99 protein-coding genes, 1 pseudogene and 2 riboswitches (2 of these 102 running past the window's edge) are annotated in these 115343 nt (G+C 62.8%); of the genes and pseudogenes, 40 read left to right on the forward strand and 60 right to left on the reverse strand.

The features are described from left to right. The 3 genes in view from PspTeo4_RS18450 to PspTeo4_RS18460 are tightly spaced (at most 11 nt apart) and all read right to left on the reverse strand, a layout consistent with a single transcriptional unit that may run on beyond the window. Positions 1 to 210 carry the beginning of an N-acetylmuramoyl-L-alanine amidase gene (locus PspTeo4_RS18450; protein WP_322365357.1) on the reverse strand. 1218 nt of this gene lie to the left of the window's left edge, so only the first 210 of its 1428 coding nucleotides appear in the window; its start codon is at positions 208 to 210; the stop codon falls past the left edge of the window. Positions 211 to 221: 11 nt separating this feature from the next. Then, positions 222 to 686, reverse strand: coding sequence for a tRNA (adenosine(37)-N6)-threonylcarbamoyltransferase complex ATPase subunit type 1 TsaE (gene tsaE, locus PspTeo4_RS18455; RefSeq protein WP_416196986.1), 465 nt, complete (start codon positions 684 to 686; stop codon positions 222 to 224). Beyond that, complete coding sequence (locus PspTeo4_RS18460) at positions 683 to 1543, reverse strand: NAD(P)H-hydrate dehydratase (RefSeq protein ID WP_322365359.1); 861 nt, start codon at positions 1541 to 1543, stop codon at positions 683 to 685. The genes tsaE and PspTeo4_RS18460 overlap by 4 nt, the downstream gene beginning before the upstream one ends. 65 nt (positions 1544 to 1608) lie before the next feature. On the opposite strand from PspTeo4_RS18460, the gene queG reads away from it, so the two are divergent. Next, positions 1609 to 2673: a tRNA epoxyqueuosine(34) reductase QueG gene (gene queG, locus PspTeo4_RS18465; protein ID WP_322366888.1), complete on the forward strand. Its 1065-nt coding sequence runs from the start codon at positions 1609 to 1611 to the stop codon at positions 2671 to 2673. Between the two features lie 154 nt (positions 2674 to 2827). Here queG and PspTeo4_RS18470 read toward each other — a convergent pair whose 3' ends face one another. Together PspTeo4_RS18470 and orn are read right to left on the reverse strand one after the other, a co-directional pair. After that, positions 2828 to 3439, reverse strand: a complete 612-nt coding sequence (locus PspTeo4_RS18470) for a trimeric intracellular cation channel family protein (RefSeq protein WP_023378461.1) — start codon at positions 3437 to 3439, stop codon at positions 2828 to 2830. A gap of 91 nt (positions 3440 to 3530) precedes the next feature. Continuing rightward, positions 3531 to 4073 carry an oligoribonuclease gene (gene orn / locus PspTeo4_RS18475; RefSeq protein ID WP_322365360.1) on the reverse strand — a complete coding sequence of 181 codons (543 nt, stop codon included), beginning with the start codon at positions 4071 to 4073 and terminating at the stop codon, positions 3531 to 3533. A 145-nt stretch (positions 4074 to 4218) separates the two neighbouring features. On the opposite strand from orn, the gene rsgA reads away from it, so the two are divergent. Beyond that, a complete protein-coding gene (gene rsgA, locus PspTeo4_RS18480) occupies positions 4219 to 5250 on the forward strand; it encodes a small ribosomal subunit biogenesis GTPase RsgA (protein WP_322365361.1) in 1032 nt (343 codons plus the stop codon). 31 nt (positions 5251 to 5281) lie between these two features. On the opposite strand, the gene motB is transcribed toward rsgA, so the two are convergent. Together motB and motA are read right to left on the reverse strand one after the other, a co-directional pair. After that, complete coding sequence (motB, locus tag PspTeo4_RS18485; protein ID WP_322365362.1) at positions 5282 to 6307, reverse strand: flagellar motor protein MotB; 1026 nt, start codon at positions 6305 to 6307, stop codon at positions 5282 to 5284. A gap of 3 nt (positions 6308 to 6310) precedes the next feature. Further along, a complete protein-coding gene (gene motA, locus PspTeo4_RS18490; protein WP_322365363.1) occupies positions 6311 to 7162 on the reverse strand; it encodes a flagellar motor stator protein MotA in 852 nt (283 codons plus the stop codon). 130 nt (positions 7163 to 7292) lie between these two features. Between motA and PspTeo4_RS18495 the strand changes: the two genes are divergently transcribed. From PspTeo4_RS18495 to asd, 3 genes are read left to right on the forward strand one after another with little or no spacing between them, the layout of a single operon-like run. Then, positions 7293 to 8828 (forward strand): HDOD domain-containing protein, encoded by a 1536-nt coding sequence (locus PspTeo4_RS18495; protein ID WP_322365364.1) that lies wholly within the window; start codon positions 7293 to 7295, stop codon positions 8826 to 8828. A 44-nt stretch (positions 8829 to 8872) separates the two neighbouring features. Next, a complete protein-coding gene (locus PspTeo4_RS18500; RefSeq protein ID WP_322365365.1) occupies positions 8873 to 9682 on the forward strand; it encodes a rhodanese-like domain-containing protein in 810 nt (269 codons plus the stop codon). Between the two features lie 9 nt (positions 9683 to 9691). Continuing rightward, positions 9692 to 10555 (forward strand): archaetidylserine decarboxylase, encoded by an 864-nt coding sequence (gene asd / locus PspTeo4_RS18505; RefSeq protein WP_322365366.1) that lies wholly within the window; start codon positions 9692 to 9694, stop codon positions 10553 to 10555. 52 nt (positions 10556 to 10607) lie between these two features. Here the strand turns inward: asd and PspTeo4_RS18510 are convergent, their stop codons facing one another. After that, on the reverse strand, positions 10608 to 11009 hold the full coding sequence (locus PspTeo4_RS18510) for a lectin OAA (protein ID WP_322365367.1): 402 nt from the start codon (positions 11007 to 11009) through the stop codon (positions 10608 to 10610). Between the two features lie 277 nt (positions 11010 to 11286). Then, positions 11287 to 12501: a phosphoserine phosphatase SerB gene (serB, locus tag PspTeo4_RS18515; protein ID WP_322365368.1), complete on the reverse strand. Its 1215-nt coding sequence runs from the start codon at positions 12499 to 12501 to the stop codon at positions 11287 to 11289. Positions 12502 to 12636: 135 nt separating this feature from the next. On the opposite strand from serB, the gene PspTeo4_RS18520 reads away from it, so the two are divergent. Beyond that, positions 12637 to 14115 (forward strand): AhpA/YtjB family protein, encoded by a 1479-nt coding sequence (locus PspTeo4_RS18520; RefSeq protein ID WP_322365369.1) that lies wholly within the window; start codon positions 12637 to 12639, stop codon positions 14113 to 14115. A gap of 318 nt (positions 14116 to 14433) precedes the next feature. Here the strand turns inward: PspTeo4_RS18520 and PspTeo4_RS18525 are convergent, their stop codons facing one another. From PspTeo4_RS18525 to PspTeo4_RS18565, 9 genes are all read right to left on the reverse strand, one after another. Then, entirely contained in the window at positions 14434 to 15144 is a 711-nt protein-coding gene (locus PspTeo4_RS18525; RefSeq protein WP_322365370.1) for a PqiC family protein, read from the reverse strand. Positions 15145 to 15319: 175 nt separating this feature from the next. Further along, positions 15320 to 17578, reverse strand: coding sequence for a DNA topoisomerase IV subunit A (gene parC / locus PspTeo4_RS18530; RefSeq protein ID WP_322365371.1), 2259 nt, complete (start codon positions 17576 to 17578; stop codon positions 15320 to 15322). Positions 17579 to 17588: 10 nt separating this feature from the next. Beyond that, positions 17589 to 18107, reverse strand: coding sequence for a retropepsin-like aspartic protease family protein (locus tag PspTeo4_RS18535; RefSeq protein WP_322365372.1), 519 nt, complete (start codon positions 18105 to 18107; stop codon positions 17589 to 17591). Then, complete coding sequence (locus PspTeo4_RS18540) at positions 18104 to 19090, reverse strand: esterase-like activity of phytase family protein (RefSeq protein ID WP_322365373.1); 987 nt, start codon at positions 19088 to 19090, stop codon at positions 18104 to 18106. Before PspTeo4_RS18540 ends, PspTeo4_RS18535 begins: the two co-directional genes overlap by 4 nt. Beyond that, entirely contained in the window at positions 19087 to 20991 is a 1905-nt protein-coding gene (gene parE, locus PspTeo4_RS18545; RefSeq protein ID WP_322365374.1) for a DNA topoisomerase IV subunit B, read from the reverse strand. The genes PspTeo4_RS18540 and parE overlap by 4 nt, the downstream gene beginning before the upstream one ends. Before the next feature lie 35 nt (positions 20992 to 21026). Then, complete coding sequence (locus PspTeo4_RS18550) at positions 21027 to 21635, reverse strand: YqiA/YcfP family alpha/beta fold hydrolase (RefSeq protein WP_322365375.1); 609 nt, start codon at positions 21633 to 21635, stop codon at positions 21027 to 21029. 227 nt (positions 21636 to 21862) lie between these two features. Next, the gene (gene cpdA / locus PspTeo4_RS18555) at positions 21863 to 22666 is read right to left on the reverse strand and encodes a 3',5'-cyclic-AMP phosphodiesterase (protein WP_322365376.1); all 804 of its coding nucleotides are present in this window, start codon (positions 22664 to 22666) and stop codon (positions 21863 to 21865) included. Between the two features lie 85 nt (positions 22667 to 22751). After that, on the reverse strand, positions 22752 to 23204 hold the full coding sequence (locus tag PspTeo4_RS18560; protein ID WP_274908454.1) for a DUF1249 domain-containing protein: 453 nt from the start codon (positions 23202 to 23204) through the stop codon (positions 22752 to 22754). After that, the gene (locus PspTeo4_RS18565; protein ID WP_322365377.1) at positions 23195 to 23812 is read right to left on the reverse strand and encodes an NUDIX domain-containing protein; all 618 of its coding nucleotides are present in this window, start codon (positions 23810 to 23812) and stop codon (positions 23195 to 23197) included. The genes PspTeo4_RS18560 and PspTeo4_RS18565 overlap by 10 nt, the downstream gene beginning before the upstream one ends. A 185-nt stretch (positions 23813 to 23997) precedes the next feature. Here PspTeo4_RS18565 and PspTeo4_RS18570 point away from each other — a divergent pair, with 185 nt between their 5' ends. After that, positions 23998 to 24744 (forward strand): RsiV family protein, encoded by a 747-nt coding sequence (locus PspTeo4_RS18570; RefSeq protein ID WP_322365378.1) that lies wholly within the window; start codon positions 23998 to 24000, stop codon positions 24742 to 24744. Here PspTeo4_RS18570 and cytX read toward each other — a convergent pair. After that, positions 24713 to 25996, reverse strand: coding sequence for a putative hydroxymethylpyrimidine transporter CytX (cytX, locus tag PspTeo4_RS18575; RefSeq protein ID WP_322365379.1), 1284 nt, complete (start codon positions 25994 to 25996; stop codon positions 24713 to 24715). The genes PspTeo4_RS18570 and cytX overlap by 32 nt on opposite strands. Positions 25997 to 26144: 148 nt before the next feature. Further along, on the reverse strand, positions 26145 to 28025 hold the full coding sequence (gene thiC, locus PspTeo4_RS18580; RefSeq protein WP_322365380.1) for a phosphomethylpyrimidine synthase ThiC: 1881 nt from the start codon (positions 28023 to 28025) through the stop codon (positions 26145 to 26147). A 161-nt stretch (positions 28026 to 28186) separates the two neighbouring features. Then, positions 28187 to 28293: riboswitch (TPP riboswitch) on the reverse strand. Positions 28294 to 28454: 161 nt separating this feature from the next. Between thiC and PspTeo4_RS18585 the strand changes: the two genes are divergently transcribed. After that, on the forward strand, positions 28455 to 29885 hold the full coding sequence (locus PspTeo4_RS18585) for a TolC family outer membrane protein (RefSeq protein WP_322365381.1): 1431 nt from the start codon (positions 28455 to 28457) through the stop codon (positions 29883 to 29885). A gap of 114 nt (positions 29886 to 29999) precedes the next feature. Here the strand turns inward: PspTeo4_RS18585 and waaA are convergent, their stop codons facing one another. Together waaA and PspTeo4_RS18595 are read right to left on the reverse strand one after the other, a co-directional pair. Further along, entirely contained in the window at positions 30000 to 31271 is a 1272-nt protein-coding gene (gene waaA, locus PspTeo4_RS18590) for a lipid IV(A) 3-deoxy-D-manno-octulosonic acid transferase (protein WP_322365382.1), read from the reverse strand. A gap of 36 nt (positions 31272 to 31307) precedes the next feature. Beyond that, on the reverse strand, positions 31308 to 32198 hold the full coding sequence (locus PspTeo4_RS18595) for a LysR family transcriptional regulator (RefSeq protein ID WP_322365383.1): 891 nt from the start codon (positions 32196 to 32198) through the stop codon (positions 31308 to 31310). An 87-nt stretch (positions 32199 to 32285) separates the two neighbouring features. Here PspTeo4_RS18595 and PspTeo4_RS18600 point away from each other — a divergent pair, with 87 nt between their 5' ends. From PspTeo4_RS18600 to PspTeo4_RS18615, 4 genes are all read left to right on the forward strand, one after another. Next, positions 32286 to 32618 (forward strand): multidrug efflux SMR transporter, encoded by a 333-nt coding sequence (locus PspTeo4_RS18600; protein WP_322365384.1) that lies wholly within the window; start codon positions 32286 to 32288, stop codon positions 32616 to 32618. Between the two features lie 157 nt (positions 32619 to 32775). After that, on the forward strand, positions 32776 to 33951 hold the full coding sequence (locus PspTeo4_RS18605) for an NAD(P)/FAD-dependent oxidoreductase (protein ID WP_322365385.1): 1176 nt from the start codon (positions 32776 to 32778) through the stop codon (positions 33949 to 33951). Next, positions 33948 to 34760, forward strand: a complete 813-nt coding sequence (locus tag PspTeo4_RS18610) for an aldo/keto reductase (RefSeq protein WP_322365386.1) — start codon at positions 33948 to 33950, stop codon at positions 34758 to 34760. The genes PspTeo4_RS18605 and PspTeo4_RS18610 overlap by 4 nt, the downstream gene beginning before the upstream one ends. A gap of 50 nt (positions 34761 to 34810) precedes the next feature. Next, positions 34811 to 35773 carry a metal ABC transporter ATPase gene (locus tag PspTeo4_RS18615; protein ID WP_322365387.1) on the forward strand — a complete coding sequence of 321 codons (963 nt, stop codon included), beginning with the start codon at positions 34811 to 34813 and terminating at the stop codon, positions 35771 to 35773. Between the two features lie 134 nt (positions 35774 to 35907). On the opposite strand, the gene hldE is transcribed toward PspTeo4_RS18615, so the two are convergent. The 3 genes and pseudogenes from hldE to PspTeo4_RS18630 form a co-directional block, all read right to left on the reverse strand. Next, entirely contained in the window at positions 35908 to 37329 is a 1422-nt protein-coding gene (hldE, locus tag PspTeo4_RS18620) for a bifunctional D-glycero-beta-D-manno-heptose-7-phosphate kinase/D-glycero-beta-D-manno-heptose 1-phosphate adenylyltransferase HldE (protein WP_322365388.1), read from the reverse strand. 130 nt (positions 37330 to 37459) lie between these two features. Beyond that, positions 37460 to 39268: a lipid A export permease/ATP-binding protein MsbA gene (gene msbA / locus PspTeo4_RS18625; protein ID WP_322366889.1), complete on the reverse strand. Its 1809-nt coding sequence runs from the start codon at positions 39266 to 39268 to the stop codon at positions 37460 to 37462. A gap of 18 nt (positions 39269 to 39286) precedes the next feature. After that, positions 39287 to 40458, reverse strand: a pseudogene (locus PspTeo4_RS18630) (O-antigen ligase family protein); the annotation flags it as partial. A 99-nt stretch (positions 40459 to 40557) separates the two neighbouring features. Between PspTeo4_RS18630 and PspTeo4_RS18635 the strand changes: the two are divergent. Further along, positions 40558 to 41163: a toluene tolerance protein gene (locus PspTeo4_RS18635; protein ID WP_322365389.1), complete on the forward strand. Its 606-nt coding sequence runs from the start codon at positions 40558 to 40560 to the stop codon at positions 41161 to 41163. Here the strand turns inward: PspTeo4_RS18635 and PspTeo4_RS18640 are convergent. The 8 genes from PspTeo4_RS18640 to PspTeo4_RS18675 form a co-directional block, all read right to left on the reverse strand. Further along, on the reverse strand, positions 41152 to 42258 hold the full coding sequence (locus PspTeo4_RS18640) for a glycosyltransferase (RefSeq protein ID WP_322365390.1): 1107 nt from the start codon (positions 42256 to 42258) through the stop codon (positions 41152 to 41154). The two genes, PspTeo4_RS18635 and PspTeo4_RS18640, sit on opposite strands and share 12 nt — an antisense overlap. 44 nt (positions 42259 to 42302) lie before the next feature. Next, positions 42303 to 43076 carry a glycosyltransferase family 2 protein gene (locus PspTeo4_RS18645; protein WP_322365391.1) on the reverse strand — a complete coding sequence of 258 codons (774 nt, stop codon included), beginning with the start codon at positions 43074 to 43076 and terminating at the stop codon, positions 42303 to 42305. Between the two features lie 64 nt (positions 43077 to 43140). Further along, positions 43141 to 44097: a glycosyltransferase family protein gene (locus PspTeo4_RS18650; RefSeq protein ID WP_322365392.1), complete on the reverse strand. Its 957-nt coding sequence runs from the start codon at positions 44095 to 44097 to the stop codon at positions 43141 to 43143. A gap of 47 nt (positions 44098 to 44144) precedes the next feature. Further along, positions 44145 to 45548 (reverse strand): PIG-L deacetylase family protein, encoded by a 1404-nt coding sequence (locus PspTeo4_RS18655; protein WP_322365393.1) that lies wholly within the window; start codon positions 45546 to 45548, stop codon positions 44145 to 44147. Further along, complete coding sequence (locus PspTeo4_RS18660; RefSeq protein WP_322365394.1) at positions 45545 to 46441, reverse strand: antimicrobial resistance protein Mig-14; 897 nt, start codon at positions 46439 to 46441, stop codon at positions 45545 to 45547. The genes PspTeo4_RS18655 and PspTeo4_RS18660 overlap by 4 nt, the downstream gene beginning before the upstream one ends. After that, a complete protein-coding gene (locus PspTeo4_RS18665) occupies positions 46441 to 47571 on the reverse strand; it encodes a glycosyltransferase (RefSeq protein ID WP_322365396.1) in 1131 nt (376 codons plus the stop codon). The genes PspTeo4_RS18660 and PspTeo4_RS18665 overlap by 1 nt, the downstream gene beginning before the upstream one ends. Continuing rightward, a complete protein-coding gene (locus tag PspTeo4_RS18670; protein WP_322365397.1) occupies positions 47555 to 49312 on the reverse strand; it encodes a carbamoyltransferase in 1758 nt (585 codons plus the stop codon). The genes PspTeo4_RS18665 and PspTeo4_RS18670 overlap by 17 nt, the downstream gene beginning before the upstream one ends. 219 nt (positions 49313 to 49531) lie before the next feature. Next, entirely contained in the window at positions 49532 to 50368 is an 837-nt protein-coding gene (locus PspTeo4_RS18675; protein ID WP_322365398.1) for a 23S rRNA (adenine(2030)-N(6))-methyltransferase RlmJ, read from the reverse strand. 159 nt (positions 50369 to 50527) lie between these two features. Here PspTeo4_RS18675 and PspTeo4_RS18680 point away from each other — a divergent pair, with 159 nt between their 5' ends. Further along, on the forward strand, positions 50528 to 50788 hold the full coding sequence (locus PspTeo4_RS18680; RefSeq protein ID WP_322365399.1) for a hypothetical protein: 261 nt from the start codon (positions 50528 to 50530) through the stop codon (positions 50786 to 50788). Positions 50789 to 50846: 58 nt separating this feature from the next. Here PspTeo4_RS18680 and putP read toward each other — a convergent pair whose 3' ends face one another. Then, positions 50847 to 52325: a sodium/proline symporter PutP gene (gene putP, locus PspTeo4_RS18685; RefSeq protein ID WP_322365400.1), complete on the reverse strand. Its 1479-nt coding sequence runs from the start codon at positions 52323 to 52325 to the stop codon at positions 50847 to 50849. Between putP and PspTeo4_RS18690 the strand changes: the two genes are divergently transcribed. Then, positions 52324 to 52650 (forward strand): hypothetical protein, encoded by a 327-nt coding sequence (locus tag PspTeo4_RS18690; RefSeq protein ID WP_322365401.1) that lies wholly within the window; start codon positions 52324 to 52326, stop codon positions 52648 to 52650. The two genes, putP and PspTeo4_RS18690, sit on opposite strands and share 2 nt — an antisense overlap. A 31-nt stretch (positions 52651 to 52681) precedes the next feature. After that, complete coding sequence (gene putA, locus PspTeo4_RS18695) at positions 52682 to 56635, forward strand: trifunctional transcriptional regulator/proline dehydrogenase/L-glutamate gamma-semialdehyde dehydrogenase (RefSeq protein ID WP_322365402.1); 3954 nt, start codon at positions 52682 to 52684, stop codon at positions 56633 to 56635. A 93-nt stretch (positions 56636 to 56728) separates the two neighbouring features. Here the strand turns inward: putA and PspTeo4_RS18700 are convergent, their stop codons facing one another. Together PspTeo4_RS18700 and PspTeo4_RS18705 are read right to left on the reverse strand one after the other, a co-directional pair. Further along, a complete protein-coding gene (locus tag PspTeo4_RS18700; protein ID WP_322365403.1) occupies positions 56729 to 57301 on the reverse strand; it encodes a hypothetical protein in 573 nt (190 codons plus the stop codon). A gap of 385 nt (positions 57302 to 57686) precedes the next feature. Then, positions 57687 to 57818 (reverse strand): hypothetical protein, encoded by a 132-nt coding sequence (locus PspTeo4_RS18705; RefSeq protein ID WP_322365404.1) that lies wholly within the window; start codon positions 57816 to 57818, stop codon positions 57687 to 57689. Positions 57819 to 57986: 168 nt separating this feature from the next. Here PspTeo4_RS18705 and PspTeo4_RS18710 point away from each other — a divergent pair, with 168 nt between their 5' ends. From PspTeo4_RS18710 to yccS, 7 genes are all read left to right on the forward strand, one after another. Continuing rightward, positions 57987 to 59789: an acyl-CoA dehydrogenase gene (locus PspTeo4_RS18710; protein ID WP_322365405.1), complete on the forward strand. Its 1803-nt coding sequence runs from the start codon at positions 57987 to 57989 to the stop codon at positions 59787 to 59789. A 31-nt stretch (positions 59790 to 59820) separates the two neighbouring features. Further along, a complete protein-coding gene (locus PspTeo4_RS18715; RefSeq protein ID WP_322365406.1) occupies positions 59821 to 61263 on the forward strand; it encodes a TldD/PmbA family protein in 1443 nt (480 codons plus the stop codon). Beyond that, positions 61263 to 62582, forward strand: a complete 1320-nt coding sequence (locus tag PspTeo4_RS18720; protein ID WP_322365407.1) for a TldD/PmbA family protein — start codon at positions 61263 to 61265, stop codon at positions 62580 to 62582. Before PspTeo4_RS18715 ends, PspTeo4_RS18720 begins: the two co-directional genes overlap by 1 nt. Before the next feature lie 125 nt (positions 62583 to 62707). Then, positions 62708 to 64135 carry a multidrug transporter subunit MdtD gene (gene mdtD, locus PspTeo4_RS18725; protein ID WP_322365408.1) on the forward strand — a complete coding sequence of 476 codons (1428 nt, stop codon included), beginning with the start codon at positions 62708 to 62710 and terminating at the stop codon, positions 64133 to 64135. A gap of 112 nt (positions 64136 to 64247) precedes the next feature. Further along, positions 64248 to 65585, forward strand: coding sequence for an ATP-dependent RNA helicase DbpA (dbpA, locus tag PspTeo4_RS18730; RefSeq protein WP_322366890.1), 1338 nt, complete (start codon positions 64248 to 64250; stop codon positions 65583 to 65585). Positions 65586 to 65706: 121 nt separating this feature from the next. Further along, entirely contained in the window at positions 65707 to 66888 is a 1182-nt protein-coding gene (locus PspTeo4_RS18735; RefSeq protein ID WP_322365409.1) for an NAD(P)/FAD-dependent oxidoreductase, read from the forward strand. Positions 66889 to 67095: 207 nt separating this feature from the next. Further along, positions 67096 to 69279, forward strand: a complete 2184-nt coding sequence (gene yccS, locus PspTeo4_RS18740; RefSeq protein WP_322365410.1) for a YccS family putative transporter — start codon at positions 67096 to 67098, stop codon at positions 69277 to 69279. Between the two features lie 7 nt (positions 69280 to 69286). On the opposite strand, the gene PspTeo4_RS18745 is transcribed toward yccS, so the two are convergent. Beyond that, positions 69287 to 70024, reverse strand: a complete 738-nt coding sequence (locus tag PspTeo4_RS18745) for a substrate-binding periplasmic protein (RefSeq protein ID WP_322365411.1) — start codon at positions 70022 to 70024, stop codon at positions 69287 to 69289. Positions 70025 to 70244: 220 nt separating this feature from the next. Here PspTeo4_RS18745 and PspTeo4_RS18750 point away from each other — a divergent pair, with 220 nt between their 5' ends. Further along, positions 70245 to 70697, forward strand: coding sequence for a GNAT family N-acetyltransferase (locus PspTeo4_RS18750; RefSeq protein ID WP_322365412.1), 453 nt, complete (start codon positions 70245 to 70247; stop codon positions 70695 to 70697). Between the two features lie 10 nt (positions 70698 to 70707). Here PspTeo4_RS18750 and PspTeo4_RS18755 read toward each other — a convergent pair whose 3' ends face one another. The 9 genes from PspTeo4_RS18755 to tkt all read right to left on the reverse strand — a co-directional run bounded on the left by PspTeo4_RS18755 (position 70708) and on the right by tkt (position 80190). Beyond that, complete coding sequence (locus PspTeo4_RS18755; protein WP_016395304.1) at positions 70708 to 71004, reverse strand: winged helix-turn-helix domain-containing protein; 297 nt, start codon at positions 71002 to 71004, stop codon at positions 70708 to 70710. A 12-nt stretch (positions 71005 to 71016) separates the two neighbouring features. After that, positions 71017 to 71517, reverse strand: a complete 501-nt coding sequence (locus PspTeo4_RS18760) for a M48 family metallopeptidase (RefSeq protein WP_322365414.1) — start codon at positions 71515 to 71517, stop codon at positions 71017 to 71019. 39 nt (positions 71518 to 71556) lie between these two features. Then, positions 71557 to 73677: a putative bifunctional diguanylate cyclase/phosphodiesterase gene (locus PspTeo4_RS18765; RefSeq protein WP_322365415.1), complete on the reverse strand. Its 2121-nt coding sequence runs from the start codon at positions 73675 to 73677 to the stop codon at positions 71557 to 71559. Between the two features lie 201 nt (positions 73678 to 73878). Further along, complete coding sequence (gene fba, locus PspTeo4_RS18770) at positions 73879 to 74943, reverse strand: class II fructose-bisphosphate aldolase (protein WP_008093958.1); 1065 nt, start codon at positions 74941 to 74943, stop codon at positions 73879 to 73881. A 100-nt stretch (positions 74944 to 75043) separates the two neighbouring features. After that, the gene (locus PspTeo4_RS18775) at positions 75044 to 75373 is read right to left on the reverse strand and encodes an MliC family protein (protein WP_322365416.1); all 330 of its coding nucleotides are present in this window, start codon (positions 75371 to 75373) and stop codon (positions 75044 to 75046) included. A gap of 179 nt (positions 75374 to 75552) precedes the next feature. Beyond that, positions 75553 to 75804, reverse strand: a complete 252-nt coding sequence (locus tag PspTeo4_RS18780) for a hypothetical protein (protein ID WP_322366891.1) — start codon at positions 75802 to 75804, stop codon at positions 75553 to 75555. Continuing rightward, positions 75804 to 76967, reverse strand: a complete 1164-nt coding sequence (locus PspTeo4_RS18785; protein WP_322365417.1) for a phosphoglycerate kinase — start codon at positions 76965 to 76967, stop codon at positions 75804 to 75806. The genes PspTeo4_RS18780 and PspTeo4_RS18785 overlap by 1 nt, the downstream gene beginning before the upstream one ends. 12 nt (positions 76968 to 76979) lie before the next feature. Next, complete coding sequence (gene epd, locus PspTeo4_RS18790) at positions 76980 to 78041, reverse strand: erythrose-4-phosphate dehydrogenase (RefSeq protein WP_322365418.1); 1062 nt, start codon at positions 78039 to 78041, stop codon at positions 76980 to 76982. Between the two features lie 151 nt (positions 78042 to 78192). After that, on the reverse strand, positions 78193 to 80190 hold the full coding sequence (gene tkt, locus PspTeo4_RS18795) for a transketolase (RefSeq protein ID WP_322365419.1): 1998 nt from the start codon (positions 80188 to 80190) through the stop codon (positions 78193 to 78195). Between the two features lie 293 nt (positions 80191 to 80483). Between tkt and PspTeo4_RS18800 the strand changes: the two genes are divergently transcribed. The 4 genes from PspTeo4_RS18800 (at position 80484) to PspTeo4_RS18815 (ending at position 85058) form a co-directional block, all read left to right on the forward strand. Further along, positions 80484 to 81479 carry a metalloregulator ArsR/SmtB family transcription factor gene (locus PspTeo4_RS18800; RefSeq protein WP_322365420.1) on the forward strand — a complete coding sequence of 332 codons (996 nt, stop codon included), beginning with the start codon at positions 80484 to 80486 and terminating at the stop codon, positions 81477 to 81479. A gap of 19 nt (positions 81480 to 81498) precedes the next feature. After that, entirely contained in the window at positions 81499 to 82689 is a 1191-nt protein-coding gene (gene metK / locus PspTeo4_RS18805; protein WP_322365421.1) for a methionine adenosyltransferase, read from the forward strand. A gap of 144 nt (positions 82690 to 82833) precedes the next feature. Further along, positions 82834 to 84534 carry an NAD-dependent DNA ligase LigB gene (gene ligB / locus PspTeo4_RS18810; protein WP_322365422.1) on the forward strand — a complete coding sequence of 567 codons (1701 nt, stop codon included), beginning with the start codon at positions 82834 to 82836 and terminating at the stop codon, positions 84532 to 84534. Positions 84535 to 84665: 131 nt separating this feature from the next. After that, on the forward strand, positions 84666 to 85058 hold the full coding sequence (locus PspTeo4_RS18815) for a DUF1090 domain-containing protein (protein WP_322365423.1): 393 nt from the start codon (positions 84666 to 84668) through the stop codon (positions 85056 to 85058). A 44-nt stretch (positions 85059 to 85102) separates the two neighbouring features. Here the strand turns inward: PspTeo4_RS18815 and PspTeo4_RS18820 are convergent, their stop codons facing one another. After that, on the reverse strand, positions 85103 to 85549 hold the full coding sequence (locus tag PspTeo4_RS18820; protein ID WP_322365424.1) for a c-type cytochrome: 447 nt from the start codon (positions 85547 to 85549) through the stop codon (positions 85103 to 85105). Between the two features lie 115 nt (positions 85550 to 85664). On the opposite strand from PspTeo4_RS18820, the gene PspTeo4_RS18825 reads away from it, so the two are divergent. Then, a complete protein-coding gene (locus PspTeo4_RS18825; protein WP_322365425.1) occupies positions 85665 to 86816 on the forward strand; it encodes a murein transglycosylase A in 1152 nt (383 codons plus the stop codon). A gap of 84 nt (positions 86817 to 86900) precedes the next feature. On the opposite strand, the gene PspTeo4_RS18830 is transcribed toward PspTeo4_RS18825, so the two are convergent. Both PspTeo4_RS18830 and PspTeo4_RS18835 read right to left on the reverse strand, forming a co-directional pair. After that, a complete protein-coding gene (locus tag PspTeo4_RS18830; protein WP_322365427.1) occupies positions 86901 to 87287 on the reverse strand; it encodes an MAPEG family protein in 387 nt (128 codons plus the stop codon). A 28-nt stretch (positions 87288 to 87315) separates the two neighbouring features. Continuing rightward, a complete protein-coding gene (locus PspTeo4_RS18835) occupies positions 87316 to 88149 on the reverse strand; it encodes a DMT family transporter (RefSeq protein ID WP_322365428.1) in 834 nt (277 codons plus the stop codon). Positions 88150 to 88367: 218 nt separating this feature from the next. Between PspTeo4_RS18835 and PspTeo4_RS18840 the strand changes: the two genes are divergently transcribed. Beyond that, positions 88368 to 89603 (forward strand): sodium:proton antiporter, encoded by a 1236-nt coding sequence (locus PspTeo4_RS18840; RefSeq protein ID WP_322365429.1) that lies wholly within the window; start codon positions 88368 to 88370, stop codon positions 89601 to 89603. 140 nt (positions 89604 to 89743) lie between these two features. Here PspTeo4_RS18840 and PspTeo4_RS18845 read toward each other — a convergent pair whose 3' ends face one another. Beyond that, positions 89744 to 90145 (reverse strand): acyl-CoA thioesterase, encoded by a 402-nt coding sequence (locus PspTeo4_RS18845; RefSeq protein WP_322365430.1) that lies wholly within the window; start codon positions 90143 to 90145, stop codon positions 89744 to 89746. A 179-nt stretch (positions 90146 to 90324) separates the two neighbouring features. Then, a riboswitch (S-adenosyl-L-homocysteine riboswitch) is annotated at positions 90325 to 90420 on the forward strand. A 20-nt stretch (positions 90421 to 90440) separates the two neighbouring features. Here PspTeo4_RS18845 and ahcY point away from each other — a divergent pair. The 5 genes from ahcY to PspTeo4_RS18870 all read left to right on the forward strand — a co-directional run bounded on the left by ahcY (position 90441) and on the right by PspTeo4_RS18870 (position 96960). Then, positions 90441 to 91850, forward strand: a complete 1410-nt coding sequence (ahcY, locus tag PspTeo4_RS18850) for an adenosylhomocysteinase (protein ID WP_110633282.1) — start codon at positions 90441 to 90443, stop codon at positions 91848 to 91850. A 137-nt stretch (positions 91851 to 91987) separates the two neighbouring features. Continuing rightward, a complete protein-coding gene (metF, locus tag PspTeo4_RS18855) occupies positions 91988 to 92833 on the forward strand; it encodes a methylenetetrahydrofolate reductase [NAD(P)H] (RefSeq protein ID WP_322365431.1) in 846 nt (281 codons plus the stop codon). Between the two features lie 92 nt (positions 92834 to 92925). Next, complete coding sequence (locus PspTeo4_RS18860; protein WP_322365432.1) at positions 92926 to 94002, forward strand: hypothetical protein; 1077 nt, start codon at positions 92926 to 92928, stop codon at positions 94000 to 94002. Between the two features lie 49 nt (positions 94003 to 94051). Next, the gene (locus tag PspTeo4_RS18865; RefSeq protein WP_322365433.1) at positions 94052 to 94840 is read left to right on the forward strand and encodes a transporter substrate-binding domain-containing protein; all 789 of its coding nucleotides are present in this window, start codon (positions 94052 to 94054) and stop codon (positions 94838 to 94840) included. 218 nt (positions 94841 to 95058) lie between these two features. Then, on the forward strand, positions 95059 to 96960 hold the full coding sequence (locus tag PspTeo4_RS18870) for a DEAD/DEAH box helicase (protein WP_322365434.1): 1902 nt from the start codon (positions 95059 to 95061) through the stop codon (positions 96958 to 96960). Between the two features lie 71 nt (positions 96961 to 97031). Here the strand turns inward: PspTeo4_RS18870 and PspTeo4_RS18875 are convergent, their stop codons facing one another. The 3 genes from PspTeo4_RS18875 to PspTeo4_RS18885 all read right to left on the reverse strand — a co-directional run bounded on the left by PspTeo4_RS18875 (position 97032) and on the right by PspTeo4_RS18885 (position 100424). Further along, positions 97032 to 97610, reverse strand: a complete 579-nt coding sequence (locus PspTeo4_RS18875; RefSeq protein WP_322365435.1) for a YceI family protein — start codon at positions 97608 to 97610, stop codon at positions 97032 to 97034. A gap of 31 nt (positions 97611 to 97641) precedes the next feature. Continuing rightward, positions 97642 to 98193: a cytochrome b gene (locus tag PspTeo4_RS18880; protein WP_322365436.1), complete on the reverse strand. Its 552-nt coding sequence runs from the start codon at positions 98191 to 98193 to the stop codon at positions 97642 to 97644. A 485-nt stretch (positions 98194 to 98678) separates the two neighbouring features. Beyond that, positions 98679 to 100424 (reverse strand): FAD-dependent oxidoreductase, encoded by a 1746-nt coding sequence (locus PspTeo4_RS18885; RefSeq protein ID WP_322365437.1) that lies wholly within the window; start codon positions 100422 to 100424, stop codon positions 98679 to 98681. Positions 100425 to 100624: 200 nt separating this feature from the next. Between PspTeo4_RS18885 and PspTeo4_RS18890 the strand changes: the two genes are divergently transcribed. From PspTeo4_RS18890 to PspTeo4_RS18900, 3 genes are all read left to right on the forward strand, one after another. After that, complete coding sequence (locus tag PspTeo4_RS18890; RefSeq protein WP_322366892.1) at positions 100625 to 101116, forward strand: hypothetical protein; 492 nt, start codon at positions 100625 to 100627, stop codon at positions 101114 to 101116. Positions 101117 to 101195: 79 nt separating this feature from the next. Beyond that, positions 101196 to 102602 carry an adenosylmethionine--8-amino-7-oxononanoate transaminase gene (locus PspTeo4_RS18895; RefSeq protein ID WP_322365438.1) on the forward strand — a complete coding sequence of 469 codons (1407 nt, stop codon included), beginning with the start codon at positions 101196 to 101198 and terminating at the stop codon, positions 102600 to 102602. A 128-nt stretch (positions 102603 to 102730) separates the two neighbouring features. Then, complete coding sequence (locus PspTeo4_RS18900) at positions 102731 to 103450, forward strand: 16S rRNA (uracil(1498)-N(3))-methyltransferase (RefSeq protein WP_322365439.1); 720 nt, start codon at positions 102731 to 102733, stop codon at positions 103448 to 103450. Here PspTeo4_RS18900 and trhA read toward each other — a convergent pair. The 7 genes from trhA to PspTeo4_RS18935 all read right to left on the reverse strand — a co-directional run bounded on the left by trhA (position 103447) and on the right by PspTeo4_RS18935 (position 113470). Continuing rightward, positions 103447 to 104064: a PAQR family membrane homeostasis protein TrhA gene (trhA, locus tag PspTeo4_RS18905; protein WP_322365440.1), complete on the reverse strand. Its 618-nt coding sequence runs from the start codon at positions 104062 to 104064 to the stop codon at positions 103447 to 103449. The genes PspTeo4_RS18900 and trhA overlap by 4 nt on opposite strands. 200 nt (positions 104065 to 104264) lie before the next feature. Next, positions 104265 to 104738, reverse strand: coding sequence for a chemotaxis protein CheW (locus tag PspTeo4_RS18910; RefSeq protein WP_322365441.1), 474 nt, complete (start codon positions 104736 to 104738; stop codon positions 104265 to 104267). Continuing rightward, entirely contained in the window at positions 104731 to 110022 is a 5292-nt protein-coding gene (locus PspTeo4_RS18915; protein ID WP_322365442.1) for an Hpt domain-containing protein, read from the reverse strand. The genes PspTeo4_RS18910 and PspTeo4_RS18915 overlap by 8 nt, the downstream gene beginning before the upstream one ends. Positions 110023 to 110032: 10 nt before the next feature. After that, positions 110033 to 112093, reverse strand: coding sequence for a methyl-accepting chemotaxis protein (locus PspTeo4_RS18920; RefSeq protein WP_322365443.1), 2061 nt, complete (start codon positions 112091 to 112093; stop codon positions 110033 to 110035). Positions 112094 to 112104: 11 nt separating this feature from the next. Then, positions 112105 to 112659 carry a chemotaxis protein CheW gene (locus tag PspTeo4_RS18925; RefSeq protein ID WP_008094837.1) on the reverse strand — a complete coding sequence of 185 codons (555 nt, stop codon included), beginning with the start codon at positions 112657 to 112659 and terminating at the stop codon, positions 112105 to 112107. Then, a complete protein-coding gene (pilH, locus tag PspTeo4_RS18930) occupies positions 112656 to 113021 on the reverse strand; it encodes a twitching motility response regulator PilH (RefSeq protein ID WP_322365444.1) in 366 nt (121 codons plus the stop codon). The genes PspTeo4_RS18925 and pilH overlap by 4 nt, the downstream gene beginning before the upstream one ends. A 47-nt stretch (positions 113022 to 113068) precedes the next feature. After that, complete coding sequence (locus tag PspTeo4_RS18935) at positions 113069 to 113470, reverse strand: response regulator (protein WP_322365445.1); 402 nt, start codon at positions 113468 to 113470, stop codon at positions 113069 to 113071. A 265-nt stretch (positions 113471 to 113735) separates the two neighbouring features. Between PspTeo4_RS18935 and gshB the strand changes: the two genes are divergently transcribed. Both gshB and PspTeo4_RS18945 read left to right on the forward strand, forming a co-directional pair. Then, positions 113736 to 114689, forward strand: coding sequence for a glutathione synthase (gene gshB / locus PspTeo4_RS18940; protein ID WP_322365446.1), 954 nt, complete (start codon positions 113736 to 113738; stop codon positions 114687 to 114689). Between the two features lie 91 nt (positions 114690 to 114780). Continuing rightward, positions 114781 to 115343 carry the 5' portion of an energy transducer TonB gene (locus tag PspTeo4_RS18945; protein ID WP_322365447.1) on the forward strand. Its footprint extends 343 nt past the window's final position, so 563 of the gene's 906 nt are visible here — the first part of the coding sequence; it begins with the start codon at positions 114781 to 114783; its stop codon lies off the right edge, out of view.

Raw genomic sequence — 115343 nt, forward strand, 5'->3', positions numbered from 1 at the left:
AGTCGCGCCATTGATGTCGATGACAAGGCGATCGGGTGCACTCAAGGTGAAGACACTATGCTGCACCGGACCTGACAGGTCGAAGACCAGCCGTGTGTTATCCGGCGCGCGCCACAGGCGCATGCTCTTGACTTGCGTGACGGCCAGAGCGTCAACGGTCACCGCTGTCAGCAGCAGCCCTACCACGGCGACCAGTGCGCGTATGCGCATACCTACCCCACTTACTGTTTATAGTCTTCGGCCAGTGCCGCGCACCAAGCCTCGCCGCGAGCCCCCTGCGGCGACAGGTTCAGCGAGCGTCCGCCCGCTTGGGGGCTTATGGTAATGGTCAGGTCAGGCTTTGGCAAAACGCCCGCACCCTTTTGTGGCCACTCGAACAGGCACAGCGGGTCGCCCTCGAAATAGTCACGAATGCCCATGAATTCGAGCTCTTCCGGATCGACAAGACGATACAGGTCGAAATGGAAGGCGCGCACCTCACCGATCTCATACGGTTCTACCACGGTGAACGTGGGGCTTTTCACTGCACCAGTATGGCCCAAGCCACGAATCAGGCCACGCGAGAGCGTGGTCTTGCCTGCCCCCAGGTCACCCTCGAGAAAGATCACGCCGTGACCGCCGGTCACTTCAGCCAACTTCGCGCCGAAGGCGACCGTGGCCTCTTCATCGGCCAAAAAAAGGGTTATGCCTGACACGCAGAATGCTCCTCCAACAACTCACGAATGACCGGCGCCAGATCACTGGCCGCCAGGCCTCTACCTTTGACACCCAGGCGTTCGCCTGCGCAGGCGTGCAACCATACCCCTAGACAGGCTGCACTCCAGGCATCCTGGCCTTGGGCCAGCAATGCAGCCAGCACGCCGGTCAGCACATCGCCAAGGCCCGCACCGGCCATCGCCGGATGACCGCGCTCGCACAGCGCCAATTGCCCCGAAGGGTCCGCCACCAGCGAGCCAGCACCCTTTAGCACGCATACACTGGCGTACCTGCGGGCCAACTTGCGCGCTGCCCCTGGGCGGTCAGCCTGCACCGCCTCGGTTGAAATACCGAGCAGGCGTGCCGCCTCACCGGGGTGTGGGGTAAGTATGCTACCGCTGGGCAGGGCCAACGGCGTGCGCGCCAGCAGGTTCAAGGCATCGGCATCCCACACCTGAGGCTGCTCAGCATTGGCCACCGCCGACAGCAGGCTGCGCCCCCAGGCGGCCTGGCCGAGGCCAGGGCCAACAACCAGCACCGAGGCCCGCTCCAGCAGGGCCACCAACTGGTTGGCCGAACTGATACCCAGGCACATCACCTCGGGCAGGCGCGCCAGGCTCGCCCCGACATGTTCAGGGCGGGTGGCCACACTGACCAAACCTGCGCCACAACGCAATGCCGCCTCGGCACTGAGCAGGACCGCGCCCCCGGTGCCAAGGTCGCCCCCCACCACCAACACATGGCCAAAATCGCCTTTGTGAGCCTGTGCAGCCCGCGCGGGCAGGCGAGCGACAGTTCCGCTATTGAGTCGCAGCGGGGTATTAGCGGGGTGTTTGGTCTGGGGCATGGGGTCAAAGGCTCCAATGTCTGGCAGAATTATACGCACCTGAGCCTGTATTGCCTTACCCATCCATGTCCGTCTGCACACCTGACCTCGCCACACTGGCCCAATCGATCAAGGATTTCGGCCGAGAACTCGGTTTTGCCCATGTCGGCATCGCCGGCGTCGACCTTGGCGAGCATGAACACCACCTGCAACGCTGGCTGGACGCTGGCTACCAGGGAGAGATGGACTACCTGGCCACCCATGGCAGCAAGCGCTCGCATCCGGAGCAACTGATTCCCGGCACCCTGCGGGTGGTTTCGCTGCGCATGGACTACCTGCCCGGCGACACCCAGATGGCCCAACGCCTGGCCCAGCCGGAAAAAGCCTACATCTCGCGCTATGCCCTGGGCCGCGACTACCACAAGCTGGTGCGCAAGCGCGTGCAGCATCTGGCCGACCGCATTCAGGCAGAGATCGGCCCCTTCGGCTATCGCGCCTTCGTCGACAGCGCCCCGGTGCTGGAAAAGGCCATTGCCGAGCAGGCCGGGCTGGGCTGGATTGGCAAGAATACCCTGCTGCTCAACCGTAAGGCCGGGAGTTACTTCTTCCTTGCCGAGCTGTTCGTCGACCTGCCGTTACCTGTCGACGAAGCCCACACCAGCGAGCACTGCGGGCGCTGCCAGGCGTGTCTGGACATCTGCCCGACCAAAGCCTTCGTTGGGCCTTACGTGCTGGACGCCCGACGCTGCATTTCCTACCTGACCATCGAACTCAAGGGCGCCATTCCGGTTGAGTTGCGCGCGATGATCGGCAACCGGGTATTCGGCTGCGACGACTGCCAGATCGTCTGCCCATGGAACCGATTTGCCAGCCACACCCGCGAGGATGACTTCATGCCTCGACACGGGCTGGAGAACAGCGAACTGGCGGAAATGTTCCTGTGGGACGAGAGGACCTTCCTGCGCAAGACCGAGGGTGGGCCTTTGCGCCGCGCCGGCTATGAGCGTTGGTTGCGTAATCTGGCGGTGGGATTGGGTAATGCGCCTTCGACGATTCCGGTAATCGAGGCGTTGAAAGCTCGGCGGGATGACCCGTCGGAGCTGGTGCGCGAGCATGTGGAGTGGGCGCTGGCGCGGCATGGTGTTCAATAGCCAGGGCCGCTTCGCGCCCCATCGCAGGCTGGCGCCAGCTCCCACGGCGGACTCAGGTCACTGGCTGAAACTGTACAACTTTTTTGGGGTAGTCCATTTTGTGGGAGCTGGCGCCAGCCTGCGATGGGGCGCGAAGCGGCCCTTGGGACTGCACTCACTGCTGATCGTTGTAATGAAACTTGGGCATTTCCCAATGGAACCTGATCGCCAGCAAACGCAGCAGGAACCCACCAAACAAGGTCAATAGCATGGCCTGCTCCGCCGGCACCTGGAAATGCACACACCCCAGGTAGAACCACGCCGCCGCGAACGACACGCTGGCATACAGCTCCCGACGGAACACCAACGGAATATCGTTACAGAAGATATCGCGCAAGATCCCGCCGAACACCCCGGTGATCACCCCACTGATCGACGCCACCAGCATCCCCTGCCCCATTTCCAGCGCCGTCATGCAGCCGATCAGGGTAAAGGCCACCAGGCCAAGCGCATCGAGCACCAGAAACAGCGAGCGCAGCCGGCGCATCATCGGCGCGATGAAAATCGTCAGCAACGCGGCGCAGCTGGTCAGCACCAGGTACTCCGGGTGCTTCACCCAGGTCAGCGGATAGTGCCCGAGCAACACATCGCGCACCGAGCCGCCCCCCAGGGCAGTAACGCAGGCGATCAACACCACGCCAAACCAGTCCATGCCACGTCGACCGGCGGACAGGGCACCGGTCATGGCTTCGGCAGTGATGGCAATGAGGTAGAGCATCAACAACATGGTGCAGGTCCGTGCGAAAAAGGCGCGCAGTCTAACCAGTTGCCAAGGGCACCAAAAGAGGGCGCGAATACAATATTCGCACCCACATGGCTCACACCTTGATGAAGTGCTCGCGATAGTGACGCAGTTCGGCGATCGACTCGCGGATATCGTCCAGCGCCAGGTGGGTACCGCCTTTCTTGAAGCTGTCACGCACGTTGGGCGCCCAGCGTGCTGCAAGCTCCTTGAGCGTCGAGACGTCCAGGTTGCGGTAGTGGAAGTAGTTTTCCAGGTCGCGCATGTGCCGATAGAGGAAACGGCGGTCCTGGCAGATGCTGTTGCCGCAGATCGGCGACTTTCCTTTCGGTACCCACTGCTCAAGGAAAGCGATGGTCTGTGCCTGCGCCTCGGCCATGCTCACTTGGCTTTCGCGCACGCGCTGGGTCAGCCCCGAGGCGCCGTGAGTGCGGGTGTTCCACTCGTCCATGCGCGCCAACACTTCGTCACTGTGGTGGATGGCGATCACCGGGCCTTCGGCCAGGGTGTTCAAGTCGCTGTCAGTGACGATGGTGGCCATCTCGATGATGACGTCGTTGTCCGGGTCCAGGCCGGTCATTTCCAGATCGATCCAGATCAGGTTCTGTGGGTTCTGCATGAAAGGGCTCCTCGTATAGGCCGTCATAGTAGCCTAGCGGGGCTGGCCGATGCATTCGCGCCGCGAAGGTAACGAGAATGGTCCGCCGCCTGGCGTGCTAAACTGCGGGCCGTTTTCTAATGTGCACCGCCAACACGGAACCTTCATGGCCAAACGCCAGCTCAATCGCCGCCAGAACTGGCGCATCGAAAAAATCCAGAACGAGCGCGCCGCTCGCGCCGCCAAACGCGAGCAGCATGTCCTGCAGGAGTTGGAGGGTGGCGACCTGGGGCCGGAGCAACTGGGCCTGGTTATCGCCCACTTCGGTGTGCAGGTCGAGGTCGAAGCCCAGGACGGTGAAGCCGCGGGCCAGGTGTTCCGTTGCCACTTGCGCGCCAACCTGCCAGCGTTGGTAACCGGCGACCGCGTGGTGTGGCGTGCGGGCAATCAGGGCATCGGCGTGATCGTCGCGCAGATGCCGCGCAGCACTGAATTGTGCCGGCCGAACAACCATGGCCAGCTGAAACCGGTGGCGGCCAACGTCGACCTGATCGTGATCGTCTTCGCCCCGGCACCCGAACCGCACCCCAATCTGATCGACCGCTACCTGGTGGCCGCCGAGCACGCCGGCATTCGCCCCCTGCTGCTGCTGAACAAGGCCGACCTCATCAATGAAGAGAACGGCCCGGCCTTGCATGCCCTGCTCGAGGTCTATCGCGAGCTGGGTTATCCGCTGCTGGAGGTTTCGGCGCATCACGGCGATGGCATGCAACGCTTGCAGCAAATGCTGAACGAGCACATCAGCGTGTTCGTGGGCCAATCGGGTGTGGGTAAGTCTTCGTTGGTCAACAGCCTGTTGCCTGAAGCCGGGACCCGCGTCGGCGACCTGTCGGAGTGGTCGGGCCAAGGCCAGCACACCACGACCACCGCACGCCTTTACCATTTCCCCAATGGCGGCGACCTGATCGACTCGCCGGGCATTCGCGAGTTCGGCCTTGTACATGTCAGCCGTGACGACGTCGAAGATGGCTTCATCGAATTCCGCGACCTGTTCGGCACCTGCCGCTTCCGCGACTGCAAGCACGACCGCGAGCCAGGCTGCGCACTGCTCAAGGCGCTGGAGGATGGGCGCATCAAGCCGCAGCGGATGAGCAGCTACCGCTCGATCATCGCCAGCCTGTCGGAAGACAGCTACTAAGTGAAGGGGGCCGCTTTGCGGCCCCAATTACTTACTGGTCCTTGGCGTCTTCCATCTTCAAAACACCATCTTCGAAGATGTTCAGCTTCTGACGCAGCTCGCGCGGCTGCATCGGCGCCTGATCCGGCGCGGGTGCAGCCGAAGCCCCAGGTGTCGCTGGCGCTGGAGCCGGAGCCGGAGCCTGGGCAGGCGGCGTTTCAGGCGAACCTTGCTCACCCTCGATGTTGCGCTGGGCCTTCTTGGTCAGGACGATGATGTCGATGCGCCGGTTGACCGGGTTGAACGGGTCCTTGCGATCGAACAGCGACGACGAGGCATAACCCACCACCCGCGCCACCTGATCGTCCGGATAACCACCGGCAACCAGCGCCCGACGCGCTGCGTTGGCACGGTTGGCTGACAGCTCCCAGTTGCCGAACTCACCGGTGCCCGCATACGGCTTGGCGTCGGTATGGCCACTGATGCTGATCTTGTTAGGCACGGCTTTGATGGTGTCGGCCATGGCCAGCAGGATGTCTTCGAAGTACGGCTGCAAACGCGCGCTGCCCAGGTCGAACATCGGGCGGTTTTCCGCGTCCATGATCTGGATACGCAGGCCATCCTGGGTGATTTCGAAGAGGATCTGGTCCTTGAACTTCTGCAGCTGCGGGTTTTCCTCGACCTTGTTCTGCAATTCTTGCAGCAGCAGCTCAAGGCGCTCGCGTTCCACCTGCTCGGCCATAGTCTCGACCTGGTCCTTGTCCAGCTGGATGCTGGTGTCAGGCGTCTGCTCGGACTTTTCTTCCGGGTTGATGGTTTTGTCCGGCGCCAGTTGCGGCGAGCCGCCCAGGTCGATGACGTAGGGCGTGCCGCTTTCAGAGAAGCCGATCGGGTCCTTGAAGTAGCCAGCGATGGCGATCTTCTGCTCGGGCGTGGCCGTGGAAAGCAACCAGAGCACCAGGAAGAACGCCATCATTGCCGTCGCGAAGTCGGCAAAGGCGATTTTCCAGGCGCCGCCATGGTGGCCGCCGCCGAAGCGCTTGACGCGCTTGATGATTATCGGCTGATTGTTTTCCATGACTCAGCGACCGCGAACCGCTTGTTCCAGCTCGGCGAAGCTCGGGCGATGCTTCGGATACAGCACTTTGCGGCCGAACTCGACGGCCAGCGAAGGCGGCATGCCGGAAGCCGAGGCCACCAGCGAAGCCTTGATCGACTCGTAAAGGTTGAGCTCTTCCTTGGCATCGTGCTCCAGGCACTTGGCCAGAGGGCCGAAGAAGCCATAGGCCGCCAGAATACCGAAGAACGTACCAACCAGTGCCGCACCGACGTGCAGGCCGATGGACGCCTGATCGCCGTCACCCAGCGAGGCCATGGTCACCACGATACCCAGTACGGCCGCGACGATACCGAAGCCAGGCATGCCATCGGCGATACCGGTGACGGCATGGGACGGGTGCTCAAGCTCTTCCTTCATGCTCAGCAGCTCCATGTCGAACAGGCCTTCCAGCTCGTGGGGGGCCATGTTGCCGGTGGACATGATGCGCAGGTAGTCGCAGATGAACGCAGTCATGCGCTCATCGCCAAGCACTGCAGGGTATTTGGCGAAGATCGGGCTGGCGGCTGCATCCTCGATGTCGCTCTCGATGGCCATCATGCCTTCGCGACGGCTCTTGTTGAGGATTTCGTACACCAGGCCCAGCACCTCCAGGTAGAAGGTGTGAGTGAAACGGGAACCGAACATCTTCAGCGACTTCTTGATTACATGCATGGTCATGTAACCAGGGTTGGCCTGCATGAAAGCGCCAAAGGCCGCACCGCCGATGATCAGCACTTCGAACGGCTGGATCAGCGCCGCGATCTTGCCGTGGGAAAGCACGTACCCGCCGAGCACGCTCGCGAATACGACGATGATGCCGATAATTTTAGCCATAGGTTCAAAGCACTTGCAGTCGTGGTCAGGGTGAGGGACGGGAGCTTTAAAACTCTTCTTCTACTTATCGGCAGAACTGCGCCAGACTATAGCCACTCAATGCGAAAAGCCAGTTCGGACTGATGTCAAAATGCCAATTGAAACCAAGGTACCTACTCAGGCGCCGCGTACGCTAGAAGCGTGGATCAAACTGCTGGACAGTGTCCGCCTGCCGGTGCCGAAGCAGAGTTATGACCAGGTCATGTCGGCCATCAACGACAGCCGCCGCTCCCTGCGCGAAATTGCCGAACTGATGCAGGACAGCCCAGCCTTGGTGCTGTCAGTGATGCGGGAAGCCAACCACCCGGCCAACGCCAGCCTGGCGGAACCGGCCGAAAGCCTGGAAATCGCCCTCAATCGACTGGGCCTGGGGCGCACCAGGGAACTGTTGATGCGCCTGCCGGCACTGCCAGATGACGACATTCCGCCTGTGTTGCGCCAGTTCCTGCTGATCAGCCAGCACGCCTCGCAGCAGGCCAACGGTTTGTTTGCCAGCCGCCTGGCACGGCTGTGGCAGGAAATCCACTGGGGCAGCCTGCTGTTCCTGTCCCCCCTGTGGCCAATGGCCTTGGCCTACCCGAAGCTGCTCGATGCATGGGAACTGCGAGTTATCCACAAGGGCGAAGAGGCTGCAGAGGTTGAGCTTGAGCTGTTTGGTGTGCGCATCATGGCGCTGTGCCAAGCCGTGGCCGAGCACTGGCGCCTGTCGCAATGGGTAACCCAAGGCTACCGTCTGCTGCTGGAAGAGCGCGAACAGCTCAGCCAGATACTGAGCATCGCCCGCGACGAAGACCTGCTTAGCCAGCAGCACCGCCTGGACGAGGCACCCGCCCTGAGCCGCTGGTTCAACCAACCTGCCAACACCGTATTGCTGGCCAACAACCTGGCACTGGCGGCCCAGGTCGGCTGGGACAACCCGCATTTGCTGCGTTGGCAGTTGCTGACAGCGCTTTATTTGCAAATCTCGCTGGAAGACGTGCAGCAACAGGTTCACCAACAGGCGGCCGCCAGCGCCCGCCGCCACGCCAGGCATGCCCTGTTCCACCCTGCCGAAGCCCTGATCTGGCCCTGGCAGCAACGTCGCCCGCACCCCGACATGCTGGCACCGCCGCCTCCTTCCAGCGAGGACCTCGGCCTCTGGCGCAAACTGTGCGAGCAGATGCTCGCGCAACCCAGCCCGTTCACCAATGCCGTGCATTTGTCCAATCAGGCGCGCCAAGCCCTGCAGGCATGCGGCATGCAGCGCATCCTGCTGCTGACCCTGGACAAGGCCAGCGACCTGCTGCGCGTCCAGCAAGCTGCGGGGCTGCCCAAGGAGGCGGCAGCAATCGCCTTGCCGGTGGCCCAGAACAGGCTGCTGCAAAAGCTGGTCAGCAAGGCCGGGCAACTGCGCCTCACACCCGAAAACCATGCCCAGTTCTCAGCGCTGCTGCCAACGCCACTTCGCGCATTCTTCCGCAGCGAGCATGTGTTGCTGCGCTCGCTGGCGGTCAACGACCAGGTGCTGATGCTGGCCGTGGCCGATCAGGGCGGCAAGCCGCTGGCCGATGTCAGCGTGCAGGCCTTCGGCAAGACCGCGCAATGTATCGAGCGTGCCCTGATGGTGTTTGCCACCCGCAATGCCTGAGCCTTGCGCTACAATCGCCCCTCTTTCCACACTGGAGACCGTGGATGACTGACTTTTCCGGATTGCCCCTGGTGATCGAACCCGAGGACCTGTTGCCGCGCCTGAATTCGCCGCAGCTGATTCTGGTCGACCTGAGCAGCGCCAACCGCTATGTCAGCGGGCACATCCCTGGGGCACGCTTCGTTGAGGGCAAGCGCACCCAACTGGGGCAGCCACCGGCGCCTGGCCTGCTGCCGGCCCTGGCGGATCTGGAGAAACTGTTCAGCGAGCTCGGCCATCGTGACGACGCTGTTTATGTGGTGTACGACGATGAAGGGGGCGGCTGGGCCGGCCGTTTCATCTGGCTGCTCGACGTGATTGGCCACAAGGCTTACCACTACCTCAACGGCGGTATCCAGTCGTGGCCGGCCGACAAGCTCTCCACCGAGGTACCGGCGCCGGCCGCTGCATCGGTAGGCCTGCACCTGCACAACGAACCCACCGCCACCCGCGAATACCTGCAAAGCCGCCTGGGCGCCGACGACCTGGTCATCTGGGATGCCCGCGGCCCGCAGGAGTTTTCTGGCGAGAAGGTTCTGGCGGCCAAGGGCGGGCATATCCCTGGAGCCATCAACTTCGAGTGGACGGCCGGAATGGATCTCAACGATCACCTGCGCATCCGCAAGGATATCGCTGAAGTCCTGCGCAACCTCGGCATCACTCCGGACAAGGAAGTGATCACCCACTGCCAGACCCACCGCCGCTCCGGTTTCACCTACCTGGTGGCCAAAGCCCTCGGCTACCCGCGCATCAAGGCTTACGCCGGCTCGTGGAGCGAATGGGGCAACCACCCGGACACGCCTGTAGAAGTCTAAGGAACCTGCATGAAATCCCGTTTGTTCATCATCAGCCAGCACCTGCTGCCGCATCACCTGCTGTCGCGACTGGCAGGCTGCATCGCCGAGTGCCGCGCGCGCTGGTTCAAGAACGCCTTCACCGCTTGGTTCGCCAAGCGCTATCAGGTGAACATGAGCGAGGCGCTGGTCGAAGACCTCACCGCCTACGAGCACTTCAACGCCTTCTTCACTCGCGCCCTCAAACCAGGTGCACGCCCACTGGACGAAACTCCAGGCGCTGTTCTCTGCCCGGCCGACGGTGCGGTGAGCCAGCTGGGTCCCATCGAGCACGGTCGTATCTTCCAGGCCAAGGGCCACAGCTTCAGCGCGCTGGAGCTGCTGGGCGGCGACCCTGCCCTTGCGGCGCCGTTCATGGGCGGCGAGTTCGCCACCATCTACCTGTCGCCCAAGGATTACCACCGCGTGCACATGCCGCTGGCCGGTACCCTGCGCGAAATGGTCTACGTTCCAGGCCGGCTGTTCTCGGTCAACCAGACCACCGCAGAGAACGTCCCCGAACTGTTCGCCCGCAACGAGCGTGTTGTCTGCCTGTTCGACACCGAACGTGGCCCGATGGCCGTGGTGCTGGTGGGCGCGATGATCGTCGCCTCGATCGAAACCGTCTGGGCCGGCCTGGTCACGCCACCCAAGCGTGAGCTGAAGACATTCCGCTACGACGAAGGCAGCCGCGCTCCGATCCACCTGGAAAAAGGTGCCGAACTGGGTCGCTTCAAGTTGGGCTCGACCGCCATCGTGCTGTTCGGTCCAGAGCAGGTGAAGTGGGCTGAATCGCTGGGTGCCGGCTCGGCAGTGCGCATGGGCCAATTCCTGGCCCAGCCGCAGCAGGGCTGATCGCTTCAACGCCCCCGGCGCAAAGCCGGGGGCGTCTACTCGGCCGCAAAGGCTAACCGAGCAGGCTGCGGAAGCCGATCGGGCCCTCATCGTTGTAGGTATTGGTACCGTTGAGGGTAAGCCCGCCATCGTTGGACTTGACGCTCAAGGCGACGACACTCTGATTATCGCGCCCGCCGATCACCCACTCCCCGCCCGGATGCCAAGGGGCACTGCTGCCACCCCACTGGTTCTGAACCTGGTAGCGGTTCTGCGCGATGCGCTTGCCCTGGAAGCCAATCGGCCCTTCGCCGGCATAGGTCATGACACCTTGCAGTGTCTGGCCGCCATCGCTCGACTTGACTTCGACTGACACCACTTTCTGGTTGTCACGCCCCCCGATCACCCAGATTCCGCCTGGGTGCCAAGGTGCCGAGTTACCGCCCCACTGATTCTCCACTGCGTACTTGGACATGAACTTCTTCTCCTTGAAGTTGATGGCCACGAGGACTCCCCCCGGGCCAGTACGGTCGATGGGAAAACCGTACGGATCCAAGCCTAGATGGTGATCACAGGGTGACTTAGAACAGTTCGCAATCAGCGCCTACAACGCGATCGCGCGGGATTTTTTGCGCTCAATAGCCAGCAAGCCGGCCCCTACATGGACCGCGACGACCTCAAGATCGCCGCTGTACCTGCAGGAGCCGGCTTGCCGGCGATGCGGGCTGCAAATGCGGCCCGGTTTTTTCGGATCAGTTGCGAGCGTCGCGGTCACGCATACCCAGCAGGTACAGCACACCGTCCAGCCCCAGGGTGGAAATCGCCTGTTTGGCCGACTGGCGCACCAATGGCTTGGCCCGGAACGCCACGCCCAGGCCTGCCAGCGACAGCATCGGCAGGTCGTTGGCACCGTCGCCCACGGCGATGGTCTGCTCCAGTTGCAGGCCCTCTTCGCTGGCCAGTTGTTGCAGCAGGTCAGCCTTGCGCTGGGCGTCGACGATGGGTTCCACGGCCACGCCGGTCACCTTGCCATCGACCACTTCCAGCTCGTTGGCAAACACGTAGTCGATGCCCAGGCGCGCCTGCACCTGCTTGGCAAAGTAGGAGAAACCGCCCGAGAGGATGGCGGTCTTGTAGCCCAGGCGCTTGAGCTCGGCGAACAGGTTCTCGGCGCCCTCGGTCAGACGCAGCGAAGCGCCGATCTCGTCCAGCACACCCACATCCAGGCCCTTGAGCAGCGCCATGCGCTCTTTGAAGCTGGCGCGGAAATCCAGTTCGCCGCGCATTGCCCGCTCGGTGATCGCCGACACCTGCTCGCCCACGCCTGCGGCCTTGGCCAACTCGTCGATGACTTCGGCTTCGATCAGCGTCGAGTCCATGTCGAATACCGCCAGGCGGCGGTTACGGCGGTACAGGTCGTCTTTCTGGAAAGCGATGTCGATTTTCAGCTCGTCCGACAGGGCGAAGAAGGCCGCACGCAGGGCCTGGCCATCGCTCGGCTCGCCACGCACGGAAATCTCCAGGGCGGCCTTGCCGTTGTCCTGAGGGGCATCCAGCACCACCCGAGCCGACAAACGCTCGATGCGCTCGATGGTCAGGTCGTACTGGCTGATGACTGCACTCACTCGCTGCAGCTGTTCTGGGGTGATCTTGCGGCTGAGCAGGGTAACGATGTGACGTGCCTCGCCCTGGCCGTCGGCCCAATGCTGGTAGTCGGCCTCGGAAATGGGCGTGTAACGCGCTTGCAGGTTCAGCTCATGGGCCTTGCCCTGAACGGCCTGCAGCAGGCTGGTGGCCACTTCGTTGTCCGGGATATCGACCAGGATGCCGAACGACAAGGTGCCATGCATGACCGCAAGACCTATGTCGAGGATATTCACACCGCCCTGGAGCAGGACGCCGGTAATGGCCGCAGTGAGACCGGGACGGTCCTCACCGGTGATGTTGATCAGGACGATTTCGCGCACAACCTGGCTCCGACTTCGATGAAAAATGCGCATTCTACCGATTTTCCATGACCATCGGGCGCCAACGATACTTTGCCGACAAAACACGGCTCGCTATACTGCGCAACACTTTTCTGCCATAAAGAGCCGCGCTCTGTGAACCGGCCCACGCCCGTCAAACCAGACAACTTCTTCCTGATGATCTTCCGTGCCCTGCGCCAACGTCGCATTCCCCTGGCACTGCGCATCGCCATCACCAACATTTTCCTGGTGGCGCTGGCGTTGGTGATCTACGCCTGCGTGATGGGCCTGCAATTCAAGCAGGCCATGCACGAGCAGGCCGACGCCCTTGGCCAGAGCCTGACCACCCAGACCGCCACCTCGGCGACCGAGCTGCTGGTGTCCAACGACATCCTCAGTCTCAATGTGCTGCTGGGCAACCTGGTGAAGAACCCGCTGGTGGCCCACGCAGCCATCTACAGCGTGGACAACCGCATACTGGCCGAAGCCGGCCAGCGCCCGCGCAACGGTCTGCTGGGTGAGGCCGAAGGCCTGTACCAGACCAAGATCACCTTCCAGGACGTGACCGCCGGGCAACTGCGCATCAGCCTGGACATGAGCCAGTTCCAGCAACCGATGCTGATCAGCCTGCAGAGCATGGGTATTCTGGGTGCCATCCTGCTGGCTCTGGCCTTGAGCCTGAGCCTGCGCCAGGGCCGCTACATCACCACGCCACTGCTGCAGTTGCGTGTGTGGCTGCGCGACCCACACCCCTACACCCCGGCCACCGACCGTCAGGACGAAATCGGCGACATCGCGCGCCAACTGCACGCACGTCTGGCCCCTCCGCCGCCCCCCGAGCCGGAGCCGGAGGAAGAGGAAGTGGAAGTGGAAGACGACGAGGACAGCTTCGACGACCTGCACGATGTCGCCACGACCGCCAAGGCCGCGCCACGGGCTAAAGCCGTGGCGCAGGCAGACGAAGATGACGATGACGCCTTCGCCGGGCTGCTGGATAACGAAGACAGCGCCCTCATTGCCAGTGCTTCCGACTCCAGAAAGCCGCAGAACACGGCAGTCCTGGCGGTTCAGCTGGGCTCTCAGGAACAACTGCGGCGCCTGCCCCGCACTCGCCTGACCGAGCTGCTGGAGCGTTATCGCGACTGCCTGGAACAGGCCGCGTCGCTGTATGAGGGTGAAACCTACACGCTCAATGACGGCAGTACCCTGGTGTTGTTCCACAGCGGAGACAGTGGCGAGGACTACCTGACCAACGCCATCTGCTGTGGCGAGCTGTTGCGTGCCTTGGGCCACGCACTGCAGATCGAAGTGGCTGACAGCGGTATCACGCTGCAACTGCAGTTGGGTCTGGTGTCCGGCGACGACCTGCAAGGCATGGAGCAAGTCGACCTGCTGATGACCGAAAAGGCCCAGGACGCCCTGGCACTGTCCCAGCACAGCCGTAACCTGCTGCTGGTCGAACGTCAGATCAGCGACGACAGCCTGATACGCCAGCGCGCACGTATCCGCCCGATTGCCAGCCCTGAGGGCGCGTGTTGCGTAGAGCGGTTGATGGAGCCTTATCCGTCGATGCTGGAGCGGCAGTTGGCGCGGATGCACGAGCGCAGGGCCTGACAAGGCTTTTGTAGGAGCCGGTTTGCCGGCGATCAGGACAACGCGGTGTATGGCACCGGCTGCGCCGGTGATCGCCGGCAAGCCGGCTCCCACATGGACCGCGCAGTGCCGTACCTGGACTGCCCCCAAGACAGTTGCTTCCACATGGACCGCTCCGATCTGGAAATCACTGCAGTACTTGTGGGAGCCGGCTTGCCGTGGCGACGAACCGCGGCGATGGGGCCAGTACAGGCAGTTGCCCACAGGGGCACGCAGCAAAAATCCAGACACAAAAAAAAGCCCGCATCGCTGCGGGCTTTTTTGTGTCTGGCGGTTTGATCAGAACCGATAAACTTCCATATCGGTGCGAATCGGTGAAGCCATCGGAATCTTGGACTTCTCTGGCCCTTTCTTCACCTGCACCGGTGCAGCCGGCTTCTTCGGCGTATCTTCGGCGATGGCAGGCTGGTTGGCCAACGGCTTGACCGCAGAGCTCAACTGCTCAGCCAACTTTTGCAGCAACTGCCCCTGCGCTTGTACCTGCGAAGCTTCGCTACCCTCGTGCGGCTGCTCGAGGTGGACGATGCGGTTGTCACGCACATGACCACGGCGATCGAGCAGACGCCACTGGGCATCGAGAATCGCCGGCTGGTTCTTGCCCGAGTCCAGGCGAGTGATCGACAGCAGTACTTGCACATCCGGCGTGAAGCCGGTGCTGGCCGGTGCCAGGACGACGCGCTGGCTGTCCAGGCGCCAGGCAAGCTGACGCACCAGCAGTTGGTCTATATCAGCCGACAGGCTGCCCGCCCAACGGCCATCGGTGGCCGAACTCAAGCTGCCGTCAGCCTGACGCTGCAGGAAGGTTTCGCGCTGCAGGTAATCGGCGACCGACACCGGGCCGAGCACCACAGCCATGCCCGCACTTTGCGAAGGCTGGCCAGGATCACCGCTATCGAGTTGGTACAAGGCCACTGGCTGATGCATGCTGCATCCGCTCAGCCCCAGCAAACCCGTCATCAGCAGCGCAAATGGAAGGCGCAGGAATTTCATTCATCCCATCCAGGCGGTCGCCACCAGGCAAACCGCAGTGATACTCATGTAGATTCAATCGGGTACACGGCCACGCCGGCACCGCAAGGGCACTATCATCCGCGAAATATCGGCCCGACTCCAGCATTTCTGCCTGGAACGACGCTGAAATTGCCGTTCCAGACAGACCGCTGGCTTACGCCGGGACTTCCACCTGCAACTGGTCAACACGCTGGAACCCGCGTGGCAGCTTGCTACCGCGTCGGCCCCGTTCGCCCTTGTAGTGCTCCAGGTCATCTGGCTTCAGAGATAGGGTACGCTTGCCAGCTTGCAACACAAGGGTCGCCCCCTCGGAAATGACGGCCAAATCTGTGACATATTCTTCACGGCTGGCCACTCGATCACCAGGCACACCGATGATCTTGTTGCCCTTGCCCTTGCCCAGTTGCGGCAAGTCGGCAACCTTGAACACCAGCAGGCGTCCCTCGCTGGTTACCGCCGCCAGCCAGTCCTGCTCTCGGCTGGCCACCGGCCGTGGGGTCATGACCTTGGACCCGTTTGGCAGGCTCAACAGGCCCTTGCCGGCCTTGTTCTTCGCCTGCAGGTCCTCGCCCTTGACCACGAAGCCGTAACCGGCGTCAGAGGCCACCACGTAGAGCGCATCGTCTTCAGGCAACAGCACACACTCGAAAGTAGCCCCTGGTGGTGGCGTCAGACGCCCGGTCAGCGGCTCACCCTGCCCTCGTGCCGATGGCAAGGTATGCGCCGCTACCGAATAGCTGCGACCCGTCGAGTCGATGAGCACGGCAAACTGGTTGGAGCGGCCGGCAGCGGCGGCCTTGAAGCCATCACCCGCCTTGTAGGACAGCCCGGTGGCGTCGATATCGTGGCCCTTGGCGCAGCGCACCCAGCCCTTTTCGGACAACACCACGGTTACCGGCTCGGTCGGCATCAGCTCGTTTTCAGACAGCGCCTTGGCTTCGGCGCGCTCGACGATAGGCGAACGGCGGTCATCGCCGTAGGTTTCAGCATCCTTGATCAACTCGCTGCGCACCAGTTTGCGCAGCTTGGTGTCGCTGCCAAGCAGGGCGAGCAGCTTGGCCTGTTCCTTGAGCAATTCGTCCTGCTCGCCACGGATTTTCATCTCTTCCAGGCGGGCCAATTGACGCAAGCGGGTTTCAAGAATGTATTCGGCCTGAGTTTCAGTCAGGTCGAAACGGGCGATCAACGCCTGTTTTGGATGTTCTTCGGTGCGGATGATGTGGATAACTTCATCCAGGTTGAGGAACGCGGTGAGCAAGCCTTCCAACAGGTGCAGGCGTTTCTCGACCTTATCCAGACGGTGCTGCAGGCGGCGACGGACGGTACCGATGCGGTACTCCAGCCATTCCAGCAGCAGCGCACGCAGGTTCTTGAGCTGCGGACGGCCATCAAGGCCAATGATGTTGACGTTGACCCGATAACTGCATTCCAGCTCGGTGGTGGCGAACAGGTGCTGCATCAGCTCGGCGGCGTCCACCCGGTTGGAACGGGGAATGATGACGATGCGGCAAGGGTTCTCGTGGTCCGACTCATCACGCAGGTCGGCAACCATCGGCAGCTTCTTGGCCTGCATCTGCGCAGCGATCTGCTCCAGCACCTTGGCCCCGGAGACCTGGTGCGGAAGCGCGGTGACCACGATATCGCCATCTTCGACACGGTAGACCGCCCGCATGCGGATCGAACCACGACCACTTTCGTAGATCTTGAGGATCTCCGCTCTCGGCGTGATGATTTCGGCTTCGGTCGGGTAGTCCGGGCCCTGAATGTGCTCGCACAGTTGCTCGATGGTGGCCTTGGGCTCGTCGAGCAGGCGCACACAGGCACTGGCCACCTCGCGCAGGTTGTGCGGCGGCACGTCGGTAGCCATGCCCACGGCAATGCCCGTGGTGCCATTGAGCAGAATGTTCGGCAGCCGCGCCGGCAGCACCGCAGGCTCCTGCAGGGTGCCGTCGAAGTTCGGCACCCAGTCCACAGTACCTTGGCCCAGCTCGCTGAGCAGCACTTCGGAGTAACGCGACAGGCGCGCCTCGGTGTAACGCATTGCAGCGAACGACTTCGGATCGTCCGGCGCACCCCAGTTGCCCTGGCCATCGACCAGGGTGTAACGGTAGCTGAACGGCTGCGCCATCAACACCATGGCTTCGTAGCAGGCCGAGTCGCCGTGAGGGTGGAACTTACCGAGCACGTCACCGACGGTACGGGCGGATTTCTTGTGCTTGGCATCGGCATCGAGCCCCAACTCGCTCATGGCGTAGACGATGCGTCGTTGCACCGGCTTCAGGCCGTCGCCGATGTGCGGCAGGGCCCGGTCCATGATCACGTACATGGAGTAGTTGAGGTAGGCCTGTTCGGTGAAGTCAGCCAGCGAGCGGCGTTCTACGCCGTCGAGGCTGAGTTCCAGTGAGTCGCTCATGCGGGCCTCGTCATTTCAGGTTCTGGCGCAGCAGCATGGTGCCGCCGCGCTGGGTAAATTCAAGTTGTTTCAGCGCGCTCATGCCCAGCAGCACGGTTTGGCCATCCAAGCCTGGCACCACCAGTGCGCGCACGCCTTGCAGGCGGATATCGCCCAGTTGCAGGCTGTCCAGACGTGTTCGGTAGCCCTCGGTGCGACCATTGGCGGTACTGAGGGTCACCGGGCTGCCGCGCTCCAGATCCAGGTCACGGGCCAGTGTTTCGGGAATCGCCACATCGGTAGCCCCGGTATCGAGCATGAAGTGCACCACCTGACCATTGATCGCGCCGTCCGCCACGAAATGGCCCTGCCCGTTGCTCAACAGACGCACCTCGATGAAGCCTTCGCCATGCTCGGATTGCACCTGCGTGTTCGGGTTGCTTTCACGCGCCTCCCACTCACCGAAAAAGCGTGTGGCCAGGAACAGCGCCGCCAACCAGGCGACGAACATCAGGACCTTGCCCGCACGCTTGCCCGGTGGCTGGCTCATGGCTTGGCACTCCAGCCGCCCTCGGGCGCGGCGAAGCGCCAGACGATCGGGCGCGACTCACCGTCGGCACGATCACCGTTGTTGTTGTCCAGGCCGACCCAGGCGCCCTTGGCGTCGATTACCAGCGCCTCGGCCAGGCCGAACGGCTGATCATAACGGCGCCCTTCCACCAAGGCGTCGGCGGCGAACGACCAGCAACGCTCGACCGCACCGGTACCGGCATCCCGGCGGCAGATGCGATAGGCGTTGCGCTCGAGGGTGAACAGCTTGCCGTCAAACCAGGCCAGGTCGGAAAAGTCCCGCGACAAGGCTTGCGGATTAGGCATTTGCGCAGGCTGCATTTCGACCCCGGCCTCGCTGAGCAGTACACAGCTGCGCTCGCAGGTCCAAACCGACTGCTGACGCTGCACCGCCACCAGGCCACGACGCTCGCGCTCGGCTGCCAACCACAGGCGGTCGCCTGCCGGGTTGATCGCCAAGCCTTCGAACAAGGCATTGAAGTTCAACAACATGCCACTGGCGCGTGCCTGGCGAATCATCGTCGGGTCGATCTTCAACCAGTCTGGCTCGCCCTCGGCCGGCAACTGCAGCACGGCAGCATGGGCCTCACTGACCAGGAAGATATTGCCAGCCTTGTCGCAGGTGATGCCTTCGTAGTCCAGTTCACCACCGCGAATGTACGAAGCGGCCCAGTTGCGTGACTTCAGCCCCCAAGGCAAGCCACTTTCAGGTACTGGCGGCGGGGTGAAGGTCAGCGGCTGGGCGCGCCACACTGCATTTTGCTGGTCGAAGCGGTAGATGCGGTCGTCATCCCGGTCGGACACACCCCACAAGCCGCCCCGGCACAGGGCCAGACCGGACAAGTTGCCGCCGCGCATACCCTCGATCGGGTGCTCGGCGGTGAGCTTGAGCTCCGGCCAGTTGCCCGCCACGCCCGGCAGGGCAACCAACGCAAGAAAGGCCGCGAACAGCAGACGAATCAAACCAGGACCTCGGCCAGGTTGCCTTTGGTTTCAAGCCAGTTCTTGCGGTCACCGGCGCGCTTCTTGGCCAGCAGCATGTCCATGATTTCGGTGGTGCCTTGCACATCATCCAGGGTGAGCTGGACCAGGCGCCGGGTGTTCGGATCCATGGTGGTTTCACGCAGTTGCGGGGGGTTCATCTCACCCAGGCCCTTGAATCGGGTGACCTGTGGCTTGCCACGTTTCTTCTCGGCCACCAGGCGGTCGAGAATGCCATCACGTTCGGCCTCGTCGAGGGCGTAGTAGATTTCCTTGCCCAGGTCGATGCGGTACAGAGGCGGCATCGCCACGTAGACATGGCCGGCCTCGACCAGTGGCCGGAAGTGCTGCACGAACAAGGCGCACAGCAGGGTTGCGATGTGCAGGCCGTCGGAGTCGGCGTCGGCGAGGATGCAGATCTTGCCATAGCGCAGTTGCGACAGGTCCGCAGCACCCGGGTCGACCCCGATGGCCACGGCAATGTTGTGCACTTCCTGGCTGGCCAGGACTTCACCACCGTCGACTTCCCAGGTGTTGAGGATCTTGCCACGCAGCGGCAGGATCGCCTGAAACTCCTTGTCACGCGCCTGCTTGGCAGAGCCACCGGCCGAATCACCCTCGACCAGGAACAGCTCGGCGCGCATCGGGTCCTGGCCGGCGCAATCGGCCAGCTTGCCAGGCAGCGCCGGCCCCTGAGTCACGCGCTTGCGCTCGACCTTCTTGCTGGCCTTCAGACGGCGGCCGGCGTTGCTGATGGCAAGTTCCGCCAACTGCATGCCCAGTTCAGGGTGGGCGTTGAGCCACAGACTGAACGCGTCCTTGACCACGCCCGAAACGAACGCCGCCGCCTCACGGGAGGACAACCGCTCTTTGGTCTGGCCAGAGAACTGCGGTTCCTGCATCTTCATCGACAGGACGAAAGTGATGCGCTCCCAGACATCTTCCGGTGCCAGCTTCACCCCACGCGGCAGCAGGTTGCGGAATTCGCAGAACTCGCGCATGGCGTCGAGCAGGCCCTGGCGCAGGCCGTTGACGTGGGTACCGCCCTGAGCGGTGGGAATCAGGTTGACGTAGCTTTCCTGGACGCTGTCGCCGCCTTCGGGCAACCACAGCAGCGCCCAGTCGACGGCCTCCTTGTTACCCGCCAGGCTGCCGCAGAACGGCTCGTCGGGCAGGCGCTGGAACTCGCTGACCGAGTCGACCAGGTAAGAACGCAGGCCGTCTTCGTAGTGCCACTCGACTTTCTCGCCTGTGGACTTGTCCTCGAAACTGACCAGCAGGCCCGGGCACAACACGGCCTTGGCCTTGAGCACATGCTTGAGGCGGCTGATGGAAAACTTCGGCGAATCGAAATACTTCGGGTCGGGGCTGAAGTACACGCTGGTGCCGGTGTTGCGCTTGCCAACCGTGCCAACCACTTCCAGCTCACTGGCCTTGAAGCCGTCGGCGAAGGTCATCTGGTATTCGTTGCCGTCGCGCTTGACGCGCACGCGCACCTGGGTCGACAGGGCGTTGACCACCGAAATACCCACGCCATGCAGGCCGCCGGAGAACTGGTAGTTCTTGTTGGAGAACTTACCGCCCGCATGCAGCTTGGTGAGGATCAGCTCGACGCCCGACACGCCTTCTTCAGGGTGGATGTCCACCGGCATGCCACGGCCATCGTCGCTAACTTCCAGCGAGTGGTCGGCGTGGAGGATCACCTGTACCGAACGGGCGTGGCCGGCCAGGGCTTCGTCGACGCTGTTGTCGATGACTTCCTGAGCCAGGTGGTTCGGCCGGCTGGTATCGGTATACATGCCCGGCCGCTTACGGACCGGGTCAAGGCCCGAGAGGACTTCGATGGCGTCTGCGTTATAGGCGCTAGCGCTGGGATTGGCCATGGGTTCTCGTCGTCAGTCTGGTGAATGCAAAAAGATCAAAATACAGAAAAATCTAGCGCTGCGTACTGCCCCCGGGCAATCCCGGCAAACGCCAGCAGGGCCGGCAGCTGCTGGGCGAAGCCCTGGAAGCTGTGGTCGCCACCGGCCTGGATACGCAGAGCACAGGCACGGTAATAATGCTCGGCATAGCGGTAGTCCAGGGTTTCATCGGCGGTCTGCAGCCACACTTGATAGCGGCTGGGGTCGGTGGGCGCTGGCACTTCCAGTTCGGCCAGGGCCTGCACGTGGTCCAATGTCAGCTCCCAGGTTTCATCGGTATAGAAGTTTCGCTGGGTGCCGAGGTAGCCATCGAAGCGCTTGTGCGGGGTCACCGCCGGGTTGACCAGCAGGGCCTTCAGGCCATGGCGCTCGGCCAGATGGGTGGCATAGTAGCCGCCGAGCGAACTGCCGACCAGCAGAGGCGAGCCGAGCTCAGCGATGGCCGCCTCGAGCTGCGGCATGGCCTGGCGCGGGTGGTGGTGCAAAGCGGGTATGCGCAGCTGGTCGGACAGACCCAACTGCTGCATGACGGCCTCCAGCTGCCGTGCCTTGGTAGAAAGCGGCGAGCTGTTGAAGCCATGGATATAGAGGATGGTACCCGACATGCTGCCCCCGGAATCTGTGGCTTCGCGCCCGATCGGAGTGGGCGCAGGGACGCGCAGTGTAGCGTGTTCGCCGGGTTTTGGCGCTGGATCGGGGATTTCGCAACACAATCATCAATGTGGCATGGGCCGCTGCGCGGCCAATCGCCGGCAAGCCGGCTCCCACATGGACCGCGACGACCTCAAGATCACTGTAGGAGCCGGCTTGCCGGCGATGAGGCCTCAGGGCTTTAATAACCGGGGCTGTCGAAATCCAGCTTCACCTCGAAATCCAGCGCCCGCTCCACCCCGGTTTCCAACCGCCCGTCGGCATGCAGCCGCAACCAGCGATACCCCGGCTGCTCTTCGCTCACTTTGAACTCCTCGCTGCGCGCAGCGAACTGGATGCAGGTAGACGGTGTGGCCAGCAGCCGCAGGCCACCGCGTATTTCGTCCCACTCCTGGTGAATATGCCCCCACAGCAGCGCCTTCACCTGTGGATAACATTGCAGGCGCTGCAGCAGCTCATCGGCGTTACGCAAACCGATTGGCGCAATCCAGGCGCAGCCGATATCCACCGGCTGGTGGTGGCAGCACACCAGTAGATGACGCTCGCCGGCACCCGCCAACGCTTGGTCCAACGTGGCCAGTTGCTGCTCTGCCAACAGCCCATGAGTGGCACCGACAACGGCCGAGTCGAGCATCACGATGCGCCAGGCGCCGATGTCAGTCACAGCCTGCACCAATTCAGGCGCCACCTCGGCCATCACCCGTGCTTCATCGTGATTGCCCGGCAACCAGCGGGACGGCGCACCGAACCCGGCGGTCAGCTCTCGAAAAGCCTCATAGGAAGCCACGCTGGCATCCTGGGACAAATCCCCAGTGCACAGCAGCAAGTCGATACGCGGTTGCTCGCGGCGCACCTGGGCAATCACATGGCGCAGGCTGTCGCGGGTCTTGAGGCCCAGCAGTGAACCGGCCGGATCGGCGAACAGGTGGGCGTCGGTCAGTTGCACCACATGCACGGGTGCCGATAGGGAGTCTGGGTGCGGCAACGGCCGTCTCCTCGAACGGATATTGCACGGATTATGGCGGGGGAAGGCTTTCGAGCAAATACTCCAAACCAACCCGCGTCACATTTCAGCGCACACTTGCCAGTTCGTGGCCGCAGGCCAGGCAATGGCTCAACCATTCGCCAAGGAACAGATTGAGCTGGGCTTTCTCGTCGGGCTGGTGCATGCCGGCATTGGGGTACGGGTAGATGCTGCGCAGGCGCCGGGTGTGTTCGGCGCTGACAACCTCGGCCATACGCGCATCGTGATACACCTGAACCTCCAGGTGCGGCACCGGCAACCAGGGCAGGCTGTGCTCCTGGCGCACGCGCAAGGTGGTGGTGTAGGGGCAGGCCAGCACCACATCGAGCACCAGCACACCGAGCATCTGGTCGCCCTGGGTCATGCCGATGCGGCGCGAGCTCTGGGTGGTGCGCATGTCGGGCAGCAGGCGCATGAGCCGGGCGTAGTTGGCCTCGCAGGCTGCCTGCAGCCCGGCCAGATCGACCCGATAACGCTCACGCAACAGGTTCACTTCCACATACCTCGTACTTCGTCCCGGTTCAGGGCCAGCCACTGCAACCCGATGATGGTCGCGGCATTGCAGATACGCCCGTCGCGCACGGCTTGCAGGGCATCTTCGAATGACCAGACGCGCACGCGAATGTCCTCGCCCTCTTCCTCCAGGCCATGCAGGCCACCTGCGCCTTCGCTGGTGCAGCGGCCCAGGAACAGGTGTACGTATTCATCGCTGCCGCCCGGCGACGGGAAGTAGCGGGTCATCGGCCACAGGGCGCTGAAGGTAAGCCCCGCCTCCTCTTCGGCCTCACGATGGGCGACTTCCTCGGGCTGTTCGTCCTTGTCGATCAACCCGGCGACCATCTCGATCAGCCACGGGTTGGCGACCTTGTCCATCGCACCCACGCGAAACTGCTCGATCAGTACCACTTCATCGCGCTGCGGGTCGTAAGGCAGTACACAGACCGCGTCGTGCCGTACGAACAGTTCGCGGCTGATCTCGCGGCCCATGCCTCCGGCGAACAGCTCGTGGCGCAGGTGCACCTTGTCGAGCTTGTAGAAGCCCTGGAAGCAATTGGCCCGCTCGACGATCTCGACCGCCTTGGGCACTGAATTCAACGTGTCTGACATGGAAATCCTCGTGACCTCATTTACCGCTTCGCGCCATCCTACTCTGCACGCCAGCCTGTTTCATCCCTTTCCGGTAACCGTTCGCGCACTCGGGACAGCAAGTCTTCTCTCTGTTAGCTTAGTGGCGAACTGAAGGCCGCGCCGACGGTCAAAGGGCGACTTTTCCCTGTTCTGCAAGGATCATCATGACACTGGTCAAACTGACTTCCGTGGCCGTGCTGGCACTGGCGCTAGGCGCCTGCCAAAGCGTGTTCGCACCCAACTACCGGGCTCCGCTGGAGGTCAAGCGTGACGCCTGGGAACACGTGAAACCCGGTTGCACCGAAAGCGACTGCCCATTGGTGAACATCGACACCATCCATTTCCCGGACCTGCCCAAGCTCGACGGCATCGTCGAACAGCGCTTGCTGCAACTGACCGAAGACAACCAGCGCAGCACCGCGCCCGCCTCGCTGCAGGCTTACGAACAGCAATACCTGGCCAGCGCCGACAAGCGCAACAGCAGCTACCTGCAGGCCAAGGTACGCGAGCAGCATGACGGGCTGGTGATCATCGAACTTTCAAGCTACCTGGACAGCGGCGGTGCCCACGGCATGCCAGGGCGCGGCTTCATCAACTACTCGCGCAAGCTGGACAAGGTGCTGACCCTGCAGGACATGCTGGTGCCCGGCCAGGAAGACACCTTCTGGAAGACTGTCGAGGAGTCCCACCGCGCCTGGCTGATCAGCGTCGGTATGGACAAGGACGCCGAGTTCGTCAAGACCTGGCCGTTCAAGAAGTCGCCGCACATCGCCCTGACGTACGGCGCGGTGGTGGTGAAGTACGAGGTCTATTCCATCGCGCCCTATTCCATGGGCCACGTCGAGCTGAAAATCCCGTACCCACGCCTCAATGGCGTGCTCAAGCCCGAACTGTTTCCCGGCCGCGGCTGACACTCAGTAGCGCATGCAGCCCACCTGCCAGCACCAGTGCTGGCAGGGTGGCACCAAACTCAGGTGCCTGCGCGGCGATCACATGGTAAGCCGCAACCCCGACCACCCAGGCCAGCAGCGCCTGCCAGTGCAGCCCTTCGACCAGCGCCGGGGCGCGACGGCGGCGGATCACGAAGTGGTCCATCAACACCACGCCGAACAGCGGCGCGAATACCGAGCCGATCAGCAGCAGGAAGTTCTCGTACTGTGCCAATGGCGCCAACAGGGCGATCAGGGTGCACACCATGCCGATGACCAGGGCCAGGTGCTCGACCTTGAAGCGCACCAGCACGCTGGTCGAGACTGCAGCGGAGTGGATATCGGCAAAGGCCTTTTCCGACTCGTCCAGCAGGATCAGCAGCAGGGGAATACCGATGCCGGCGCCGGCCAGGGCCAACAGCAGGGCATTGGCCTCGCCGTTTGGCGCAAAGGCCAGGGTGTAGGCCACGCCCAGGCTCATCAGCCAGGTATTGCCGATGAAGTAGCCCAGCACGGTGCCACCGAAGACACGCTTGGCGCTGCTGGCGAAACGCGAGTAATCGGCAATCAGCGGCAACCAGGACAGCGGCATGGCAATGACGATGTCGAAGCCGACGGCCAGCGACATCGAACCATCACCGGCACGCGCCCAAAGGTCGGCCAGGTCGGCCTTGGCGAACAGGTTCCAGGTCAGCCACAGGCAGGCGGCCATCAGTACCCAGATCCCCCATTTGCGCAGAATCTTGCGCACGAAGGCCAACGGCCCGCTGACCGCGAGCAAAGTGGCCAAGGCACCGAAACATACCGTCCACAGCATCGGGCTGTTCCACAGGCTGCCTTCGCCGAACGTGCGTGCGCCAAGCAGGCTGGCGGCATCACGCATGACGATGATCTCGAACGCACCCCAGCCAACCAGTTGCAACAAGTTGAGCACAGCAGGCAACCGAGCGCCGTGGCGGCCCAGGCTCAGGCGCAGGGTGGCCATGGCCGGCAGGCCGGTGTCACTGCCGATGACGCCGGCAGCCCCAAGCAACAGCACGCCCACACCCGTGCCGAGGACGATGGCCAGCACGGCCCCCGCCAAGCCCAGGCCTGGAGCCAGCATCGCGCCGACCTGCAGGACCATCAGGCCGATGCCGAGGGAGAACCAGAGTGCGAACAGGTCGCGGGCACCGAACAAGCGGTGGCTGGAGGGGACCGGGTGGTCCGGGGAGAAGTGGCTGGGGGTGGTCATTATTGTGTTCGCCGGAAGAATTGATGAGGCATCACCGCCCCTTTGTGGGAGCGGGCTTGCCCGCGAACACCGGCAAGGCCGGTGCCAGGCACCGCAGCGCCTGCTTCGCGGGCAAGCCCGCTCCCACAAGGGGGGGAGATGGTTGTTTTTAGACTTTGTGATAAAGCTGGCTGCCTTCCTGGCGGAACCGCTCGGACTGCTCGCGCATGCCTTGCTCGACCGTCACGTCCACCGTCTCGATCTTCGCGGCGTACTCACGCACTTCCTGAGTGATTTTCATCGAACAGAACTTCGGCCCGCACATCGAGCAGAAGTGGGCGACCTTGGCCGATTCCTTCGGCAGGGTCTCGTCGTGGAACGCACGGGCGGTGTCCGGGTCCAGGCCGAGGTTGAACTGGTCTTCCCAACGGAATTCGAAGCGTGCCTTGGACAAGGCGTTGTCGCGAATCTGCGCGCCTGGGTGGCCTTTGGCAAGGTCGGCTGCGTGGGCGGCGATCTTGTAGGTGATGATGCCGGTCTTGACGTCATCCTTGTTCGGCAGGCCCAGGTGCTCCTTGGGCGTCACGTAGCAGAGCATGGCGCAACCAAACCAGCCGATCATCGCCGCACCGATGCCGGAGGTGATGTGATCGTAACCAGGGGCGATGTCAGTGGTCAGTGGGCCGAGGGTGTAGAACGGCGCCTCGTCACAGCACTCCAGCTGCTTGTCCATGTTCTCTTTGATCAGTTGCATCGGCACATGGCCAGGGCCTTCGATCATGCACTGCACGTCGTGCTTCCAGGCGATCTTGGTCAGCTCGCCGAGGGTTTCCAGCTCACCGAACTGCGCGGCGTCGTTGGCGTCGGCAATCGAGCCTGGGCGCAGGCCATCGCCCAGCGAGAAGCTGACGTCGTAGGCCTTCATGATTTCGCAGATCTCGTCGAAATGCGTGTAGAGGAAGTTCTCTTTGTGATGCGCCAGGCACCACTTGGCCATGATCGAACCACCACGGCTGACGATGCCGGTGACGCGTTTGGCAGTCAGCGGTACATAACGCAGCAGTACGCCGGCGTGAATGGTGAAGTAGTCCACGCCCTGCTCGGCCTGTTCGATCAGGGTGTCGCGGAACAGCTCCCAGGTCAGGTCCTCGGCGACGCCATTCACCTTTTCCAGGGCCTGGTAGATCGGCACGGTACCGATCGGCACCGGCGAGTTGCGGATGATCCACTCGCGGGTTTCATGGATGTGCTTGCCGGTGGACAGGTCCATGACCGTGTCAGAACCCCAGCGGATACCCCAGGTCAGCTTGGCCACTTCTTCCTCGATGGAGGAACCCAGGGCGCTGTTGCCGATGTTGCCATTGATCTTCACCAGGAAGTTGCGACCGATGATCATCGGCTCCAGTTCCGGGTGGTTGATGTTGGCCGGGATGATCGCGCGGCCACGGGCGATTTCCTCGCGGACGAACTCGGGGGTGATCTCTTTCGGAATGCTGGCACCGAAGCTGTGACCGGCATGTTGCTGGTCCAGCAGGCCGGCGGCGCGGGCTTCCTGCAGCTTCATGTTCTCGCGGATGGCAACGTATTCCATCTCGGCGGTGATGATGCCCTGACGGGCGTAGTGCATCTGCGTGACGTTGGCACCAGGCTTGGCACAACGCGGGTTGCGTACGTGGGCGAAACGCAGCTTGGCCAGCTCGGCGTCGTTCAGGCGCTGCTGGCCGAAGTTCGAGCTCAGGCCTTCCAGGCGCAGGGTGTCGCCACGGGCGTCGATCCAGGCCGAACGAACATCGGCCAGGCCTTTACGCACATCGATGATGACGTTCGGGTCGGTGTAAGGGCCGGAAGTGTCATAGACCAGCACTGGCGCGTTGGATTCGCCGCCAAAATCGGTGGGGGTGTCGTGCAGGCTGATCTCGCGCATGGGCACGCGGATGTCGGGGCGCGAACCCTGAACATAGACCTTGCGTGAATTGGGCAGCGGTTGCACGGACTGCTGGTCGACTTGTGCCGACTCGCTGAGGTTGATCGTTTTTTCTTGTTTACTCATCACAGGCTCTCCAGACATCTTCCTTGCGGGCGGATTGTCGGGGTGAACCTGAAAGGCGCGGACGCACCCCCTTGGCGGGTGTGCAGTGCCGGATACATGGAGGTGCCTTGAGCTGCTTGCAGCTGAGACATTCCCGGACCTGGCACAAGAGGCTCCCCGGGAAGGCGAGCAATCTTGTTCCCTACGCAGGCGCTAACCTGATCAGGTTCAACGGGATCCGCAACTTTGCGATCTCAGCCTTTGCTTCAAGGCACCCCGACAAGAACATGCGCAGTCTAGACTGGAGTGGTCGGCAAAGCCAAGCGGGTAAATCAGCGCGTTGATGAAAGGCGCAGCCGACGATTGTTGCCGGGGGCACATGGCACTACACTGGCCCGTCTTTCGATACTCAACAGTTCAGTAATTAAATTTCGTACAAGGATTGCCTCTATGCTGCGCAAACTCTCACTGGCGATAGCCGTGTCTTGTGCGTCCAACGGAGTGGTCTGGGCAGCGGATGTGCCCGCAACAGTGAAAACCGACCTGGTCAGCGTCTATCAGGAGGCCGTCGACAACAACGCCGACCTGGCTGCAGCCCGCGCCGACTATGGCGCCCGTCGCGAAGTGGTGCCCCAGGCCCGGGCCGGGTTGCTGCCGAACTTGTCGGCCGGCGCGGAGATGATGAACACCCGCACCAAGTTCGACGAACCATCGCTCACCTCCAACCGCAGCGGTAACTCCTGGAGTGCGACCCTGTCGCAGCCGATCTTCCGCGCCGACCGCTGGTTCCAGTTGCAGGCTGCCGAAGCTGTCAACGAGCAGGCGGCACTCGAACTGTCGGCCACCGAGCAGAACCTGATCCTGCAGACCGCGCAGAATTACTTCGCCGTTCTCAGGGCCCAGGACAACCTGGCCGCGACCAAGGCCGAGGAAGCCGCGTTCAAGCGCCAGCTGGACCAGTCCAATGAACGTTTCGACGTGGGCCTGTCCGACAAGACCGACGTGCTGCAGTCGCAAGCCAGCTACGACACTGCCCGGGCCAACCGCATCGTCGCCGAGCGCCAGGTGCAGGATGCCTTCGAAGCCCTGGTTACCTTGACCAACCGCGAGTACTCATCGATCCAGGGCGTGGTCCACACCCTGCCGGTACAGGTGCCGACGCCCAATGATGCCAAGGCCTGGGTCGAAACCGCTGCTCGCCAGAACCTCAACCTGCTGGCCACCAACCATGCCGTCGACGCCGCCGAAGAAACGCTGCGTCAACGCAAGGCAGGCCATGCGCCCACCCTCGATGCAGTGGCAAAGTACCAGAAAGGCGACAACGACAGCCTCGGTTTCAGCAACCCGCAAGCTAACGTGCGGTATGCCGGCGACGTCGAGCAGACCAGCATCGGCCTGCAGTTGAACATTCCGATCTACAGCGGCGGCCTGACCAGTTCGCAGGTGCGCGAGGCCTACCAACGGCTGAGCCAGAGCGAGCAGCAGCGCGAAAGCCTGCGCCGCCAGGTGGTGGAAAACACCCGCAACCTGCACCGTGCGGTGAACACCGATGTGGAACAGGTCCAGGCGCGCAAGCAGTCGATCATTTCCAACCAGAGCGCGCTCGAGGCCACCGAGATCGGCTACCAGGTCGGTACCCGCAACATCGTCGACGTGCTCGACGCCCAGCGCCAGCTGTACACCTCGGTGCGCGACTACAACAACAGCCGCTACGACTACATTCTCGACAACCTGAGCCTGAAACAGGCGGCCGGCACCTTGAGCCCGCAAGACCTGCAGGACCTCAAGCGGTACCTGAAGCCGGACTACAACCCGGACAAGGACTTCCTGCCACCGGACCTGGCTGCGGCGGCGGCGAAGAACTTCGAGCGCAGGCCTTAAGCTCGGTGCTGCCCTCATCGCCGGCAAGCCGGCCCCCACATGGACTGCGCCGCTCTCAAGATCACCGCAGTACCTGTGGAAGCCGGCTTGCCGGCGATGAGGCCGACTCGGTCTTCAGCGCATCAACGCCCCAAGCCCATCCAGCAACCGCTGCAAGGCCCCCTGATTCGCCAGCATCACCTGCTTGCCCGCCGCCCCCATACGCTGGGCATCCTGGGGCAACTCGACCAACCGCCGCACCGCCCCCGCCAGCCCGTCGACATCATCCACCTGCTGCAACGCGCCCGCTTCACGCAACATCGCGCTGATTTCAAGGAAGTTGAATACATGCGGCCCCATGATCACCGGCAATGACAACGCAGCTGGTTCCAATGGGTTGTGGCCGCCGGTGGCGACAAGGCTGCCGCCGACGAACGCGATATCGGCCAGTGCGTAGAGGAACAGCAGCTCGCCCATGGTGTCGCCCAGCAGCACGCGGGTCTGGCTGTCGACCGCCGCACCCGAGGAACGGCGAACGGTGGCAAACTGTTCACTGCACAGGGCATGCACAGCATTGAAACGCTCAGGGTGGCGCGGCACCAGAATCAACAGTGCGTCACCATGTACCTGCAGCAACTGCCGGTGCGCCTGCAAAATCAGGGCATCCTCGCCTTCGTGGGTACTGGCGGCGATCCAAACCGGACGCTGGGCCGCGCCCCACTGCTCACGAAGCGTCTTGGCTTGCGGCAGAAGTTGCTCGTCGATCTTGAGGTCGAACTTGATCGAGCCGGTCACCTGCACACATTCAGGTCGTGCACCCAGGTCGCGGAAGCGCTGGGCCTCGGTTTCGGTCTGCACCGCGATAAGGCTCATTTCGCCAAGCATTGGCCGGGTCAGGCCGGCAAAACGTGCGTAGCCACGGGCCGAGCGCTCGGACAACCGCGCATTGGCCAAGGCCACGGGGATACCACGCTTGGCACACTGGTGAATGTGGTTGGGCCACAGCTCGGTTTCCATGATGATGCCCAGGCGTGGGCGCACATGATCAAGGAAACGCCCCGCTGCCCACGGCAGGTCATACGGCAGGTAACAATGCTGGATGCGCGGTTCGTCGCCGAACATGGCGCGAATACGCTCCGAACCGGTGGGGGTCATGCAGGTGAGGGTGATTGGCAAGTCCGGATAGGCCTTGAGCAAGGCACGCACCATAGGCGCGGCGGCAATGCTCTCCCCCACCGATACGGCATGCACCCAGATCCCACCTTGGCGCATCGCCGGAAGGTTGCGGGCGAAGCGCTCGCCGATGCGCTGGCCATAGGCCGGCGCTTTGCGGGCACGCAGGAACAGGCGCAGCGCAACCAGTGGCAGGCCCAGGTGAAACAGCAAGGAATAAAGGGTTCTGTTCATGGTGGCGAAGTGTACTAGGAACCACCTCGAAAAAGGCTAACCGATCGCTCGCAGGTGCACCGCGAAGCGCTCGGCCAGCCATTGCGCCGCCGGCCCCAGAGGCTCATCGCGCCGCCAGGCCAGCTCCGCCACCAAGGCTGGTGGCCGCCATTCGCTGTCCAGTTCGACCATTTGCGTCTGGTAGGTCGGGTACTGCACCACATGCCGAGGCAGCCAGGCCCAGCCAAGGCCGCGCATCAGCAGTTCGGCCATGGCATAGAAGCTGTCCGCACGCCAGATTTGCGGGCTGATCGCCTCGCCGCCCGGGTAGCCGCTCTGCTGCGGTGTGATCAACAGTTGCCGATGCCGCGCCAGTTGCTGGCGCGTGACCCACTGCTCCTTGGCGAGCGGATGACCGACCGCACAGACCGTGACCATCTCCACACTGCCCAGGGCACGTCGTTCCAACGAACTGGGGATGCTTTCGTGGTGAAAGAACAGCCCCAAGTCCGCACGCCGCTCCACCAGCTTGCGTGCCACATCGCCCTGGGCACCACTGGCCAGTTGCACTTCCAGAAAGGGAAAGCGGCTGGCCAACTCGTCAAGGCTGTCAATCACCGGCTGATAGGGCATGGCTTCGTCCTGGGCGACGCGCAACAGCGCTTCCTGCCCGCGCATCAGCGCCAGCGCACGGCCGTCCAGACGCTCGCACTGGCGCAACAGCTCGCGGGCGTCTTCCAACAGGGCCATGCCGTTCTCAGTCAATCTGGGCTGTCGACCACTGCTGCGCTCGAACAACGTCACCCCAAGGTCTGTTTCGAGCATGGCGATGGCGCTACTGACTGCCGACTGGGCTCTGCGTTGCTCGCGGGCAACTGCAGAAAACGAACGCAATTCAGCGACGCGCACGAACAGACGCAGTTGCTCCAGGTTCCACTGTTCGGCCATCAGCCTATCTCCAATAGTGATAGGTAATGACTTTACCCCATCCAGGTATTGCCTAGAATGCCCACCTAGTTACCGGAGGATCCCATCATGAATGCCTACACCTACCTGGCCATTGCCATCTGCGCCGAAGTCATCGCCACCGCGTCCATGAAAGCGGTCAAAGGCTTGAGCACGCCGTTGCCGTTGCTGCTGATGGTGTGTGGCTACGCAATTGCGTTCTGGATGCTGACCCTGGTGGTGCGCAGCATTCCCGTGGGCATTGCCTATGCGGTGTGGTCGGGGCTGGGCATCGTGCTGATCAGCGTGGCGGCGCTGGTGATCTACGGGCAGAAGCTGGATGTGCCGGCGATGCTGGGAATGGCGATGATCGTCGGGGGCGTGGTGGTGATCCAGCTGTTTTCGAAAACTACCGGGCACTGAGTTGTCTGTACTCACGCCATCGCCGGCAAGCCGGCTCCTACACGGACCGCGCCGGCCGTGGAAGCGCTGCAGACTCTGGGAGCCGACTTTCCCGCGATAGGGCCGTGACAGGTAAGCCTGTATACTTGCCAGCTGTCCCAGTCTTCGAGGTACCGCCATGCCATCTGCCATTTCCACTGACGTACTGATCGTCGGCGCCGGGGTCGCAGGCCTCTGGCTCAATGCCCGTCTGCGCAGCCTGGGCTATTCGACAGTGCTGGTGGAGCGCGCCAGCCTTGGCGGCGAGCAGACCATCAAGTCGCAGGGCATCATCCATGGCGGCACCAAGTATGCCCTGCACGGCGCCCTGACCGGCGCCTCCGAGGCCATCGCCGACATGCCGCGTCGCTGGCGCGAAGCCCTGGCCGGCACCGGTGAACTGCCCCTGGGCAAGACTCGCCTGCTGTCTGATGCACATTACCTCTGGTCCCCTGGCACTCTGGCCGGCAACCTCACCAGCTTCTTCGCCAGCAAGGCAGTGCGTGGCCGGGTCGATCAGGTCAAGGGCGAGCAACTGCCACCCGCCCTGCAGGACCGTGCGTTCAAGGGTAAGGTCTATCGCTTGGCTGAACTGGTCATCGATGTACCCAGTCTGCTCGCCAACCTGGCCGAGCTGGGCGGTGACAGCTTGCTGGCAGGCGAGCAGATCGAACCTCTGCGCGACGGCGACGAACTGGTCGGCCTGCGCGTGGACGGCCGGGATATCCGCGCCCAGCGCATCGTCCTGAGTGCCGGCGCGGGCACCGAGGCCCTGCTGCAGGCGCTGGGCTTGAACCAGCCGGCAATGCAATTGCGGCCACTGCACATGGTCATGACCAAGGGGCCGAACCTCAAACCGCTGTACGCCCATTGCCTGGGGGGCGGCCCCAAGCCGCGGGTAACGATCACCACTCACCCGGCGGCTAATGGCCAGTGGGTGTGGTACCTGGGTGGCGACCTGGCCGAAGCCGATGGCGTGGCCCGCGACCCCGCCGCGCAGATCGCCGCAGCGCAAAAGGAAATCGCGCACCTGCTGCCATGGGTAGACCAGGCCCAGCTGAAATGGGCGACTTTGCGCGTTGACCGCGCCGAACCCGCGCAGTCTGGCCTGGTACGCCCGGACAACGCCTTCCTGGCCGACCAGCAGCGCCTGCTGGTGGGCTGGCCGACCAAGCTGGCATTGGCCCCCGACTTCACTGACCGGGTACTCGCCAGCCTCGACCGCGATGGCATTCGCCCAAGCGCTCAACCCGCACTCGACGGCCTGCCGCGCCCAGCGCTGGGCGTACCGGCCTGGGAGCAACTGCTGCCATGAGCCTGCCTACCCTGCACGATTTTCACCGCCCGCTGGGCAGCACCGGCTTCAAGGTATCGCCCCTGGGCCTGGGAACGGTCAAGCTCGGCCGCGACCAGGGCGTCAAATACCCAAACGGCTTCACCATCCCTGGCGATGACGACGCCCGCCTGCTGCTGGCCCAGGCCCGCGAGCTGGGTATCAACCTGATCGACACCGCGCCCGCCTATGGCCGCAGCGAAGAGCGCCTGGGCCCGCTGCTGCGCGGCCAGCGCGATGAATGGGTGATCGTCAGCAAAGTCGGTGAAGAGTTCGACAACGGCCAATCGCACTTCGATTTCAGTGCCGCCCATACCCGCCGCTCGGTGGACCGCAGCCTGCGCCGGCTGGAAACCGACCGCATCGAACTGGTGCTGGTGCACTCGGACGGCAACGACCTGGCCATTCTCGAGCAGCAGGAGGTCTACCAGACCCTTGCCGAGCTCAAGCAGGAAGGCAAGATCCTGGGCTTTGGCTTTTCCGGCAAGACGGCCGCTGGCGGCCTGAAGGCGCTGGAGACCGGTGATTGCGCCATGGTCACCTACAACCTCAACGAGCAGGCAGAGCGCCCGGTCCTGGACTACGCTGCCGAACACGGCAAAGCCATTCTGGTGAAGAAGGCCCTGGCCAGCGGACACATCTGCCTGGCCCCCGGTGTCGACCCGGTGCAGGCCAGCTTCGAGCTGCTGTTCTCCCACCCCGGTGTGAGCAGTGCTATCGTCGGCACCATCAACCCGTTGCACCTGGCCCACAACGTGGCCACCGTCGCCCGCATCCTGGGCCAGCACTGAGCCGTCTGGGCCCAAGGTCTGGAGACTGACCCGACGCAAGGAGGAGCCTCGTGCCGCGTACGCTGATTCGCAAGAACCCGAGCAACTTCAAGACACTTCCACTGCATGTCGAAGCCACGCCCGAAGGCCTGACGTACCAAAGCATCGGCATGCCGCTGAATTTCGCCCAGACCCAACAGCGGCGCCGGGCCATCCAGTTGCCCAATGACCAGCGTTTCGTGATCGAACTGGCCAACCTTGGCGTCTCGGTACGCCTGACCTTGCATTGGCAACACCGCGATTACTGGGTACTGGTGCGCCAGCGTCGTCAGGATCGGGGCGACGTGGTGCTGAAACTGATTTCCGGCTACGTCCCGGCGCAAGAGCTCAACCTGCCCCTGCACACAGCCGTGCAGGAAGTGGCCGAGGAATGCCTGCTGGAGACACCGGAAGGCTGGTTGGGCGGGCGTTTCAACGACACCTGGCTACCCGCACCTTACGCGGCGGCCCTGCATTACCGGGAAACCTTGCCGTTCATTCTTACACCGGAATCTGGCGCGGCACGGCCCGTTCATTGCGGCAACCTGATGCTGCTTGAACGGCCTCGGGCCTACGTGCACCTGCCTACCGCTTCGTTACAGCTGATTTATGACATGCGCCTGCAGGTGCCCAGAGAAGCCAAGAAGCTCAGCCTGTTCCATGTCGATGAACGGCTGGAAGGCGATCAACTGGTGGCCCGACTCAACCGCAAGCGACCAGACCTGTACCTGATGCCGCTGAAGGACGGGCACCCGTTGGCAGAGCTGTACACGCTGAAGAAGGACGAGTTGGTGCCGGCGAGCACACGGGGGCTTTACCTGGCGGAGAGCTTCGCCAAGCAGGCGGGATGGGTGGTCAAGGATGAACGGATACGCTGGAAGGATTGGGTGAAGCAGCAAGGCTTGGCCGATACTGGCGCCAGCTCGCAGTTACAGCGGTTTGGCGACAAGGCGCGGGCGTTGCTGGAGCGGGCACGGACTTCGCTGCACAAGTAATGTTTGGGGCCGCTTTGCGCCCCATCGCCGGCAAGCCGGCTCCTACAGGTACTGTGGTTATCTCAGGATCTGCGCGGTGCTTGTGGGAGCCGGCTTGCCGGCGATGGGCCGCCAAGCGGCCCATCGCACGAACATCAGTGCTTGCGGATCTTCTCGACAATCGCCGTGGTCGAGCTGTTCTCGACCAGCCCCAGCACCTTCACGGTACCGCCATAGGCCTTGACGATATCAGCGCCCACCACCTGGTCGATGCCATAGTCGCCACCTTTGACCAGCACATCTGGCTTGACCTGGCTCAGCAGGTTCTCCGGCGTGCCCTCGGGGAAGCTGATCACCCAATCCACAGCCCCCAGGCCTGCCAGCACGGCCATGCGCCGGTCGACGCTGTTGATGGGCCGCCCTGGGCCTTTCAAACGGCTGACCGAAGCATCGTCGTTGACCGCGACGATCAGGCGATCGCCCTGGGCCCTGGCCTGTTCCAGGTAGGTGACATGGCCGGCATGCAAGATGTCGAAGCAGCCATTGGTGAACACGATCTTTTCCTTGTGCGCACGGGCATCGTCGATGGCCAGCAGCAGCTGCTCCAGGCCCAACACGCCACGTTCGGAACCTTCCTCGCGCTGAATCGCACGGCGCAGCTCGGGTGCGCTGATTGCAGCGGTACCCAGCTTGCCGACCACGATACCCGCGGCCAGGTTGGCCAGGGCCACCGCGTGGGGCAAGTCTTCGCCGGCAGCGATGGCGGCCGCCAACGTGGAAATCACGGTATCGCCAGCACCGGTGACATCGAACACTTCACGGGCACGGGCCGGCAGGTGCAGGGCCGGTTGACCAACGCGCAACAAGGTCATGCCATGCTCGCCACGGGTCACCAGCAGCGCCCCCAAATCCAAATCCTGCAGCAGTTGCAGGCCTTTGGCGACCAGCTCGCTCTCATCGGCGCAGCGGCCAACGATGGTTTCGAACTCGCTGAGGTTCGGGGTGATCAGGCTCGCGCCGCGGTAGATGGAAAAGTCCTTGCCCTTGGGGTCGGCCAGCACCGGAATGCCTTTGGCCCGCGCTGCCTGGATCAGGCTTTGGTGGTTTTTCAGTGCGCCCTTGCCGTAGTCGGACAGCACCAACACCTTGACGCCCTCGAGCAGGCTATCGACTTCAGCACCCAGCGACAGCGGGTCGGTGGCGAACGGCTCTTCGAAGTCGATACGCAGAAGCTGCTGGTGACGGCTCATGACCCGCAGCTTGACGATGGTCGGTTGGTGCGCGATGCGCTGGAACACCGAACGCACGCCAGCAGCATGCAGGCTGTTGGCCAGGCTGTCGGCGGCCTCGTCCTGGCCTGTGACACCGATCAACAGCGCCGGGGCGCCGAGTGCAGCGATGTTCAAGGCAACGTTGGCCGCACCGCCGGGGCGATCCTCGATCTGATCGACCTTGACCACCGGCACTGGCGCTTCTGGCGAGATACGCGAAGTACCGCCATGCCAGTAGCGGTCGAGCATGACATCGCCGACCACCAATACCGGGGCTTGATCGAAACGCGGCATGGACAACTTCATGGGCAACCCAAATGAAAAAATGAACAGGGGCAGGATATTAGCACAGGGCAGACGACGGCTTTATGGCCAGATCAGGCCCTGGAAAATTCCGGTGACAATCGGGGCCAGCGAGGCCCCGATACAAGGTGTTTCAGGTGATATCGGCCTTTTCCGGCTCGTCCAGACCCATGGCGTGCAGGCGGGCATAATGGCCATTGGCTGCAAGCAGCTCGGCGTGCGTGCCCCGCTCCACCAGGCGCCCCTGGTCCATCACCAGAATCTGGTCCGCCTTCTCGATGGTAGACAATCGGTGGGCGATCACCAGGGTGGTACGACCTTCCATCACATGGTCCAGTGCTGCCTGGATATGCCGTTCGGACTCGGTGTCCAGCGCCGACGTCGCCTCGTCGAGGATAAGCAATGGCGCGTTCTTGAGCAGTGCACGGGCAATCGCCAGACGCTGACGCTGGCCGCCCGACAGCAGCACGCCATTCTCGCCAACCTCGGTATCGAAGCCTTTGGGCAGCTTGTCGACGAACTCCTTGGCATAGGCATCGGCAGCGGCGGCCTCGATGTCCGCACGCGGAGCACCGGCCAGGTCGCCGTAGGCGATGTTGTTGGCCACGGTATCGTTGAACAGGGTCACATGCTGGGTCACCTGGGATACATGACGACGCAGATTGCGCAGGCGGTAATTCTCGATCTCCACGCCATCGAGCAAGATCTGCCCCTTATCGTGGTGATAGAAGCGTGGAATCAGCGCCGCCAAGGTCGACTTGCCGCTGCCTGAGCGCCCTACCAGGGCAATCATCTGGCCCGGTTCGGCGACGAAGCTGATGTCGCTGAGCACTTCGCGGTCGGTCCCCGGATAGGTGAAGCTCAGGTTACGCACTTCGAGACGGCCTTCCACGCGCTCTTTCTCGACGGTGCCAGTGTCGACTTCAGCTTCCTCGTCGAGTTGCTCGAAGATGCTTTCAGCACCGGCCAGGCCTTTCTGGATGGTCGAGCTGACTTCGGAAAGCTGGCGGATCGGCTTGGGCAGCAGGCCGGCGGCAGTGATGTACGCCACCAGATCACCGGCGGTGGACTCGCCGCGCAGGAACAGCACCAGGAACATCAGGGCGGCCATGGCGCTGTAGATCACCAGCTGCAACATCGGCGTGTACAGCGAGCCGGTCTTGGTCATGCGCAGCTGTTTGTCGGTGTTGCTCTGGCTGGCACGGCCGAAGCGTCGCTCTTCGTAAGCCTCACCGCCGAAGCTGCGGACCACGCGGTAGCCCTGGATGGTCTCGGAGGCAACGTGGGTCACATCGCCCATGGCCACCTGGATCTTCTTGCTCTGCTTGCGGAATTTCTTGCTGGCCACGCTCACCATGACCGCGATCACCGGCAGGATGGCGACCATCACCAAGGTCAGGTGCCAGTTCATCCACAGCAGGTAGGCGAACAGGAACACGACGGTCAGGCCTTCACGAATGACCACCTTGATCGCGTCGGTTGCCGCCCCGGTGACCATGGTCACGTTGAAGGTGATGCGCGAAATCAGGTGTCCCGAGTTGTGGTTGTCGAAGTAGCGGTTAGGCAACACCAGCAACTTGTTGAACAGCTCGACCCGCAGGTCGTGTACCAGACACAGAGAAACCTTGGCCAGGAAGTAGTTGCCGAGGAACGAGCCCAGGCCCTGCCACGCGGCGATCAGGATGATCAGCAGGGGTACCGCCTGCAGCAATTGCAGGTCGCGCAGGTACGGCACATTGGGGAACAACACCGCTTCCGGGTTGCTCAGGCCGTCGACGAAATACTTGAGGATCCCGGCCAGCATTGGCTGAGTCGAAGCGAATATGACGAAACCCACGATACTCAGCAGGAAAATGCCGGCATAGGGTTTCACGTAGCTCAGCAGCCGGAAGTAGATCTTCAGGCTGGAGGTATGCTCCGCAGGTCGCGGTGTTTCGGCCATCATTGAGCTCGCTGTTGAGGTTGAACGGCGAATTTTACCACAGGCGTCATTTTCGGCACTCCCCAGGGTAGCAACATGGCCAAACCGACCGGCAGCCAACTGATGAACCACTCCGCACGCGGTGTCGCTGTGAGGCTGGCGGCGTCGAATTGCATGGCCAGCGTGGAGAATAGCCAAAGGCCGAGCAGTACCTTGCCGAGCAGGCTGCCCCGGGCGCGCAGGATTTCCCATAGGGCCGACAGCCACACGGCGATCCACAGCAGCATGCCTGGCAGCCCCAGTTCAAGGGCAACATGGGTAAACATGTTGTGGGTGTGGTCGAAGTGCCTGCCCACTGCGATCACGTTGTAGTTACCCCCCAGCCCCACGCCGGTCCAGGGGTGCTGGGCAATCATCTGCAAGGCAACCTGGAATATCTCGGGTCGGTAGGACGCACCGCGCAGGGTGAGCAGGTTGTACACAAAAAACAGCGCCAAGCCGCTTGCGATCAGCGCCAATACCGCGATCAAACGACTGTACCGGCCCTTGAACCACAGTGGTGCGACCACCAGGGTGCAGACCAGCGACAGAATCGCCCCCCGACTCTGGCTGAGCGCGACGAACGCACCCAGGCACAAAAGGGCCAGTACCCAGGCAAGCTGCAGTGCACGATGGTGCGGCACCTCGTACAGCAGCACCAGCAAGCCAGTGCCAATCACATAAGCCCCAAGGATGGGGTGTGAAATTTCGCCGATACCTTCCAGCCTGGCCCGCAAAAGGTGTGCATGCACCCCGTAGTAGTTGACGATGGACACCAGCGCTGCGACCGCCAGCAACAGCCCTCCAGCCTGCAGCAGCCGACGTACCCTGAGCTCTCCGGCCTGCGCCAGCACGGGAAACGCCAGCAGGAACACCAGGATGTACACCAGGCGCTTGCTTTCGCGCAGCACCTCCTGGTTCGGTGACCACGCCAGACTGATGGCGCTCCAGACCAGCAATAACATCACGCTGCACCACAACGCCGCCTGACGACGGAAGGCTTCTATCAGAATCTGCCGGGCAGGCCAGGCCATGATCAGGGTCGGCAGCCAGAGGAAGAGGATCAGCCCCTGCTGGTAGACCTTGTTGCTGGGCGCCAGCGCGATCGCCGCCATGAACCAGACCAGACCGACACCCAACCAGACCTGTGCCCAGCGTTTCTGATGCAACATCTTCGCTCCCTGTGAATCACAGACACTGACATGGTGCTCACGCGTTATTTTCGGCATTATGGCCGGTCATTTCGTTCGCCAGACGACAAGGCCCTACTCATGCAATGCTCCCGGCTCACCCAGGTCGACTTCGATCAGCTGACACTTGGCGCCCAGGTGCTCGAGGCAGACAGCCATGGCGCCAAAGTCTACCTGCTCAAGGATGGCAATTTCCTCAAGGTTTTCCGCCGCAAGCGTCTGATTTCATCTGCGCTGCTGCGCCCCTACTCCCAGCGTTTCGTCGACAACGCCGCACGCTTGGCGCAACTGGGCATTCCGACGCTCGAAGTCATCAGCCAGCACAAGCTCGACCTGCCGGGCAGAACGGCAGTGCTGTATCGCCCACTGCCAGGCCGAACGCTGTTGCAGATGTCTCGCGACGAAGGCTTCAGCTGGGACACCTACCTCCCGCAACTGATCACGCTGATCCGCCACCTGCATCGCTCGGGCATCTACTTCCGCTCGCTGCACCTGGGCAACGTGGTGGTCACCCCCGAGCAGCAGCTGGGCCTGATCGACGTGGCAGACATGCGCTTCCTTCGCCCACCGCTGTCTGCGCGGATGATCCGGCGCAACGTCCAGCATATGGTGCGTTACATCGAACGAGAGAAACTGGGAGATCGCTTCCCGCTCGCCGAGTTCGAAGCCAATCTGCTAGCCCGCTGACGGCCAGCCACGCAAAAGGCTTGCCGAGCCCTCCTGAAACCCCTGCCATGCCTGCTCCGGCGCCAGCGTCTGGCGCTGCCGGGCAGCTATGGCGGCCGGGTCGAGGGTGACACTGCGCTCCATCGCCCGCGCCCACTCGGCCACGTCTCCCACAGGCAGATACCACCCTGCATCCTGCAATTGCTCGCGGAACACCGCCAGGTCGCTACACATCACCGGTACGTCAGCCAGTACCGCCTCCTGCACAACCAACCCCAAGCCTTCCGAGCGCGAGGGAATCAGCACCCAGTCAAACGCTCGGTACAACTGCTGCAGGTCTTCACGATGGCCGCACAAGTGAATACGCTCGGCCAACCCCAGTGCCTTGACCCGCGCCTGCAGGCTGGCATGCAACGGGCCCTCCCCGAGAATGGCCAGCTGTATGTGCGCTTGCCGGGAGGCCGCTTCGGCGAAGGCCTCGATCAACATCTCGAACCCCTTGCTCTCCACCAGGCGACCCACGGCCCCAAAGACCTGGCAGGGGGATGGCGGCAACCTCAGTACCTGCCTGGCCTGATCCGCACTCAACAACCGCTCGGCAAAAGCCCTCGGGTCGAGCGCCATGCGCAAGGTTCTTACTGGCTTGCCGAGGTCGCGCGCCAATGACTCGGCGAGGGTTTGCGAAACGGCCGCAAGGTTCAAACGATTGGAGGGAAGTTCACGCAACAGGCGAATATCGGCAGAGCTTAGCCGGGTGCCACCATGGAACAGCACATTGGCCCTCAGCCCCGGAACCTGCTGCATCAGAGGCAGGACCAGACGGGCAACGCCGACACCATCGAGCAGTAGCACTTCAGCGCGAGCCTCGATCAGCGCCTTGCGTAACCGACTGCGCAACCACGGGCGCAGCAAACGCCAGAGATGACGCCCCTTCAGGGCCCTGGGCGGCATATGCCACTCCTGGGTCGGGCCAAGCGCATGGCACACTCCGCTGCCGAGCAGCAGCCAGTTGCTGATGCGCGCATCAGCGCCAACGCAGGCCAGCACCTGACAATGCACTCTGTGGATGGAGATGTACCGCGAACCACCCGACCACATCATGTTGACGATGTTCATGGCGTAACGCTCCCCTCCCGTTCAAACCAGGTGGGACTGCGATTTCAGTGAACGAACAGGGTAATTCCCATGCCAAGCAGGGCGCCCATCAGCAGCGTCAATGCCAGCTTTACCCGGTCGCGCTTGCGCCGCCTGGCCTTGCGCCGCTCTTCTCCGGGCAGGGTCACATGCTTGCCGAACCCGGTGTGCAATACCGCATCGCCTTCGAGAGTGACCGCTGCAAGGTTCAGCTCGGCGTAACGCCGGGAAAGCGCCTTCTCACCAGCATAGGCGGCAAATGGCGCAACGCGTTGATAATCACTTAGCCGACGCAGACCCGGGTTCAGGGAAAATGCCTGCCAGTCGGCCTTGTCGGAGAACAATGGATAGCACGGCACCCCCGCGATCACCTGGCGCGCACCCAGGTGAATGTAGGGGCTGTGGATGGCCAGGTCATGGGCATGGCTACGGAGCCAGACCTGCAGCAGGTCTGGACTGACTTCCAGTATGGCGCGGGAGTCTTCGACAAAGGCTTGCCGGTAGAACTTCCAGTCATCCTCGCAGTGGAAGATGTAAGGTGTCTTGACGTGACTGTAGGCCAGGTCAATCGACGCCAACTGGCCGAGCTTCGGGCGATTCACGAACACCTGGCAACGGGGCTTCCAGTGCTCGGGTATGCAGGCGTGCACAGCGTCGTCACCCGAGTCTTCGGTAATGAAGACCTCGCGAATGGGTGCCGTGTTATAGCGATCAAAACTGTCCAGGGTCTGCTTGAGCAGATCGAACCGTCCACAACTGGTCACGACCAGCGTGATATCACTCTCATCGGAATAGCGCACCGGATTCCCTCCGCCTTGCATTCACCCACTGCACCCCCGTCCCTGGGAGCGAAACGCCTGTTGATCAGACGCCGAGCTTCAGACGAAGCCGCTGCAACAACGTCAGCGGTGGATGAGGCCTTAGTGCAGGGCGCATATGTTCGACGATGCTACGCCCTACCTCTGCGAAACTGAAACGGGATACTGACAAAAGGCGGCCATTTTCCGCAATCCGCTGGGCCAGCGAAGGGTCCGCACGCAATGTACGAAGTTTCTCCTGGAGCATCGGAATGCTGTCGTAGAGCACTACGTTGTGCATGTCCTGCAAACCAAGTGCTCGGTTTTCTCCTTCGCCCTGGTCATAAGCCAGCAGCACACAGCCGCAGGCCATGGCCTCGAAGTTCTTGATCATGTACTCGCCCATGCCGACATCGGCACTGACGAAGAAACGGATGCGGTTGAGCGTGTTGCAGTAGTCTTCACCGGAGTTGGTGCGGGTCACTACCAAGTTTTCGACCTGCCCTAGTTCGTCCAGCAACGCCTTGCGACCACTGTAGGCCACGCTCTTGGTGCTGCCGACGAACGCCAGCTCGATATCACGCTCGCGCCCTTGGTCCGCCAACAACTGCTCGTCGTAGCCCTTGGGCACGAACACGGCGTCGAAACCTTCCTGGCGCAGGCGTTCGCTGACCATGTAACCCGAGCTGATCACCCGCGCCCAGGGCAGCTTGCGGTAGTGCGCACTGAACTTGCCGGTGTACTTGCAGGGGATGTAGTTCTGGTAGGCATCGTGCTCGAGGATGACCAGGTTCGGCACGCTGCGGATGAATGCCACCTGACGGATCTCTTGCTTGAAACGCAGGAAAAACACGATCCGGTCGTAGCGCTCGACATCCACCTCACGCTTGAAGTAACGACGCAGGTTGCGCTGGTCTTCGCTGCTCAGCCAGCGCAGGTCGCACTCACAGTTGGCCGCGACGCCGTCGTACAGGCGGTCGAGGATCGCCCGTTGTTCCTTCTGCACCAGAAATAGGACTTTCATTGCATTCCTTGGGCGCTCAGCGCCAACTCGGTCAACCAGCAGCGTTTTTACAGCTCACGCCGCCAGAACAGTTCATGTCGACGCACAGCCTTACGGAAGAACTCGTTTTCTCCGTATGGCGACGGACGGCGCCCGGCCAGCCAGCGCTGCAGCAACCGACGCACGCGGCGCTTGAACGGTGCAGGTGGCTGCAGATCGTGCATCATGCCCAGGGCCATGGCCTTGTCGCGCTGGGTCGCCACATCCAGAACCAGGCTGCACGGCGCCCAGGCCTGCTCGGCACTCAGTTGCGGCGGCAAGGCAACGCCATCGCCACTGTCGCCCATCGGCCAGCGGTCGTTGTCGTGCAGATGGTTGGCGTAGCACAGCAGGGTCTGCGGCTGCCACGACAGGCCTTCAAGGGCCTCCAGCACTGCGGCCTGGGCACAGATATGGTCCGGATGTGGGTCAAGTTGTGGATGCGGCATCACCAGCACTTCAGGCTTGGCCAGCTCCAGCAAGGCGCGCAAGTCGGCCAGCAGGTTGTTCCAGGTCGGCTGCCCATCGCCGTCGGCAGGCAGCGGGAACGGGTTGAACTGGCGGAACGGCCGGATATCGGCCATGTCGGCTTCCCGGGAAACGGCAGGCTGGTCGGGTGCGGCCTGCATGATGGGGAGTTGCAGGCAGAAGTAGCCCAACTGCACGCAACGCGACTCAGGCACACCGGCCCAACGCGGCACTGCGACGCTATCCCAGGCGCGCAAACGCCCCTTTAGCCGCGCCGCCTCGGCGCGGCCCATTCCCATCTGCTGGTAATGTTCCGCTTCGATCTCTCCGGCAGTCAGAGTCACCACCCAGGTTTCGTCTGCCTGGCTGTAGAGCCCATATGCGGCCAGCTCGGCGTCATCAGCGTGGGGGGCGATGACCATCACCCTGCGGCGCTGTAACTCGACACTCGGGGTTATCCACAGCCGTGGTTCACCCAGCAACCGGCAGTAACGCCCGCGCAAACGCAATTGCGCTGCCTGCAACGGGGCGGCCAAGCCGGTAAGGTTGAGATAACGCACACCATCGACGCCTCGCTCGAAGGTCTGGCAGTCTCGCTCCCCGTCACCGAGCAACTCGACACGCGGGTCGAGGAAGCGGCCGAGCCAGCGGCTCTTGATGCGCACTTCCAGCACCAGGGTTTCGTCGCCATCAAGCGAGGTGTCGGCGCGCAGCACGCCACCTTGCAAGCTGGCCTTCACCTGGCGGGTCTGCTCCCCGAAGCGGTAGACGTAGTCTTCCCCTGGCGTATAGAACAAGTGGTCGGCGAACCAGGCCTCATGAACGGCCCACAACACCGGCAATAGCAGCAGCGGCAACCACCACCAGGTGGTCAGCCCGAGGGCAACCAGCAGCACCAGCGCAGCCAGCAGCCCCAAGCGCTTGTTGCGCCTGTGACGCTTGAGCAACTGCTGCTTGCGGCTCATACCTGGAACACCGGCACGGGGTTGCACCAGCGGTCCTTGTACTCGCGGTCGGCACGACCGAACGAGAAGCGCAGCGGCTTGTTGCGCGCGCGGGCATCTTCCCAGGCCGCCTGGGTATTGAGGAAGCTCAGCACGCTACCAGGGCTGAACGCCTTGGTCTCGGGGTCGACGCCACCGTTGATGTACTCGACGCTGACCCACTCCGGCGCTTCGACCCGGTACACCAGCTGGATCGCAATGGCTTTGTCGTCCAGCAACAGCACCGAGCCGATCAGCAATTCACGCAGGCGCTCCAGCACCTCGGCCATGTGCGCCGCCCCGGTGGCCGGGAAGCCCCAGCGGCGCTGGAACAGGTCGCAATACATGGCCGCGATGTCGTCGGAGCTGAAGTCGCTGATCGGGCGTACCACACCGCCCGCCTCTTCCAGCAAACGCAGCTCGCGGCGCTGGTTGTAGCGAAACTTCTTCGACAGGTCCTCATGAGCCCGTGCCATCGCCAGTTGCTCCGGCTGTGCCTTGAGGCCCGCGAAGCGGCCCTGATTGAGCTCAGACAGATAGCGACCGGTGTGACGCAGCGGGGCAGCGGCATCTGCGGCGGCAGGTAGGATGATCTCGGCATTGCCCAGGTCGAACAGGCCCTTCTTGCCTGCACGCTTGAGCACGTCCTTGGACAGCGCCAAGTGCCGTCCCCAGGTGGGGATGGCGGCTTTGAGATCGCCACCTTGCTGCCAACCCAGATAACGCACGGGAATTTGCGCCAATTGCGCCAATTGCTCGATTACCAGTGGATGCGTTGCAACACTGCCCCCGAATCGCGCCCAGGCTTCGGCATAGGCGGCAGCGTCGATAACCTGCCAGCCGCGTTCGCGGAACGCTTGAATATGGTTGAGCATCACGCCTGCGCCACCATCGCACGCACCTGAGGCAGCTGCCAGAAGGCTTCACGCACGGCCGAGTCGGAGAAGCGTTCATGCAGGCGCTGAAGCATGTGTTCGGCACAAACCTGACGCTGCTGCGCATCCAGCCCGGCCATGTGCTTGAGGCCCTGCGCCAGCTGCGCGGTATCGCCCAGCGGGAACAGCACGCCCACGCCTTCGACCACTTCGCGGGCACCGCCGCAGGCCGTGGCCAGTAGAGGCACGCCGGCAACCATGGCTTCGAGCAGGACCATGCCGAAAGGCTCATGATCGGAGCTCAGGGCAAACACATCGAAGGCCTGGAAGTAACGGCGGGCGTTCGGCACCTGGCCCAGGAAGTCCACCTGGCCGGCAATACCGAGTTCTGCAGCAAGTGCCTTGAGCTTGCCTTCCAGACGCCCTTCCCCGAGCACAGCCAGCCGTGACCCGGCGGGCAACTCCGGCAAAGCCTGGGCAAAGCCACGCAGCAATGTGGCCTGATCCTTGTCTGGATGCAGCCGACCGACGTTACCCACGATCCAGGCCTGCGCGTCCAGGCCCAGGGCCTCACGGGCCTCGGCACGGGGCACGAGCGAGGCCTGCAAGGCTTCGATGTCGATACGGTTGTACAGGGTCTGAATGCGCTCGGCCGGCCACTGCGGCAAGCATCGGCGCATGTCGTCACGCACCGCATCCGACACGCCAAGCAGGCTCAGGCGCTTGCTGAACAGGTTGGCGAACAGCCGACGCCCTTTGCGCTGATAGTCGCCGAAGGCATGGTGCACGCCGATCACCGGCAACCCGGTACCCAGCAAGGCCACATAGATCGGCTTGAAGCGGTGGGCGATGCAGAAACTGAAATTGCGCTCGGCTGCGATCCGGCGCAACGCGCGGATCGCCCCGAGCTTCAGCCCACGCACGGCCTTGGAGCTGAACTCCAGAAACAGTACCTCGTCCGAAGCACAGCCAGCCGCAACCTGCGGGTCGGCGGCACCGGTGAGGAACACCGTGGTGACCTTGTAGCCACTGCCCTGGAACAGGCTGGCGTACTGACGGGCGCAGTCGAGGAACGGCCCGTCATAGCCATGGCAGAATTGCAGGACGCGCAGTTCAGAGCGGCTGGTCATACGGCGCCGCACCATCCTTGACGACCAGGATGTCTTCCATGATCAGGTACTGCAGGTCCGAGCCGAAGAACATGTTCAAGGCATCGGTCGGCGAGCAGATCATGGGTTCGCCACGACGGTTCAACGAGGTGTTGAGCGACACACCGTTTCCGGTCAGGTCTTCCAGCGCCTTCATCATGTCGTAGTAACGCGGGTTGTACTCGCGCTTGAGCACCTGGGCACGGGAGGTACCGTCCTCGTGGACCACTTCCGGTACACGGGTCTTCCACTCTTCAGCCACTTCGAAGGTGAAGGTCATGAACGGCGCCGGGTGATCGACCTTGATCATCTGCGGGGCGACGGTGTCGAGCATCGACGGGCAGAAAGGTCTCCAGCGTTCGCGGAACTTGATCTGCTCGTTGATACGGTTGGCCACGCCCGGCACGCTTGGGCAGCCGATGATGGAACGACCACCCAGGGCGCGCGGACCGAACTCCATGCGGCCCTGGAACCAGGCCACCGGGTTGCCGTCGACCATGATCTTGGCGATACGCTGCGGCATGTCGTCGAGCTTGCGCCACTGCGGCGCGTTCGGGTGACGGGCGCAGGCGGCGATCACGTCCTCGTTGGAGTACGACGGGCCGAGGTAGACGTGCTCCATCTTCTCCACCGGTACGCCACGGGCGTGGGAGACGTAAGCTGCGGCGCCAACGGCGGTACCGGCGTCACCGGAGGCCGGCTGGACGAACAGTTCCTTGACGTCGGAGCGGGCGATGATCTTCTGGTTGAGCTTGACGTTCAGCGCGCAGCCGCCGGCGAAGGCCAGCTTGCCGGTCTGCTTGAGGGTGTCGCCCAGGTAGTGGTCGATCATCTGCAGGGCGATCTTCTCGAACAGCGCCTGCATGCTGGCTGCGTAGTGGATGTACGGCTCGTCGGCGATGTCGCCTTCGCGCTTCGGACCCAGCCACTCGATGAGCTTCGGCGAGAAGTAGAAGCCCTTGCCCTTCTCTTTATAGCGGCGCAGGCCGATGACGTTGGCGTACTCGGTGTTGATCACCAGTTCGCCATTCTCGAAGCTGGCCAGACGGGAGAAGTCGTACTTGCTGGCATCGCCATACGGCGCCATGCCCATGACCTTGAACTCGCCGTCGAGCATTTCGAAACCGAGGAATTCGGTGATTGCACCGTACAAGCCACCCAGCGAGTCCGGATCGAAGAATTCCTTGATCTTGTGGATCTTGCCGTTTTCGCCGTAGCCAAAGAAGGTGGTGGCGTACTCACCCTTGCCGTCGATGCCGAGGATCGCGGTTTTTTCCTTGAAGCCCGAGCAGTGGTAGGCGCTGGAGGCGTGAGCCAGGTGGTGCTCGACCGGCTCGATCTTGACCTTTTTCGGGTCGAAGCCCAGTTGCTCCAGGCACCAGACGATCTTCTTGCGGTAGCGCTTGTAGCGACGGTTGCCCATCAGGATCGCGTCGAGGGCGCGGTCCGGGGCGTACCAGTAGCGCTTGGCATAGTGCCAGCGGGCCTTGCCGAACAGGCTGATCGGCGCGAACGGAATGGCTACTACGTCCACGTCGGACGGTTTGATGCCAGCCTGCTCCAGGCAGAACTTCGCCGACTCGTAGGGCATGCGGTTCTTCGCATGCTTGTCACGCACGAAGCGCTCTTCTTCGGCGGCGGCAATCAGTTTGCCGTCGATGTACAGGGCCGCGGAAGGGTCATGGCTAAGGGCGCCGGACAGGCCAAGAATCGTCAATGCCAAGGGACTAGCCTCTTCATTCGGTAGAGATGCGCCAGCGGCCTCGTGGGCGGGTGGCGGCTAAAGGGCGGGATTATAACGCAAACCTGTGCGCAAAGCGGCAACCTGTAAGGCCCCATCGCCGGCAAGCCGGCTCCCACATGGACCACGCCGCTCTCAAGATATCTGCAATACCTGTGGGAGCCGGCTTGCCGGCGATGGGGCCAGTACAAACAACGGTTATTACTCGGCGATCAGCCAGTCCATGCGGAAGCTGCCTGCGGTCTGCGCCAGCTCCTTGGCCAGACAGGGCAGCAGCTCCTTGAGTTCTTCTTCCAGCCCCCAAGGCGGGTTGGCGATGGCCAGCCCAGAGCCGTTGAGCCCCTGCGGGCTGTCCTGGTGATGCACATACAGCTCCACCCGCAACAGCTTAGGCGCGCCGGTGCTGGTCAGGTCCTGGTAGAAGCGGGTCAGCGAGCGCTGGTCCTTGATCGGATACCAGATGGCCGCCACGGTCTGGCGCATGCGACTAATCGCCTCTTTCATCGCCACGGTGCAACGCTTGAGTTCGTCGGCCTGCTCGAAAGGCGGGTCGATCAGCATGATGGCGCGCTTTTCCTGCACTGGCAGCAGCGCCCGCGGCACATGCCAACCCTCGCCCAGGTGCACGACCACACGTGGGTCCTTCTTCATGTTCTCTTTGAGCAGCGGGCCGTCTTCAGGGTGCTTTTCGTTGAGCAGCGCACGGTCCTGCTGGCGCATCAGGCGCCGAGCCAGCTCTGGAGAGCCGGGGTAGTAACGCAACTCGCCATCGGCATTTAGGCGTTTGATGATGCGCAGGTAATCACCGGCCATTTCCGGCAGGTCGTCGCGATTCCACAGGCGGGCGACACCTTCAAGGTACTCGCCGGTGCGAGTGGCCTGGTCGCCCTGCAGGTCGTACAGCCCAAGGCCGGCATGGGTGTCGATATAGGCGAACGGCTGCTCCTTGCGCGACATCAGGGCGATGAGGCGGGTCAGCACGATGTGTTTGAGGACGTCGGCGTGGTTGCCGGCGTGGAAGGCGTGACGATAGTTCATGGCAACTCCTGCGGGGGCGGCAAGTTTAACCTGTCACGCAAGCGGAGTCAGTTACGACGGTCGGTCAGCACCGACACAGGTGCAGGAATGTATTCCAGATACCTCCCCTCCTGCACAATCCAGACACTCATGCCTCCCATCAATCAGGAGCACATGAGCATGAAAGCCTCCATCAATATCGACAAGACCGCTGCCACCCCCAAGCTGTTCGGCACCCTCGGCGTCATCAACAAGCCCTACACCGCTGCCGTGGCGTTGACTGGCCCTGACGACAGAACCGACAACTTCGTTGTGCCGGACACCGGCACCGACCAATGGGAGTTCAAGCTGACAAACTGCCCTCCCGGGGAGTACGAAGCGCTGATCCACTCGTTGCAAACCGGCGCGTTCGAAAGCACACGCCTGAGCTTCACGCTGTAATGCGCACCGCCGCTGCCCAAGCGACTCATTGCTCGGGCAGCGGCGGGCTCAACAGGTTTTACTTGCCAGCGTGATAAGCCGCGTCAGCCTTCTCGAAGCAGGCAACCATGCTCTTCGACGGGCTGCTCAGCTTGCTCACCAGGACGATGGCGATGGTGGCGAACAGGAAGCCTGGGATGATTTCGTACAGGCCAAGGCCGACATAGTTCTTCCACAGGATCACGGTTAGCGCACCGACCACGATGCCCGCCAGCGCGCCGTTACGGGTCATGCCTTTCCACAGTACGGAAATCAGCACAACCGGCCCGAACGCGGCACCGAAGCCTGCCCAGGCGTACGCCACCAGGCCCAGCACGCGGTTTTCCGGGTTGGACGCCATCGCGATAGCGATCAAGGCCACGGCCAGCACCATCAGGCGACCTACCCAGACCAGCTCTTTCTGGGAGGCGTTCTTACGCAGGAACGACTTGTAAAAGTCTTCGGTCAGCGCACTGGAGCACACCAGCAGCTGGCAGCTCAAGGTGCTCATCACCGCAGCCAGAATGGCCGACAGCAGCACACCGGCAATCCACGGGTTGAACAGGATCTTGGCCAGCTCGATGAACACACGCTCGTGGTTTTCGGTGACCGGGCCTGCAACCTCAGGGTGAGCCGAGAAGTAGGCGATGCCGAAGAAGCCAACCGCGCAGGTACCGGCCAGGCACAGGATCATCCAGGTCATGGAAATGCGACGGGCGTTGGCGATCGACTTGACCGAATCGGCGGCCATGAAGCGCGCCAGGATGTGCGGCTGACCAAAGTAACCCAGACCCCAGCCCATCAGCGAGATGATGCCGATGAAGGTCGCACCACGGAACATGTCGAAGTTCGCTGGGTTCTGCGCCTCGATGGCCAGGAAGGTGGTGTCGAAGCCGCCAGTGGAAATCAGCACGATGATCGGGGTGAGGATCAGCGCGAAGATCATCAGCGAGGCCTGCACGGTGTCGGTCCAGCTCACAGCCAGGAAGCCACCGACGAAGGTGTAGGCGATGGTAGCCGCGGCGCCGGCCCACAGGGCAGTCTCGTAGGACATGCCGAAGGTGCTTTCGAACAGACGGGCACCGGCAACGATGCCGGAGGCGCAATAGATGGTGAAGAACACCAGGATGACGATGGCCGAGATGATCCGCAGCAGGCCGCTGTTGTCCTCGAAACGGCTGGAGAAGTAGTCCGGCAGCGTCAGTGCATCACCGTTGTACTCGGTCTGCACACGCAGACGGCCGGCGACGAACAGCCAGTTGAGGTAGGCACCGACCGTCAGGCCAATGGCGATCCAGGCTTCGGAAAGGCCGGAGAAGTAGATGGCGCCCGGCAGGCCCATCAGCAGCCAGCCGCTCATGTCGGAAGCACCGGCGGAAAGCGCGGTGACCACGCTGCCCAGGCTACGACCGCCGAGGATGTAGTCGGAAAGGTTCTTGGTGGAGCGATAGGCGGCGAAGCCGATCAGCACCATTGCCGCGATGTAGATCACAAAAGTGATCGTTAGTGGATTGCCCATGCGTGTGCCCTGGCGTTTGTTTTTATCTCATGCACAACCGCAGCAAGACGGTTGCACCCAGGCGGCGCATCCTATGCAACAACGCAAACAGGGTGCAACCATTTTTCATATGCAAGTTGCACCTTCACGTGCATTTTCAGGCAAAGTCGATTTTTTGCTTCCTTTTGGAGCAAAACCGCCATTTTTCAGAAGAAAACGCACCATTAACGTCCCTTTTCCGATTGTGGATAACCCTGTCGGACGAGTTGCACCTTTTCCGGTAAAAATTCGGGTTGCACCTGGTTGCACCCGAAAACGCCTACAGATACTCTTGGCATCAGCTTAGGCCACAGCCGTGGCAATAACGAGGATAAGAAATGGCGACGACCACCCTTGGGGTCAAACTCGACGACCCGACCCGTGAGCGACTCAAAGCAGCTGCGCAGTCCATCGACCGCACGCCGCACTGGTTGATCAAGCAAGCGATCTTCAACTATCTGGAGAAGCTCGAGGGTGGTGCCACCCTGACCGAACTCAACGGTCATGCCAGCAACCTGGTTGACGAGGCTGGCGAAGTCCAGCCTGACCACGTTCACCAATGCTTCCTCGAATTCGCCGAGAGCATCCTGCCGCAGTCGGTGCTGCGCTCGGCCATCACTGCCGCCTATCGCCGCCCAGAGCAGGAAGTCATTCCGATGCTGCTGGAACAGGCACGCCTGAGTGCCGCGCAGGCCGAGGCCACCAACAAGATGGCCGCCGGCATTGCTGAGAAGCTGCGTAACCAGAAGAGCGCTGGCGGCCGTGCAGGCATCGTCCAGGGCCTGCTGCAGGAGTTCTCGCTGTCGTCCCAGGAAGGCGTGGCGCTGATGTGCCTGGCCGAGGCCCTGCTGCGCATTCCCGATAAAGGCACCCGTGACGCGCTGATCCGCGACAAGATCAGCACCGGCAACTGGCAGCCGCACCTGGGCAACAGCCCGTCGCTGTTCGTCAACGCCGCCACCTGGGGCCTGCTGCTGACCGGCAAGCTGGTCTCGACCCATAACGAATCCGGCCTGACCTCGTCGCTCACCCGCATCATCGGCAAGAGCGGCGAACCGATGATCCGCAAGGGCGTCGACATGGCCATGCGCCTGATGGGCGAGCAGTTCGTCACCGGCGAAACCATCGCCGAAGCCCTGGCCAACGCCAGCCGCTTCGAGTCCAAAGGCTTCCGCTACTCCTACGACATGCTCGGCGAAGCCGCACTGACCGAGCATGACGCGCAGAAATACCTGGCGTCCTACGAACAGGCGATCCACTCGATCGGCAAAGCCTCCCATGGCCGCGGCATCTATGAAGGCCCGGGCATCTCCATCAAGCTGTCGGCCCTGCACCCGCGCTACAGCCGCGCCCAGTACGAGCGCGTGATGGAAGAGCTGTACCCGCGCCTGCTGTCGCTGACCCTGCTGGCCAAGCAGTACGACATCGGCCTGAACATCGACGCCGAAGAAGCCGACCGCCTCGAACTGTCCCTCGACCTGCTCGAGCGCCTGTGCTTCGAGCCGTCGCTGGCCGGCTGGAACGGCATCGGTTTCGTTATTCAGGCTTACCAGAAGCGCTGCCCGTACGTGATCGACTACGTCATCGACCTGGCCAAGCGCAGCCGTCATCGCCTGATGATCCGCCTGGTGAAAGGCGCGTACTGGGACAGCGAGATCAAGCGCGCCCAAGTGGAAGGCCTGGAAGGCTACCCGGTCTACACCCGCAAGGTGTACACCGACGTTTCCTACATTGCCTGTGCGCGCAAGCTGCTGTCGGTACCGGAAGCCATCTACCCGCAGTTCGCCACCCACAACGCCCACACCTTGTCGGCCATCTACCACATCGCCGGCCAGAACTATTACCCAGGCCAGTACGAGTTCCAGTGCCTGCACGGCATGGGCGAACCGCTGTACGAGCAAGTGGTCGGTAAAGTCTCCGAAGGTAAACTGAACCGCCCGTGCCGCGTCTACGCGCCGGTTGGCACCCACGAAACCCTGCTGGCCTACCTGGTACGCCGCCTGCTGGAAAACGGCGCCAACACCTCGTTCGTCAACCGTATCGCCGACCACTCGATCTCCATCCAGGAACTGGTCGCCGACCCGGTCGCCAGCATCGAGCGCATGGGCACCCAGGAAGGCAGCATCGGCCTGCCGCACCCACGCATTCCGCTGCCACGCGACCTGTACGGCAACGAGCGGGCCAACTCCGCCGGCATCGACATGGCCAACGAACACCGCCTGGCGTCGCTGTCCTGCGCCATGCTGGCCACTGCCCATAACGACTGGAAGGCCACCCCGATGCTGGCCTGCGCTGCCAGTGAAGCTGCTGCCGTGCCAGTACTGAACCCGGCCGACCACCGTGACGTGGTTGGCCATGTTCAGGAAGCCACTGTCGCTGACGTCGACAACGCCATCCAGTGCGCGCTGAATGCCGCACCGATCTGGCAGGCCACCCCACCGGCCGAGCGTGCTGCGATCCTCGAGCGCACCGCCGACCTGATGGAAGCCGAGATCCAGCCGCTGATGGGCCTGCTCATCCGCGAAGCCGGCAAGACCTTCGCCAACGCCATCGCCGAAGTGCGCGAGGCTGTGGACTTCCTGCGCTACTACGCAGTACAGGCACGCAACGACTTCAGCAACGACGCCCACCGCCCGCTGGGCCCGGTGGTGTGCATCAGCCCGTGGAACTTCCCGCTGGCGATCTTCTCCGGCCAGGTGGCCGCAGCCCTGGCTGCAGGCAACCCGGTGCTGGCCAAGCCTGCCGAGCAGACCCCGCTGATCGCCGCCCAGGCCGTACGCCTGCTGCTGGAAGCCGGTATTCCTGAAGGCGTTCTGCAACTGCTGCCGGGCCAAGGCGAAACCGTCGGTGCCGGCCTGGTGGGTGACGAGCGCGTCAAAGGCGTGATGTTCACCGGTTCCACCGAAGTCGCCCGCCTGCTGCAGCGCAACGTCGCTGGCCGTCTGGACAACCAGGGCCGCCCGATTCCGCTGATCGCCGAAACCGGTGGCCAGAACGCGATGATCGTCGACTCCTCGGCACTGACCGAGCAGGTAGTGATCGACGTGGTTTCCTCGGCCTTCGATAGCGCCGGCCAGCGTTGCTCGGCACTGCGCGTGCTGTGCCTGCAGGAAGATTCCGCCGACCGCGTGATCGAAATGCTCAAGGGCGCCATGGCCGAAAGCCGCCTCGGCAACCCAGACCGCCTGGCCGTGGATATTGGCCCGGTGATCGACGCCGAAGCCAAGGCTGGCATCGAGAAGCACATTCAAGGCATGCGCGAGAAAGGCCGCTCGGTCTATCAAGTCGCCATTGCCAATGGTGATGAGTGCAAGCGTGGCACCTTCGTCATGCCGACCCTGATCGAACTGGAGAGCTTCGACGAGCTCAAGCGCGAGATCTTCGGCCCGGTGCTGCACGTGGTGCGCTACAACCGCCGCAACCTGGACCAGCTGATCGAGCAGATCAACAACTCCGGCTACGGCCTGACCCTCGGCGTGCACACCCGCATCGACGAGACAATCGCCAAGGTGGTGGAAACCGCCAACGCCGGCAACATGTACGTTAACCGCAACATCGTCGGTGCCGTGGTGGGCGTGCAGCCATTCGGTGGTGAAGGCCTGTCCGGCACTGGCCCGAAAGCGGGCGGCCCGCTGTACCTGTACCGCCTGCTGTCGACCCGCCCGGCCGATGCCATTGCCCGTCACTTCCAGCAACAGGACGGCGAAGGCAAGCCAGACCGCGCCCTGCACGAGCAGCTGACCAAGCCGCTGCACAGCCTCAAGGGCTGGGCCGAGAGCAACCAGCTGAGCGAGTTGGCCGCCCTTTGCACGCAGTTCGCTGCCCAGTCGCAAAGCGGTATCGCCCGCCTGCTGCCAGGCCCGACCGGCGAGCGCAACAGCTACACCATCCTGCCGCGCGAGCACGTGCTGTGCCTGGCGGATAATGAAGCTGATCTGCTGGCGCAACTGGCTGCGGTACTGGCGGTTGGCAGCTCGGCGGTGTTCCAGGATGGCGAACCGGCCAAGAGCCTGCGCGCCCGCCTGCCGAAAGAGCTGCAGGCCAAGGTCAAGCTGGTGGCGGACTGGAACAAGGACGAAGTGGCCTTCGATGCAGTTATCCACCATGGCGACTCGGACCAACTGCGCCGCATCTGCCAGCAGGTGGCCAAGCGCGCCGGTGCGATCGTTGGCGTGCACGGGCTTTCCAGCGGGGATCACCAGATTGCCCTGGAACGCCTGGTGATCGAGCGGGCGGTGAGTGTGAACACCGCTGCGGCTGGTGGTAACGCCAGCCTGATGACCATTGGCTGATTGAGATGATGTGAAAAAAAGAAGGAGAGCTTAGGCTCTCCTTCTTCATTTCTGGCCAATGCAATCTCTTTGCTGGAGCGGCCATGAGGCAAATCAGCCTCCGGCTGGGTCAAAACCTAACAACAAAGATATCAGTGCCATAAAAATCATAGTGGGCCACACCAGAAGGCCCAAGGCCATCCACAACCAGTTAGCGATGCTAAACGTCGAGTTCGCTTGCCCGTGATTGTCGCCTTCGCAGAAATTAACAGCGCGCTGAACGCTAACGATTACCCAGACATGCAGCAGGTATGATGTTAAGAAGATCAGGATCGCCAGATGATAGTGCTGCAGCCAGAGCCCCTGATCAACAAGCATCGGAGACAACCCTGCGATGATGAAGAACACTGTCAGGACAGCAGGCGACCACTTGTAACTGCGCCCACTCTGGCAGATCTTTTGATCTATTCGTCGAAGCAGCGGATAAAAGAAGATGACGGCAAAAAGCGCACGCACCAACGGCAGAACGCGCTCTCCCGAGCGGACTCTATGCAACACCCAGCTACGATGAAAACAGAACAACCAATACCAGCCGAATGTAAAAAAACTCATGACAGCTATTTTTCTTGAGGACACGACGAAAAATTGGCTGTCCCCAATGATCGATTTGTTCGGTTCTTGAGACATAGGTAGTAGACCTGCGGATTGAGAAACTTCGCTATTCAACCTTTATGTCCACATGGAAAGATGCCCTACGCTTCCGATACATAAGTAGGAAGTGTCCTATAGACACAACACAGAGAACCTAGAACGCATCAACGCCATCGCCGGCAAGCCAGCGCCTATAGGTTCGGCGGTGACCCTGTTGGAGCCTGCTTGCCGACGGTCCTGGGTGTTTGGGTATCAGCTGTAGTCATCGCTCAATCTCCCTGAAATCTTTGTTGCCAGGGCCTCCCTCTTCGCGGGTAAACCCGCTCCCACAAGATCACTATTGCTCTCAAGGACAGTGCCGTACCTGTAGGAGCGGGTTTACCCGCGAAAGGGCCAATCCAGGCAACGCTTCGCAGAAGCCCTAGTGCAGCGTCCACGGCTCCACAGGCATCTGCACCTGAACCAACGCAGACTCAAGCAGCACACGCAGCGTTTCAAGCTCATGCATCGACGCCATCATCAGGATCGAAACCGGCGACTTGGGTTGCAGCAAAATTGCCTGGTGCGCCTTTCTGCCGACCTTTAGACCCCAGCCAAACTCCCGACATGCACCTGAGCGCCGTTACACTTTCTACCCTCATATCACCGACACCTATAAACCTGTTCCTCACCGCACCTGCGAACCTAGACTCGCCCCACGCCCGTCCAAGGACCGCCCCCCATGCCCGAGACCCTGCTCAGCCCCCGCAACCTCGCCTTCGAGCTCTACGAAGTCCTGAACGCCGAAGCCCTCACCCAGCGCCCGCGCTTCGCCGAGCACAGCCGCGAGACCTTCGACGCAGCGCTCACCACCGCCCGCACCATTGCCGAGAAGTTCTTTGCCCCACACAACCGCAAGGGCGATGAGCACGAACCGCGCTACGTGGATGGCCGCGCTGAGTTGATCCCGGAAGTGAAGCCTGCGGTCGATGCGTTTCTGGAGGCAGGCTTCCTCAATGCAAACCGCGACTTCGACGTCGGCGGCATGCAGCTGCCAAGCCTGGTCTCACAGGCCTGCTTCGCCCACTTCCAGGCCGCCAACGCCGGCACCACCGCCTACCCGTTTCTGACGATGGGCGCGGCCAACCTGATCGAAAGCTTCGGCACCGATGAACAGAAGCGCCTGTTCCTGCAGCCAATGATCGAGGGCCGTTACTTCGGCACCATGGCGCTGACCGAACCCCACGCTGGCTCATCACTGGCCGACATCCGCACCCGCGCACAACCCGCCGGTGACGGCAGCTACCGGCTCAAGGGCAACAAGATCTTCATCTCCGGCGGCGATCACGAACTGTCGGAAAACATCGTCCACATGGTGCTGGCCAAGCTGCCGGACGCGCCGCCCGGCGTGAAGGGCATTTCGCTGTTCATCGTGCCCAAATACCTGGTCAACGAGGACGGCAGCCGTGGCCCACGTAACGACGTACTGCTGGCCGGGCTGTTCCACAAGATGGGCTGGCGCGGCACCACCTCCACCGCACTGAACTTCGGCGACAACGGCGAGTGCGTCGGCTACCTGGTCGGCCAGCCGCATCAGGGCCTGGCGTGCATGTTCCAGATGATGAACGAAGCCCGCATCGGCGTCGGCATGGGTGCCGTGATGCTGGGTTACGCTGGCTACCTGTACTCCTTGGAATACGCCCGTCAGCGGCCACAAGGTCGGCCACTGGACAACAAAGACCCACAAAGCCCAGCCATGCCGATCATCGGGCACACCGATGTGAAACGTATGCTGCTGGCCCAGAAAGCCTACGTGGAAGGCGCCTTCGACCTGGGCCTGTACGCCGCGCGCCTGTTCGATGACACGCAAACGGCAGGCGATGACGCGGCGCGCCGCCAGGCCCATGAATTGCTCGACCTGCTGACCCCTATCGTCAAGTCCTGGCCTTCGGAGTTCTGCCTGAAGGCCAACGAGCTGGCCATCCAGATTCTCGGCGGCCACGGCTACACCCGCGAATACCCGGTCGAGCAGTACTACCGCGACAACCGCCTGAACCCGATTCACGAGGGCACCCACGGCATCCAGTCGCTCGACCTGTTGGGCCGCAAGCTGGCACAGAACGGCGGTTCCGGACTCAAGCAACTGATCCGCCTGATCGCCGCCACCGCCGAGCGCGCCAGCCACCACCCGCGCCTCGATACCCTGCGCCAGCCACTGGAGCAACTGGTCAACCGGTTGCAGGCCGTGACCCTCGCTTTGCTGGGCGACCTGGCGCAGGGCAAGGTCGCGGGTGCCCTGGCCAACTCGGCGCTGTACCTGAAGGCGTTCGGTCATTGCGTGGTTGGCTGGCGCTGGCTGGAACAGGCCATCCATGCCGAGCTCGGCTTGTTGAAAGGCACTGAGGCAGACCGCGAGTTCTACCTTGGCAAACTGCAAGCCGCGCGTTATTTCCTGACCTGGGAAGTGCCGCCCTGCCATAATGACCTGGCATTGTTAGAGGCGCGCGACGACACCTGCCTCGCCATGCAAGACGGGTGGTTCTAGGGGGAGCCACCGTGCACACGGAGGTTTCCGCATGTTCGATTCCGGCGCCCTGCTGCGCCAGCGCTTCGCCGCGCTGCGCAGTACGGCCGAGTTGTTTTCCCTGCGTCATGTAAAACAGTCGCACCAATCACTTTCTGTACGTCGCAACGTGGCCGAGCCGCCGTTCTTCAGCCAGGACGAAGGCGCGATGCTGACCGTGCGGCTCAATGGCGTCGAGGCCTACGCGGCCACCGCCGACCTGTCCCAGGCGGGCTTGCAGCGGGCGCTGGAGCAGGCCGAGGCGCTGGCCCGGAACATCGCTGCACACAGCCTGCTAGACCTGCGCGAGCAACCGGTCGCCAGCGCGCGCCACGACCACATCTCGCCCAACTTCGACCAGCCCCTGCCCAGCCTCGCCGATTGCCTCGGCCTGCTCGCCGCCGAGTCGGCCAGCGTGCCCAAGGACAGCCGCCTGGTGGACTGGCAGGCCAGCCTGGGCCTGAGCCTGGTCGAGCAAACCTACCTGAACTCGGCCGGTGCCGAACTGCGCCATGCCCAACGCTTCCTGTTCCCGGGGCTGAGCGTAACCGCCAGCGATGGCCAGGACAGCCAGAGCCGCAGCCTGGGCCGCGAAAACTTTGGCCAGCAAGGGGGCTTCGAGGTCATCGAGCGCTGCGGCCTGGTCGGCGCTGCCCAGCGCGTTGCCGATGAAGCGCTGCAACTGCTGCTGGCGCCCAATACCCCCAGCGGGCCGCGTGACCTGCTGCTGATGCCCGACCAGATGATGCTGCAGATCCACGAGTCCATCGGCCACCCGCTGGAAATGGACCGCATCCTCGGCGACGAACGCAACTACGCCGGTACCAGCTTCGTCAAAGCCAGCGACTTTGGTCATCTGCAATACGGCTCGAAGCTGCTGAACGTGACCTTCGACCCCACCATCGGCGAAGAATTGGCCAGCTACAGCTTCGATGACGATGGCACCGAGGCCAGCAAGCAGTTCCTGATCCGCGACGGCCTGTTGCTGCGCCCTCTGGGCGGTGCCCTTTCGCAGTTCCGCTCCGGGCTGGATGGCGTCGCCAACAGCCGGGCGTGCGGCTGGAACCGCGCCCCTATCGACCGCATGGCCAACCTGAACATCGAGCCGGGCGACCAGTCGCTGGAGCAACTGATTCAGGGCATCGAGCACGGCATCCTGATGCGCACCAACCGCTCCTGGTCCATCGACGATGCGCGCAACAAGTTCCAGTTCGGCTGCGAATGGGGCCAACTGATCGAGAACGGCGAACTCAAAGGCATCGTGAAGAACCCCAACTACCGCGGCATCTCCGCGCAGTTCTGGCGCAACCTCTCGGCAGTCGGTGACCGCAGCACCTTCCAGGTACTGGGCACGCCCAACTGCGGCAAGGGCGAACCCAACCAGGTGGTGCGGGTCGGCCATGCTTCGCCAGCTTGCGTGTTCCGCCAGATCGACGTGTTCGGAGGTGACGCCTGATGAAACAAGCTTTCGAAGCCTTGGTCGGCGCGGTGCGCGAGACACTGCAACCAGGCGAGCAATTTACCCTCGGCTACAGCGCCGAGCAGTCGCAGTTCGTACGTTTCAACCATGCCAAAGTGCGCCAGGCCGGCGAGGTCAACCAAGCCAGCGCGCAACTGCGGCTGATCGACGACGGGCGCCAGGCCGAGCAGCAGGTGACCTTGAGTGGCGATGCGCAACAGGACGGCCAGCGCTTGAAAGATGCGCTTGAGCAGTTGCGTCAGACCTTGCCGCTTATTCCTGTCGACCCCTACCTGCGCCTGGACGAAAGTGCCTGGCACAGCCACAGCCAGCAGGAACAGAGCCTGCCTGAACTCAACGAAATCCTGACGCTGATCGGGCGTGAAGCTGGCACGCTGGACTTGGTCGGCATCTACGCCGCCGGCCCGATCTGCCGCGGCTTCGCCAGCTCGTTCGGGGCATTCGGCTGGCATCAGGCAAACAGCTTCAACATGGACTGGAGCCTGTTCCACACCAATGGCCAGGCCGTGAAGGCCAACTATGCAGGCCAGGCATGGTCGGCCGATGACTTCGCCGCCCGCCTGCGCCAGGCCCGTGAACAACTGGAGCACCTTGGCCGCCCAGCGATCACCCTGAAACCGGGCAGCTACCGCGCCTACCTGGCTCCAGCCGCCATGGACGAGATCGCCGGCATGCTGTGCTGGGGCGGCTTCTCGGCACAGGCGCTGGCCACGGGCAACAGCGCCCTGCAGCGCCTGTACAACGGCGATGCACGCCTCAGCCCGCTGGTCAGCTTCAGCGAGCAGGTCAGTGGTTCGCTCAGCCCGGCGTTTTCCGATGAGGGTTCGCCACGCCAGGACTTGCCCCTGATCAAGGACGGCCAAGGCCGGGAGCGCCTGGTCAGTGCCCGCAGCGCCGCCGAGTTCGCGCTGCTCGCCAATGGCGCGGACAGTTATGAGTCGCCCTGCGCCCTGAGCCTGGCACCGGGTAACCTGGAGAGCGCGCACATTCTGGAGCGACTCGGCACCGGGCTGTACATCAGCAACCTCTGGTACCTGAACTACTCGGACCTGCCGGCGGCACGCATGACCGGGCTGACCCGTTTCGCCACTTTCTGGGTGGAAGACGGCAAGATCCAGGGGCCGGTGAGCACCATGCGCTTCGATGACAGCCTGTACAGCCTGTTGGGTAGCCAGCTGGAGGACCTGACGCGCGAGCGCGAGATGATCCTGTCGACCAGTACCTATGGGCAGCGCAGCACCGGTTCGAGTCATTTGCCGGGGGCTTTGGTCAAAGGGCTGACCCTGACATTGTGATTGGCCCTCGTGGCCCTATCGCCGGCAAGCCGGCTCCCACAGATGCCCCAGTTGTGGTCAACATGTGGGAGCCGGCTTGCCGGCGATAGGTCCGGTACAGGCAATGCAGAACATTGAGGTTCCCGATGCCCGAACGCACCCCGCTGGACCCCGTCACCGCCCGCTGGATCCCGTGGGTAGTGGCCATCGCCTTCTTCATGCAGTCCCTGGACGGCACCATCCTCAACACCGCGCTGCCGGCCATGGCCCGCTCGCTGGAAGAAGACCCGCTGCGCATGCAGGGCGTGATCATCTCCTACATGCTCACCGTAGCCCTGCTGATTCCGGCCTCGGGCTGGATCGCCGACCGTTTTGGCACCAAGCGCATCTTCTTCAGCGCCATCCTGCTGTTCAGTTTCGGCTCGCTGCTGTGCGCCACCGCCAACAGCCTGGGTTTCCTGATCTTCGCCCGCATCGTACAAGGCTTGGGCGGCGCGCTGATGCTGCCGGTGGGCAGGCTGGTGGTGCTGCGCGCCTACCCGCGCTCGGAGCTGGTGCGGATCATGAGCTTCATCACCATCCCCGGCCTGCTCGGCCCGTTGCTGGGCCCGACCCTGGGTGGCTGGCTGGTGGAGATTCTCAGCTGGCACTGGATCTTCCTGCTCAACCTGCCGGTGGGAGTGATTGGTTGCCTTGCGGTGTGGAAGTTCATCCCCGACCTGCGCGGCGCAGAACGCACCACCTTCGATACGCCAGGTTTCATCCTGTTCGGCGCGGCAATGGTGCTGATCACCATCGCCATGGAAGGCCTGGGTGAACTGCATTTGCCGCATCTGCGGGTGATGCTGTTGCTGTTCGCCGGCATGGCCTGCCTTGCCGCCTACTGGCTGCGCGCCGGGCGCGACCCGCAACCACTGTTCTCGCCCAGCCTGTTCCGCGTACGTACGTTCGCCATTGGAATCCTTGGCAACCTGTTCTCTCGCCTTGGCAGCGGCGCCCTGCCCTTCCTGGTGCCGTTGTTGCTGCAGGTCGCCTTGGGCTACTCGCCTGCCCAGGCCGGCATGAGCATGATTCCGCTGGCAGCTGCGGCAATGGTGGCCAAGTCGGTTGCCAGGCCGATGATCGAACGCCTGGGCTACCGCATCGTACTCACCGGCAACACCTTGCTACTGGGAATACTCCTGGCCAGCCTGGGCCTGGTCGACGAGCAGACACCCTATGCCCTGTTGTTGGTACAACTGGCCTTGCTCGGCGCGGTGAACTCGCTGCAGTTCACCGCCATGAACACGGTGACCCTGATCGACCTGGACGATGCCAGCGCCAGCAGTGGCAACAGCCTGTTGTCGGTGGTCGCGCAACTGTCGCTGAGCCTGGGCGTGGCCTGCGCTGGCGCCCTGCTCGGCGGCTTCACCGCAGCAGGCAGCGCCGAAGGCGTGGAAACGACACTGGGCGCCTTCCAGCTCACGTTCTTGACCGTTGGCATCATGGCCATGCTGGCTGCAGCGATCTTCCTGCAACTGGCCCCGACAGACGGAAGGCGTGCCCGTCGTCAGGAAGCACACATGGAGTCGTAGGGCGAATGGCCATGAGGCTGGTAGACTGTGCGGCATTTTTCGCTTCGCACCGCAGGCCCGCCTCGTGACCACCGAAACCACCGCCTTTGCCACTTTGCCGTTGTCCGCCGCCATGCTGGCCAACCTGGACGCCCTGGGCTACGCCTCGATGACGCCGATCCAGGCCCAGAGCCTGCCGGTCATCCTCAAGGGCCAGGACCTGATTGCCCAGGCCAAGACCGGCAGCGGCAAGACCGCCGCCTTCGGCATCGGCCTGCTCAACCCGATCAATCCGCGCTACTTCGGTTGCCAGGCACTGGTGCTGTGCCCTACCCGCGAGCTCGCCGACCAGGTCGCCAAGGAACTGCGCCGCCTGGCCCGCGCCGAGGACAACATCAAGATCCTCACCCTGTGCGGTGGCGTTTCGCTCGGCCCGCAGATCGCTTCGCTGGAGCACGGCGCGCACATCATCGTCGGTACCCCTGGCCGTGTGCAGCAGCACCTGGACAAAGGCACGCTGGTGCTGGACGGGCTCAACACCCTGGTGCTGGACGAAGCCGACCGCATGCTCGACATGGGCTTCTTCGACGCCATCGCCAGCATCATCGGCAAGACGCCGTCGCGCCGCCAGACCCTGCTGTTCTCGGCCACCTACCCGGCCGGCATCGAGCAACTGGCCGCGGACTTCATGCGCAAGCCGCAACAGGTCAAGGTCGAGAGCCTGCACACTGATAACCAGATCGAGCAGCGTTTCATCGAGATCGACCCACAGCAACGCCTGGAGGCAGTGACCCGCGTGCTGGGCCACTACCGCCCGCAGTCTTGCGTGGCGTTCTGCTTCACCAAGCAGCAATGCGAAGACGTGGTCGCCCACCTCACCGCCAAGGGTATCGTCGCGCAGGCCCTGCACGGCGACCTGGAACAGCGTGACCGTGACCAGGTGCTGACCATGTTCGCCAACCGCAGCAGCTCGGTGCTGGTCGCCACCGACGTGGCCGCCCGAGGCCTGGATATCGACGGCCTGGACATGGTCATCAACGTCGAACTGGCCCGTGATGCGGAAATCCACGTGCACCGTGTGGGTCGTACTGGCCGTGCGGGCGAGAAAGGCATCGCGATCAGCCTGGTGGCCCCGGCCGAAGGCCACCGCGCCCAGGCCATCGAGGCCCTGCAAAAGAACCCGCTACGCTGGGACCAGCTGGACGGTTTGAAGAACAAGGGTGGCGAGCCGCTGTTGCCGGTGATGAGCACGCTGTGCATCGCCGCAGGCCGCAAGGACAAGCTGCGCCCGGGCGACATTCTGGGTGCACTGACCGGTGACGCCGGGATCCCTGGCAAGCAGGTGGGCAAGATCGCCATATTCGACTTCCAGGCCTTCGTGGCGGTTGAGCGGGCACTGGCCAAGCAGGCCATGCAGCGGCTCAATAGCGGCAAGATCAAGGGACGTTCGCTGAAAGTCCGCATTATCTAAAGCTTGGCAAGGCCCCTGTGGGAGCGGGTTTACCCGCGAAAGCGATGGTGGGCTCACTACCGTCTTCGCGGGTAAACCCGCTCCCACAGGGTTCAGTGTTTCTTTCTCAAAGGTTTATACCGTGCACACCACCGACGTGATCATCCTCGGCGCCGGCGCCGCCGGCCTGATGTGCGCCCAGCTCAGCGCACGCCGTGGCCGCCGGGTTCTGCTGCTCGACCACGCCAACAAGCCAGGCAAGAAAATCCTCATGTCCGGCGGCGGGCGCTGCAACTTCACCAACATGTACACCGAGCCGTCCAATTTCCTGTCGCAGAACGCACACTTCTGCAAGTCGGCCCTGGCCCGCTACACCCAGTGGGACTTCATCGAGCTGGTGGCCAAACATGGCGTGCCGTACCACGAGAAGAAGCTCGGCCAGCTGTTCTGCGACAACAAGGCCAGCGACATCCTCAACATGCTGCTGGCCGAATGCGACGATGCGGGCGCCGAACTGCGCATGGAAACCAGCATCCAGCAGATCGAAAAGACCGAGCATGGCTACCTGCTGGAAACCAGCGCCGGCCCGTTCGCTTGCCAGTCGCTGGTGATCGCCACCGGCGGTTTGTCGATCCCGACCCTTGGTGCGACCGGTTTCGGCTACCAGGTGGCCCGCCAGTTCGGGCACACCCTGCTGCCGACCCGCGCCGGTCTGGTGCCGTTCACCATCACCGAGCCCCAACTCAAGGCACTCTGCACAGAACTCTCGGGCACCTCGCTGGACTGCACGGCCAGCTGCAACGGCACCAGTTTCCGCGAAAACCTGCTGTTTACCCACCGCGGCCTGAGCGGGCCAGCGATTTTGCAGATTTCCTCGTTCTGGGAAGCCGGTGACACCGTCGAGATCAACCTGCTGCCAGACCGTGACGCGCTGGAGTGGTTGCAACAACAGCAGTCCGAGCGCGCCAACGCCGAACTCAAGACCGTCCTTGGCGAAGTCTTCACCCGCAAGCTGGCCAACCTGCTCGCCGAGCAGTGGTTCGAGTCCAAACCCATGAAGCAGTACACCCCGGCGGAGCTTGCGCAAATCGCCGAGAAGCTGTCGGCCTGGCAGGTCGTGCCAGCCGGCACCGAGGGTTACCGCACCGCCGAGGTGACCCTGGGTGGCGTGGACACGCGCGAGGTGTCGTCCAAGACCATGGAATCGCTTAAAAGCCCTGGGTTGTACTTCATTGGCGAAGTGTTGGATGTCACCGGTCATCTGGGTGGTTTCAACTTCCAATGGGCCTGGGCTTCAGCTAACGCCGCGGCGCAGTTCGTGTAGAGTAGAATCCATTCAGCAGCACGGAACGCTTCTTGCTGGTCTGTGCGCGGAGTGCCGTTTTTTTGGGGCCGCTGGCGCGCCCCATCGCAGGCTTCGCCAGCTCCTACAAGAACCCGTGGGAGCTGGCGAAGCCTGCGATGGGCCGCGCCAGCGGCCCCCGAAAACTGGCCTCGAAAGGTATTCATTCGATCACTGCCCAAGGCCATCATGTCATCGAGCTCGTTCCGCCATTCGTTACGTCGTTTGTGGGGCCAAGACAAGTTCAGCTACAGCATCCGGGTTACCGTTGCCCTGACCGGCAGCATGGCCCTGTGCTGGTATCAAGACGAGATGGCGCTGCTGATCCCGTTGTTCCTGGGCATCATCGCCAGCGCCCTGGCCGAGACCGATGACAGCTGGCAGGGGCGGCTCAGCGCCCTGGCTGTCACCCTGGTGTGCTTCGCCATTGCAGCCCTGTCGGTCGAGTTACTGTTCCCCTACCCCTGGATCTTCGCCGGCGCCCTGGCCCTGGCAGCCTTTGGCCTGACGATGCTCGGGGCACTGGGCGAGCGCTATGGCGCGATTGCCTCGGCCACCCTGATCCTCTCGGTGTACACCATGATCGGTGTGGACCAGCGCGGCGGCCAGGTCACCGACTTCTGGCACGAACCGCTGCTGCTGGTGGCCGGCGCAGCCTGGTATGGCCTGCTGTCGGTGCTGTGGCAGGCACTGTTTTCCAACCAACCGGTGCAGCAGAGCCTGGCCAAGTTGTTCTATGAGCTGGGGCGCTACCTCAAGCTCAAGGCCAATCTGTTCGAACCCATCCGCAACCTCGACGTGGAAGCCCGGCGCCTGGAACTGGCCCAGCAGAACGGCAAGGTGGTGGCTGCGCTGAACGCTGCCAAGGAAATCATCCTGCACCGGGTAGGCAACAGTCAGCCTAACTCCAAGCTCAGCCGCTACCTGAAGCTTTACTTCCTCGCGCAGGACATCCACGAGCGGGTCAGCGCCTCGCACTACCCATACAATGCCCTGGCCGAAGCCTTCTTCCACAGCGACGTGATGTTCCGTTGCCAGCGCCTGCTGCGCCAGCAAGGCTCGGCGTGCCAGGAGCTGTCACGCTCGATCCGCCTGCGTCAGCCGTTCGTGCTGGACAATGGCTTTGCCGACGCCCTGGAAGACCTCAACGCTTCACTCGAGCACCTGCGCATTCAAAGCAACCCGGCCTGGCGTGGGCTGCTGCGCTCGCTGCGCGCCCTGGCGGCGAACCTCGCCACCCTCGACCGGCTGCTGGGGGCCGCCAGCAACCCGGATAGCCTGGCCGATGCCAGCGACAGCAGCCTGCTGGACCGTTCGCCACGCAACCTCAAAGACGTCTGGAACCGCCTGCGCACGCAGCTCACGCCCACCTCGCTGCTGTTCCGCCATGCCCTGCGTCTGCCGCTGGCACTGTCGATCGGCTACGGCATGGTGCACCTGATCCACCCAACCCAAGGCTACTGGATCATCCTCACCACCCTGTTCGTCTGCCAGCCCAACTATGGCGCGACGCGGCGCAAGCTGGTGCAGCGGGTTATCGGGACTGCAATCGGCCTGACGGTAGGCTGGGCGCTGTTCGACCTGTTCCCCAACCCGATCATCCAGTCGATGTTCGCGGTGGTCGCCGGCGTGGTGTTCTTCGTCAACCGCACCACCCGCTACACCCTGGCCACAGCAGCCATCACATTGATGGTGCTGTTCTGCTTCAACCAGATCGGCGACGGTTATGGGCTGTTCCTGCCACGCCTGTTCGATACCCTGGTGGGTAGCCTTATCGCCATTCTGGCGGTATTCCTGTTCCTACCCGACTGGCAGGGCCGCAGCCTGAACAAGGCACTGGCCAACACCCTGACCTGCGCCAGCGTGTACCTGCGCCAGATCATGCAGCAATACGCCCACGGCAAGCGCGACGACCTGGCCTACCGCCTGGCACGGCGCAATGCGCACAATGCCGATGCGGCACTGTCCACCACCTTGGCCAACATGCTGATGGAGCCGGGGCACTTCCGTAAGGAAGCCGATGTAGGCTTTCGCTTCCTGGTGCTGTCACACACGCTGCTTAGTTACCTCTCCGGGCTGGGTGCCCACCGCGACACGACGCTGCCTACAGAGGTCCAGGAGCAGTTGATAGAAGGCGCGGGACAGAGCCTGGCCAACAGCCTCGACGAAATCGCCAACGGTTTGGCGGCGCGTCTGCCCGTATCGATCCACAGTGATACCGAGGAAGCTCTGGCCAATACGCTGGAGCAGATGCCGGAAGAGCTCGATGAACAGCAGCGTTTGGTGCAGACACAATTGGCACTGATCTGCCGGCAATTGGGGCCATTGCGCACGCTGGCGGCGCATCTGATCAAGGAAGGTGCGCCGGGCTGATTTTTGCCTAAAAGCCGTATTGGCGCATCAACCGGGCATAGCTGCCATCGGCCTTCATCGCGGCGATGGCTTGCTCGAACCGCTCAACTATCTGCAGGTGGTCGGGCCGTTTGAGGCTCACCAGAATATGCAGGCTGTTCTCGCCCAAAGGTGGTTGAACCAGCTCCACTTCATCACGCACCTGCGCGGGTTCGCGCTGCAGGTTGTATCGGGCGACGTACTCATCCTCCACCGCAAGTTGCACCCTCCCTGCCGCCAACATGCGCACGGCGGACGAAAAGTTTCGCACCGGCACTTTGTTCAGGCGGGTGTCGCCATCGAATTCACGCGAATAAGCGTAATCACGTACCACGGCGATGCTGTAGGGATACAGATCGGACTGACGCTGGTAACGTATATTGCCGCCCTTGCGTTGCAGCAGGCGAATGCGATTGGTCAGGTAGGCTTGGGAGAAATGACCAATCTGGGTACGTGAATCGTTGTACCAAGCATCGATCAGGACGTCATACCGCCCCTCTCCAACCCCCATCAATGCCCGCGCCCAGGGCACTTCCTCGACTTTGCTCTCATAACCGGCGCGGGTGAACGCCGTTGTGACGATGCTGGTGGCCAGTCCACCACCTGGCATGCCGCTGTCGGTGAAAGGAGGCCAGATGTCGGCCACCAGTCGTAGCTTGTCCTGCCCGACTGCCGGCAGGGTCAGCAACACTCCCAGTAACCCCAGAACGCAAAGCAGTGGCCGCATGCTCAAGTCCTTTTTGCAGTAGAGGGCACACGCTGTTAACGCAATCTTCACCGCACCAGGCCATGAGATTACACAAAGCCAGGGTAGAGGGCAGCGGGCAATAATGTCATTTAGCCTCTATTTTGGCCGAGGCCTGTCAGGCACAACGAAAACACGGGGCCACTCGCCGTGGGCCGGCCAATTTGCGATGATCGGCCGCCCATCCAAGGAGTTCGCCACAATGTCCATCAACTGGATCTGCAAACACCACACGGACCTCAGCAAAGACCAGCTGTATGCCATCCTGCAGTTGCGGACCGAGGTATTCGTGGTTGAACAACGCTGCGCTTACCAGGAGGTCGACGGCCAGGACCTGACTGGCGATACCTTACACGTGATGGGCTGGCAGGATGACAAACTGGTGGCCTACCTGCGCCTGCTGGACCCACAAGCTCAGGGCGGCAATGTGGTCATCGGCCGGGTGGTGACATCACCGGCCGCCCGCAGCGAACGCCTGGGACATCCATTGCTGCTCAAAGGCCTCGAAGCCGCCGAACATTGCTGGCCGGGAATGCCGGTGTATCTGTCTGCGCAGGCGCATTTGCAGGGTTACTACGCTCGCCATGGCTTCGAAGTGGCCGGAGAGGAGTATGTCGAGGACGGGATACCGCACATCGGCATGCGAAAAGCCTGACGCCATCCGCTCAGGGATACCCAAGGACCTCGCGAATCTGCCGCAGGTGCTGAATGATCCACTGCTTGTCGATGGCGCCCCAATCATGGATGCGGTAATGCCCCGCATGGTTGCGCGCACCTTCCTGTTGCTCGAACTCGCAGACAATATCCAGGTCGGCCAGCGCGGCGATGGTGTCCTGCGCGGTGCGCCGCGGCATGCCGGTGGCTTCCATCAGCGCCGGCACGCTGGTGGCGGTCTGGCTGTCGATCAACCAGGCCACGTATAGACGACGATAGAAACTGCTCTTGGTCTTGCTCACTTCCATGCCGCTTGGTCCTTAACAGTTGCCCGGCAGCTCCCGATAAGTCAGGTAGACGCGCAGGTCGAATTCCAGTTGGTGATAGTCCGGCTCCATGTGCTGACAGAGCTGGTAGAACGCCTTGTTGTGGTCACGTTCACGCAGGTGGGCCAGTTCGTGCACCACGATCATGCGCAGGAACTGGGGCGCCGCTTCCTTGAACAGCGAGGCGATACGGATTTCCTTCTTTGCCTTCAGCTTGCCGCCCTGCACCCTCGACACCGCAGTGTTGAGCCCCAAGGCACGGTGCGTGAGGTCCAGACGGTTGTCGAACAGCACCTTGTCCAGGCTCGGCGCTGTACGCAGGTATTGCTGACGCAAATCCTGGGCATAGCCGTACAGCGCCTTGTCGCTCTGAACATCGTGGCGTTCAGGGTAACGGCGCTGCAGATACTCGCCCAGGCGGTTGCTGTCGATCATCTGGCGCACCTGCTCCTGCAGGTGCGGCGGGTAGGCTTGCAAATAGCGTAATACGGTCATGGCGTGGCGTATGGCGAATCGAACCGCGAGTTTAGCCAATCATAGCCTTGGCCAGGGGAAAATTGTCGGGAAGCCCCCCGCGTCCGCTGCCGTCATCGGATGCGCGACAATGAAGCCCTGCACGTAGGCGCATCCATTGGCTTTCAGCCAGGCCGCCTGGGCCGGAGTTTCCACCCCTTCGGCAATTACCGTGATGGCGTAATCCGCACACAAGCTGATCACACTGCGTACCAAGGCTGCATCGACTGCAGAGTCCGGCAGGCGGGCGACCAGATGGCGGTCGATCTTCAGGGTATCGATCGGCAGGTCACGCAGCATGCGCAGCGAACAGTCACCGGCGCCGAAATCGTCCAGGGCCACCCGCACGCCCAGCTCACGCAAACGATTGACCTGCTTAACCGCCTCGTCGATGTTGTACATCAGCGAAGTCTCCGCAACCTCGACTTCCAACTGCGAGGGGCTGAGCTCGTTATCGTGGATTACCCGCTGCAGTTCGTCGACCAGGCTGGGCATCGAGAACTGTGCACGGCTAAGGCTGATGCCAAGCACCAGGTCCGGCGCGAAGTGTTCACGCCAGGCCTGGCGCTGGGACACGCCTTGCCGGTAGATCCAGCTGGCCAGGCGGTTGATCAACCGGGCCTCTTCCAGCAATGGAATGAACAGCCCCGGCGGCACATCGCCCACGCTCGGGTGCTGCCAACGCAGCAAGGCCTCGAAGCCGCGCAGGTGGCCGTCGATGAAACTGACCTGCGGCTGGTACACCAGGGTGAAGGCGCGCTCCTCGATGGCAGTGCGCACACTGTCTTCGAGCATCAGCCGCGAACGTGCCCGGCCATTGAGCTCCTGGTCATAGAAACGGTACTGCTGACGCCCGGCACGCTTGGCTGCGTACATCGCCACATCGGCTGCACGTAGCAGGCCTTCGACATTGGCGCCGCAATCCGGGTAGGTGGCAATCCCGATGCTGACACCCAGGCTCAGGTCCAGATCGTCGATATGCTGGCAGCTCGACATCCGTTCCAGCAGCCGCTCGGCAAAACGGCCAGCCTGCTCCGGGTAAGGCAACCCGTCGAACAGCGCCGTGAACTCGTCGCCCCCCATGCGCGCCAGCAGCGCCTCGTTGCCCAGACAATCCTTGAGCTGCTCAGCCACCCAGCGCAACACACGGTCGCCAGCGTCGTGCCCCAGCGAGTCGTTGATCCGCTTGAACCCGTCCAGGTCCATGTACATCAGTGCCTGGGACTTGTCCGAGTGTTCATTGCGCAGCAGCACGGCCTCGGCAGCCTGATAGAAGCCACGGCGGTTGAGCAGGCCCGTGAGGGGGTCGGTCACGGCCTGGTATTCGAGCTGCTGGTGCAGGTTACGCACCACCGACATGTCCAGCACCGTCACCACCATGGCATGCTGGTCCGCGGGCAAGGGTGCGCAGGACAACGCCACCGGGACCAACTTACCCGTCTGGGTGCGTAGCTGGGCGTCATGTACGCGGAAAATTTGCCGAGCCAGGTAGGCTTGGTAGAACTCCGATTCAATCCACAGGCTTACGCTGGGTAGCTGGACCAGGTCCAGCACCGACACACCCTGCAATTGTTCGACCGGAGCCTGCAACAGCCGCGAGATAGCGGGGTTGGCGAAGCTGATGATACCTGTGGCATCCACCACCAGGATGCCCTCGGCGGCGTTTTCCAGGATCGAGGCATTGAAGGCCCTGGCCGCTTCCAGCTCTCGGGTCAGGCGCTGGAGCATGCGCCGGTTGCTCTGCTGGTCGAGCAGGGCCTGGACCTTGGGCTTGAGAATCTGTGGGTCGAACGGCTTGAACATGTAGTCCACGGCGCCGCTGGCATACCCCTTGAGCACCGCAGCCTCGGACTGCTCGTTGGCCGTGAGAAAAATGATCGGGGTCAGCCGCGTGCGCTGGCTGCCGCGCATCAGGCGCGCGACCTCAAAACCGTCCATTTCCGGCATTTGAACGTCCAGCAGCACCAGGTCGACATCGTGCTCCAGCAAGGCACTCAAGGCTTCCATCCCCGAGCTTGCCGTCAACACCTGCCAGTCCCCACGGGCTAACAGCGCCCGCATGCTGATGAGGTTTTCCGGGTAGTCGTCTACGACCAGTAAAACCGAGTTGCCGTCCGGCAATTGAGTATGAGCGCCATCCATGCTGCTTCTCTTGTAAGACTGACTTCAATGTGCGATTGGATCCGATTAATACTCTAGACTCGCAAGCGCCACAAGCAATGAGGTCATAACGCCATCAGTCAATAACTCTACGTTAGCCGACTAACGGTTGGTTTGCCTGCCCCTTTCATCCGGCCATAAAAAAACCCGCATCGCTGCGGGTTTTTCAAAGCAACCGAAGGATCAGTTGACCTTGGCGGCCAGCTCACCTTTGAGGTAACGCTGGAACATGCCTTCCAGGGAGATCGGCTTGATCTTCGAGGCATTGCCGGCGGTGCCGAAGGCTTCGTAACGGGCGATGCACACGTCACGCATGGCTTTGACGGTTTCACCGAAGAACTTGCGTGGGTCGAACTCGCTCGGGTTCTGCGCCATCAGGCGACGCATGGCGCCGGTGGAGGCCAGGCGCAGGTCGGTGTCGATGTTGACCTTACGCACGCCGTGCTTGATGCCTTCGACGATTTCTTCAACCGGTACGCCGTAGGTTTCTTTGATGTCGCCGCCGTACTGGTTGATGATGGCCAGCCACTCTTGCGGAACCGACGAGGAACCGTGCATCACCAGGTGGGTGTTAGGGATGCGCTTGTGGATTTCCTTGATGCGGTCGATGGCCAGCACGTCACCGGTTGGAGGCTTGGTGAACTTGTAAGCACCGTGGCTGGTACCGATGGCGATAGCCAGGGCGTCGACCTGAGTCTTCTTGACGAAGTCAGCGGCTTCTTCCGGGTCGGTCAGCATCTGGCTGTGATCCAGCACGCCTTCGGCACCGATGCCGTCTTCTTCACCGGCCATGCCGGTTTCCAGCGAACCCAGGCAACCCAGTTCGCCTTCGACCGAAACGCCGCAGGCATGGGCCATGGCAACGGTCTGCTGAGTAACGCGGACGTTGTACTCGTAGTCGGTCGGGGTCTTGCCGTCTTCGCCGAGCGAACCGTCCATCATGACCGAGCTGAAGCCCAGCTGGATGGAGCGTTGGCAGACGTCTGGGCTGGTGCCGTGGTCCTGGTGCATGCACACCGGGATGTGCGGGAATTCTTCGATGGCGGCCAGGATCAGGTGGCGCAGGAACGGGGCACCGGCGTATTTGCGGGCACCGGCCGAGGCCTGGACGATCACCGGGGAGTCGGTCTTGTCGGCCGCTTCCATGATGGCGCGCATCTGCTCGAGGTTGTTGACGTTGAAAGCCGGAACGCCGTAACCGAACTCGGCGGCGTGGTCCAGCATCTGGCGCATGCTAATGAGTGCCATTGTGTATCTCTCTCCCGACAAGCGTCGTTTGTTTCGTGCAAGCCTGCCGCAGGGGCGGTTGCTGTTCAAGTTGTGTGGGCCGCCAGCGCGGCCCGGCCAGTCACGGTGCCTTGCAGCCCCGCCCAATCAGATCGTTCGTCGCCACCCAGTACACCAGGCCTTCTTCGCCCTTGGTGTGGAAGGCCAGCACGCCATCGCTGTACAGCGCGCCGGAGGCACCTGGCTCGGACTTGAGCCGGTAGACCTGGTCACCGCCGCCGAGGCGTACGTCGACCTGGTCACGCTGGGCATCGGCGAAGCGCCAGAGCACTTCGGTCTGGGTGTCGCAGACCCAGCGGGTCCAGTTGTCCGACGGCGCGGGCTGCGCCGGTTGCAGCAGCGAGCATCCTGCAAGTATCGCCAGGGCCATCGAGGCCAGCAGCGCTTTCATTCAGTTTCCTCGATTTTAGGCTGCTGTGCAGCCTTTCGCGGGTAAACCCGCTCCCACAGGTTCAGCGCAGCCCCGCAAAGGGGCGCGTTAGCTGTGGGAGCGGGTTTACCCGCGAAGGGCCGCACAGTGGCCCCGGTATTCAAGACCACGAAACACTCGTCAGGTTGCCGATCACCCGATCAAGGGCAACCCGGCGCCTTGCGCTGGTGCTCGTCGTCGTACTTTTCCAGGCCGGTAGGGCCCAGGCGCTTGTTGATCACCGGCACGGTCTCGGCCTGCCACTCGGACTGATAGCAACCGCCCTTGGGCGGCTGCGAGCTTTCAGCGTCCGAAGACGGGCTGCTGGAGCAAGCGCCCAACAAGCCGGCCACGATCATCACAGGCAATTGCTTGACCATCCGGTCGCTCCCTTTGCCAGGCGCCTTCTCAATCAGGCCTTGGCCCGCTCTTCCAGGATTGCCACGGCAGGCAGGACCTTGCCCTCGACGAACTCGAGGAACGCACCGCCACCGGTAGAAATGTAGGAGATATCGGCGCCAACGCCATATTTGTCGATGGCTGCCAGGGTGTCACCGCCACCGGCGATGGAGAACGCGGCGCTGTCGGCGATGGCCTTGGCCAGCACCTTGGTGCCGTTGCCGAACTGGTCGAATTCGAACACGCCAACCGGGCCGTTCCACAGGATGGTCTTGGACGACTTCAGCAGCTCGGCGAAGTTGGCCGCGGTTTGCGGGCCGATGTCCAGGATCATGTCGTCAGCGGCCACGTCAGCGATGGCCTTGACGGTGGCTTCAGCGCTCTCGGCGAATTCCTTGGCAACCACCACGTCCACTGGCAGCGGTACGCTGACCTTGGCGGCGATGGCCTTGGCGGTGTCGACCAGGTCAGGCTCGTACAGCGACTTGCCAACCGGGTGGCCAGCGGCAGCCAGGAAGGTGTTGGCGATGCCGCCACCGACGATCAGCTGGTCACAGACCGTGCTCAGGCTGTTCAGTACATCCAGCTTGGTGGAAACCTTGGAGCCGGCAACGATGGCCGCCATCGGCTTGGCCGGGGCCTTCAGGGCCTTGCCCAGGGCGTCCAGCTCGGCAGCCAGCAGCGGGCCGGCAGCGGCGACCTTGGCGAACTTGGCGACACCGTGGGTCGAACCCTCAGCGCGGTGGGCAGTGCCGAAGGCGTCCATGACGAATACATCGCACAGGGCTGCGTACTTCTGCGCCAGCTCGTCGGCGTTCTTTTTCTCGCCCTTGTTGAAGCGCACGTTCTCGAACAGCACCACGTCACCGGCCTTGACCTCGACGCCGTCCAGGTAATCGGCGACCAGCGGCACTTCGCGGCCCAGGGCCTTGCTCAGGTAGTCGGCAACCGGCTTGAGGCTGTTCTCGGCAGAGAACTCACCCTCGGTCGGGCGGCCCAGGTGCGAGCAGACCATTACCGCCGCGCCCTTTTCCAGGGCCAGCTTGATGGTCGGCAGCGCTGCCAGGATACGCGCGTCGCTGGCTACCACACCGTCCTTCACAGGGACGTTGAGGTCTTCGCGGATCAACACGCGCTTTCCTTGCAGGTCGAGGTCGGTCATCTTCAACACGGTCATGAATGCAGTCCTTCAGGGCTGTTTGGTGCGGGTTGGGTGAACGACGTGCAGAAAATGTTCGGCAACGTCGAGCATACGGTTGGCGAACCCCCATTCGTTGTCGAACCACGCCAGCAGGTTGACCAGGCGAGGGCCTGAAACGCGGGTCTGGCTGGCATCGACGATGGCCGAATGCGGGTCATGGTTAAAGTCACAGCTGGCGTGCGGCAGCTCGGTATAGGCCAGCAAACCTTTCAACGGGCCCTCCAGCGCCGCCTCGCGCAGCACCCGGTTGACCTCGGCCGCGCTGGTATCGCGGGCGGTCTGCAGGGTGATGTCCAGGCACGACACGTTCACGGTCGGCACGCGTACCGCTTTGGCCTGAATTCGCCCGGCAAGTTCCGGAAGCAGGCGCTCGATACCACGGGCAAGGCCAGTGGACACCGGTATCACCGACTGGAAGGCAGAGCGCGTGCGGCGCAGGTCTTCGTGGTGGTAGGCGTCGATCACCGGCTGGTCGTTCATCGCCGAGTGAATGGTGGTGATCTGTACGTACTCGATACCGAACGCCTGGTCCAGCACACGCAACAGCGGCACGCCGCAGTTGGTGGTGCAGGAAGCGTTGGACACCAGACGCTCGCCGCCAGTCAGGCAATCCTGGTTGATACCGTAGACCACCGTGGCGTCCACATCCGACTCGCTGGCCATGGGCTGGGAGAACAAGACCCGCGGCGCACCGGCATCCAGGAAGCGCTGGCCATCGGCACGGGTGTGGTAGGCACCGGAGCACTCCAGCACCAGGTCGATGCCCAGGGAGGCCCAGTCGACACCCTCGGGGGTGGCGCTGCGCATTACTTTCACGCAGTCGCCATTGATATGCAGACAATCGCCGTCGACCTTCACCTCACCGGGGAAACGCCCGTGGGTGGAGTCGAAACGAGTCAGGTATTCCACGCTGGCCTGGTCGGCCAGGTCGTTCAGCGCAACGATTTCAAAACCGGCCGTCGCCCCTCGCTCGAACAGTGCGCGCAGGACACAGCGGCCGATGCGGCCGTAACCGTTGAGTGCAACTTTGTAGGGACGCGGATGGGGCATTCGTTGGCTCGCTAACGCATGATGGCTATTGGGGCCGCGTTGCGGCCCATCGCGACGCAAGGCCGCTCCTACAAGGAACGGCGTGCGCAGAACCTTGTAGGAGCGGCCTTGTGCCGCGAAACGAGGGCAAAGCCCTCGCCTTACGCCTTTATTAGTCTTCCAGCAGCTCTTCAGCGGTACCCAGGATGTTGTCCAGGGTGAAGCCGAACTCCTCGAACAGTGCGCCAGCCGGAGCCGACTCACCGTAGGTAGTCATGCCGATGATACGACCTTCCAGGCCAACGTACTTGTACCAGAAGTCAGCATGGGCAGCTTCGATGGCGATACGCGCACCGACTTCCAGCGGCAGCACCGACTGCTTGTAGGCAGCGTCCTGAGCGTCGAAGACGCTGGTGCACGGCATCGAAACGACGCGAACCTTGCGGCCCTGCTCGGTCAGCTTGGCGTAAGCCTGGGTGGCCAGGCCAACTTCGGAGCCAGTGGAGATCAGGATCAGCTCAGGCTCGCCGGCGCAGTCTTTGAGGACGTAACCGCCACGGGCGATGTCGGCGATCTGCTGGGCGTCGCGGTCCTGGTGCTGCAGGTTCTGACGCGAGAAGATCAGCGCCGATGGGCCGTCCTTACGCTCCAGCGCGGCTTTCCAGGAGACGGCGGATTCGACCGCGTCGGCTGGGCGCCAGGTGTCCAGGTTCGGCGTGCTGCGCAGGCTGGTCAGTTGCTCGATCGGCTGGTGAGTCGGGCCGTCTTCGCCCAGACCGATGGAGTCGTGGGTGTAGACGTGGATCACGCGCTGCTTCATCAGTGCCGACATGCGCACGGCGTTGCGGGCGTATTCCATGAACATCAGGAAGGTAGCGCCGTAAGGCACCAGGCCGCCGTGCAGGGCGACGCCGTTCATGATGGCGGTCATACCGAATTCACGCACGCCGTAGAACACGTAGTTGCCGCTGGCATCACCGGCTTCAACGCCCTTGCAACCTTTCCACAGGGTCAGGTTGGAGCCGGCCAGGTCGGCCGAACCGCCGAGGAATTCCGGCAGCAGCGGGCCGAATGCGTTCAGGGCATTCTGGCTGGCTTTACGGCTGGCGATGGTTTCGCCTTTGGCAGCCACTTCATTGATGTAGGCCTGGGCCTTCTCGGCGAAGTCGGCCGGCAGCTCACCGCTTTCACGGCGCTTGAACTCGGCAGCCAGCTCTGGGAAGGCGGCGGCGTAAGCGTCGAAGCGCTTGTTCCACTCAGCCTCGGCCTTGGCGCCAGCGGCCTTGGCGTCCCACTCGGCATAGATGTCAGCCGGGATTTCGAACGGGCCGTGGTTCCAGTTCAGTTCCTTGCGGGCCAGGGCGATTTCGTCGTTGCCCAGCGGAGCGCCGTGGCAGTCCTCTTTACCCTGCTTGTTCGGCGAGCCGAAACCGATGATGGTCTTGCAGCAGATCAAGGTCGGACGGTCGCTCTTGCGAGCGGTCTCGATGGCCATCTTGATTTCGTCGGCGTCGTGACCGTCGACGTTGCGGATCACCTGCCAGTTGTAAGCTTCGAAACGCGCCGGGGTGTTGTCGGTGAACCAGCCGTGCACTTCGCCGTCAATGGAAATGCCATTGTCGTCGTAGAAGGCGATCAGCTTGTTCAGGCCCAGGGTGCCGGCCAGCGAGGCGACTTCGTGGGAGATACCTTCCATCATGCAGCCGTCGCCCAGGAACACGTAAGTGTTGTGGTCGACGATGTTGTGGCCTTCACGGTTGAACTGGGCTGCCAGCACTTTTTCCGCCAGGGCGAAGCCCACGGCGTTGGCGATGCCCTGGCCCAGCGGACCGGTGGTGGTCTCGACGCCCGGGGTGTAGCCGTATTCCGGGTGGCCCGGGGTGCGGCTGTGCAGCTGGCGGAAGGCCTTGAGATCGTCGATGTTGACGTCATAGCCGGTCAGGTGCAGCAGCGAGTAGATCAGCATCGAGCCGTGGCCGTTGGACAGCACGAAGCGGTCGCGGTCGGCGAAATTCGGGTTGCTCGGGTTGTGCTTCAGGTAATCGCGCCAAAGCACTTCGGCGATATCCGCCATGCCCATGGGGGCACCTGGGTGGCCGCTGTTGGCCTTTTGCACGGCATCCATGCTGAGGGCACGAATGGCGTTGGCACGCTCACGACGGCTGGGCATCGCTAATCTCCTGGGGCTTGAATAGGTAGTGAAACGAAAAAAGGCGGCCATTTTCGCCCACAGGCGGGCTCGGGGGCAATGACGGATGGTCGCAGTCGGGCATTTTTCCTGTGATTGGCATCCATTTCGGGGGAAAAACAGGGATCGGTGGTGGACTCTTCGCGGCTAAACCCGCTCCCACGGGTTCTGTGCCGTATTCAGAGTGCTGTGGCAACGCTCCGCTCATCACCAATATCAAAACTTTTTGATATTGCTATTGCGGGGGTAGCCCTGCCTGTCTAGACTGCCGCGTCATGAACCTACGTGCGCAGCCCATTTCCATTCAGCGAAGCGACACACTGGCTGCCCTGTGCAAAGCCAGTGGTGACGAGCTGCGCCTGAATGTCCTGCGTGCACTGGCCAGCGACTCGTTCGGGGTGCTGGAGTTGGCGCAGATCTTCGACATCGGCCAGTCCGGCATGAGCCACCACCTCAAGGTGCTGGCCCAGGCAGAACTGGTGGCCACCCGCCGCGAAGGCAATGCCATCTTCTACCGTCGAGCCCTGCCTGACAGCCTTCGGCCAGGCGGTCGCCTGCATGCGGCGCTGCTCGAAGAGGTCGACGACCTGGCCCTGCCGGAGGCCGTATTGGCCCGAATCGCCCAGGTGCAACAACGTCGCGCGGCCACCAGCCAGGACTTTTTCCAGCGGGTGGAAGAAAAGTTCCGTGCCCAGCAAGACCTGATCGCCGGGCTGCCGCAGTACCGCGAAAGCCTGTTGGCGCTGCTCGACAATCTCAGCTTCACGCCCACGGCCAGTGCTCTGGAAGTCGGCCCCGGGGACGGTGGTTTCCTGCCCGACCTGGCTCGCCGCTTCACCCAGGTCACCGCCATGGACAACAGCCCGACCATGCTCGAGCTGGCTCGCCAGGTCTGCGAACGCGAAGGCCTGGGTAATGTAAATCTGCAGTTGGCCGATGCACTGGGTGCAACGGATGTGGAAGCCGACTGCGTTGTGCTGAACATGGTCCTGCACCATTTCAGCGACCCGGCCCAGGCCTTGTGCCAGTTGGCCAAACGGGTGAAGGCCGGCGGCAGCCTGCTGGTCACCGAGCTGTGCAGCCATGACCAGAGCTGGGCGCGGGAAGCCTGCGGCGACCTCTGGCTGGGCTTCGAGCAGGACGACCTGGCCCGCTGGGCCAATGCTGCCGGGCTGACACCCGGGGACAGCCTCTATGTAGGCTTGCGTAACGGTTTCCAGATTCAGGTCCGACATTTCCAGCGGACGGCTGGCGACACTCACCATCGGTAAATTTTAGGAACCCGTCGAGATGAGCGAATACTCCCTTTTCACCTCCGAGTCCGTGTCCGAAGGGCATCCGGACAAGATCGCCGACCAGATTTCCGACGCGGTCCTGGACGCCATCATCGCCCAGGACAAATACGCTCGCGTAGCCTGTGAAACACTGGTCAAGACCGGTGTCGCCATCATCGCCGGCGAAGTCACCACTTCCGCCTGGGTCGACCTGGAAGACCTGGTGCGTAACGTCATCATCGACATCGGCTACAACAGCTCCGACGTCGGCTTCGACGGCGCCACCTGCGCCGTGATGAACATCATCGGCAAGCAGTCGGTGGACATCGCCCAAGGTGTTGACCGCTCCCGTCCGGAAGACCAGGGCGCAGGCGACCAAGGCCTGATGTTCGGCTACGCCAGCAACGAAACCGACGTGCTGATGCCTGCCCCGATCTGCTTCTCGCACCGTCTGGTCGAGCGCCAGGCCGAGGCGCGCAAGTCGCACCTGCTGCCATGGCTGCGCCCGGACGCCAAGTCCCAGGTCACCTGCCGCTACGAAAACGGCAAGGTCGTCGGTATCGACGCGGTCGTTCTGTCGACCCAGCACAACCCCGAGATCTCGCAGAAAGACCTGCAAGAAGCGGTGATGGAGCTGATCGTCAAGCACACTCTGCCGGCCGAACTGCTGCACAAAGACACCCAGTACCACATCAACCCGACCGGCAACTTCATCATCGGTGGCCCGGTAGGTGACTGCGGCCTGACCGGTCGCAAGATCATCGTCGACTCGTACGGCGGCATGGCCCGTCACGGTGGTGGTGCGTTCTCCGGCAAGGACCCGTCCAAGGTCGACCGCTCCGCCGCCTACGCTGGCCGCTACGTGGCCAAGAACATCGTTGCCGCCGGCCTGGCCGAGCGCTGCGAGATCCAGGTTTCCTACGCCATTGGCGTGGCCCAGCCGACTTCCATCTCGATCAACACCTTCGGTACCGGCAAGGTCTCCGACGACAAGATCATCCAGCTGGTGCGCGAGTGCTTCGACCTGCGTCCGTACGCCATCACCAAGATGCTCGACCTGCTGCACCCGATGTACCAGGAAACCGCTGCCTACGGTCACTTCGGCCGTACTCCGCAGCAGAAGACTGTCGGCGACGACACCTTCACCACCTTCACCTGGGAGCGCACCGACCGCGCCCAGTCGCTGCGTGACGCTGCCGGTCTGTAATTTTCCTACAGCGGCAAATGAAAGCCCCTGCCGAGCGATCGGCCGGGGCTTTTTCATGACACATGAGCTGACAACTACTCGCGGCCACCAACCCCACACTTGCCTAGGCTGAGGGCTCCACCTCGCCATGCAAGGATGCTGGCCATGCTGCTCATACGCTTGCTGCTCTCACTGTTGCTGCTTCAGGCCCACGGGGCCTTCGCCACCCCATGCCACGAATGGCCAGTGACACAGGCCAAGGCCGAAATCGCTAAGTTGCGCGACACCCTGGCAGGCTGGGATGACCACTACCACCGCCTGGGCCAGGCACAGGTCGCCGATGAGCTCTATGACCAGAGTCGACTGCGCCTGGAACGGCTGGAAGCCTGTGTCGTCAATCTCGAAGCTCGCCCTGATCCTCTGGCAAGTTCTAGAGGCCCCATTCCCCACCCCATCCCACACACCGGCGTCGACAAACTCAACGACCAGGCCGCCGCCGAACACTGGCTGGCCGGGAAGACGGGGGTTTGGGTACAGCCCAAGGTTGACGGGGTCGCCGTCTCGCTGGTTTACCGCCAGGGCCAACTGGTCCGTCTGCTTAGCCGAGGCGATGGCGTCCAAGGCCATGACTGGAGCCGTCACATCCCTCACCTCGGGAAGATCACCCGGCAACTGCCCAAGACCGTTGACCTGGTGCTGCAAGGTGAGCTGTACCAGCGCCTGGAAGGTCACGTTCAGGCCGAAGCAGGCAGCGTCAACGCCCGGGGGACCGTCGCCGGCCTGCTGGCGCGCCAGCAGTTGACCCCCGAGCAAGGCGCCGGCATCGGGTTGTTCGTGTGGGATTGGCCACAGGGGCCTTCCAACCAAGCCGAACGCGCGCAGCAACTGGCTGCCTTGGGTTTTCCGGACAGCCAACGCTTCAGCAAGGCTATCGACCAACCAGAGGATGCCATTCACTGGCGACAGTACTGGTACCGCTCCCCGCTGCCCTTTGCCACCGACGGAATAATTCTGCGCCAAGACAACCGACCTCCTGCCGAACGCTGGCAGGCCAGGGCACCCTACTGGATTGCCGCGTGGAAGTACCCCTACTCGCAAGTGCTGGCCTCGGTTCGCGAGGTCCGTTTCCGCATCGGGCGCACAGGCAGGGTCACACCGATATTGCACCTGACCCCCGTACGCCTGGATGACCGGCTTATCAGCCAGGTAAGCCTGGGCTCGCTGAAACGCTGGCAGACACTGGATATCCGCCCCGGCGACCAGGTCGCCATCAGCCTTGCCGGGCTGACCATTCCGCGCTTCGAGCAAGTAGTGCACCGCGCCGTCGAGCGCCGACCGGTCGCCCCACCCGCGCAGGGGCAATATCACGCTTACAGCTGCTGGCGAGCGAGCGACGATTGCCAAGAGCAATTCATTGCCAGGCTGACTTGGCTCAGTGGCCGCAGCGGGCTGGCCATGCCTGGTGTCGGGCCTGGGACCTGGCGACGCCTGGTGCAAAGCGGGCTGGTGAACTCGATTACGGACTGGCTGACGCTGGATACCCAACGATTGGCGCAAGTGCCGGGCATCAGCGAATCAACTGCCAGGCGGCTACAAAACGGCTTCGAAGTCGGCCGCTCGCGCCCCTTTGGCCAATGGCTGCGCGGGCTAGGCATACCCGCACCGGGCAACCTGACAATGGACGCCGATTGGTCGACGCTGGCCAGTCGACCTGCCAGTGATTGGCAAGCATTGCCAGACATTGGTGAAACTCGCTCAAAACAGCTCGCCGGCTTCTTCATGGACAAGGAGCTTCAAGCCATAGCCGCTCAGCTAGGGGAGATTGGAATCAATGGATTCACGATCAGTGACGCGCTTATTCAATAATTGAACCCCAAAAAACTTGTAGGAAAATACTTAGTTAAGAGGAGAAAACACCAACAAGGGTTTATAAATCCGCGAAACCAAGGCAGGATTTCTCCCAACTTTTGCTGCCCCGCCCCGTTTAGGAGGCCCTCATGAAACGCGTTTCCACCCTCGTCCTGCTGGCAACACTCGGCCTGGTGGCCGGCGCCGCACAGGCCGCACAGCCAGATGACGGCCTGACCGGTTGCGCCGCCAAGCGCAGCGCCATCGAGAATCAACTGAAAATTGCCCGCGATCACGGCAACAATGATCAGGTGGCGGGCCTGGAGGAGGCCCTGCGCGGGGTTGATAACTGCACCGACGCCAGCCTGCGTAAAGAGCGCGAACAGAAAGTGCTCGATGCACGCCATGAAGTGGCGCAACGCGAGAAAGACCTGAAGAAAGCCGAGAAGAAAGGCGACGCGGAAAAAATCAACAAGCGCAAGGACAAGCTTGCGGAATCCAGGAAGGAACTACAGGAAGCAGTGGACGAGCTGGACCACTGATCCAGGCAACTTCCCGCCTCACCCCAGCGCGAGGCGGGTGCCCTTCAATGATTGCGAAACTCTGTGTGACAGGCCTTACAGGCTGCCTCGACCTTGTCCATCGGCGCCTTTAGCTGTGTAGCATCCAACGGCTGCACACGAGTGGCCCCCACCAACTCCCCGGTCACACCTTCCAGCTGCATGGCCAAGTCATGAAACCGCGCCTGTCGCTCCCAGACCTCAGGCCGCGCACTACTTTCCCCTTCATCCTTGACCTGCGGAAAATGCTGCCATGGCGCATGGGCCAGACCATCGAGCTTGACCGCCCCGTCGGCAAACTTCACCCCATCGAACGGCAACCGTCCGCGCAGCATGCCGCCCATGTCTTCGCTGGTCTTGAGCATCTGCTTGAAGATCGCCTTGCGCTGCCCCAAGGGTGAGTTAGGATCGACACGGTCGCAGGCCACCAGGGACAGGCTGATCAGCAACACGGCTGTGAAACATTTGAACATCACGGTCACATTGGCAGAAGGAAAGGGCCGACAGTATCCTCGCCTGCTCGACAAAGACCAATACCCTTACGAAAAACAGGGGCAGCTGAGCCGGCTCCCCCTCAAGGATTCAACCATGAAATCTGCTCTGCGCCACCTCGCCTGGGCGCTGCCCGCCCTGGCCCTGCTGGCCGGCTGCAACGGCGGCGAAAACGCCAAGCCCGAACCCCACGCCATTGCCACCTACGTGCCTGCCACCTGGAAAGACCTGCCCGTCGTCAGTGACAGCGATCTGCTGGCCGGTTTCCAGGCGTGGCGCAACGGCTGCGAGAAACTCAAGCGCGACCCGGTCTGGGCAGCGACCTGTGAAGCAGCCGCCGGGGTTCCTGGCGATGCAGCGCAAATCCACGCGTTCTTGCAGCAGAACCTGCAAGTGCTAGGCCTGCGCTCGGCCGAGAACAACGCCACCGGCCTGATCACCGGTTACTACGAGCCGGTCTACCCTGGCAGCCTGGAACGCACCGAAGCGGCACATGTTGCGGTGTACGGCGTACCCGACGACATGATCGTGGTCGACCTGGCCAGTGTTTACCCGGAACTCAAGGGCAAACGCCTGCGCGGGCGACTGGACGGTCGCGTACTCAAGCCCTACGACACGGCCGAGGTGATCAACCGTGATGGCGTGAATGCACCGGTGCTGGCCTGGCTGACCGACCCGATGGATTTGCAGTTCCTGCAGATCCAGGGTTCGGGTCGCGTCCAGCTGGAGGATGGCCGGCAATTGCGACTCGGTTATGCCGACCAGAATGGCCACCCCTATCGCCCCATTGGTCGCTGGCTGGTAGAGCAAGGCCAGTTGAAGAAAGAAGACGTGACCATGGGGAGCATCCACGCCTGGGCACAGGCGAATCCGCAGCGGGTGCCGGAGCTGCTGGCCAGCAACCCCAGCTACGTGTTCTTCAGCGCCCGCCCGGACAGCAATGAAGGGCCTCGCGGGTCGCTCAACGTACCACTGACCGCTGGCTACAGCGTAGCAATCGACCGCAAGGTGATCCCGCTGGGCAGCCTGTTGTGGCTGTCCACCACTCGCCCTGACGGCTCGCCGGTGGTGCGCCCGGTGGGTGCTCAGGACACCGGCGGGGCGATTGCTGGCGAAGTGCGTGCCGACCTTTTCTGGGGCACCGGGCCTGAAGCGGGTGAGTTGGCCGGCAACATGAAGCAACAGGGGCAGATCTGGATGCTCTGGCCCAAGGACAAGCCGGTTCCAGAAGTGCCTAAAGTACCTTGAGACCGCGTTGATTTAATCGCCGGCAAGCCGGCTCCTACACGATCTGCGTAGGACCGGCTTACCGACCATCAGGGCGGCACGATCTCAGATGGAAACCACGAAGAACGACACGATCAGCGCCAACCCGGCAAACCACACCAGCGACCGCAAGGCAGCCCAATCGGCCAGGTAGCAGATGATGTAAAGCAACCGGCTGGTGATATAGAGCACCGCCAGCACATCCTGGGTCACCTGCTCGGCATTGCCGACGATATCGGCCACCAACACCGCCGCCGCAAATGCCGGAAACGCCTCATAACCGTTCTGCTGAGCGGCATTGGCCCGACGCGGCAACCCCGACAGCGTGTCGAGAAACGCGCGAGGGTCGTGATTGTCCTTCAAGCCAAAACGGCCACTGCTCGCCTTGGCAATCAACGCACACAGCGGCGGCAACACAAGCGCGATCAGGATGCACCACAGGGCAACGGTCATGGACAGGACTCCTTGTTCATTGGTTGGGTCAGAGCTTCATCACCAGCATGCCTGCCAGGACCAGCCCGCAAGCTAGGAGTCTCGGGCCGCCAAAAGGTTCTTTGAGGTAGCGCATGCCAAGCAAAACCACCAGGATCACGCTCAACTCACGCAGCGCCGCGGCCTCTGCCACCGACCCCAGGTGCATGGCCCACAATACCAATGCGTAGCTGAACAGCACGCACAAACCTACCGCCAAGCCCAGACGCCACTGCGTTTGCCAGAACAGCGCAAACTGCGGACGCCGGGCGACACACGCCAACAACGGGAACGGCCAGGCGCTGAGCAGTGTCAGCCAGACCAGGTAGTCCCACGGCTTGCCCCACAGCCTGACGGCCTGCCCGTCAAACCAGGTGTAACAGCCGATGCACAAGCCGATCAGCGCCACCACTGGCAGCATCGACCACGGTAGCCGGTCGCCTCCGCCTCCCTGCCAAAGCAGACAAGCCATGCCGCAGGGGATCAACAAGATGCCGATGATCTGCTGCTGGCTCAATGACTCGCCTGCAAATGCCAGGGTCAAACCCAGCACCACCAGCGGCGACAGCCCGCGCATCAGAGGATAGACCAGCCCCAGGTCGCCAACCCGATAGGCCTTGATCAGCAGGACACGGTACAGCTGTTCAGCCATGGCCGATGCCAACAGCCATGGCCAGATTTCAGCCGGTGGAAACTCGACGAAGGCCACCGCCAGCACGGCAAACACCAGGGCCACGGCGTCCATGCTGGCGATCACCAACAGTCGCTCGCCGCTGAATTTGATCAGGGTGTTCCAGGTGGCGTGCAGCAGGGCTGCAACCAAAACCAGAGAAGTTGCCAACACGCGAAAAATCCTTGCAGAGAATCCGGACCCTCGATGGCCCAGGCAGGCCAACACTACATCGGTTTCCACCCTGCGCTCTACAGGGTTGGCTGACAGCCGAAGGGAACGAATCTGGCATATCTGGTCATAAGGTGTGTCCCGAAACCCTCGCCAGGCCATCAAAGAACTGCCCGAGCCATTCGGGTTACGACTTGGAAGCCACTGTTACAGGATTTGGGATGCTTGAATTAGTTGCAGCGTTTATCTGCCTTACCACCCTCCTCACCTACGTCAACTACCGTTTCATCGGCCTGCCACCCGCCATCGGCGTGATGGTCACCGCGCTGTTGTTTTCCCTGATGCTGCAGGGCCTGAGCCTGATTGGCTTCCCTGGCCTGGAAGCGCGCGTCGAAGGGTTGATGAACCAGATCGACTTCAACGACCTGCTGATGCACTGGATGCTGTCGTTCCTGCTGTTCGCCGGCGCATTGCACGTCAACCTCGCCGACCTGCGTAGCTACCGCTGGCCAATTGGCCTGCTGGCAACCTTCGGCGTGCTGATAGCCACCTTCGTGATCGGCTACCTCGCGCACTGGGTGTTCGCCCTGTTCGGCTGGAACGTACCGCTGATCTACTGCCTGCTGTTCGGTGCGCTGATTTCGCCCACCGACCCTATCGCCGTGCTCGGCGCACTGCGTACCGCGAATGCCTCCAAACCGCTGAAAACCACCATCGTCGGCGAGTCGTTGTTCAACGACGGAACGGCAGTGGTGGTGTTCACCGTGCTGCTGGGCATCATCCAGATGGGCGAAACGCCAAGCGTCACCGAGACGGCCATACTGTTCGTCCATGAAGCCGTGGGTGGCGTGCTGTTTGGCGGGCTGATCGGCTATGCCACCTACCGCATGATCAAAAGCGTCGAGCAGTACCAGGTTGAGGTGATGCTGACCCTGGCGCTGGTGATCGGTGGTTCGGCGATGTGTTACGAGCTGCACGTGTCGGCCCCCATCGCCATGGTGGTTGCCGGCCTGATCATCGGCAACCTGGGGCGCAACCTGGCCATGAACGACATGACCCGCCGCTACATGGACGGTTTCTGGGAACTGATCGATGACATGCTCAACGCCCTGCTGTTCGCCCTGATCGGCCTCGAACTGTTGCTGCTGCCATTCAACTGGCTGCACCTGGCGGCAGGTGGCGTGCTGGCGGTTGCGGTCTTGCTTTCGCGACTGTTGACGGTGGCACCAGCCATCGTGCTGCTGCGTCGCTGGAGAAGCGTGCCCAAGGGCACCGTCCGGGTGCTGACCTGGGGTGGCTTGCGGGGCGGGGTGTCGGTGGCACTGGCGCTGTCGCTGCCGGTTGGCGATGAGCGGGACCTGCTGCTGTCGATTACCTACATCGTGGTGTTGTCGTCGATCCTGGTGCAAGGTTTGACGGTGGGTCGCGTGGTGCGTGGGGTTTCCGTACAGCCTTGAGATTGTCTGCGGCCATCATGGCCCTATCGCCGGCAAGCCGGCTCCCACAGGTTCTGCAGTGTTCTCAAGGTCTACGCGGTCCATGTGGGAGCCGGCTTGCCGGCGATAGGGCCAGACCTGCAAACAAGCTTCCGGTTTGTTTACTCGACCGCAGTATCCGGGAATTGGTCCTGGATGTACTTGATCTCGGTCCGCCCGTGCGGAGCCGGCTGCCCATCTTCACCCAGGTTGACGAACACCATCTTGTCGACGGTCAGGATCGGCTTGCGGGTGATCTTGTTGCGCACTTCGCACTTGAGGGTGATGGAGGTACGGCCGAACTCGGTGGCGGTGATGCCCAGCTCGATGATGTCACCCTGGCGCGAGGCACTGACGAAGTTGATCTCCGAGATGTATTTGGTCACCACGCGCTGGTTGCCCAGCTGGACGATGGCGTAGATCGCCGCCTCTTCGTCGATCCAGCGCAGCAGACTGCCGCCGAACAGCGTGCCATTAGGGTTGAGGTCTTCGGGTTTTACCCATTTGCGGGTGTGAAAGTTCATCGGTACTCCTGACCTGCTTGGCTAACGTGAACTAATGATGGCAGAGCGGCCGCCAGCGCTCCATTGAACATCGACTATCGTCGCGATTAATCGACAGAAAGCCTTGGGTGTGTCACACAGCCAAGGCTATAATCCCTGCCGTTTCACATGGCTGCCCACCGCGGCGCCATGCCCGCCACCCATCCGAGGGGCGCTGCAGCAGGCTTGGCCTGTCAGGCTCGGTTGGGGCGTTGTCCGCGACGCGGACGCTCAACGCACAACGGCGCCCATTCGCACACTACGAATGGAGGCTCTAATGAGCGCTGTAAACACGCCTGCAGGTTTTTCCGACTTCAAGGTCGCCGACATCTCCCTGGCCGACTGGGGCCGCAAAGAAGTCATCATCGCCGAATCGGAAATGCCCGCACTGATGGGCCTGCGCCGCAAGTATCAAGCTGAGCAACCGCTCAAGGGCGCGAAGATCATCGGCTGCATCCACATGACCATTCAGACCGCCGTGCTGATCGAGACCCTGGTTGCCCTGGGTGCCGAAGTTCGCTGGTCGTCCTGCAACATCTTCTCGACTCAAGACCAGGCCGCTGCCGCCATCGCCGCCGCCGGCATCCCTGTGTTCGCCTGGAAAGGTGAAACCGAGCAGGAGTACGAGTGGTGCATCGAGCAGACCATCCTCAAGGACGGTCAGCCATGGGATGCCAACATGGTGCTGGACGACGGCGGTGACCTGACCGAGATCCTGCACAAGAAATACCCGGCCATGCTGGAAAAAATCCACGGCGTGACCGAAGAGACCACCACTGGCGTACACCGCCTGCTGGACATGCTGGCCAAGGGCGAGCTGAAAGTCCCGGCGATCAACGTCAACGACTCGGTCACCAAGAGCAAGAACGACAACAAGTACGGCTGCCGTCACAGCCTGAACGATGCCATCAAGCGCGGCACCGACCACCTGCTGTCGGGCAAGCAAGCCCTGGTGATCGGCTACGGCGACGTGGGCAAGGGCTCGGCCCAGTCCCTGCGCCAGGAAGGCATGATCGTCAAGGTCACCGAAGTTGACCCGATCTGCGCCATGCAAGCCTGCATGGACGGCTTCGAAGTCGTCTCGCCATTCAAGGACGGCATCAACACCGGTACCGAAGCTGGCATCAACGCTGACCTGCTGGGCCGCATCGACCTGATCGTCACCACCACCGGTAACGTCAACGTCTGCGACGCCAACATGCTCAAGGCCCTGAAGAAGCGCGCCGTTGTCTGCAACATCGGCCACTTCGACAACGAAATCGACACCGCCTTCATGCGCAAGAACTGGGCGTGGGAAGAGGTCAAGCCGCAGGTTCACAAGATCCACCGCACCGGCGCTGGCACCTTCGACCCGCAGAACGACGACTACCTGATCCTGCTGGCCGAAGGCCGCCTGGTGAACCTGGGTAACGCCACTGGCCACCCAAGCCGCATCATGGACGGTTCGTTCGCCAACCAGGTCCTGGCCCAGATCTTCCTGTTCGAGCAGAAGTTCGCCGAGCTGCCAGCCGCCAAGAAAGCCGAGCGCCTGACCGTTGAAGTACTGCCGAAGAAACTCGACGAAGAAGTGGCCCTGGAAATGGTCCGCGGCTTCGGCGGCGTGGTCACCCAGCTGACCCCGCAACAAGCCGAGTACATCGGTGTGACCGTCGAAGGCCCGTTCAAGCCGCACGCCTACCGCTACTGATAGGCGGCCCGAGTGCCAGGCACTTCGCCTGGCACTTGCAGGCAGCGCTTTGCAACGATGCCCGAGCCAGGCCGGCCCACACCGCCCTGGCTTTTATTTGCAGTTGCCAGCCGCGCTGGTAGCTGAAGGAACTAGAGATGTCACAAGAACGCCGCTACAGTTTCGAGTTCTTCCCCACCAAGACCGATGCCGGCCACGAAAAACTGATGGGCGTTGCCCGCCAGCTGGCCAGCTACAAACCGGACTTCTTCTCCTGCACCTACGGTGCCGGTGGCTCGACCCGTGATCGCACGCTCAACACCGTGCTGCAGCTGGAAAGCGAAGTGAAGGTGCCGGCCGCCCCGCATCTTTCCTGCGTCGGCGACAGCAAGGAAGAGCTGCGCACCCTGCTGGCCCAGTACCAGGCTGCCGGCATCAAACGCATCGTCGCCCTGCGCGGTGACCTGCCATCCGGCATGGGCATGGCCAGCGGCGAGCTGCGCTACGCCAGCGACCTGGTCGAGTTCATCCGCCAGGAAACCGGCAACCACTTCCACCTGGAAGTGGCCGCTTATCCTGAAATGCACCCGCAGGCGCGCAACTTCGAGCACGACCTGGCCAATTTCGTGCACAAGGTCAAAGCCGGTGCCGACAGCGCCATCACCCAGTACTTCTTCAACGCCGACAGCTACTTCTATTTCGTCGAGCGTGCACAGAAGCTGGGCGTGGACATTCCTGTGGTGCCGGGCATCATGCCGATCACCAACTACAGCAAGCTTGCCCGTTTCTCCGACGCCTGCGGTGCCGAGATTCCACGCTGGATCCGCAAGCAGTTGGAAGCCTACGGCGATGACACCGCCAGCATCCAGGCATTCGGCGAAGAAGTGATCACCCGTATGTGCGAACAACTGCTGCAAGGCGGTGCACCGGGCCTGCACTTCTACACCCTGAACCAGGCCGAACCTAGCCTGGCTATCTGGAACAACCTGAAGCTGCCTCGCTGAAACAAATTGGCAACATCTGTTTAAGGAATGATTAAGGCTTTGGTCCTAGACTAAAGCCTTATTTTTTCTGTGGACAGACAGGTTTGCCTGATATGCAAGCACGTTCGCCTTCACGCCCTCAGCTCGTTTATCTCGCCTTCGGCCCGGCCACCTATCATCAGGAAGCCTGCTTCAGCATCGCCAGCGCCCTCACCCGCCTGGGTGAAACCTCAGGCGCAACCCTCGACATTCAGGTCTACACCGACAACCCAGAGCCCTACGGCAATCTACCCGCCACCGTGCACGTGCTGGATGAGGCGACGCGCAAGGCCTGGAACCAACCCCACGGCTATCATTTTCGCAGCAAGCACGTAGTACTGCGCCAAGTGCTCGAACAGCACCCGCTCGCCGTGCTGATCGACACTGACACATTCTTCCGCACCTCGCCGCTGCAGCTGTTCGAGCGCGTAAAACCGGGCCAGTTGCTGTGCAACGCCATCGGTGCGCCCTACGGCGCAAATCGCCAGACTGTGCTGTACAAGGGCCTGCGCACCACTCTCCAGCAGCGCGGGCTGGCCGACGACCAGATGCCCATGGTCAACTCCGGTGTCATCGGCCTGACACAAGCTGATGCGCAGGTACTGGAGCGCTCCATAGCGATGATGGACGAGTTCTATCCCCTGGTACCCACTGCCTACACACTCGAAGAATTCTGCCTGGCGACGGCCGCCTACCGCACCCTCGCGCTGGCCGAGTGTACCGATGTGATCCACCACTACTGGAGCCGTAAGCAGCAGTTCCGCGCGAAGATCCAGGCCTGGCTGCGCAAGCATGGCGATCAGCCGCTCAGCGAGGCGGCGCAGGCCGACGTGCTGCTGGTCAACGATCAACTGCCCCGCCCTCCTGCCCTGCACCGCCTGGGCTGCAAAGCCCTGACCCTGACTCTGCCGAGCCAGGAGCGCCAATTTGCCAGGGAGCTACTGTATGGCTGTTACCCTTACACGAATGAGTTCGACCGTGCCTGTGCACCAGCCTGGTGGGACAAAGCACTGGAAAACTACATACAGCGCCAAGGTCGCATGGAGCCCGACCAATTGCGTCGCTGCCTGCGCCACCCTGGCATGCGGTTGTCGCTAGGCTCACGCCGCATGGAAGTCGAAGGTCACTTGCTCAAGGCAGCACAGCACTGAGCGCTGCTCTTCACTGGCCTTGGTCAGATCGAGCGCGTAATCTTCGGCCATGCCTGACGTAGCCCGCCTCATCTGCCTGCTGTTGCTTGCCTGCCTGAGCCCCACGGCCCTGGGCGAACGTCTGCGCCTGGTCACCGATGACTGGGCCCCATACGCCTACCAGGACAACGGCCAACCCAAAGGCATCGACTACGAAGTCACCACAGAAGTGTTCAAGCGCCTGGGCATTGAGGTGGAATGGCAGTTCCTGCCCTGGAAGCGGTGTCTGGCCATGGTTGAGCAAGGCCTGGCCGACGGTGTGATGGACATTTTCGAGACCGACTCGCGCAAACCCTACATGGTCTACCCCACAGAGCCCATGTCGGACGTTGAGTTCGTGCTGTTCCAGAAGAGCACGCGCCGCCACCCCGTGACACGGTTGGAAGACCTGAGCGGGCTGACCGTGGGTACCTCGCCCGGCTATACCTATGGCACCCCCTTCAGCGAATCACCGCATTTTCGCCGAGAGGCAGCGCCTACCCACGAGGCCAATTTCGGCAAATTGATGCTTGGCCGCATCGACCTGCTGGTGACCGACCGCCGAGTCGGGCGTTACCTGCGCAAACAACTGGGCCTCGAACAGCAGGTCGAGGAGCTGCCGCTGGTGATCAATCGCCAGGCGCAATATCTGGGTTTGGCCAGGAAACCCGGGCGTGAGGTGCTGGCCAGAGATTTCGCCGAAGAACTGCGGCGCTTCAAGCAAGAGCCAGCCTACGCCGCGATCAACAACCGCTACATCGACGACTCCGACAATATTCCTCGCGCCGTTGAGCAGCAGGAAAGCAGCACGCTGCGTTAGCTCTGTTATACTCGGGCCTTCCCGCCCGGCTCACGCCCGGACGCTCGGCCTCGCAACAGGCATCCTGATCGGTAACGACGCCCCTTCGCGCTCGCCCTCCGCTGCCCGGATGCGCAGTGAAAGCCCAGCTGGACCGGACGCGATCGCATCCCACCGATGCCCGTCGCGCCAGGCAGAATATCCCAACGGGCCCAGCCCCCACGAGAACAGGATTGCCCATGTCCTTTGCTTCCCTCGGTCTCTCCGAGGCTCTTGTCCGCGCTATCGAGGCAGCGGGCTACACCCAGCCGACTCCGGTGCAACAGCGGGCCATTCCCGCCGTGTTGCAAGGCCGCGACCTGATGGTCGCCGCTCAGACAGGTACTGGTAAAACCGGCGGTTTCGCACTGCCGATTCTTGAGCGTCTGTTCCCGGGTGGCCACCCCGACAAATCGCAACGCCATGGCCCGCGCCAGCCTCGCGTGCTGGTGTTGACCCCGACTCGCGAGTTGGCGGCGCAGGTGCATGACAGCTTCAAGGTGTATGCCCGCGACCTGTCCCTGGTCAGCGCCTGCATCTTCGGCGGCGTTGGCATGAACCCGCAGATCCAGGCTATTGCCAAGGGTGTGGATGTGTTGGTGGCCTGCCCCGGCCGCCTGCTCGACCTCGCCGGCCAAGGCAAAGTCGACCTGGCCCACGTGGAAATCCTGGTCCTCGACGAAGCCGACCGCATGCTCGACATGGGCTTCATCCACGATGTGAAGAAGGTGCTGGCCCGCTTGCCGGCCAAACGCCAGAACCTGCTGTTCTCGGCCACCTTCTCCAAAGACATCACCGACCTGGCCGACAAGCTCCTGCACAACCCGGAGCGCATCGAGGTCACGCCACCGAATACCACGGTCGAGCGAATCGAACAGCGCGTCTACCGTTTGCCAGCCAGCCACAAGCGCGCACTGCTCGCGCACCTGATCACTCTGGGTGCCTGGGAGCAGGTGCTGGTCTTCACCCGCACCAAGCACGGTGCCAACCGCCTGGCCGAGTACCTGGAAAAGCACGGCCTGACCGCCGCCGCGATCCACGGCAACAAGAGCCAGAATGCCCGCACCAAAGCCCTGGCCGACTTCAAGGCCAACAGTGTGCGCGTGCTGGTCGCTACCGATATCGCCGCCCGCGGCCTGGACATCGACCAACTGCCCCATGTGGTCAACTTCGAGCTACCCAATGTCGAGGAAGACTACGTCCACCGTATCGGCCGCACCGGCCGTGCCGGGCGTTCGGGCGAGGCCATCTCCCTGGTTGCGCCGGATGAAGAGAAGCTGCTCAAGAGCATCGAGCGGGTCACCAAGCAGAAGATTCCGGATGGTGACCTGATGGGCTTCGACCCAAGCCAGGTGGAGGCCGAGAAGCCCGAGACTCGTGAACGCCCGCAGAATAGCGGCCGTGGCGGTCGCAACCAGCAGCCTCGCGGCGAATCCACCAAAGAAGGCAGCGGTGGCCGTAAGGACAAGGGCAAGGACAAAGGCAAGACCAAGCAACAGGCATCGGAAAAGTCTGCCGAGAAGGAAAAGACTGGCGAGCGCCAACAACAGCCGCGCAAGCCACGTGACAAGAAGCCTCGCCAGAAGCAGGCGAGCAACGCCAGCGCACCGCAGGCGCCTGTTGACCGTGATCCGGAAGAGTTCCTGGATGACGATATCGACAACTTCGGTAACCGTGCTGACTACGTCAGCCCGTACCAGAACGCCAAGAACCAGGGCCGTAATCGTCGTCCAGGCGGCGGTGCCGGCCAGAGTCAGCAACAAGGTCAGGGTCAAAGCCCGCGTAGCAACAGTGGTGGCCAAGGCCGTAACGGCGGCCAGCAGCGCAATGCCAGCGGCGAGAAGCGCCCACCGCGCAACAACAATGGTGGTGGCGGTGCCCGCCGTGACGGTAATGCCGGTGGTGGTCGCAACCGCTCGGCCGGTCGCAGCGATAACACCCGTCAGGAACCGGCAGTACGCAGCCCGCGTGAGCCGCAAAACCAACCGGTGATCATCCGCAAGGAATCCAAGCTCGACCGTTACCCGACGCCTGAGCAACTGGATGAGCTGCCGAGCCGTCCGCGCGGCGAGCGCCCTGCGCTGTTGACCCGTAATCGCTGACTTCAAGCCCCGCAGCGCCAAATGAAAACGCCGCCCACTCGGGCGGCGTTTTTCATTGTGACAACTGCAGCTTACTTCTGCTTCACACCTTCGACACTGATATCCAGATCCAGGGTCTGCGAAGTAGCACCCGGGCCTTTGATACCGAAATCGTTCAGGTTCAGCGTGGTGGTGGCGTTGAAGCCAGCGCGCTCACCGCCCCATGGGTCCTTGCCTTCACCGTTGAAGGTGGCCTTGAAGGTGACAGGCTTGGTCACGCCGTGCATGGTCAGGTCACCGGTCACATCAGCGGTTTTTTCACCGGTGGATTTGACGCTGGTGGAAACGAATTTGGCTTCTGGATACTTCTTCACGTCCAGGAAGTCTTTGCTGGCGATGTGCTTGTCACGCTCAGCGTGGTTGGACCACAGGCTGGCGGTCTTCAGGTCGACAGTGATCTTGCTGGCTTCAGGCTTCGCGCTGTCCCAGGTGAAGTTACCGTCGAAGTCCTTGAAGGTGCCGTGGATGAAGCTATAGCCCAGGTGGCTGATCTTCCAGTCGACGAACGCGTGCTGGCCTTCCTTGTCGATCTTGTACTCGGCAGCCATGGCCTGGCCAGCGGAGATCAGAGCGGTACCGAGCGCCAGAGCGGCAAAAGTCTTTTTCAACATCCTTTCTTTCCTTTGCAATTGAGGTTGAGAGTCAAGCTTTGCGGCCCAGCATGCGGGTCAGGGTCGCGTCACGGTCGATGAAGTGGTGTTTCAGCGCTGCCAAGCCATGCAGTACGGCGAAGATCACCAGCCCCCACGCCAGGTACAGATGAATCTCGCCAGCCAGGTCGGCTTGGTCAGGCAAATCACTGATCAAGGCCGGCACTTCGAACAGGCCGAACACCGGAATGCCGACGCCGTCGGCGGTGGAAATCAGGTAACCGGCGATCATCACCGCGAACAGCCCCAGGTACAGTGCCAGATGGCCCAGCTTGGCGGCCACTCGCGTCAACGGCCCATGGTTGGCCGGAGCCGGAGGCGGTGGGCTGATGAAGCGCCACACCACGCGCAGTACCATCACCGCCAACAACACCAGGCCAATGCTCTTGTGCAGGTCAGGGCCAGATTTGCGCCACGGGCTGTAGTAGTCGAGCCCGACCATCCACAAGCCCAGGCCAAACAGCCCGAAGACCGCCAGGGCCACGCCCCAGTGCAGGAAAATGCTGACCACGCCGTAACGAGCGGGTGAGTTGCGCAGTTGCATGTTGACGTGTTCCCCCGTGAAAGCTGTGCACAGACTAACGCGTGACGTATCGAAAAACAGCGGAAAAAACTGCTAGAAACAAACAAGAAAACTGATAGCTATTTTCCACAAAGACCGTTAAGGGAACGTTAACGATAATTGGACAGCCTTCCCGCTATGACTGCAGTTTCTGCTCTGCGAGGCTCACTGGGCTTATTCCATTAGCCATCGAGGTACAAACACATGAGCAAGCACTGCTTCATTCTCAAAGAAATAGAAGTACACAGGTTAGACGATACTGCAGGTCTTCACCTGAACCTGAACAAAGGTGATCAGATAGCCGTTCCCGTCGACGGCGAGCCCGAGCAACATAACATTCTGAGGAAGCTTTACTTGATCGCAGAGGATTCGTACCTGTATTACCTGGGCTACTACTGAGGGATAGACGCTTCAGCGTCCTCGCCCCACAGCGCTCAAGACTGTAGGGCGAGTCGAAGTTTCAGTGTTTAGTCTGCCTTGGCCTGAGTATTGGCCACAGACTTCTTGGCGGGCTCGGACTTGGCAGTCGCTTTCTTCACCGGAGCAGGCTTGTGAGCCGTCTTGTGCGCGGAGGTCGGCTTGGCCGGCGCAGCCTTGGCAGCAGGTTTTACCTCAACGGGCTTGGCCGGCTCTTCCTTGGCCACAACCGCTGGCGCAGCTGGAGTCGGCGCTGTGACCGGTGCAGCCGTTTCGGCTTTGGTCACAGGCGTGGGCTTGGCTTCGACCTTGTCTCCCCCGCCAAACAGACGCGAGAAGAACCCGCCCTCTTTTTTCGCCGCCACAGCACCTGCTGCGGCCGCCGCTGCAACAGGTGCCGCCTTGGCCGGGTCGAACGACTTGCCTGCCAGCAGGTCCTGCACCTGACTGGCGGCACGCTGACCACTGCGCAGGGCGCCCTCCAGGGTACCTGGGTACAACGCGTCGGTGTGCTCACCGGCAAAGGTGATGCGCTGAACTGGACGCTCCCACAGGCGCCAGTACTTGCTGATCTGGCCTGGACCATAGGCGAGGTAAGCACCACCCGTGTTGGCATCGGTGCTGTAGCGCTTGAGCTCATAGCCGGTGAACGAACCGCGAGCCTGAGGGTAGAACGCATGCAAGCGGATCAACACCTGGTCGACCATCTGCTTGTCGCCAAATGCCTGCAACAGGCGGGCATTGTCGCCGGACAAGTTGATAACTACGTTGGCACCGCCCTTGAGCGCTGGCTCGATCCAGAGCATGCCGAGGCCGACGTTGCTGAAGATTTCACCCGACATCCGCGCCTTGCTTTCCCACACGGGCTGCTTGAACTTGAGCATCAGCTGGTCGCGCCAGCCATAGTTGGTGCCTTTCAGAGCCGCCATGTGCTGGTTGTCGAGGCCCGGCGTCATCTGAATCTTGGCCAGGGCGCGCAGGGGTACGGCCATCACCAGGTAGTCGGCCTGGTAGCCGACGCTACCGACCTTGACCGTCACACCGTCCTTGTCCTGCACGATGGAGGTGACCGGCGAGCTGGTCTTGATGGTCTTGAGCTGCTTGACGAAGGCCTGCGCCAGCACCGGGCTACCACCCGGCAGGCGGGCAGCGCGCAGGTCACGGTCACTCACTCCGCGATAGACACGGTTCTGCTGCGCGAAATAAAGCAGCGACAGCCGCGACGGCTCATCGTAGCGGGTACGAATCTGCTGGTTGATCAGTTGCCGTGCAGTGGTCGGCAGTTGCAGCTTGTCGAGCCAGGTGGACACGTTCATCTGGTCGAGGGCGAACAGCGTGCTGGTAGCCTGGGGATTCAGCGGATCGTCAATCGAGCGAGCCAAGTCATCGAGGGTCTTCTCGTAGCGCTTGATTGCCTCGGCAGTGGCCGGCTGCTTGGTAGCCAGGTCAGCGGCATTGAAATACACGCCGTCAATCAGATAGCCCGGTGTACGCACGAACTCCGGCGCAGGCAGTGTTTCAAGCTTGAAACGGTCCAGGTACTGGTTCAGCACCGGCTGGGCCTTGCTGTTGCCGATCCACTCGCTGGTGGCCAGGCCCGAGCGACCGCCCATGCCCGACTTCGCCTCCAGCAGGGTCACCTGCCAGCCCTTGTTCTGCAGCTCATAGGCCGCGGTCAGGCCTGCCAGGCCGCCACCCACGACGATTGCCGAAGGTGTCTTGTCCTTTGCCAGCGCGGCACCGCTGGACACACCAATCAATACCAACGCGCACAGGCGCACCCAAGCAGCGGCCATATCGGCGAACTCCGAGTAAGAAGCAAAAGAATAGGGAGAGGCAGGAATGCCCCGAGGGAGATGCGTTAAGAATACGTCAGGTATGCGGACCCTGCCAGCTCAGTGACATCAAGTCCTTTTGGCAACTGATATTTTTGTCAGTAGCCAGAATGCGCGGTGCCAGGCAATGCTGCCCCATGGCCGGTAGAGAGGACCCGCGCATGACCTATGAGGAGCACTTCCAGCACGTCGAACGGCAGTTCTTGTGTCGCAGGCAGGCCTTGCGTACACCCTCGGGCCTGAGCATACGTTCCAACTGCACCTCATGGGCGGGTTTTCACGAAGCCTTCAAAGGCGAAGAAGGCACCGAACTGGTGATCGGTGAGCACTGTGACGTGGAGATTGCGTTCAGCCAGGAAGTGGAAACCTTGACGCTTGAATACTATGTCGTCAGCGACGACCACTTCATCGATGTCCAGATGCTCCTGGACACCGAAGGGTGCGACTACGACCTGATTGCGTTGCCGCCTCGCAACTTCTACTGGCTGACGCTTTCAGGCAGCGGCTACACCGAATACATGCCTGGCCCTGTCGCCACCACGCCCTACCAGCAGATGATTTCCGGTCCCTTCCGACGCTTGACCATCTCCACTTCGCAGGCCGGCACGGTGCACATCCGCAAGCTGGCCTGGACGCGCACCAGTCGCCATTGAACACCAGCGGTTGTCCTGCCCTGCGGCATTGCTTAGGCTTACGCGGTCAAACCAAGCTGCAATGCCAGGAGAAGTGCCCATGGGCCTCAACGATCAGTGGATGCAACGCGACCTGAAGGTCCTGTGGCACCCCTGCACCCAGATGAAAGACCACGAGCAGCTGCCGCTGATCCCGATCAAGCGCGGTGAAGGCGTATGGCTCGAGGACTTCGAGGGCAAGCGCTACCTGGACGCCGTCAGCAGCTGGTGGGTCAACGTGTTCGGCCACGCCAACCCGCGCATCAACCAGCGCATCAAAGACCAGGTCGACCAGCTCGAACACGTCATCCTGGCCGGTTTCAGCCACCAGCCGGTGATCGAGCTGTCCGAGCGCCTGGTCGCCATGACACCCGCCGGACTCGACCGGGTGTTCTATGCCGACAACGGTTCTTCGTGCATCGAAGTGGCGTTGAAGATGAGCTTCCATTACTGGCAGAACATCGGCAAACCGGCGAAGAAACGCTTCGTGACCCTGACCAACAGCTACCACGGCGAAACCATCGCCGCGATGTCGGTGGGTGACGTGCCGCTGTTCACCGAAACCTACAAGGCGCTGCTGCTCGATACCATCAAGGTGCCCAGCCCGGACTGCTACCTGCGCCCGGAAGGCATGAGCTGGGAAGAACACTCGCGCAACATGTTCGCGGCCATGGAGCAGACCCTGGCCGAGCATCACGAGACCCTCTCTGCAGTGATCATCGAGCCGCTGATCCAGGGCGCTGGCGGCATGCGCATGTACCACCCGGTCTACCTCAAGCTGCTGCGTGAAGCGTGCGACCGCTATGGCGTGCACCTGATTCACGACGAAATCGCCGTGGGCTTCGGCCGCACCGGCACCATGTTCGCCTGCGAGCAAGCCGGTATTCGCCCGGACTTCCTGTGCCTGTCCAAGGCCCTGACCGGCGGCTACTTGCCGCTGGCCGCCTGCCTGACCACCGACATCGTGTACCAGGCGTTCTACGACGATTACCCGACCCTGCGCGCCTTCCTCCACTCGCACAGCTACACCGGCAACCCGCTGGCGTGCGCCGCAGCCCTGGCGACCCTGGACATCTTCGAGCAGGACAACGTGATCGAGGCCAACAAGGCCTTGGCCACACGCATGGCCAGCGCTACCGCGCACCTTGCCGACCACCCGCATGTGGCTGAAATCCGCCAGACCGGCATGGCCCTGGCCATCGAGATGGTGCAGGACAAGGCCGGCAAGGTCGCCTACCCCTGGCAGGAACGCCGCGGCCTGAAGGTGTTCGAGCATGCGCTGACCCGCGGCGCGCTGCTGCGCCCACTGGGCAGCGTGGTGTATTTCCTGCCGCCGTACGTGATCACCCCGGAGCAGATTGACTTCCTGGCCGAGGTGGCCAGCGAAGGCATCGACATTTCGACACGCGACAGCGTCAGTGTCGCGGTACCGGCCGACTTCCATCCAGACTTCCGCGATCCGGGCTGACCTTGCATCTCGCCCCGCCCCTGTGAAAGCGGGTTTACCCGCGAATGCGATGGTGAGTTCACTGCCGTATTCGCGGGTAAACCCGCTCCCGCAGGGAGATTAGTACCCTCAACACTCCGAGCAGAACCATGAGACTGTCCCGCTTCTTCATCGACGCCCCCTTGAGCCTAGGCGAGCACGACCTGCCCGAAGCCCAGGCCCACTACATTGGCCGCGTGCTGCGCATGTCGGCTGGCGATGCCGTGCAATTGTTCGACGGCAGCGGCCAGGAGTACCTCGGCCAGCTGCTGGAGGTGGGCAAGAAAAGCGTGCGCGTGAGCCTCGACCAGGCCCTGCCCGGCCAGGCCGAATCGCCCTTGCACATCCATCTGGGCCAGGGCCTGTCCCGTGGCGAGCGCATGGACTGGGCGATTCAGAAGGCTACCGAACTTGGCGTCAATGAAATCACCCCGATCGTCAGCGAACGCTGCGAAGTGCGCCTGAAAGATGAGCGCGCCGACAAACGCCTGGCCCACTGGCGCCAAGTGGCCATCAGCGCCTGCGAGCAGTGTGGCCGCTCGACTCTGCCGATCATTCACCCGCCCGTGACCCTCGCCGAATGGCTCAAGGGCACCGAAGCCGACCTCAAACTGGTCCTGCATCCAGTGGCAGAACCGTTGACCAGCCACGCCAAGCCCTCGCGTCTGGCGTTTCTGATCGGCCCTGAAGGCGGCCTGAGCGAAGCTGAAGTCGACCAGGCCAAAGCCGCAGGCTGCCACGCCGCCCGGCTCGGCCCACGCGTGCTGCGCACCGAAACCGCGCCAGTAGTGGCGTTGTCGGTGGCACAGCAGCTGTGGGGCGATTTCTAACGCACGTAGAACGACACGGCGATGAAGTGCATAAGGCTGCCGGCGATCACGAACAGGTGCCAGATGCCATGCCAGTGGCGAAAGCGACTGTCGAAGGCGAAGAAGATGATGCCCACGGTGTAGAACACCCCGCCGGCCGCCAACCAGGCGAAGCCGGCGCCGCCCAGGCTGTGCAGCAGCGGCTTGACCGCCACCAGGACGATCCAACCCATCACTGCATAGATGATGATCGACAGGATCCGCGCCTCGGAGCGCGGCTTGATCTCCTGCAGCATGCCCACCACCGCCAGGCCCCAGACCACGCCGAACAGGCTCCAGCCCCAAGGCCCACGCAAGCTGACCAGGCAGAACGGCGTATAGCTACCGGCGATCAGCAGGTAGATCGATAGGTGATCTAGCTTGCGCATGATCACTTTCGCTCGTCCGCGCGTGCTGTGGTAAAGCGTGGAAATGCTGTAAAGCAGCAGTAACGTGCCGCCATAAATGGAGAAGCTGACGATCTTCCAGGGGTCGCCCTGCAGCCCCGCCACCACGATCAGCCAGATGGCGCCGATGCAGGCCAGCACGGCACCGACCAGATGCGTCCAGGCGTTGAAGCGTTCACCGTAATACATGCAAACACAGACCTCCCATGGCAAGCAGGGTTCCTGATGGAGCTGGTTCCGGCCTTTTCGCGGGTAAACCCGCTCCCACATCTTGGACTGCCCCCAAGAAGTTGGACACAAATCCAACCCTTTGGGGCAGTCCATCTCAAGGACTGTGGCGAGCCCGTGGGAGCGGGTTTACCCGCGAAGAGGCCATCAGCACCACCATCCTACCCAGCGGCAGGTTGCAGTTCTGCGTCACGCACCAGCCGCTCCAGCGCCCCCAGGTCAGGCACCCGCGCCACCTGCTCGCCCACCTGCACCGCTGCCAACTCCAGGCTGCCCAGCGCCACATCCACATAGTTGAGCTGGCTGTCGAGCTTGCACGACCGGGGAATGTCCTGCAGCAACACTGCCAGGTAACGCAGCCCGGTGTCGCCCAAGGCATTGAGCACGACGATACGCGCCCGCTCGCCACATGGCGTTTCGCCGCCACAGGCTGCTTCGAAACCGATCAGCGGCAAGTGCTGCTGACGCCAGTCGATCCAGCCAAGGTGCCATGAAGGCTCACTCCGCTCACACGGCAGCGAGCGCCGGCCAAGCAATTCAGCCACGGCCACATTGGGCAACACCAGGGTGCGGTCTCCCAGCGGCAGCAACAGCCCAGTGAGGCTGCTGCGCTGGCCGGCGATCAGCTCAAGCATGGTTCTGGCTCCAGTGGGCAATGCTCTGCAACAGGACCGACTCCTGATACGGCTTGCCCAGGTACTCGTTAACGCCGATGGCCATGGCCCGGTCACGGTGTTTCTGCCCGGTCCGTGAGGTGATCATGATGATGGGCAGGTCTTTGAGCCGTTCATCCCGGCGAATGCGGGTCGCCACTTCGAATCCGTCCATGCGTGGCATCTCGATATCCAGCAGCAATACGTCCGGGCGGTGCTCTTCGAGCTGAGCCATGGCATCGACACCGTCCTTGGCCGTCAGCACACTCATGCCATGACGCTCCAGCAACCGGCTGGTGACCTTGCGCACGGTGACCGAGTCGTCCACCACCATCACCAGCAACGCCCGCCGAGGCGCCGGGCCAAACAGCTGGCGCTGCGCATCGCTGCCGCCCGGCAGGCGTGCCAGGCGCCGTTGTTGCCCACGCAGTTGCCCCAGCAGGTCGAGAATCAGCACCACGCGGCCATCACCGAGCAGGGTCGCCCCAGAAAGCCCCGCCACTGCAGCAAACTGCGGCCCCAGGCTTTTCACCACGATCTCGCGGCTCGGCGACAGGCTGTCCGCCTGGATGGCGAACGACTGCTCCTGGGAGTGAACCAGCAACACCGGCAGCGGCACGCTCTGACCCAACAGGTTGGGCCGTGCCACGCCCTGCAGCAATTCGCCCAGATAGCGCAGCTCGTAAGCATGGCCGGCATACACATAGCGTGGCGTGCCCAGTTGGTAGCAGGCATCGAGCTCCGCTGGCGGCACCCGGACGATACCTTCGATGGTGTTGAGTGGAATGGCGTACTGCTCTTCGCCCAGGTGCACCATCAGGGCGCGGTTGATCGAAACCGTGAACGGCAAGCGAATCAGGAACCGCGCCCCTTTGCCCTGGGCCGACTCGATGCTCATCGAACCGCCCAGCTGCTTGACCTCTTCGTGGACCACATCCATGCCCAAGCCACGCCCGGAAATCTGGGTGATCTTCTCGGCCGTGGAAAAACCGGGGCGCAGGATGAACTGCAGGATTTCGTGGTCACTCACCTGCGCCTGCGGGTCTAGCAAGCCACGCTTGATTGCCTTGCGCCGCACGGCTTCCAGCGGTACGCCGGCGCCATCGTCGGTCATTTCGATGACGATGTCGGCGCCCTCGTGAAGCAGGTTCAGGTGAATGGTGCCCTGCTCCGGCTTGCCAGCGGCCAGGCGTACCTCGCGTGACTCCAGGCCATGGTCCACGGCGTTGCGCAGCATGTGCTCCAGCGGCGCCACCATGCGCTCCAGGACACTGCGGTCCAATTCGCCTTCAGCATTGCCGACCACCAGTTCCACCTGCTTGCCCAGCTCGGTTGCCACTTGCCGTACCACCCGCTGCAGGCGCGGCACCAGCCGCTCGAACGGCACCATCAACGTCGCCGTCAAACCTTCTTGCAGCTGGCTGGCCACCCGCGCCTGCTGCTGCAGCAAGCTGTAGGCTTCCTGGGCGCGCTGGGCCAAGGTCTCCTTGAGGTCGAGCAAGTCTGAGGCAGACTCGAACAGTGCCCGCGACAACTGTTGCAGCTGGGAGTGGCGGTCCATTTCCAGCGGATCGAAGTCGTCGTAGGCGTCACCTTCGATTTGCTGGCGGCTGGAAATCCGCCCCTGGGTCTCGATATCCAGACGCAGCAGCTGATCGCGCATGCGCTCCAGCGTGGTCTCCATTTCGTTCAGGGCGAACTGCGCATCGTTGACCTGCTGCTCGATGCGCCCGCGGATCACCGAATGCTCACCGGCCAGGTTACCCAGCTCGTCGAGCAACTCGGCATCGACCTTGACCATGTCACCCGCCGCCCGCTCGGGCGCCGCGGCAGGCGCCTCGGCCGGCGTCGCTTCGGCTTGCGCCTGGCCAGCGGCGCTGTCGGTCAGGGCTGCACTGCTGAAGTTGCGGATATAGTCGATCAGCGCCGTGGCCGCATGCAGCGGCTGCCCCAGGCGCACGGCATCGAGCATGTGCGCCAGGCGGTCATGGCAATTCTGCAGCAAGGCGAACAACGGCGGGCTCGGCGGCAGGCGCCCGGCAGCGAGCAGCTCGTAAAGGAATTCCAATTCATGGGCCAGGTCGCCGATGGCGGCGATCTCGACCATTCGCGCTCCACCCTTGAGGGTGTGCAGGTCACGCAGCAGGTTGTCCACTTCGACGCTGCTGCGCGGGTCAGCCTGCCAACGCGCCAAAGCCTCGGCAGCGCTTTCGACGATGTCCGAGCTCTCTTCCAGGAATACTTCCAGCAGCTCCTTGTCGCCCGGGCTGTCTGCCTCTTCGACAGCAGGCTCGCTGCTGACCGGTAGCGGTGCATGGCGCACTTCGCGCATTTCACCCAGCAGCTCGACCGCCGAAGCAGGCGCCTGGCCCTGACGCAGGCTGTCGAGCATCTCGCCCAAGGCAACATGGCCACGGCGCAGCAGCGTGATCAACCCTGCGCTTGAGCCCAGGCGTCGATCGACCAAGGCCTCATAGAACAGGCCCAGTTCCTGGGCCAGCCGCTCCACCGCGCCGACCGCTGCCATTTGCGCGGCGCCCTTGAGCGTCTGCATATCGTGCTGCAGGGACGAAAGCGTAGACAGGTTGTCCGGCTCCTGGCCCCATTGCTGCAGGGCCTGGTCGGCACTGTCGAGGATGTCCCGCGCTTCTTCGAGGAACAGTTGCGCCAACAGCGGGTCGTCCAGGTCCACGCTGGGAGGCAGTGGCGTGACCGCTTCGCTCCCCACCAGGCCGGTGGCATCAGGCGCCAAAGCCTCGGCCAGCAGGCCGCGCAACGCATCGATCCGCTCCGGCCTGGGCGTGACCTCCTGGCCCGCCGCCACTTCATCGAGCATGTCGATCAGCGCCTCGTGGGCCTGCTGGGCCTGGGCGAAGAAACGTGCGTCCGGCGCCAGGCTGCCCTCTTCCACCGCGCCGTAGAGGTCCAGCAGCGCCTCGCAGACATCGTCCATCTGCCACAGGTCAGCCAAGTGCGCGCCGTGACCCAGGGTGGTCAACTCATCCAGCAGGGTGTCCAGCTCTTGCCGCTGGCCGGGATGTTCCTGCCAACGCGAGAGCAGCGATTCGGCATCGAGCAGGATATCCATGCCTTGCCCCAGGAAACTGGCGATCAGTTGCGGGTCACGCTTGCTCCGGCGCGCATGCTGCGGGTCTTCATGCAAGGTGGCCAGGCGCTCGTCTACCTGTTGCCCGATCTGTTCGATCAGTTGCGCCGCCCCCGCAATGGCCGCCAGAGGTGTGCTGCCCAATTGGGCCAGGCCCAGGTGGAACAGGGTACGCGCCGCTTCCAGCCATTCGAGCTCCGCGACTTGCAGCGGCAACTGGTGGCCCTTGTACTCACGAACCAGTCGGTCGAATGCAGTGGCCAGCTCGGCAATCGGCATGACGCCCGCCATGGCGGCGCTGCCCTTCAAGGTATGCAACGCACGCTGCAGGGCGTCGCTTACCGGCGTGTCGCGGCCCGCCGCTTCCTGCAGGAAGCGGTCCAGGCTGGACAGGTGCCCTTGTGCCTCGTTGCGGAAGATCTCCAGTAATTGCGGGTCGAGGCCATCGACCTCGGCGCTGGTGGGCGCATCGTTCTCGGCCAGCGCATGCAGGTGGCTCGCCAGTTGCTCGATCTCGGTCAACTGCGGCAACTGCCCTGCGGCAAAGTCGGCCAGCAGGTCAGGCAAGTGGACGAACACCCGCTGCAAGGCCACCACGGCCTCCGGCACCAGCGCAATGCGCCCCTCGAGCACGCGGTTGAGCAGGTGCTCGGCCCCCCAGGCCAGCTCGGCCACCGCCTCGGCATGAACCATGCGCCCGCTGCCCTTGAGCGTGTGCAGGGCGCGACGCACTTCCATCAAGGCTTCACGCAGGTGGTTGTCGGCCCGCCAGCGCAACCAGTGCCGTTCGATTTCAGGCAGCAACTCGCCGGCTTCTTCGAGGAATACCTCGCGCAGCTCGTCATCGATGCCGTCGCTGCCCCCCGCCTGGTCGGTGTCCGTCACCAGCAACGTGCACTGCACCCCCAGCGCCGCCAGGCTGGCGCGCGCCATGTTGATGAAGGGCTGGCCATCGGCCAATGGATCGGCTACGCGCCACTGCAGGTAGCATTCGCCAGCACTCAGTGCTTCAGCCAAGTGCGTGAGTTCATCCGTGGGGGGTTCGATATCCAGATGCTGCAACCAGCCCTGGACGTATCCTGCACAACCGGCGAACACCTCGGCGGCAACCGGCAGCATCAGCATCGACAAGGCGCCGCGCACCTGCTGCAGCAAGCCCGGCAAAGGCTGCAGGCGTTGCCGTGGCCAGCCGGACTCCAGGCAGTCGCCGATCAGGTCCTTGGCCTGCTGCACCACGGACAGCGACTCGCTCAGCACCAACTGACGGATTTCGGCCAGGTCCGAGCCTGGCAGGCCACCTTGACCACCCTCTTCCAGCGGGCCAACCATGCCGTTCAGGGAGGCCTCGACGTACAGCAAGGCACCCGCCACATCCATCAGCACCGCGTCATCCACCACACGCTCGCCCCGGGCCAGTGCCTGCAGGGCCAACACCTGGTCGATGATCACCCGCCGTGGTTGCTGGAAGCCCAGCACCGCCAAGGTGTCGGCGACGTGGCGCAAGGGCGCCAGCAGGTCTTCCAGTTGTTCGCTGTTCTGACGGTCTCCACGTACGAAATGGTCCAGACGCTCCTTGATGCGCATCAGGTCATCGCACAACGCCGTCACTACCGAACGCAACGCATCGCGCCCCGGCCCGGCCTGCATCTGCTCACGCCAATTGCCCAGCGACAGGTCGAGGTTGGCCAGGTCGTCTGCCCCGGCAAAACGCTCGATGGCCCCACCGATCAGGCTGCCCTGGGCCAGCGGGTCGACACCACGACAGACGCGCAACTGGTTGAGCAAGGGCAGCATCACCAATGGCAGGTCATGCCGTGCGCCACGCAACCGTTCCAGGTAGGACGGCAACTGCTCCAGGCCACGGAAAACTGCACCCAGGCACTCGCCGCGCGGGCTGACCTGGCCTTCCGCAAGGGCCCTGGCCAGTAGTTCCAGTTCTTCTGCCAGGTGCGCCGCACCACGCAATTCGAGCATGCGCAGGCAACCGTGCACCTGGTGCAGGTTATCGACGACGAACGCCAGTATCGACAGGTCGCCCGGCTCCCCGGCAAAGCGCTCCAGGGCCTGGCGGGCCTGACCAAGGCAATCGAGGATGGCCGCCTTGGTCCAGGCCAGGGCAACCGTGTCGTGACGTTCGGGGGTGACTGCGGCTGACGCCATGGACAACTCCTCAGCGCGGCTCGGCAGGTGCCGGCAGGGTGAAGCCGGACACCGAGCGACGCATCTCGCTGGCCATGCGTGCCAGGTGTCGGATGCTGTCGGCCGTGGCGCCGGAGCCGGCGGACGTCTGTGCGGTAATCTGCTGGATCACCGCCATCGTGTGGGAAATCTGCCCCGCCGAAGACGTCTGCAACTGGGCCGCATCGGAAATGCTGTGGATCAGTTCCGCAAGGTTCTGCGACACGCCCTCGATCTCGGCCAGCGCCACCCCGGCGTCTTGCGCCAGACGCGCACCGCGCACCACTTCGGCGGTGGTCTGCTCCATCGAAATGACCGCCTCGTTGGTGTCGGCCTGAATGGTGCGCACCAGCGCTTCGATCTGCCGCGTCGCCGAAGAAGAACGCTCGGCCAGTCGCTGTACCTCGTCGGCAACCACCGCGAAACCTCGGCCAGCTTCACCCGCCAGCGATGCCTGGATGGCCGCGTTGAGGGCAAGAATGTTGGTCTGATCGGCAATATCGTCGATCAGGCTGACGATATCGCCAATTTCCTGGGAAGACTCGCCAAGACGCTTGATCCGCTTGGCGGTGTCCTGGATCTGTTCGCGAATGTTGTCCATCCCATTGATGGTGTTGTGCACCACCTCGTTGCCCTTGTTGGCGATGGCCACCGAACGCTCGGCCACCTTGGCCGACTCGTAGGCATGGGCCGACACCCGGTCGATCGACTCGACCATGTCGCCCACCGCTTCAGACGCTTCGCTGATCTGCTCGGCCTGGTGTTCCGAGGCCTTGGCCAGCTGGCGTGCGGTGTTCTGCGTGTCCTGTACCGCTGCGGCGACCTGTTCGGCGCTGTGGTTGATGGTCGCCACCAGATCGCGTAACTGGTCCACGGAATAGTTGATCGAGTCGGCGATGGCGCCGGTAAAGTCTTCGGTGACCGACACGGTCACGGTCAGGTCGCCGTCGGCCAGTTCTTCGATCTCGTCGAGCAGACGCATGATCGCCTGCTGGTTGCGCTCGTTCTTCTCTGCCGTTTCATGCAGCTGCCGGTGCGTGGCACGCACCATCACCAGGCCAATCAGAATGATCGACGCCAGCGCCAGCAGGCCCAGCACGTAGCCGCCGACAGTATCGAGGGTGCGCCCGCTGGCCAGGTTCTCGAAGCTGTTGGCCAGGTGCGAGGCTTCGTCCAGCAAGGTCTGCGACAGGCTGAAGATATTGCTGGCGGCTTCACGCACGCGGAACAGTTCGGGCGAGGTTTCGAGAATCTCGTCCACCGAACCGGCCACGAACTGGAACAGCTCGGCGATTTCAGCCAGTCGCGCCCGGGCATCGGCGTCTTCCACGCGGGTTACCTGAATCGCCGGATTGCCCCCGAGCATGCCTTCGAGCACCTGCCCGAAGCGGCTGGCATCGCGACCAAAGGCGTCGGCCGCCTGGGCTGCCGTGTCATCACCGGCCAACACGGTGTTGACCGAGCCAAGAATACGTTCGGCCAACAATAGCTGGCGCTGGGCGACCACCACCTGGTTGGCCGGGGCACCGCTCTGCAGCAGGATTTCCACGACCTTCTCGTACTCGACCTGCAACTGCGGCACGGTTTCGGCCAGGGTTGCCGCCACCTGGTGCAGCGACAGCACGGTCTGCTCGCTGGCAAGGATGGTATCGGTGTTCTTGCGCAGGTTGTCCCAGTCCTGGCGCACCGCCTCCATCTCGTCACGCACAGTGGCGGGGGCTGCCGGCAAGCCGGTGGACTTGTCACCCTCGCGCAGGTAGCTCCAGCGCCGTTCGAAGTCGTTGCGCGCATCGGACAGCAGCTTGAAGGCCAACGCCTTGCCGGCCGCCGCTTCGGTGGCGTTCTTGGCAATACGCTGCGACAACACGCGCAACTCGCCGGCATGGCCGATGTACTGCTTGTCGTGGTTGGACTGGGTGTTGAGGTAGGCGAAATTGGCGAACAACAGGATGATCGACAGAATCAGCACCACGAACAGCACGGTGATCTGCGCGCTGCTGCGTGTGCGCTGGGTCACTGGGGGTGGAGTGACGCTGGTGGCCGGCTTGCTCACGTTCGAAGGTCCTATAACGCCACATCAAGAAAGCCCGGGGCCTGGGCCAGGGCAAAGGGGCTGAAAATGGCCCAGTTGCGCTCACGGGGGAAGTGCCCCTGAACGAAACGGGCCGCAGCGCGCAGCAGCGGCTGCGGCGGCGACAGTTCAAGGCTGCTCAACGCGAAGTGCTGCAGCCCCAGCACTTCGTCCACCAGCAGCCCGACGAACAGGTCTTCGTGGTCCAGCACCAGCACCCGGCGTTGCTTGCCCGGTGCTGCCGGGCCCAGGCCGAAGAAACTGCTCAGGTCCATCACCGGCAACAGCCGGCCGCGCAGGTTGGCCACGCCGCACACCCACGGCTGCACACCCGGCACACGGCTGCTGCGGGGTTCACGAAGCACTTCGGCCACTTCGCCCATGGGGGCCACGAACCATTGCCCGGCGATACGAAAGCCGATGCCGCTCCACTGTTGCAGCCGGGTGTCCTGAGGCGGCTGGTCGGCCACCAGCAGACGGCAGCGCCGGTCGATGTCCAGCAGCAGCTCGAAGGCGGTCAGCGACGCGCCTTGCGGGCGGGTGGTCAAGCGCCCAGCACTTCTTTGAGCTTGGCGATCAGCGCATCTTCTTCCACAGGCTTGGTCAGGAAGTCACGGGCGCCCTGGCGCGTGGCCCAGATGCGGTCGGTTTCCTGGTCCTTGGTGGTGACCACGATCACTGGAATGGCGCTGGTTTCCGGGTCTTTGCTGAGCTGGCGGGTGGCCTGGAAGCCGTTCATGCCAGGCATGACGATGTCCATCAGCACCGCCTCGGGTTTCTCCTGACGGGCCAAGGCAACGCCATCGGCGCCGTTGCTGGCCTTGAGCACCTGGTAGCCGTGTTTCTCCAGCCATTCGGTCAATCGGTACATCTCTGTCGGCGAGTCGTCGACAATCAGAACTCGGGCCATGCTGATTCCCCATCAGGACAATAAAAACGGCGCCATGGCGGGCGCGGTCAGGGTGCTTGTTGTTCGGGCGCGGCGAAACCAGGGACGTGCGCCCTGATCGCATCGAGCAGCTCTTCCTTGCTAAAGGGTTTGGTCAGGAACTGGTCGGAGCCGACCACCCGGCCACGGGCCTTGTCGAACAGGCCGTCGCGCGACGAAAGCAGAATTACCGGGATGTCCCTGTAGGCGCTGTTGTGCTTGATCACTGCGCAGGTCTGGTAGCCGTCCAGGCGCGGCATCAGCACATCGACGAAGATGATCTGCGGCTGGTGGTCGACGATCTTGGCCAGGGCATCGAAACCGTCGCTGGCGGTGATGACCTCGCAGCCCGCTTCGCCGAGCAACATCTGCGCAGTGCGGCGGATCGTGCGGGAATCATCGATCACCATCACCTTCAGGGGTTGTTCCATAAATGCCTACCAGTGGAAGTTAGCTGCAAGTGGTGCGGCCATCGCCGGCAAGCCGGCTCCTACACTGTGGGAGCCGGCTTGCCAGCGATGGGCTGCGCAGCGGCCCCTACACAGATGCCACAAAGTGCTTGCAGCTGCACTTTTAGCACACTCCGGGAGGCCATTCCATCTGCCGCACCCCTTGACCAGCCGCGTTCCCGGCGCCACCCTGAGCCACTTTTCTTTCGATCCATCGCGGCCCGCTGCCGCCAAGAGGAACCACCCCATGAGCGTTCGCCTCGGCATTGTCATGGACCCCATCGCGTCCATCTCCTACAAGAAGGACAGCTCGCTGGCCATGCTGCTGGCCGCCCAGGCCCGCGGCTGGAGCCTGTTCTACATGGAACAGCGCGACCTGTACCACGGCGAAGGCAAAGCCCGCGCACGCATGCGCCCGCTCAAAGTGTTCGCCGACCCGGCCCGCTGGTTCGAACTGGGCGAGGAGCAGGACAGCCCTCTGGCCGAGCTGGATGTGGTGCTGATGCGCAAGGACCCGCCGTTCGACATGGAGTTCGTCTACAGCACTTACCTGCTGGAGCAAGCCGAAGCCGAAGGCGTGCTGGTGGTCAACCGTCCCCAGAGCCTGCGCGACTGCAACGAAAAGCTCTTCGCCACACGCTTCCCGCAGTGCATGGCGCCTACCCTGGTCAGCCGCCGTGCCGACATCCTGCGTGAATTCGCCGCCACCCATGGTGACGTGATTCTCAAGCCGCTGGATGGCATGGGTGGCGCGTCGGTGTTCCGCCACCGTCCGGGCGACCCCAACCTCTCGGTGATCCTCGAGACCCTGACCCAGCACGGCGGCCAGCAGATCATGGCCCAGGCCTACCTGCCCGAGATCAAGGACGGCGACAAGCGCATCCTGATGATCGATGGCGAGCCGGTCGACTACTGCCTGGCGCGCATTCCAGCCAGTGGCGAAACCCGTGGCAACCTGGCCGCCGGTGGCCGTGGTGAAGCCCGCCCGCTGACCGAACGTGACCGCTGGATTGCCGCCCAGGTCGGGCCTGCCCTGCGTGAAAAGGGCCTGTTGTTCGTCGGCCTGGATGTGATCGGCGACTACCTGACTGAAATCAACGTCACCAGCCCGACCTGCATCCGCGAGATCGATGCCGCCTACAACACCGACATCGGCGGCAAGCTGATGGACGCCATTGATCGCCAGTTGAAGGCGCGCTGACCGCCGACACGCGGCAAATACGCGGAGTGGGGTATGATGCCGGTCCTTTAGACCTGAGCTGCTGCCCCGCCTCGCGGTTGCTGGATACCCGATGACGCTGCCCGCCGACATCCCCGCCGACCTGCTGCCACCCCGCGTTCGCCCGGTGGACCGGCTCGGCTTTACCTTGTTCCTGGCTGCCCTGGTGCACCTGGCGCTGATCCTTGGCGTGGGCTTCTCCGTGGTCGAACCGGCGAAAATCCGTCACACCATGGACTTCACCCTGGCCACCTTCAAGAGCGAGAAACCGCCCGAGAAGGCCGACTTCCAGGCACAGAACGACCAGCAAGGCAGCGGCACGCTGGACAAGAAAGCGGTGCCCAAGACCACCGAGGTCGCGCCGTTCCAGGACAGCAAGATCAACAAGGTCACGCCACCGCCGGCGTCCAAGCCAGAAGTGGAGCCGCCGCCCGCACCGCAAAAGTCCGCCGTGGCCACCAAAGCGCCAAAACCGCAGAAGGTCGAGCCCAAGCCCAAGGAAAGCAAACCGCAGCCCAAGCCTGCAGCGCCGACGCCGGACTTCGACAGCTCGCAGCTTTCCAGCCAGATCGCCAGCCTCGAGGCCGAGCTGTCCAACGAGCAGCAGATGTACGCCAAGCGCCCGCGCATCCACCG

Source organism: Pseudomonas sp. Teo4 (assembly GCF_034387475.1).
In the GTDB taxonomy this organism is placed as follows: domain Bacteria; phylum Pseudomonadota; class Gammaproteobacteria; order Pseudomonadales; family Pseudomonadaceae; genus Aquipseudomonas.

Excerpts from the sequence above, each read along its gene's own strand:
- PspTeo4_RS18775 (WP_322365416.1), bottom strand. The coding sequence starts at position 75,373 with ATGAAAGCGCTGCTGGCCTCGATGGCCCTGGCGATACTTGCAGGATGC.
- pilH (WP_322365444.1), bottom strand. The coding sequence starts at position 113,021 with ATGGCCCGAGTTCTGATTGTCGACGACTCGCCGACAGAGATGTACCGA.
- epd (WP_322365418.1), bottom strand. The coding sequence starts at position 78,041 with ATGCCCCATCCGCGTCCCTACAAAGTTGCACTCAACGGTTACGGCCGC.
- gshB (WP_322365446.1), top strand. The coding sequence starts at position 113,736 with ATGAGCGTTCGCCTCGGCATTGTCATGGACCCCATCGCGTCCATCTCC.
- parE (WP_322365374.1), bottom strand. The coding sequence starts at position 20,991 with ATGGCCAATCCCAGCGCTAGCGCCTATAACGCAGACGCCATCGAAGTC.
- PspTeo4_RS18565 (WP_322365377.1), bottom strand. The coding sequence starts at position 23,812 with ATGTCAGACACGTTGAATTCAGTGCCCAAGGCGGTCGAGATCGTCGAG.
- PspTeo4_RS18880 (WP_322365436.1), bottom strand. The coding sequence starts at position 98,193 with ATGCAACTGCGCAACTCACCCGCTCGTTACGGCGTGGTCAGCATTTTC.
- PspTeo4_RS18665 (WP_322365396.1), bottom strand. The coding sequence starts at position 47,571 with ATGACCAGCCGCTCTGAACTGCGCGTCCTGCAATTCTGCCATGGCTAT.
- PspTeo4_RS18895 (WP_322365438.1), top strand. The coding sequence starts at position 101,196 with ATGGGCCTCAACGATCAGTGGATGCAACGCGACCTGAAGGTCCTGTGG.
- PspTeo4_RS18660 (WP_322365394.1), bottom strand. The coding sequence starts at position 46,441 with ATGCTCAACCATATTCAAGCGTTCCGCGAACGCGGCTGGCAGGTTATC.
- PspTeo4_RS18525 (WP_322365370.1), bottom strand. The coding sequence starts at position 15,144 with ATGAAATTCCTGCGCCTTCCATTTGCGCTGCTGATGACGGGTTTGCTG.
- PspTeo4_RS18745 (WP_322365411.1), bottom strand. The coding sequence starts at position 70,024 with ATGCGGCCACTGCTTTGCGTTCTGGGGTTACTGGGAGTGTTGCTGACC.
- putP (WP_322365400.1), bottom strand. The coding sequence starts at position 52,325 with ATGGGCAATCCACTAACGATCACTTTTGTGATCTACATCGCGGCAATG.
- PspTeo4_RS18470 (WP_023378461.1), bottom strand. The coding sequence starts at position 3,439 with ATGTTGTTGATGCTCTACCTCATTGCCATCACTGCCGAAGCCATGACC.
- cytX (WP_322365379.1), bottom strand. The coding sequence starts at position 25,996 with ATGACCACCCCCAGCCACTTCTCCCCGGACCACCCGGTCCCCTCCAGC.
- tkt (WP_322365419.1), bottom strand. The coding sequence starts at position 80,190 with ATGCCCAGCCGTCGTGAGCGTGCCAACGCCATTCGTGCCCTCAGCATG.
- PspTeo4_RS18715 (WP_322365406.1), top strand. The coding sequence starts at position 59,821 with ATGTTCGATTCCGGCGCCCTGCTGCGCCAGCGCTTCGCCGCGCTGCGC.
- motA (WP_322365363.1), bottom strand. The coding sequence starts at position 7,162 with ATGGCTAAAATTATCGGCATCATCGTCGTATTCGCGAGCGTGCTCGGC.
- PspTeo4_RS18860 (WP_322365432.1), top strand. The coding sequence starts at position 92,926 with ATGCAAGCACGTTCGCCTTCACGCCCTCAGCTCGTTTATCTCGCCTTC.
- metK (WP_322365421.1), top strand. The coding sequence starts at position 81,499 with ATGAGCGAATACTCCCTTTTCACCTCCGAGTCCGTGTCCGAAGGGCAT.
- waaA (WP_322365382.1), bottom strand. The coding sequence starts at position 31,271 with ATGAACAGAACCCTTTATTCCTTGCTGTTTCACCTGGGCCTGCCACTG.
- PspTeo4_RS18720 (WP_322365407.1), top strand. The coding sequence starts at position 61,263 with ATGAAACAAGCTTTCGAAGCCTTGGTCGGCGCGGTGCGCGAGACACTG.
- thiC (WP_322365380.1), bottom strand. The coding sequence starts at position 28,025 with ATGAGTAAACAAGAAAAAACGATCAACCTCAGCGAGTCGGCACAAGTC.
- PspTeo4_RS18635 (WP_322365389.1), top strand. The coding sequence starts at position 40,558 with ATGCAATGCTCCCGGCTCACCCAGGTCGACTTCGATCAGCTGACACTT.
- orn (WP_322365360.1), bottom strand. The coding sequence starts at position 4,073 with ATGCAGAACCCACAGAACCTGATCTGGATCGATCTGGAAATGACCGGC.
- PspTeo4_RS18830 (WP_322365427.1), bottom strand. The coding sequence starts at position 87,287 with ATGACCGTTGCCCTGTGGTGCATCCTGATCGCGCTTGTGTTGCCGCCG.
- PspTeo4_RS18815 (WP_322365423.1), top strand. The coding sequence starts at position 84,666 with ATGAAACGCGTTTCCACCCTCGTCCTGCTGGCAACACTCGGCCTGGTG.
- PspTeo4_RS18595 (WP_322365383.1), bottom strand. The coding sequence starts at position 32,198 with ATGGCCGAACAGTGGAACCTGGAGCAACTGCGTCTGTTCGTGCGCGTC.
- PspTeo4_RS18495 (WP_322365364.1), top strand. The coding sequence starts at position 7,293 with ATGCCAATTGAAACCAAGGTACCTACTCAGGCGCCGCGTACGCTAGAA.
- PspTeo4_RS18865 (WP_322365433.1), top strand. The coding sequence starts at position 94,052 with ATGCCTGACGTAGCCCGCCTCATCTGCCTGCTGTTGCTTGCCTGCCTG.
- PspTeo4_RS18680 (WP_322365399.1), top strand. The coding sequence starts at position 50,528 with ATGAAAGCCTCCATCAATATCGACAAGACCGCTGCCACCCCCAAGCTG.
- hldE (WP_322365388.1), bottom strand. The coding sequence starts at position 37,329 with ATGAAGTTGTCCATGCCGCGTTTCGATCAAGCCCCGGTATTGGTGGTC.
- PspTeo4_RS18510 (WP_322365367.1), bottom strand. The coding sequence starts at position 11,009 with ATGTCCAAGTACGCAGTGGAGAATCAGTGGGGCGGTAACTCGGCACCT.
- msbA (WP_322366889.1), bottom strand. The coding sequence starts at position 39,268 with ATGGCCGAAACACCGCGACCTGCGGAGCATACCTCCAGCCTGAAGATC.
- motB (WP_322365362.1), bottom strand. The coding sequence starts at position 6,307 with ATGGAAAACAATCAGCCGATAATCATCAAGCGCGTCAAGCGCTTCGGC.
- PspTeo4_RS18765 (WP_322365415.1), bottom strand. The coding sequence starts at position 73,677 with ATGGATGGCGCTCATACTCAATTGCCGGACGGCAACTCGGTTTTACTG.
- PspTeo4_RS18755 (WP_016395304.1), bottom strand. The coding sequence starts at position 71,004 with ATGGAAGTGAGCAAGACCAAGAGCAGTTTCTATCGTCGTCTATACGTG.
- trhA (WP_322365440.1), bottom strand. The coding sequence starts at position 104,064 with ATGTATTACGGTGAACGCTTCAACGCCTGGACGCATCTGGTCGGTGCC.
- rsgA (WP_322365361.1), top strand. The coding sequence starts at position 4,219 with ATGGCCAAACGCCAGCTCAATCGCCGCCAGAACTGGCGCATCGAAAAA.
- PspTeo4_RS18585 (WP_322365381.1), top strand. The coding sequence starts at position 28,455 with ATGCTGCGCAAACTCTCACTGGCGATAGCCGTGTCTTGTGCGTCCAAC.
- PspTeo4_RS18600 (WP_322365384.1), top strand. The coding sequence starts at position 32,286 with ATGAATGCCTACACCTACCTGGCCATTGCCATCTGCGCCGAAGTCATC.
- dbpA (WP_322366890.1), top strand. The coding sequence starts at position 64,248 with ATGCTGGCCAACCTGGACGCCCTGGGCTACGCCTCGATGACGCCGATC.
- PspTeo4_RS18890 (WP_322366892.1), top strand. The coding sequence starts at position 100,625 with ATGACCTATGAGGAGCACTTCCAGCACGTCGAACGGCAGTTCTTGTGT.
- PspTeo4_RS18935 (WP_322365445.1), bottom strand. The coding sequence starts at position 113,470 with ATGGAACAACCCCTGAAGGTGATGGTGATCGATGATTCCCGCACGATC.
- PspTeo4_RS18820 (WP_322365424.1), bottom strand. The coding sequence starts at position 85,549 with ATGTTCAAATGTTTCACAGCCGTGTTGCTGATCAGCCTGTCCCTGGTG.
- PspTeo4_RS18800 (WP_322365420.1), top strand. The coding sequence starts at position 80,484 with ATGAACCTACGTGCGCAGCCCATTTCCATTCAGCGAAGCGACACACTG.
- PspTeo4_RS18915 (WP_322365442.1), bottom strand. The coding sequence starts at position 110,022 with ATGGCGTCAGCCGCAGTCACCCCCGAACGTCACGACACGGTTGCCCTG.
- PspTeo4_RS18840 (WP_322365429.1), top strand. The coding sequence starts at position 88,368 with ATGCTTGAATTAGTTGCAGCGTTTATCTGCCTTACCACCCTCCTCACC.
- parC (WP_322365371.1), bottom strand. The coding sequence starts at position 17,578 with ATGAGCGACTCACTGGAACTCAGCCTCGACGGCGTAGAACGCCGCTCG.
- mdtD (WP_322365408.1), top strand. The coding sequence starts at position 62,708 with ATGCCCGAACGCACCCCGCTGGACCCCGTCACCGCCCGCTGGATCCCG.
- PspTeo4_RS18875 (WP_322365435.1), bottom strand. The coding sequence starts at position 97,610 with ATGTTGAAAAAGACTTTTGCCGCTCTGGCGCTCGGTACCGCTCTGATC.
- yccS (WP_322365410.1), top strand. The coding sequence starts at position 67,096 with ATGTCATCGAGCTCGTTCCGCCATTCGTTACGTCGTTTGTGGGGCCAA.
- fba (WP_008093958.1), bottom strand. The coding sequence starts at position 74,943 with ATGGCACTCATTAGCATGCGCCAGATGCTGGACCACGCCGCCGAGTTC.
- PspTeo4_RS18500 (WP_322365365.1), top strand. The coding sequence starts at position 8,873 with ATGACTGACTTTTCCGGATTGCCCCTGGTGATCGAACCCGAGGACCTG.
- PspTeo4_RS18825 (WP_322365425.1), top strand. The coding sequence starts at position 85,665 with ATGAAATCTGCTCTGCGCCACCTCGCCTGGGCGCTGCCCGCCCTGGCC.
- PspTeo4_RS18690 (WP_322365401.1), top strand. The coding sequence starts at position 52,324 with ATGCGTGTGCCCTGGCGTTTGTTTTTATCTCATGCACAACCGCAGCAA.
- PspTeo4_RS18655 (WP_322365393.1), bottom strand. The coding sequence starts at position 45,548 with ATGAGCCGCAAGCAGCAGTTGCTCAAGCGTCACAGGCGCAACAAGCGC.
- PspTeo4_RS18900 (WP_322365439.1), top strand. The coding sequence starts at position 102,731 with ATGAGACTGTCCCGCTTCTTCATCGACGCCCCCTTGAGCCTAGGCGAG.
- PspTeo4_RS18785 (WP_322365417.1), bottom strand. The coding sequence starts at position 76,967 with ATGACCGTGTTGAAGATGACCGACCTCGACCTGCAAGGAAAGCGCGTG.
- PspTeo4_RS18700 (WP_322365403.1), bottom strand. The coding sequence starts at position 57,301 with ATGTCTCAAGAACCGAACAAATCGATCATTGGGGACAGCCAATTTTTC.
- ahcY (WP_110633282.1), top strand. The coding sequence starts at position 90,441 with ATGAGCGCTGTAAACACGCCTGCAGGTTTTTCCGACTTCAAGGTCGCC.
- PspTeo4_RS18460 (WP_322365359.1), bottom strand. The coding sequence starts at position 1,543 with ATGCCCCAGACCAAACACCCCGCTAATACCCCGCTGCGACTCAATAGC.
- putA (WP_322365402.1), top strand. The coding sequence starts at position 52,682 with ATGGCGACGACCACCCTTGGGGTCAAACTCGACGACCCGACCCGTGAG.
- PspTeo4_RS18710 (WP_322365405.1), top strand. The coding sequence starts at position 57,987 with ATGCCCGAGACCCTGCTCAGCCCCCGCAACCTCGCCTTCGAGCTCTAC.
- PspTeo4_RS18760 (WP_322365414.1), bottom strand. The coding sequence starts at position 71,517 with ATGACCGTATTACGCTATTTGCAAGCCTACCCGCCGCACCTGCAGGAG.
- PspTeo4_RS18610 (WP_322365386.1), top strand. The coding sequence starts at position 33,948 with ATGAGCCTGCCTACCCTGCACGATTTTCACCGCCCGCTGGGCAGCACC.
- metF (WP_322365431.1), top strand. The coding sequence starts at position 91,988 with ATGTCACAAGAACGCCGCTACAGTTTCGAGTTCTTCCCCACCAAGACC.
- PspTeo4_RS18885 (WP_322365437.1), bottom strand. The coding sequence starts at position 100,424 with ATGGCCGCTGCTTGGGTGCGCCTGTGCGCGTTGGTATTGATTGGTGTG.
- PspTeo4_RS18535 (WP_322365372.1), bottom strand. The coding sequence starts at position 18,107 with ATGAGCCAGCCACCGGGCAAGCGTGCGGGCAAGGTCCTGATGTTCGTC.
- PspTeo4_RS18550 (WP_322365375.1), bottom strand. The coding sequence starts at position 21,635 with ATGTCGGGTACCATCCTCTATATCCATGGCTTCAACAGCTCGCCGCTT.
- PspTeo4_RS18910 (WP_322365441.1), bottom strand. The coding sequence starts at position 104,738 with ATGCTTGAGCTGATCGCCGGCCAGCGCAGCAGCCTCACTGGGCTGTTG.
- PspTeo4_RS18845 (WP_322365430.1), bottom strand. The coding sequence starts at position 90,145 with ATGAACTTTCACACCCGCAAATGGGTAAAACCCGAAGACCTCAACCCT.
- PspTeo4_RS18650 (WP_322365392.1), bottom strand. The coding sequence starts at position 44,097 with ATGAAAGTCCTATTTCTGGTGCAGAAGGAACAACGGGCGATCCTCGAC.
- PspTeo4_RS18640 (WP_322365390.1), bottom strand. The coding sequence starts at position 42,258 with ATGAACATCGTCAACATGATGTGGTCGGGTGGTTCGCGGTACATCTCC.
- PspTeo4_RS18750 (WP_322365412.1), top strand. The coding sequence starts at position 70,245 with ATGTCCATCAACTGGATCTGCAAACACCACACGGACCTCAGCAAAGAC.
- asd (WP_322365366.1), top strand. The coding sequence starts at position 9,692 with ATGAAATCCCGTTTGTTCATCATCAGCCAGCACCTGCTGCCGCATCAC.
- PspTeo4_RS18675 (WP_322365398.1), bottom strand. The coding sequence starts at position 50,368 with ATGAACTATCGTCACGCCTTCCACGCCGGCAACCACGCCGACGTCCTC.
- queG (WP_322366888.1), top strand. The coding sequence starts at position 1,609 with ATGTCCGTCTGCACACCTGACCTCGCCACACTGGCCCAATCGATCAAG.
- ligB (WP_322365422.1), top strand. The coding sequence starts at position 82,834 with ATGCTGCTCATACGCTTGCTGCTCTCACTGTTGCTGCTTCAGGCCCAC.
- PspTeo4_RS18870 (WP_322365434.1), top strand. The coding sequence starts at position 95,059 with ATGTCCTTTGCTTCCCTCGGTCTCTCCGAGGCTCTTGTCCGCGCTATC.
- PspTeo4_RS18605 (WP_322365385.1), top strand. The coding sequence starts at position 32,776 with ATGCCATCTGCCATTTCCACTGACGTACTGATCGTCGGCGCCGGGGTC.
- PspTeo4_RS18570 (WP_322365378.1), top strand. The coding sequence starts at position 23,998 with ATGACACTGGTCAAACTGACTTCCGTGGCCGTGCTGGCACTGGCGCTA.